110 protein-coding genes, 1 tRNA gene and 3 pseudogenes (2 of these 114 cut by a window edge) are annotated in these 111,584 nt (G+C 61.6%); 64 read left to right on the forward strand and 50 right to left on the reverse strand.

The features are described from left to right. A protein-coding gene (locus tag V6766_RS11535) for a glutamine amidotransferase (protein WP_448466543.1) crosses the window boundary here: on the reverse strand, positions 1 to 562 show its 5' portion. Its footprint begins 137 nt before the window's first position; the window shows 562 of its 699 coding nt (coding positions 1–562); its start codon is at positions 560 to 562; its stop codon lies beyond the left edge, outside the window. A gap of 88 nt (positions 563 to 650) precedes the next feature. On the opposite strand from V6766_RS11535, the gene pdxR reads away from it, so the two are divergent. After that, the gene (gene pdxR, locus V6766_RS11540) at positions 651 to 2,066 is read left to right on the forward strand and encodes a MocR-like pyridoxine biosynthesis transcription factor PdxR (protein WP_448466545.1); all 1,416 of its coding nucleotides are present in this window, start codon (positions 651 to 653) and stop codon (positions 2,064 to 2,066) included. Between the two features lies 1 nt (position 2,067). Here pdxR and bioB read toward each other — a convergent pair whose 3' ends face one another. From bioB to V6766_RS11555, 3 genes are all read right to left on the reverse strand, one after another. Beyond that, complete coding sequence (bioB, locus tag V6766_RS11545; protein ID WP_448466547.1) at positions 2,068 to 3,057, reverse strand: biotin synthase BioB; 990 nt, start codon at positions 3,055 to 3,057, stop codon at positions 2,068 to 2,070. After that, positions 3,054 to 3,611 carry a biotin transporter BioY gene (locus V6766_RS11550; RefSeq protein WP_448466549.1) on the reverse strand — a complete coding sequence of 186 codons (558 nt, stop codon included), beginning with the start codon at positions 3,609 to 3,611 and terminating at the stop codon, positions 3,054 to 3,056. Before V6766_RS11550 ends, bioB begins: the two co-directional genes overlap by 4 nt. Positions 3,612 to 3,693: 82 nt before the next feature. Further along, entirely contained in the window at positions 3,694 to 4,362 is a 669-nt protein-coding gene (locus V6766_RS11555) for a GntR family transcriptional regulator (RefSeq protein ID WP_114215866.1), read from the reverse strand. A 504-nt stretch (positions 4,363 to 4,866) separates the two neighbouring features. On the opposite strand from V6766_RS11555, the gene V6766_RS11560 reads away from it, so the two are divergent. Together V6766_RS11560 and V6766_RS11565 are read left to right on the forward strand one after the other, a co-directional pair. Continuing rightward, positions 4,867 to 6,099 carry an MFS transporter gene (locus tag V6766_RS11560; RefSeq protein WP_448466551.1) on the forward strand — a complete coding sequence of 411 codons (1,233 nt, stop codon included), beginning with the start codon at positions 4,867 to 4,869 and terminating at the stop codon, positions 6,097 to 6,099. A 204-nt stretch (positions 6,100 to 6,303) separates the two neighbouring features. Continuing rightward, complete coding sequence (locus V6766_RS11565) at positions 6,304 to 6,579, forward strand: helix-turn-helix transcriptional regulator (RefSeq protein WP_448466553.1); 276 nt, start codon at positions 6,304 to 6,306, stop codon at positions 6,577 to 6,579. On the opposite strand, the pseudogene V6766_RS11570 reads toward V6766_RS11565, so the two are convergent. Both V6766_RS11570 and V6766_RS11575 read right to left on the reverse strand, forming a co-directional pair. Beyond that, positions 6,545 to 7,480: pseudogene (locus V6766_RS11570) on the reverse strand (tyrosine-type recombinase/integrase); the annotation flags it as partial. The gene V6766_RS11565 and the pseudogene V6766_RS11570 sit on opposite strands and share 35 nt — an antisense overlap. Position 7,481: 1 nt before the next feature. Beyond that, positions 7,482 to 8,417 carry a zinc metalloprotease HtpX gene (locus V6766_RS11575; RefSeq protein ID WP_448466555.1) on the reverse strand — a complete coding sequence of 312 codons (936 nt, stop codon included), beginning with the start codon at positions 8,415 to 8,417 and terminating at the stop codon, positions 7,482 to 7,484. A gap of 187 nt (positions 8,418 to 8,604) precedes the next feature. On the opposite strand from V6766_RS11575, the gene ftsH reads away from it, so the two are divergent. The 6 genes from ftsH to V6766_RS11605 all read left to right on the forward strand — a co-directional run bounded on the left by ftsH (position 8,605) and on the right by V6766_RS11605 (position 17,351). Beyond that, the gene (gene ftsH, locus V6766_RS11580) at positions 8,605 to 10,437 is read left to right on the forward strand and encodes an ATP-dependent zinc metalloprotease FtsH (RefSeq protein ID WP_448466557.1); all 1,833 of its coding nucleotides are present in this window, start codon (positions 8,605 to 8,607) and stop codon (positions 10,435 to 10,437) included. A 52-nt stretch (positions 10,438 to 10,489) separates the two neighbouring features. After that, on the forward strand, positions 10,490 to 13,267 hold the full coding sequence (locus V6766_RS11585) for an ATP-dependent Clp protease ATP-binding subunit (RefSeq protein ID WP_448466559.1): 2,778 nt from the start codon (positions 10,490 to 10,492) through the stop codon (positions 13,265 to 13,267). A 67-nt stretch (positions 13,268 to 13,334) separates the two neighbouring features. Further along, positions 13,335 to 13,910, forward strand: a complete 576-nt coding sequence (locus V6766_RS11590; RefSeq protein WP_292052189.1) for an NADH dehydrogenase ubiquinone Fe-S protein 4 — start codon at positions 13,335 to 13,337, stop codon at positions 13,908 to 13,910. Continuing rightward, entirely contained in the window at positions 13,910 to 15,055 is a 1,146-nt protein-coding gene (locus tag V6766_RS11595) for a cation:proton antiporter domain-containing protein (RefSeq protein ID WP_448466561.1), read from the forward strand. The genes V6766_RS11590 and V6766_RS11595 overlap by 1 nt, the downstream gene beginning before the upstream one ends. Before the next feature lie 269 nt (positions 15,056 to 15,324). Continuing rightward, a complete protein-coding gene (locus V6766_RS11600) occupies positions 15,325 to 15,867 on the forward strand; it encodes a TetR/AcrR family transcriptional regulator (protein WP_448466563.1) in 543 nt (180 codons plus the stop codon). Continuing rightward, a complete protein-coding gene (locus V6766_RS11605) occupies positions 15,864 to 17,351 on the forward strand; it encodes an MFS transporter (protein WP_448466565.1) in 1,488 nt (495 codons plus the stop codon). Before V6766_RS11600 ends, V6766_RS11605 begins: the two co-directional genes overlap by 4 nt. A gap of 103 nt (positions 17,352 to 17,454) precedes the next feature. Here the strand turns inward: V6766_RS11605 and V6766_RS11610 are convergent. From V6766_RS11610 to V6766_RS11620, 3 genes and pseudogenes are all read right to left on the reverse strand, one after another. Further along, positions 17,455 to 17,613: pseudogene (locus tag V6766_RS11610) on the reverse strand (transposase domain-containing protein); the annotation flags it as partial. A 268-nt stretch (positions 17,614 to 17,881) separates the two neighbouring features. After that, positions 17,882 to 19,510, reverse strand: coding sequence for a chaperonin GroEL (groL, locus tag V6766_RS11615; protein ID WP_292052166.1), 1,629 nt, complete (start codon positions 19,508 to 19,510; stop codon positions 17,882 to 17,884). Positions 19,511 to 19,564: 54 nt separating this feature from the next. Further along, complete coding sequence (locus V6766_RS11620) at positions 19,565 to 19,879, reverse strand: co-chaperone GroES (RefSeq protein WP_448466567.1); 315 nt, start codon at positions 19,877 to 19,879, stop codon at positions 19,565 to 19,567. A 335-nt stretch (positions 19,880 to 20,214) separates the two neighbouring features. Between V6766_RS11620 and V6766_RS11625 the strand changes: the two genes are divergently transcribed. Then, on the forward strand, positions 20,215 to 20,568 hold the full coding sequence (locus V6766_RS11625) for a hypothetical protein (protein ID WP_448466569.1): 354 nt from the start codon (positions 20,215 to 20,217) through the stop codon (positions 20,566 to 20,568). 45 nt (positions 20,569 to 20,613) lie between these two features. After that, positions 20,614 to 20,862, forward strand: a complete 249-nt coding sequence (locus V6766_RS11630) for an usg protein (protein ID WP_448466743.1) — start codon at positions 20,614 to 20,616, stop codon at positions 20,860 to 20,862. Positions 20,863 to 20,927: 65 nt separating this feature from the next. Here the strand turns inward: V6766_RS11630 and V6766_RS11635 are convergent, their stop codons facing one another. The 3 genes from V6766_RS11635 to V6766_RS11645 all read right to left on the reverse strand — a co-directional run bounded on the left by V6766_RS11635 (position 20,928) and on the right by V6766_RS11645 (position 24,686). Further along, complete coding sequence (locus tag V6766_RS11635; protein WP_112831519.1) at positions 20,928 to 21,149, reverse strand: hypothetical protein; 222 nt, start codon at positions 21,147 to 21,149, stop codon at positions 20,928 to 20,930. Between the two features lie 189 nt (positions 21,150 to 21,338). After that, positions 21,339 to 23,492: an amylo-alpha-1,6-glucosidase gene (locus tag V6766_RS11640; RefSeq protein ID WP_448466745.1), complete on the reverse strand. Its 2,154-nt coding sequence runs from the start codon at positions 23,490 to 23,492 to the stop codon at positions 21,339 to 21,341. A gap of 87 nt (positions 23,493 to 23,579) precedes the next feature. After that, entirely contained in the window at positions 23,580 to 24,686 is a 1,107-nt protein-coding gene (locus V6766_RS11645; RefSeq protein WP_448466572.1) for a glycosyltransferase family 4 protein, read from the reverse strand. Positions 24,687 to 25,154: 468 nt separating this feature from the next. Between V6766_RS11645 and otsB the strand changes: the two genes are divergently transcribed. From otsB to V6766_RS11695, 10 genes and pseudogenes are all read left to right on the forward strand, one after another. Next, on the forward strand, positions 25,155 to 25,904 hold the full coding sequence (gene otsB, locus V6766_RS11650; RefSeq protein WP_448466574.1) for a trehalose-phosphatase: 750 nt from the start codon (positions 25,155 to 25,157) through the stop codon (positions 25,902 to 25,904). After that, positions 25,901 to 27,277, forward strand: a complete 1,377-nt coding sequence (gene otsA, locus V6766_RS11655) for an alpha,alpha-trehalose-phosphate synthase (UDP-forming) (protein WP_448466576.1) — start codon at positions 25,901 to 25,903, stop codon at positions 27,275 to 27,277. The genes otsB and otsA overlap by 4 nt, the downstream gene beginning before the upstream one ends. A 225-nt stretch (positions 27,278 to 27,502) precedes the next feature. After that, positions 27,503 to 27,979 (forward strand): Hsp20 family protein, encoded by a 477-nt coding sequence (locus tag V6766_RS11660; protein ID WP_292052152.1) that lies wholly within the window; start codon positions 27,503 to 27,505, stop codon positions 27,977 to 27,979. Positions 27,980 to 28,075: 96 nt separating this feature from the next. Then, entirely contained in the window at positions 28,076 to 28,585 is a 510-nt protein-coding gene (locus V6766_RS11665; RefSeq protein WP_448466579.1) for an Hsp20/alpha crystallin family protein, read from the forward strand. Between the two features lie 73 nt (positions 28,586 to 28,658). Then, positions 28,659 to 29,411: an NADH dehydrogenase ubiquinone Fe-S protein 4 gene (locus tag V6766_RS11670; protein ID WP_448466581.1), complete on the forward strand. Its 753-nt coding sequence runs from the start codon at positions 28,659 to 28,661 to the stop codon at positions 29,409 to 29,411. A 59-nt stretch (positions 29,412 to 29,470) separates the two neighbouring features. Beyond that, positions 29,471 to 29,527, forward strand: a pseudogene (locus V6766_RS11675) (DNA-directed RNA polymerase subunit omega); the annotation flags it as partial. Between the two features lie 9 nt (positions 29,528 to 29,536). After that, positions 29,537 to 29,743: a hypothetical protein gene (locus V6766_RS11680; RefSeq protein ID WP_448466757.1), complete on the forward strand. Its 207-nt coding sequence runs from the start codon at positions 29,537 to 29,539 to the stop codon at positions 29,741 to 29,743. A 32-nt stretch (positions 29,744 to 29,775) separates the two neighbouring features. After that, positions 29,776 to 30,141, forward strand: a complete 366-nt coding sequence (locus tag V6766_RS11685; protein WP_448466583.1) for an SPW repeat protein — start codon at positions 29,776 to 29,778, stop codon at positions 30,139 to 30,141. 294 nt (positions 30,142 to 30,435) lie between these two features. Continuing rightward, a complete protein-coding gene (locus V6766_RS11690; protein ID WP_353390071.1) occupies positions 30,436 to 30,735 on the forward strand; it encodes a DUF982 domain-containing protein in 300 nt (99 codons plus the stop codon). A gap of 192 nt (positions 30,736 to 30,927) precedes the next feature. Then, positions 30,928 to 31,239 carry a helix-turn-helix transcriptional regulator gene (locus V6766_RS11695; RefSeq protein WP_448466747.1) on the forward strand — a complete coding sequence of 104 codons (312 nt, stop codon included), beginning with the start codon at positions 30,928 to 30,930 and terminating at the stop codon, positions 31,237 to 31,239. Here V6766_RS11695 and V6766_RS11700 read toward each other — a convergent pair. The 12 genes from V6766_RS11700 to ubiE form a co-directional block, all read right to left on the reverse strand. Next, positions 31,205 to 32,461, reverse strand: a complete 1,257-nt coding sequence (locus V6766_RS11700; protein WP_114215883.1) for a tyrosine-type recombinase/integrase — start codon at positions 32,459 to 32,461, stop codon at positions 31,205 to 31,207. The genes V6766_RS11695 and V6766_RS11700 overlap by 35 nt on opposite strands. A gap of 294 nt (positions 32,462 to 32,755) precedes the next feature. Next, the gene (gene guaA, locus V6766_RS11705; RefSeq protein ID WP_448466586.1) at positions 32,756 to 34,321 is read right to left on the reverse strand and encodes a glutamine-hydrolyzing GMP synthase; all 1,566 of its coding nucleotides are present in this window, start codon (positions 34,319 to 34,321) and stop codon (positions 32,756 to 32,758) included. A gap of 39 nt (positions 34,322 to 34,360) precedes the next feature. Next, positions 34,361 to 34,993: a 5'-methylthioadenosine/S-adenosylhomocysteine nucleosidase gene (locus V6766_RS11710; RefSeq protein WP_448466588.1), complete on the reverse strand. Its 633-nt coding sequence runs from the start codon at positions 34,991 to 34,993 to the stop codon at positions 34,361 to 34,363. Continuing rightward, positions 34,993 to 35,487, reverse strand: coding sequence for a PaaI family thioesterase (locus V6766_RS11715; protein WP_448466590.1), 495 nt, complete (start codon positions 35,485 to 35,487; stop codon positions 34,993 to 34,995). The genes V6766_RS11710 and V6766_RS11715 overlap by 1 nt, the downstream gene beginning before the upstream one ends. A gap of 215 nt (positions 35,488 to 35,702) precedes the next feature. Further along, positions 35,703 to 36,161 (reverse strand): TspO/MBR family protein, encoded by a 459-nt coding sequence (locus V6766_RS11720; RefSeq protein ID WP_448466592.1) that lies wholly within the window; start codon positions 36,159 to 36,161, stop codon positions 35,703 to 35,705. A 19-nt stretch (positions 36,162 to 36,180) separates the two neighbouring features. After that, positions 36,181 to 37,269 carry a DUF1513 domain-containing protein gene (locus V6766_RS11725; RefSeq protein ID WP_448466594.1) on the reverse strand — a complete coding sequence of 363 codons (1,089 nt, stop codon included), beginning with the start codon at positions 37,267 to 37,269 and terminating at the stop codon, positions 36,181 to 36,183. A gap of 1 nt (position 37,270) precedes the next feature. After that, positions 37,271 to 38,287, reverse strand: coding sequence for an imelysin family protein (locus V6766_RS11730; protein WP_448466749.1), 1,017 nt, complete (start codon positions 38,285 to 38,287; stop codon positions 37,271 to 37,273). A gap of 53 nt (positions 38,288 to 38,340) precedes the next feature. Then, a complete protein-coding gene (locus V6766_RS11735) occupies positions 38,341 to 39,849 on the reverse strand; it encodes a di-heme oxidoreductase family protein (protein WP_448466596.1) in 1,509 nt (502 codons plus the stop codon). Positions 39,850 to 40,125: 276 nt separating this feature from the next. After that, positions 40,126 to 41,406, reverse strand: a complete 1,281-nt coding sequence (locus tag V6766_RS11740; RefSeq protein ID WP_448466598.1) for an imelysin family protein — start codon at positions 41,404 to 41,406, stop codon at positions 40,126 to 40,128. Positions 41,407 to 41,549: 143 nt separating this feature from the next. Further along, complete coding sequence (locus tag V6766_RS11745; protein ID WP_448466600.1) at positions 41,550 to 42,833, reverse strand: RsmB/NOP family class I SAM-dependent RNA methyltransferase; 1,284 nt, start codon at positions 42,831 to 42,833, stop codon at positions 41,550 to 41,552. Between the two features lie 409 nt (positions 42,834 to 43,242). Beyond that, entirely contained in the window at positions 43,243 to 44,829 is a 1,587-nt protein-coding gene (gene ubiB / locus V6766_RS11750; protein WP_448466602.1) for a 2-polyprenylphenol 6-hydroxylase, read from the reverse strand. Positions 44,830 to 44,838: 9 nt separating this feature from the next. Next, positions 44,839 to 45,615 (reverse strand): bifunctional demethylmenaquinone methyltransferase/2-methoxy-6-polyprenyl-1,4-benzoquinol methylase UbiE, encoded by a 777-nt coding sequence (ubiE, locus tag V6766_RS11755; protein WP_448466604.1) that lies wholly within the window; start codon positions 45,613 to 45,615, stop codon positions 44,839 to 44,841. 173 nt (positions 45,616 to 45,788) lie between these two features. Between ubiE and mutM the strand changes: the two genes are divergently transcribed. Continuing rightward, positions 45,789 to 46,676, forward strand: a complete 888-nt coding sequence (mutM, locus tag V6766_RS11760; protein WP_448466606.1) for a bifunctional DNA-formamidopyrimidine glycosylase/DNA-(apurinic or apyrimidinic site) lyase — start codon at positions 45,789 to 45,791, stop codon at positions 46,674 to 46,676. Positions 46,677 to 46,685: 9 nt separating this feature from the next. Here mutM and V6766_RS11765 read toward each other — a convergent pair whose 3' ends face one another. Both V6766_RS11765 and V6766_RS11770 read right to left on the reverse strand, forming a co-directional pair. Continuing rightward, positions 46,686 to 48,398, reverse strand: a complete 1,713-nt coding sequence (locus V6766_RS11765; RefSeq protein WP_448466608.1) for a thiamine pyrophosphate-dependent enzyme — start codon at positions 48,396 to 48,398, stop codon at positions 46,686 to 46,688. Between the two features lie 128 nt (positions 48,399 to 48,526). Next, positions 48,527 to 49,519, reverse strand: a complete 993-nt coding sequence (locus tag V6766_RS11770; RefSeq protein ID WP_448466610.1) for a 2-hydroxyacid dehydrogenase — start codon at positions 49,517 to 49,519, stop codon at positions 48,527 to 48,529. Between the two features lie 279 nt (positions 49,520 to 49,798). On the opposite strand from V6766_RS11770, the gene rpsT reads away from it, so the two are divergent. The 5 genes from rpsT to V6766_RS11795 all read left to right on the forward strand — a co-directional run bounded on the left by rpsT (position 49,799) and on the right by V6766_RS11795 (position 54,768). Beyond that, positions 49,799 to 50,065 (forward strand): 30S ribosomal protein S20, encoded by a 267-nt coding sequence (rpsT, locus tag V6766_RS11775; RefSeq protein ID WP_448427799.1) that lies wholly within the window; start codon positions 49,799 to 49,801, stop codon positions 50,063 to 50,065. Between the two features lie 904 nt (positions 50,066 to 50,969). After that, on the forward strand, positions 50,970 to 52,430 hold the full coding sequence (gene dnaA / locus V6766_RS11780) for a chromosomal replication initiator protein DnaA (RefSeq protein WP_448466751.1): 1,461 nt from the start codon (positions 50,970 to 50,972) through the stop codon (positions 52,428 to 52,430). A 108-nt stretch (positions 52,431 to 52,538) separates the two neighbouring features. After that, a complete protein-coding gene (locus V6766_RS11785; RefSeq protein WP_448466612.1) occupies positions 52,539 to 52,892 on the forward strand; it encodes an ArsC family reductase in 354 nt (117 codons plus the stop codon). A 3-nt stretch (positions 52,893 to 52,895) separates the two neighbouring features. Further along, positions 52,896 to 53,369 carry a Cys-tRNA(Pro) deacylase gene (gene ybaK, locus V6766_RS11790; protein WP_448466614.1) on the forward strand — a complete coding sequence of 158 codons (474 nt, stop codon included), beginning with the start codon at positions 52,896 to 52,898 and terminating at the stop codon, positions 53,367 to 53,369. Between the two features lie 142 nt (positions 53,370 to 53,511). Further along, entirely contained in the window at positions 53,512 to 54,768 is a 1,257-nt protein-coding gene (locus V6766_RS11795) for an aminopeptidase (RefSeq protein ID WP_448466616.1), read from the forward strand. Positions 54,769 to 55,095: 327 nt separating this feature from the next. Here V6766_RS11795 and xseA read toward each other — a convergent pair whose 3' ends face one another. Next, the gene (xseA, locus tag V6766_RS11800; RefSeq protein WP_448466618.1) at positions 55,096 to 56,556 is read right to left on the reverse strand and encodes an exodeoxyribonuclease VII large subunit; all 1,461 of its coding nucleotides are present in this window, start codon (positions 56,554 to 56,556) and stop codon (positions 55,096 to 55,098) included. A gap of 123 nt (positions 56,557 to 56,679) precedes the next feature. Here xseA and V6766_RS11805 point away from each other — a divergent pair, with 123 nt between their 5' ends. Beyond that, positions 56,680 to 56,943 carry a spike base protein, RCAP_Rcc01079 family gene (locus tag V6766_RS11805; protein WP_448466620.1) on the forward strand — a complete coding sequence of 88 codons (264 nt, stop codon included), beginning with the start codon at positions 56,680 to 56,682 and terminating at the stop codon, positions 56,941 to 56,943. Then, positions 56,940 to 58,223, forward strand: coding sequence for a phage head spike fiber domain-containing protein (locus V6766_RS11810; protein WP_448466622.1), 1,284 nt, complete (start codon positions 56,940 to 56,942; stop codon positions 58,221 to 58,223). Before V6766_RS11805 ends, V6766_RS11810 begins: the two co-directional genes overlap by 4 nt. Positions 58,224 to 58,362: 139 nt before the next feature. Here V6766_RS11810 and V6766_RS11815 read toward each other — a convergent pair whose 3' ends face one another. Beyond that, positions 58,363 to 59,352 (reverse strand): Gfo/Idh/MocA family protein, encoded by a 990-nt coding sequence (locus V6766_RS11815; RefSeq protein WP_448466624.1) that lies wholly within the window; start codon positions 59,350 to 59,352, stop codon positions 58,363 to 58,365. Positions 59,353 to 59,489: 137 nt separating this feature from the next. Between V6766_RS11815 and V6766_RS11820 the strand changes: the two genes are divergently transcribed. Both V6766_RS11820 and V6766_RS11825 read left to right on the forward strand, forming a co-directional pair. After that, positions 59,490 to 60,440, forward strand: coding sequence for an aldo/keto reductase (locus V6766_RS11820; protein ID WP_448466626.1), 951 nt, complete (start codon positions 59,490 to 59,492; stop codon positions 60,438 to 60,440). Continuing rightward, positions 60,437 to 60,889, forward strand: coding sequence for an N-acetyltransferase family protein (locus V6766_RS11825; RefSeq protein WP_448466628.1), 453 nt, complete (start codon positions 60,437 to 60,439; stop codon positions 60,887 to 60,889). Before V6766_RS11820 ends, V6766_RS11825 begins: the two co-directional genes overlap by 4 nt. A gap of 3 nt (positions 60,890 to 60,892) precedes the next feature. On the opposite strand, the gene upp is transcribed toward V6766_RS11825, so the two are convergent. The 3 genes from upp to V6766_RS11840 form a co-directional block, all read right to left on the reverse strand. After that, positions 60,893 to 61,522, reverse strand: coding sequence for a uracil phosphoribosyltransferase (upp, locus tag V6766_RS11830; RefSeq protein WP_230719683.1), 630 nt, complete (start codon positions 61,520 to 61,522; stop codon positions 60,893 to 60,895). Positions 61,523 to 61,620: 98 nt separating this feature from the next. Continuing rightward, positions 61,621 to 62,583, reverse strand: a complete 963-nt coding sequence (locus V6766_RS11835; RefSeq protein WP_448466630.1) for an adenosine deaminase — start codon at positions 62,581 to 62,583, stop codon at positions 61,621 to 61,623. Beyond that, the gene (locus V6766_RS11840) at positions 62,580 to 63,800 is read right to left on the reverse strand and encodes a phosphopentomutase (RefSeq protein WP_448466632.1); all 1,221 of its coding nucleotides are present in this window, start codon (positions 63,798 to 63,800) and stop codon (positions 62,580 to 62,582) included. The genes V6766_RS11835 and V6766_RS11840 overlap by 4 nt, the downstream gene beginning before the upstream one ends. A 177-nt stretch (positions 63,801 to 63,977) precedes the next feature. Here V6766_RS11840 and V6766_RS11845 point away from each other — a divergent pair, with 177 nt between their 5' ends. After that, a complete protein-coding gene (locus tag V6766_RS11845) occupies positions 63,978 to 64,148 on the forward strand; it encodes a hypothetical protein (protein WP_448466634.1) in 171 nt (56 codons plus the stop codon). A gap of 39 nt (positions 64,149 to 64,187) precedes the next feature. On the opposite strand, the gene V6766_RS11850 is transcribed toward V6766_RS11845, so the two are convergent. Beyond that, positions 64,188 to 65,420, reverse strand: coding sequence for an allantoate amidohydrolase (locus V6766_RS11850; protein WP_448466636.1), 1,233 nt, complete (start codon positions 65,418 to 65,420; stop codon positions 64,188 to 64,190). Between the two features lie 164 nt (positions 65,421 to 65,584). Continuing rightward, positions 65,585 to 66,115 carry a DUF4142 domain-containing protein gene (locus V6766_RS11855; RefSeq protein WP_448466638.1) on the reverse strand — a complete coding sequence of 177 codons (531 nt, stop codon included), beginning with the start codon at positions 66,113 to 66,115 and terminating at the stop codon, positions 65,585 to 65,587. Between the two features lie 283 nt (positions 66,116 to 66,398). On the opposite strand from V6766_RS11855, the gene V6766_RS11860 reads away from it, so the two are divergent. From V6766_RS11860 to V6766_RS11885, 6 genes are all read left to right on the forward strand, one after another. Continuing rightward, a complete protein-coding gene (locus V6766_RS11860) occupies positions 66,399 to 67,958 on the forward strand; it encodes an ABC transporter substrate-binding protein (RefSeq protein ID WP_448466640.1) in 1,560 nt (519 codons plus the stop codon). 382 nt (positions 67,959 to 68,340) lie between these two features. Beyond that, positions 68,341 to 69,285, forward strand: a complete 945-nt coding sequence (locus V6766_RS11865) for an ABC transporter permease (RefSeq protein ID WP_448466642.1) — start codon at positions 68,341 to 68,343, stop codon at positions 69,283 to 69,285. Beyond that, positions 69,285 to 71,222, forward strand: a complete 1,938-nt coding sequence (locus V6766_RS11870; protein WP_448466644.1) for a dipeptide/oligopeptide/nickel ABC transporter permease/ATP-binding protein — start codon at positions 69,285 to 69,287, stop codon at positions 71,220 to 71,222. The genes V6766_RS11865 and V6766_RS11870 overlap by 1 nt, the downstream gene beginning before the upstream one ends. After that, entirely contained in the window at positions 71,215 to 72,210 is a 996-nt protein-coding gene (locus tag V6766_RS11875; RefSeq protein WP_448466646.1) for an ABC transporter ATP-binding protein, read from the forward strand. The genes V6766_RS11870 and V6766_RS11875 overlap by 8 nt, the downstream gene beginning before the upstream one ends. Continuing rightward, positions 72,207 to 73,001 (forward strand): FadR/GntR family transcriptional regulator, encoded by a 795-nt coding sequence (locus tag V6766_RS11880; protein ID WP_448466648.1) that lies wholly within the window; start codon positions 72,207 to 72,209, stop codon positions 72,999 to 73,001. The genes V6766_RS11875 and V6766_RS11880 overlap by 4 nt, the downstream gene beginning before the upstream one ends. After that, complete coding sequence (locus V6766_RS11885; RefSeq protein WP_448466650.1) at positions 72,998 to 73,930, forward strand: acetamidase/formamidase family protein; 933 nt, start codon at positions 72,998 to 73,000, stop codon at positions 73,928 to 73,930. The genes V6766_RS11880 and V6766_RS11885 overlap by 4 nt, the downstream gene beginning before the upstream one ends. 12 nt (positions 73,931 to 73,942) lie before the next feature. On the opposite strand, the gene V6766_RS11890 is transcribed toward V6766_RS11885, so the two are convergent. From V6766_RS11890 to V6766_RS11900, 3 genes are read right to left on the reverse strand one after another with little or no spacing between them, the layout of a single operon-like run. Then, on the reverse strand, positions 73,943 to 75,136 hold the full coding sequence (locus V6766_RS11890; RefSeq protein WP_448466652.1) for an osmoprotectant NAGGN system M42 family peptidase: 1,194 nt from the start codon (positions 75,134 to 75,136) through the stop codon (positions 73,943 to 73,945). 3 nt (positions 75,137 to 75,139) lie between these two features. Further along, positions 75,140 to 76,954: an N-acetylglutaminylglutamine synthetase gene (gene ngg / locus V6766_RS11895; RefSeq protein WP_448466654.1), complete on the reverse strand. Its 1,815-nt coding sequence runs from the start codon at positions 76,952 to 76,954 to the stop codon at positions 75,140 to 75,142. A gap of 10 nt (positions 76,955 to 76,964) precedes the next feature. After that, the gene (locus V6766_RS11900; protein ID WP_448466753.1) at positions 76,965 to 78,740 is read right to left on the reverse strand and encodes an N-acetylglutaminylglutamine amidotransferase; all 1,776 of its coding nucleotides are present in this window, start codon (positions 78,738 to 78,740) and stop codon (positions 76,965 to 76,967) included. A gap of 191 nt (positions 78,741 to 78,931) precedes the next feature. Here V6766_RS11900 and V6766_RS11905 point away from each other — a divergent pair, with 191 nt between their 5' ends. Continuing rightward, positions 78,932 to 79,414, forward strand: coding sequence for a MarR family winged helix-turn-helix transcriptional regulator (locus V6766_RS11905; protein ID WP_448466656.1), 483 nt, complete (start codon positions 78,932 to 78,934; stop codon positions 79,412 to 79,414). A gap of 7 nt (positions 79,415 to 79,421) precedes the next feature. On the opposite strand, the gene V6766_RS11910 is transcribed toward V6766_RS11905, so the two are convergent. Both V6766_RS11910 and V6766_RS11915 read right to left on the reverse strand, forming a co-directional pair. Further along, a complete protein-coding gene (locus V6766_RS11910; RefSeq protein WP_448466658.1) occupies positions 79,422 to 79,688 on the reverse strand; it encodes a DUF7218 family protein in 267 nt (88 codons plus the stop codon). A 61-nt stretch (positions 79,689 to 79,749) separates the two neighbouring features. After that, the gene (locus V6766_RS11915; protein WP_448466660.1) at positions 79,750 to 80,004 is read right to left on the reverse strand and encodes a hypothetical protein; all 255 of its coding nucleotides are present in this window, start codon (positions 80,002 to 80,004) and stop codon (positions 79,750 to 79,752) included. Positions 80,005 to 80,137: 133 nt separating this feature from the next. On the opposite strand from V6766_RS11915, the gene V6766_RS11920 reads away from it, so the two are divergent. Both V6766_RS11920 and V6766_RS11925 read left to right on the forward strand, forming a co-directional pair. Beyond that, on the forward strand, positions 80,138 to 80,743 hold the full coding sequence (locus V6766_RS11920) for an exopolysaccharide biosynthesis protein (RefSeq protein WP_448466662.1): 606 nt from the start codon (positions 80,138 to 80,140) through the stop codon (positions 80,741 to 80,743). A gap of 145 nt (positions 80,744 to 80,888) precedes the next feature. Further along, positions 80,889 to 82,235 carry an MATE family efflux transporter gene (locus tag V6766_RS11925; protein WP_448466664.1) on the forward strand — a complete coding sequence of 449 codons (1,347 nt, stop codon included), beginning with the start codon at positions 80,889 to 80,891 and terminating at the stop codon, positions 82,233 to 82,235. 19 nt (positions 82,236 to 82,254) lie between these two features. On the opposite strand, the gene V6766_RS11930 is transcribed toward V6766_RS11925, so the two are convergent. The 3 genes from V6766_RS11930 to V6766_RS11940 are packed head-to-tail and all read right to left on the reverse strand — an operon-like array spanning position 82,255 to position 85,678. Further along, positions 82,255 to 83,244, reverse strand: coding sequence for a membrane dipeptidase (locus V6766_RS11930; RefSeq protein ID WP_448466666.1), 990 nt, complete (start codon positions 83,242 to 83,244; stop codon positions 82,255 to 82,257). An 18-nt stretch (positions 83,245 to 83,262) separates the two neighbouring features. Next, on the reverse strand, positions 83,263 to 84,693 hold the full coding sequence (locus V6766_RS11935; protein WP_448466668.1) for an NAD(P)-binding domain-containing protein: 1,431 nt from the start codon (positions 84,691 to 84,693) through the stop codon (positions 83,263 to 83,265). Positions 84,694 to 84,712: 19 nt separating this feature from the next. Continuing rightward, positions 84,713 to 85,678, reverse strand: coding sequence for a LysR family transcriptional regulator (locus V6766_RS11940; protein WP_448466670.1), 966 nt, complete (start codon positions 85,676 to 85,678; stop codon positions 84,713 to 84,715). A gap of 126 nt (positions 85,679 to 85,804) precedes the next feature. Between V6766_RS11940 and V6766_RS11945 the strand changes: the two genes are divergently transcribed. The 7 genes from V6766_RS11945 to V6766_RS11975 are packed head-to-tail and all read left to right on the forward strand — an operon-like array spanning position 85,805 to position 91,183. After that, positions 85,805 to 86,815 carry a TRAP transporter substrate-binding protein gene (locus V6766_RS11945; protein WP_448466672.1) on the forward strand — a complete coding sequence of 337 codons (1,011 nt, stop codon included), beginning with the start codon at positions 85,805 to 85,807 and terminating at the stop codon, positions 86,813 to 86,815. 5 nt (positions 86,816 to 86,820) lie between these two features. Next, a complete protein-coding gene (locus tag V6766_RS11950; RefSeq protein WP_448466674.1) occupies positions 86,821 to 87,342 on the forward strand; it encodes a TRAP transporter small permease in 522 nt (173 codons plus the stop codon). After that, positions 87,339 to 88,628: a TRAP transporter large permease gene (locus V6766_RS11955; RefSeq protein ID WP_448466676.1), complete on the forward strand. Its 1,290-nt coding sequence runs from the start codon at positions 87,339 to 87,341 to the stop codon at positions 88,626 to 88,628. Before V6766_RS11950 ends, V6766_RS11955 begins: the two co-directional genes overlap by 4 nt. Beyond that, positions 88,625 to 89,113 carry a hypothetical protein gene (locus V6766_RS11960; RefSeq protein ID WP_448466678.1) on the forward strand — a complete coding sequence of 163 codons (489 nt, stop codon included), beginning with the start codon at positions 88,625 to 88,627 and terminating at the stop codon, positions 89,111 to 89,113. Before V6766_RS11955 ends, V6766_RS11960 begins: the two co-directional genes overlap by 4 nt. Next, the gene (locus V6766_RS11965; protein WP_448466680.1) at positions 89,110 to 89,697 is read left to right on the forward strand and encodes a peroxidase-related enzyme; all 588 of its coding nucleotides are present in this window, start codon (positions 89,110 to 89,112) and stop codon (positions 89,695 to 89,697) included. Before V6766_RS11960 ends, V6766_RS11965 begins: the two co-directional genes overlap by 4 nt. Continuing rightward, complete coding sequence (locus V6766_RS11970) at positions 89,694 to 90,068, forward strand: Rid family detoxifying hydrolase (RefSeq protein ID WP_448466682.1); 375 nt, start codon at positions 89,694 to 89,696, stop codon at positions 90,066 to 90,068. Before V6766_RS11965 ends, V6766_RS11970 begins: the two co-directional genes overlap by 4 nt. Then, positions 90,065 to 91,183: a PLP-dependent cysteine synthase family protein gene (locus V6766_RS11975; protein WP_448466684.1), complete on the forward strand. Its 1,119-nt coding sequence runs from the start codon at positions 90,065 to 90,067 to the stop codon at positions 91,181 to 91,183. Before V6766_RS11970 ends, V6766_RS11975 begins: the two co-directional genes overlap by 4 nt. A 140-nt stretch (positions 91,184 to 91,323) precedes the next feature. Here the strand turns inward: V6766_RS11975 and V6766_RS11980 are convergent, their stop codons facing one another. Next, positions 91,324 to 91,782: a pyridoxamine 5'-phosphate oxidase family protein gene (locus tag V6766_RS11980; RefSeq protein ID WP_448466686.1), complete on the reverse strand. Its 459-nt coding sequence runs from the start codon at positions 91,780 to 91,782 to the stop codon at positions 91,324 to 91,326. A 176-nt stretch (positions 91,783 to 91,958) separates the two neighbouring features. Between V6766_RS11980 and V6766_RS11985 the strand changes: the two genes are divergently transcribed. From V6766_RS11985 to V6766_RS12000, 4 genes are all read left to right on the forward strand, one after another. Then, positions 91,959 to 92,831 carry a LysR family transcriptional regulator gene (locus V6766_RS11985; protein WP_448466688.1) on the forward strand — a complete coding sequence of 291 codons (873 nt, stop codon included), beginning with the start codon at positions 91,959 to 91,961 and terminating at the stop codon, positions 92,829 to 92,831. A 275-nt stretch (positions 92,832 to 93,106) separates the two neighbouring features. After that, positions 93,107 to 94,084: a DUF1852 domain-containing protein gene (locus V6766_RS11990; protein ID WP_448466690.1), complete on the forward strand. Its 978-nt coding sequence runs from the start codon at positions 93,107 to 93,109 to the stop codon at positions 94,082 to 94,084. 29 nt (positions 94,085 to 94,113) lie between these two features. Beyond that, positions 94,114 to 95,142, forward strand: coding sequence for a methionine synthase (locus V6766_RS11995; RefSeq protein WP_448466692.1), 1,029 nt, complete (start codon positions 94,114 to 94,116; stop codon positions 95,140 to 95,142). A gap of 342 nt (positions 95,143 to 95,484) precedes the next feature. Beyond that, positions 95,485 to 96,069, forward strand: a complete 585-nt coding sequence (locus tag V6766_RS12000; RefSeq protein WP_448466694.1) for an HXXEE domain-containing protein — start codon at positions 95,485 to 95,487, stop codon at positions 96,067 to 96,069. 163 nt (positions 96,070 to 96,232) lie between these two features. Here the strand turns inward: V6766_RS12000 and V6766_RS12005 are convergent, their stop codons facing one another. The 6 genes from V6766_RS12005 to V6766_RS12030 all read right to left on the reverse strand — a co-directional run bounded on the left by V6766_RS12005 (position 96,233) and on the right by V6766_RS12030 (position 102,020). Next, entirely contained in the window at positions 96,233 to 97,147 is a 915-nt protein-coding gene (locus V6766_RS12005; protein WP_448466696.1) for an N-acetylglucosamine kinase, read from the reverse strand. Between the two features lie 4 nt (positions 97,148 to 97,151). After that, positions 97,152 to 97,823 carry an N-acetylmannosamine-6-phosphate 2-epimerase gene (locus V6766_RS12010; protein WP_448466698.1) on the reverse strand — a complete coding sequence of 224 codons (672 nt, stop codon included), beginning with the start codon at positions 97,821 to 97,823 and terminating at the stop codon, positions 97,152 to 97,154. Then, the gene (locus V6766_RS12015) at positions 97,820 to 98,677 is read right to left on the reverse strand and encodes a carbohydrate ABC transporter permease (RefSeq protein WP_448466700.1); all 858 of its coding nucleotides are present in this window, start codon (positions 98,675 to 98,677) and stop codon (positions 97,820 to 97,822) included. The genes V6766_RS12010 and V6766_RS12015 overlap by 4 nt, the downstream gene beginning before the upstream one ends. Continuing rightward, the gene (locus V6766_RS12020; protein ID WP_448466702.1) at positions 98,674 to 99,594 is read right to left on the reverse strand and encodes a carbohydrate ABC transporter permease; all 921 of its coding nucleotides are present in this window, start codon (positions 99,592 to 99,594) and stop codon (positions 98,674 to 98,676) included. The genes V6766_RS12015 and V6766_RS12020 overlap by 4 nt, the downstream gene beginning before the upstream one ends. Positions 99,595 to 99,660: 66 nt before the next feature. Continuing rightward, the gene (locus V6766_RS12025; protein WP_448466704.1) at positions 99,661 to 100,902 is read right to left on the reverse strand and encodes an extracellular solute-binding protein; all 1,242 of its coding nucleotides are present in this window, start codon (positions 100,900 to 100,902) and stop codon (positions 99,661 to 99,663) included. A gap of 59 nt (positions 100,903 to 100,961) precedes the next feature. After that, a complete protein-coding gene (locus tag V6766_RS12030) occupies positions 100,962 to 102,020 on the reverse strand; it encodes an ABC transporter ATP-binding protein (protein ID WP_448466706.1) in 1,059 nt (352 codons plus the stop codon). A 590-nt stretch (positions 102,021 to 102,610) separates the two neighbouring features. Here V6766_RS12030 and V6766_RS12035 point away from each other — a divergent pair. Further along, a complete protein-coding gene (locus tag V6766_RS12035; protein ID WP_448466708.1) occupies positions 102,611 to 103,075 on the forward strand; it encodes an excisionase family DNA-binding protein in 465 nt (154 codons plus the stop codon). Then, entirely contained in the window at positions 103,072 to 103,665 is a 594-nt protein-coding gene (locus V6766_RS12040) for a PIN domain-containing protein (protein WP_448466710.1), read from the forward strand. Before V6766_RS12035 ends, V6766_RS12040 begins: the two co-directional genes overlap by 4 nt. Before the next feature lie 114 nt (positions 103,666 to 103,779). Here V6766_RS12040 and V6766_RS12045 read toward each other — a convergent pair. Further along, positions 103,780 to 103,869, reverse strand: a tRNA-Ser gene (locus tag V6766_RS12045). Positions 103,870 to 103,908: 39 nt separating this feature from the next. Further along, positions 103,909 to 104,286, reverse strand: coding sequence for a hypothetical protein (locus V6766_RS12050; RefSeq protein WP_448466712.1), 378 nt, complete (start codon positions 104,284 to 104,286; stop codon positions 103,909 to 103,911). A gap of 40 nt (positions 104,287 to 104,326) precedes the next feature. Between V6766_RS12050 and rplU the strand changes: the two genes are divergently transcribed. From rplU to V6766_RS12100, 10 genes are all read left to right on the forward strand, one after another. Further along, the gene (rplU, locus tag V6766_RS12055) at positions 104,327 to 104,641 is read left to right on the forward strand and encodes a 50S ribosomal protein L21 (RefSeq protein ID WP_448432474.1); all 315 of its coding nucleotides are present in this window, start codon (positions 104,327 to 104,329) and stop codon (positions 104,639 to 104,641) included. Between the two features lie 39 nt (positions 104,642 to 104,680). Further along, a complete protein-coding gene (gene rpmA / locus V6766_RS12060; protein ID WP_024706188.1) occupies positions 104,681 to 104,953 on the forward strand; it encodes a 50S ribosomal protein L27 in 273 nt (90 codons plus the stop codon). A 147-nt stretch (positions 104,954 to 105,100) separates the two neighbouring features. Continuing rightward, a complete protein-coding gene (locus V6766_RS12065; protein WP_448466714.1) occupies positions 105,101 to 105,739 on the forward strand; it encodes a GNAT family N-acetyltransferase in 639 nt (212 codons plus the stop codon). Beyond that, positions 105,736 to 106,290, forward strand: coding sequence for a GNAT family N-acetyltransferase (locus V6766_RS12070; RefSeq protein WP_448466716.1), 555 nt, complete (start codon positions 105,736 to 105,738; stop codon positions 106,288 to 106,290). Before V6766_RS12065 ends, V6766_RS12070 begins: the two co-directional genes overlap by 4 nt. A 129-nt stretch (positions 106,291 to 106,419) precedes the next feature. Continuing rightward, positions 106,420 to 107,427 carry a minor capsid protein gene (locus tag V6766_RS12075; RefSeq protein ID WP_448466718.1) on the forward strand — a complete coding sequence of 336 codons (1,008 nt, stop codon included), beginning with the start codon at positions 106,420 to 106,422 and terminating at the stop codon, positions 107,425 to 107,427. Positions 107,428 to 107,454: 27 nt separating this feature from the next. Continuing rightward, on the forward strand, positions 107,455 to 107,931 hold the full coding sequence (locus tag V6766_RS12080) for a hypothetical protein (protein ID WP_448466720.1): 477 nt from the start codon (positions 107,455 to 107,457) through the stop codon (positions 107,929 to 107,931). 134 nt (positions 107,932 to 108,065) lie between these two features. Next, positions 108,066 to 109,124, forward strand: coding sequence for a GTPase ObgE (gene obgE / locus V6766_RS12085; protein WP_448466722.1), 1,059 nt, complete (start codon positions 108,066 to 108,068; stop codon positions 109,122 to 109,124). 1 nt (position 109,125) lies between these two features. Beyond that, positions 109,126 to 110,271, forward strand: a complete 1,146-nt coding sequence (gene proB, locus V6766_RS12090; protein ID WP_448466724.1) for a glutamate 5-kinase — start codon at positions 109,126 to 109,128, stop codon at positions 110,269 to 110,271. Next, a complete protein-coding gene (locus V6766_RS12095; RefSeq protein WP_448466726.1) occupies positions 110,264 to 111,538 on the forward strand; it encodes a glutamate-5-semialdehyde dehydrogenase in 1,275 nt (424 codons plus the stop codon). The genes proB and V6766_RS12095 overlap by 8 nt, the downstream gene beginning before the upstream one ends. Positions 111,539 to 111,571: 33 nt before the next feature. Beyond that, a protein-coding gene (locus V6766_RS12100) for a nicotinate-nucleotide adenylyltransferase (RefSeq protein ID WP_448466755.1) crosses the window boundary here: on the forward strand, positions 111,572 to 111,584 show its beginning. The gene runs 575 nt beyond the window's last position; 13 of the gene's 588 nt are visible here — the first part of the coding sequence; the start codon lies at positions 111,572 to 111,574; its stop codon lies off the right edge, out of view.

The following is a 111,584-nucleotide window of genomic DNA, read 5'->3' on the forward strand; positions in this document are numbered from 1 at the left end:
TGAGCCAGCGTTCGAAGGTGGGCATTTCGCCTGCTTCGGGGTGGAATTGCAGCCCCAGAACGGTTGGGCCCATGGCAAAGGCCTGCGTTGCTGAGGCCGCCGTTCCTGCGAGAGTATCCGCTCCATCCGGGATATCGAAGGCTTCGCCGTGCCAGTGGAGAACGGGCACATCCCGCAGGTGACGAAGCGGGCTGTTGATGCCTGCCTCCGTCAGCGTCAGGGCGGAAAAGCCGATTTCCTTGCGCGGCATCGGGGCGACCTTCGCGCCGAACGCCGCGGCCATGAGCTGCGCGCCAAGGCAGATCCCGAGCGTCGGGCGGCGGGCGGCCAGACGCGGTGCCAGCCAGTCGCGCTCTGTCTTCATGCAGGGATAGGCTTGCGCGTCATTCACCCCGATCGGGCCGCCGAGCACCACCACGAGATCGGAGTCGCGCGAATCCGGCAAGGAATCGATGCCAGCTTCGGCATGGATGAGCCGGTAGCCTTCTTCCTCAAGCACCGGGCCAAAGCTGCCAAGGTCCTCGAAAGCCAGATGGCGCAGGATCAGGGCGGATTTCGACATGAGGACCTCTTGCGTTTTTCCATGTGTCTCGCGAATATCCGGCCTGTGTAAAAGAGCCAGTTTCGGAAATTTGGATAGGCCGGTTGTCATGGCATCGGAACCGCTTGCGCTGGATATAGAGAAGGAGCCCGCCGGCCCGCTGTTTCTGGCGATTGCCGACGCGATCACCCGCGACATCATGCGTGGCCGACTGAAGCCCGGCGTTCGCCTGCCGGGGACGCGGGCGCTGGCGCGCCAGCTCGGCGTTCACCGCAACACGGTCGATGCCGCCTATCAGGAGCTCATGACCCAGGGCTGGCTCCATGCCGAACCCGCGCGCGGCACATTCGTCGCCGAGGATCTGCCCGAAAGCATGGCGGAGCCGGTTTCGGTGTCCGTGCCCCGAGAGCCCGCAACCGTCCGCCCGCATCTCGCCTTCAGCGACGGCGCTCCCGATCCCAGGCTGGTGCCTGACAAGGCGCTGGCGCGCGCCTTCCGCCGGGCATTGCTGTCGCCGGCCTTCCGCGGCGGCGCGGATTATGGCGATGCCCGGGGCACGCCGGTTCTGCGTCACGCGCTGTCGTCCTATCTCGCCACGGACCGGGGCGTGGTCGCCGATCCGGCGCGGCTGCTGATCACGCGCGGCAGCCAGATGGCGCTGTTCCTGGCGGCCAGGGCGGCGGTGAAACCCGGTCAGGCGATTGCCGTGGAGGAACCCGGCTACCCGCTGGCCTGGGAGGCCTTCCGTGCCGCTGGTGTTGCCGTCCGGGGCATTCCCGTCGATGCGGGCGGGCTGTCGGTCGCGGCCCTTGAGGCAGCGATTGAAAGCGATCCGCGCATCGCGGCGGTCTATGTCACGCCCCATCACCAGTATCCGACCACGGTCACCATGGGCGCGGCGCGGCGGCTGCAGCTTCTGAACACCGTCGAGCGTCACGGCATCACGCTGATCGAGGATGACTACGATCACGAGTACCGCTTCGAAGGGCGCCCGATCCTGTCGCTTGCGGCCCGGGCCCCGGTAGGCCTGCAGCTGATCTATGTGGGCTCGCTCTCCAAACTACTCTCGCCCGGTATTCGCCTCGGCTATGCCATGGCCCCGGAGCCGCTGCTCGGCCGCATGGCGGCCGCCCGTGCGGCCATCGACCGGCAGGGCGACGCGCCGCTTGAGGCCGCGCTGGCGGACCTGATCCGCGACGGCGATCTCGGCCGCCATGCGCGTAAGGCCCGTCGCATCTATCGGGCCCGGCGCGATGTCCTCGCGTCTGCCCTGTCGGCGCATCTGGACGGGCGGGTCCTGTTCGACAGCCCCGCGGGCGGCTTGGCCCTGTGGCTCCGATGCGTGGACGTCTCCGCCGACACTTGGGCAGAGCGGGCCGGTGCGGCAGGGCTTGCGCTGCTGCCCGGAACACGCTTCGCCCTTGATCGCACTGCACCGCAAGCCCTTCGTCTTGGCTATGCAGCGCTTGACGAAGAGCAGATAGCCCGGGCGGTGGATATCCTCGCCCGAAGCCTGCCCGATTGAGCTACTCGGCCGCCATGGCGGAGCCTTGCGGCCTGGCGGGCGCCACATGCATGCCGAGCCGTTGCAACAGGTCGTGGTCCTTCCAGGCCGCTGGGTTGTCGGTGGTCAGCAACTGATCGCCGACGAAAATGGAATTCGCGCCGGCAAGGAAGCAAAGCGCCTGCAACTCATCGCTCATCCCCGTGCGTCCGGCGGAAAGCCGCACCACGGAGGCCGGCATCAGGATGCGCGCGAGCGCCACGAGACGGACGAGCGCGAACGGATCGACCGGGCTTGCGGTTTCCTGCACCGGCACGCCCTCGACCGGGTTCCACAGGTTGACCGGCACGCTGTCGGGATGGGCTGGCAGGGTCGCGAGCGTGACCAGCATGGCGATGCGATCCTCTTCCGTTTCGCCCATGCCGACGATCCCGCCGCAACAGACCCTGATGCCGCCCTTGCGGACATGCTCGACCGTCTCCAGCCGGTCCGCCATCGTCCGCGTGGTGGCGATCTCGCGGTAATAGTCCGGCGCAGTATCGATATTGTGGTTGTAGAAATCGAGCCCGACCGCCTTCAGCCGCGCCACCTGATCCGGTTTCAGCATGCCGAGCGTCATGCAGGTTTCGAGCCCGAGTTCCGAGACGCCCTGCACCATGGCGCAGAGCCTGTCCATGTCGCGGTCCTTGGGGCTGCGCCAGGCAGCCCCCATGCAGAAACGCTGCGCGCCCGCGTCCCTCGCGCGCCGGGCGGCTTCCAGCACATCGTCGGTCGCCATCAGCTTGGTCGCCTTCACGCCGGTCCGGTGGTGGGCCGATTGCGAGCAGTAGCCGCAATCCTCCGGGCAGCCGCCGGTCTTGATGCTCAAGAGGCTCGCCGTCTCGATCGCGGTCGGGTCGAAATGGGCCCGATGCAGGGACTGCGCCCGGTGGATCAGGTCGGGAAACGGAAGGGCGTGGATCGCCCGCGCCTCGTCCATGGTCCAGTCGGTTCTGATCTTGGCGCCGATCATGCCGCGCGACCCTTGAGGCGGCCGAGGCCGGTGATCAGGGCGACCGCCAGCGCGATCTTGATCAGATCGCCGAGGATGAACGGAGCGAAGCCGGCGGTGATCAGGCCAGAGGCCGGCACGAACAATGCGAGCCATGCCAGGCCGAAGGCATAGACCACGGCGAGACCGGAGAGCATCGCCAGCGCCAGCCGCATCGGGCCATTCCCTTCGGCCAGCCTGCCGATCACGAGGGGCGAGAGCAAGTAGCCGATGAGATAGCCGCCGGTCGGCCCCGCCATGTAGGCAAGCCCGATCCCGCGCGCCGGCGAGCCGGAAAATACCGGAAGGCCCACCGCCCCGGCGGCGAGGTAGGCGGCCATGGCTGCAAAGCCGAGACGGGGACCGAGAGCCGCAGCCAGAAAGAACACCGCGAGCGTGTGCAGTGTCATCGGCACGGGCCAGAACGGGATCTGCACCTTGGCGCCGATCGTGATCAGTGCCGCGCCGAAGAGCGTGAGGGCGACACCGCGCCAGAGTGATGCCGGGCGGGTCAGCGTGGGGGTGAGCAAGGCCATGTGGCTGTTCTCCGAAGATAGGTTTCGACACTATCTATAATTCCGGAGTCATCCTCATGCGATCAATACAGATTATAGATAATCAGCCAGGAATTTCATAAGTCTCTCTGAGATCGCCATTTTTTGATGTCGGCTTGCGCTTGCCGATCCAGCCTACGTGGCGTGCCAGGGTCGAACAGGCAAATTCGGTCTGGCCCTTCCGCAGGGCATCAAGGATGGCACGGTGGTCGTGGTCTGTGCGTGCCTCCCAGTCGCTGCGCCAAGCGGCAAACAGGAAGCGCGCGCTCGCCGCCTGCAGGTCGTCGATCGTGCGCAGCAGGCGCGGCATGTGGCACGGTGTGAGGATCAGATGATGAAATCTGCGGTTCGCGGCCTCCCAGTCGCGGACATTGCCGGCGCGATCGCCATGCCGGGTAACCTCTTCTGCCTCATCGAGAATTGCCCGCGTCAGGTTTGGCGCAGCATGGCGTAGGGCTAGCGATTCGAGGCTCGCCCGCATCTCGGCGACCTCGCGCAATTCGGCGATATCGAACTCGGTGACGCGGAACCCGCGCCAAGGCTCGCTCTCCGCCAGCCCCTGCTTTTGCAGCGCGCGAAAGGCCTCGCGCACCGGTACGTGGCTGGCGCTGAACTCCGCCGCGACATGATCCTGCCGCAACCGCGCGCCGGGCCGTATTGCGCCAGATATGATCCGATCCGCGAGAATGCGCGCAATCCGGTCGGAAATGGTTTCATCGGTCTCTTTGGTCATGCATTATAGATAATCGACGTCACTTATGGAGTCGACGTTAGTAGCTCGAATTGGACCTAGGGTGCGGCGAGCGACGAACTGGCTTCGGTTTGTTGAGGCGCAAGTATTCGACCGTGATCATCGGCCGCGCTATCGGGAACCTTTATGTGCTCTATCCCAACACCAGCGGCTAAAGTCGCCCATTCTGGCGGCAAGCAACCCCAAGAGAAGGCCCGGTCCCGATCACTGTTCCGACCTCAGCACGTTGACAGCAGCACTAAGGTCGACTTATACGAAGACTTGTATCGGAGCGCATACCAGCGTGGGCAGCTAATTTTGAGCTGCTTTTCGTCGATATACTCACAAACATTTCTGAGCCGATCCAGATAGGATATTGATCCATCTGGCCTTGTCGCGAGATCACTCTCTCGGCCTCTCCTCCCGTCCATTCATCCCGCCCAAACGCGATCGCGATCGCGAAGACGTATTTTTGTCTGAAACAGCTTCAAAGAGAGCAGAAGATCAATGGTAACGACATCAGAAAAGACGTCGGAAAGCTCCAACCAGCATAGACCCTTTCTCGCTATCCTAGCCTTGGCGGTTTTTTTCGTCGGCGCAAGCGAGTTCATGCTTTCGGCGATGCTTGGACCGCTAGCTGAGGCATTCCGCACGTCTCCGGCTCGTGCCTCGTGGCTAATCTCCGGCTACGCCTTCACTTACGCTTTGGCGGCTCCTATTCTGGGATATCTCTCAGACCGTATCGACCGTGTTCGCTTCCTACTCCTTGCACTTCTGGCCTTTGCTATCGATGGAATAGGAATTGCATTTTCCCCGACTATCGAAATTGCAATGGTTCTCAGAGTCTTCGGTGGGCTAGCGTCTGCTGTAATCATTCCGACGGCGTTCGCCCTGGTTTCCGAAATCGTCCCCAGGGAAAGGCAGGCTGGTGCGATGGGCCTCGTCATGCTTGGAATGACGTTCGGCATTGCGCTGGGTCCAGCCCTCGCAGGCGTGCTCACCGAATGGGCTGGTTGGCGACTGCCTTTTCTCATGAGCGCAAGCGGATGCGTTTTGGCGTTCATTATCGGTTCCAGAACGACCCCCGGTAATTATTCACCCTCATTCGCCAGAACTACAGTGCATCTTCATTGGATGAAGAAATGGAATGTAATGCGACCGCTGATAGCCAAGGGCGCCTGGAATGGGACAGGCGTGGCCGCTTTCCTACTCTCGGGGGAGATGCTCAAGCAACGCTACAACTTGAACACAGCAGAGATTGGCGTCACGGTCACCGCGTTTGGTTTCGGTTTAGGCATCGGAAATCTGTCTGCGGGCTGGATACGCCGCATGTGCGGCAGAGAAGAAATGTCACTCATCGCGATAACTGCATTACTTGCGCTGTCGATCGCAGCCTTCACCACAGTCGCTCTCCCTTTCATCGGGGCCGTAACTTGCCTAGTCCTATGGGGATTTGCACTCGGCGCCGGCGCACCAAGCAGCACAACGATATTGGCAGAGCGATCTGGGCATAGCAAAGGCATAATACTTGCTTTTGCTGAAACGCTAAATAACGTGACAATTTTCGCAGTGCTCCCCGCAGCAATACGTTCAATCGATCGCGGCGACAATATTTCCCTCATATTGGTGTTGGGTACGGGGCTTTTTGTTGGAATAATTCTGACGTTGATTGATGGCTTCCTTTCGCGACCGGTCTCTGCCGAGCAATCAAAGCCCCTCGACCTTTCGGGAACGAATTGATTGAACATCATACGATCGAGAAGACGGCTGGGAACGTGACAGGCGGGCTGCATAACTGCGTGGACGGTTATGGGAGGCGTTTCTTCCAAGACCAATCCGATTTGCACGACATAGCGCGATATTACCGCACAAGCGCCTGCAAGGACTTTTCACATTCAGCTTCTATCGCTTTCTATGGTTCTCATGATGATCGGAGGACATAGAATGAATACTCCAAATTTGCGTCGAACGATCCGGCGCCAGCAGCTACGTGAAATGGTCCCTCTGGCTGACAGCACCATTTATGAAATGGAGCAGCGTGGCGAGTTTCCATGCCGGTTTGCGCTCTCGCCACGTTGCGTCGTTTGGGACTTGGCCGAGGTCGAGGCTTGGCTGATGGCACGGCGGGCTGCGCCAATCCGACGCGCCCAACACCCCGATGTCAACAAGCGTAAAATCCGCCCCGTCAAAGGGCAGGATCAAGCTCCATCAAGGGCATAGCTTGCGGCAAAAGCGTGGGAGCATACTTCCGGCCATCGATCCAGGCATCCACAGTATCCGCCCACTGCTGCATCATATGCCGGCGCTGCACTTCATACTCGGCCTTGTTATAAACGCCGCGCGATGAGCGCCCGTCCTCGTGCGCCAAGCACTTTTCGATCCAATCGCTGTTAAAGCCCAATTCGTTTAGCAGCGTCGACCCGGTGCGCCGCAGATCGTGCACGGTGAACGGCTCCAGCGGTAATCCCTCCTTCTTGGCCTGTGCGACGACAGCGTAGGTGATACGGTTAAAGGTCGCGCGGGACATTGGAGCATCAGCGTCGTACCGGGACGGCAGAAGATATCGGGAGTTGCCGGAGCAGGTTTTGAGCGCGATCATGATGTCCAATGTCTGTCGGCACAGGTAGACGTTGTGCGGCTTCGACCGCTTCATGCGTTCCTTTGGTATCGTCCAGACAGCGTTGTCGAAATCGATCTCGTCCCACACCGCGTCCTGCAGCTCGCTCTTTCGGACCATGGTCAGGAGGAAGAGCTTCATACCGAGGCGGATCGTTGGCAGCGTCGCGACATGCTCGAGTTGCTTGAACATGATGCGGATCTCGGCAGGCGACAATGCGCGGTCTTTCGGCGTAAAGGTAGCGATTGAGGCCGGACCGACGTCATCGGCCGGATTGACGACCTTCTCGCCGTGCAGAATGGCATAGCTGTAGATCTGCTTCAGGATATCCCGCACATGGATGGCGGTCGCTGGCGCACCTCGTTCGACGATCTTGCCGCAGTGGGCACGCAGGTCATCAGGCGTGATCTCCGTCAGAAGACGATTGCGCCAGACGGGCATCAGTTCGCGCTCGAAGATGGAGCGACGCATCGCACGCGTGCTGTCGGCCATGGTTGCGTTCGTCTCATCGATAAACGCCCCAAGGCCCGAAACGCGGCGTGGAGACACGCGCATCCCGCGGTGCGTTCATTGGACCGGACAGTGAGATCGGTCGGCGGGCGCCGGAAAGTGAGCGCAGCCGCCGGACTCGATCCGCGGTGGGCGGGTGTGTTCGCAGTAGCGAAGGTTCGGGGATACGGCGTCCAGGAAGGAACATCTCTTCCCAGACGCGCCCAACGCGGCGTTCAAGCTTGAGCAAGGCTGAAGCCAGGCCATCGGGGTCGCCGGTCAGTTCAGCGCCGCCCCTATCGGCATCGTATTCTCGAGCCCGCGAGAGCGCGAGCTGAAGAAGAGCCATAATGGTGGGTGAAAACATCAGCACGAGCGGTACCTGCCAAGGCACATAAGCAGCACCGGCCAGAATGAGCGGCAAATTCAGCAGCAGGATTAGTTGCCCAACCCAGGACGCGAGCGACACCGCGCGCGACATCGCATCGGCCAAACCCATGATCCAGAGATCGCGGTTCGCAATGTGAGCGATTTCGTGTGCCAGGACACCGACGAGTTCGCGGTGGTCCATCAATCGCAAAAGACCATCACTGACGCAGACGGCGCTTTCATCCGGAGAGCCCACAGCGAAGGCGTTCGGCATCTGGCTCGGAATGTAGTAGAGTTCCGGCACACGCGGCAGTCCGGCGCGGCGTGCAAGTTCAGCCAGTATAGCGATTCCGTCCGGAAACTCCCGCCCGCTGAGCCTGCGTGCACCATAGGCGTTCAGTAACAGGCGTTTCGGGATGCCGGGTGTCATCAGCAGTCCCAACAAGGACACGATGACCATCGCAATCGCCAAGCCCTCTCCCGCAATCGCTGAAACGATGAACCAGGCGATAACCGCCATACCCGCCAAAAGCAGGATGGATTGGAGCAGGTTCAGGAATTGGTGGCGTGGCGTCGCAGTCATAACGGCAACAAATTTCAATCGCGGCTAACGGGAAGTGGCACGCTTCAAGATGTAAGAATTTTGGGCGACTTTGCCAGCCTCGTTCTTCATTTCTGAGCCCTCTTGAACTCGGATCAGGCAATACCAATCTTGCCACTCGCGATAAATCAACAACATCTCTGTGAGGCGGCGCCGAGGAGAGAAAAGGATGGAGAAAAGAACTCAATACAACATCTGGTACTGGGTCGCGGCTTTTGTGGCGGTGCTTTTCTTTCAAGGCGTTATCGCGGATTGGCACTCTGTCGCGCCGATCAGCTATAGCCAGTTCGAAAGCTATCTGGAACAGGGCAAAGTCGCGTCAGTCGCTGTCGGCCAGGACACAATCGCCGGCCGGTTTACCGCACCCGTGGACGGAAAGAGCCAGTTCGTCACGACCATCGTCAATCCCCAGATTCTTGATCGTATCGACAAATCGGGAGTGGAGATAACCGGTGTGCCACAGAATACCTTGCTGGGCACGTTGATCTCCTGGGTGGCCCCAGCACTGGTGTTCTTCGCGGTCTGGATGCTGCTGTTTCGTCGCTTTGCCGACAAGCAGGGCTTTGGCGGTTTCCTGCAGGTAGGCAAGAGCAAGGCCAAGGTTTATATGGAGAAGGAAACCGGCGTCAGCTTTGCCGATGTGGCCGGCGTCGACGAGGCCAAGGCCGAGCTGGAGGAAGTGGTCGACTTTCTGAAAGCGCCTGAAGAGTACGGGAAGCTCGGTGCGCGCATCCCGAAGGGCATCCTGCTTGTCGGCCCGCCTGGCACCGGCAAGACGCTTCTGGCGCGGGCCGTAGCAGGTGAAGCGGGCGTAACCTTTTTTTCGATCTCTGGCTCGGAATTTGTCGAAATGTTCGTGGGCGTCGGCGCCGCCCGGGTACGCGACCTATTTGAACAAGCCCGCAAGAACGCACCGGCGATCATCTTTATCGACGAACTCGACGCGCTCGGCCGCGCCCGCGCCTCCGGTCAGATGGCAGGCGGGCATGACGAGCGCGAGCAGACGCTGAACCAGCTTCTCACTGAGCTGGACGGGTTCGACCCGTCGTCGGGGATCGTGCTGCTGGCGGCCACCAACCGGCCGGAAATCCTGGACCCGGCGCTGCTGCGTGCGGGACGCTTCGACCGGCAGGTGCTGGTGGACAAGCCCGACAAGAAGGGCCGTATCCAAATCCTTGGCGTGCACATGAAGAAGGTGACGTTCGCCCCCGATGTGGCCGCCGAGAAGTTGGCTGCGCTGACGCCGGGGTTTTCAGGCGCGGATCTGGCCAACCTAGTCAATGAGGCTGCACTTCTGGCTACCCGCCGCAAGGCTGATGCCGTGACCATGGATGATTTCAACAACGCGGTGGAGCGGATCGTGGCGGGGCTGGAGAAGCGCAACCGTGTTCTGAACACACGCGAACGGGAAATCGTCGCGCATCATGAAATGGGGCACGCGCTGGTCGCAATGGCGCTCATCGGGAGCGATCCCGTGCACAAAGTCTCGATCATCCCCCGCGGGATCGGCGCGCTCGGCTACACCATCCAGCGCCCGACTGAAGACCGCTTTCTGATGACCCGCGAGGAGCTGGAAAATAAGATTGCCGTTCTTCTGGGCGGGCGCGCGGCCGAGAAGGTCATCTACGATCACCTCTCGACTGGTGCCGCGGATGACCTGGTGAAGGCGACCGACATCGCCAGGGCCATGGTCGCGCGCTACGGCATGGACCCCGATCTGGGCCATGTCAGCTACGACAACGAGCGGCCCGGCTTCCTTGGCACGGGTGATCAATCCGCTTGGCTCAACCGCCGCCACAGCGAGGCAACGGCTGAGCGGATGGATGTAGCTGTCAAGGCAATCATCGATGACATCTTCGCGCGTACGGTCGCGCTTCTTGAGGCGAACCGGGCGCTGCTGGAGGAAACGTCTCGCGATCTGCTCGACCGCGAGACGCTGAACGAGCCCGACCTTCGGGCAATCGCAGAACAGGTCCGCGCGAAGAAGGGAGAAGCGGCCTGAAAACATAGACCCAGCCCGGATTGTTCGACTGGGAACCTGACGGAGGTAGAAAATGGCAAATGGCATCTGTGATATCTGCAAATCCCGACCTGCCAGCTTTCGTGCGCAGGTCTCTGCAAACGGTGAACGCAAGGTGATGGAGCTTTGCGACGAGGACTACCGCAGGATCGCCCGACGGCAGGGCCGCAGCGCATCGCCGTTGGAATCCCTATTCAGCGGACGCTCGCTCTTCGATGAATTCTTCGGCGATAGCGGTGGCCTTTTCGACCGCTTGGGCGAGGATCAGGGGCAAGCCGTCCCGATCCGACAGGTGGGACGCGGCGCGCGGCGCGGCGGCATTAATATTGCCGACCGCTTGAGCGAACAGGCTAACAAGCTTTTGCAACAGGCGGGCCAGAAAGCGCACGAATTCGGCCGCACCGAGGTCGATACGGAACACCTTCTGCTGGCGTTGACCGGCTCCGACGTTGTCCGCACGGTGTTGGGGCAGGTCAAGATCGACGTCGACGATCTACGCCGCCAAATCGAGCGCGAGGCGAAGAAGGGCGACGCCACTCACGAGGATCGCGAGATCGGGGTCAGCCCGCGGGTCAAAGATGCGCTGAACCGCGCTTTCATAGCCTCAAACGAGTTGGGCCATTCCTATGTCGGCCCCGAACACCTGCTGATCGGCCTTGCCGAAGAGGGTGAGGGCGTGGCGTCGAGCATCCTGAACCGGCTGGGCCTGACGCCGCAGGCGCTACGCCAACAGGTGACGAAGGCCGTCGGTCAGGGGGCCGAGGAAGGCCGCGTCGAGACCCCGTCGAGCACTCCCGATCTCGATGAATACAGCCGCGATCTGACGAAGTTGGCGCGCGAGGGCAAGCTTGACCCGGTGATCGGTCGGGCGCGAGAGATCGAGACGACAATCGAGGTTCTGGCGCGTCGCAAGAAGAACAATCCGGTGCTGATCGGCGAACCCGGCGTCGGCAAGACTGCAATCATCGAGGGACTGGCGCAGCGCATCGTCGCGGGGGAAGTGCCCGAGGCGCTACGCGACAAGCGGCTGGTCGAGCTCAATATCAACTCGATGGTCGCCGGGTCCAAGTATCGCGGCGAGTTCGAGGAGCGGGTCCAGAAGATCCTGAAAGAGATCGAGGCCAACAAGGCCGACATGATCCTGTTCATTGACGAGATCCACACCATCGTCGGAGCTGGGCAGGGCGGCGGCGAAGGTGGGCTGGACATCGCCAATACGTTCAAGCCGGCACTGGCTCGTGGCGAGTTGAATCTGATCGGTGCGACCACACTGAACGAGTACCAGAAGTATATCGAGAAGGACGCCGCGCTGGAGCGCCGCTTCCAGCCGGTATATGTGGACGAGCCGACGGTGGCACAGACGATCATGATTCTGCGCGGCCTTCGCGACACGCTGGAAAGCCACCACAAGGTAACGATTACCGACGAGGCCATCGTCGCAGCAGCCGAGCTTTCCGACCGCTACGTCACCGGCCGTTTCATGCCCGACAAGGCCATCGACCTGATAGACCAGGCCGCCGCCCGAGTGAAGATCAGCGCTACCGCGCGACCCGTCGACGTGCAGGAACTGGAAGCTGAGGTCGCTCAGATCAGGCGCGAACAGGACTACGCCGCCGGTCGCAAGCAATTCGACCGCGCTGGAGAGCTAAAGAAGGAACTGGACGCGAAACAGGCCGAACTCGACGAATTGATGGCGACCTGGAAGCGAGACCGGGCCTCTGCCACGGCCGAGGTACGCGCCGACCACGTGGCGCAGATCGTCTCTAAATTGACGGGCGTGCCAGTGAGCGAACTGACCACGGAAGAGCGCGAAAAACTCCTGAAGCTAGAGGAAAAGTTGCATGAGCGTGTAATCGGCCAGGAAGAGGCCATTCATGCCGTTGCCGATGCCGTGCGACTGGCGCGCGCCGGACTGCGCGAGGGCTCCGGCCCGACCGCAACCTTCCTGTTCCTCGGCCCGACCGGCGTAGGCAAGACCGAGTTGGCCAAGACCTTGGCCGAGACGATCTTCGGTGATCAGGACGCAATGATCCGCATCGACATGTCCGAATATGGCGAACGTCACGCGGTCGCGCGGCTGATTGGCGCCCCGCCGGGCTATGTCGGCTACGACGAGGGCGGGCAGTTGACGGAACGGGTCCGGCGCCGGCCATATTCTGTCGTGCTGCTCGACGAGATCGAGAAGGCGCATGCGGATGTATATAACATCCTGCTTCAGGTCTTCGATGAAGGCCGCCTGACCGATGGCAAGGGTCGCGTGGTGGATTTCACCAACACCATCATCATTGCCACGTCTAACCTCGGCTCCGACATCATCCAGCGCAACCTTCGCAAGCGCGGAACCAAGGAGTTCGACGAGGCCGGGCAGAAGGCCGAACTGATGGACGTTCTGCGCGTTCATTTCCGGCCCGAGTTCATCAACCGGATCGACGAGATCATCGTCTTCCATTCGCTGAACCAGTCGGAAATTCGGCAGATCGTCGAGCTGCAACTGGCCCGTGTCGCTCGCACGGCGATGACTCAAGGGGTCGAACTCGACTACGACAAAAGCGTTGCGGAGCATTTCGGAGCGGTGGGCTTCCGGCCGGAGTTCGGAGCCCGCGAATTGCGACGGCTAATCCGGTCGGAACTGGAAACCGAGCTCGCCCGCGAGATGCTTTCGGGCCGGATCGAGGACGGCGACAAGGTACGCGTCACCTGGGCCGTGGATGATCGGAAGATCAAGTTTGAAAAGCTGGAGAGCGCAGGAGAGACCGGAGCCCCCGACAAGCCCGGCGATCGCGATGGCGAAGAGGCTGAGCCTGCCGCCTAATGATCGCTCTCGCACCGGCGGCGTTGACGCCGCCGGTGCCGCAACCCGAAAAGAGGTGAAAACCATCATGAAAGGACACAACAGCGCCCCGTTTCGATCGAAAATCCTCGGAACTGGCCTGACACCTCCCAACGTGCTGACAGCGTTGATCTACAGGCCAGATCGCTCGTCCCACACCTCCTCGCCAATTAGGCGGCAATATTGGATACTCGGGTTTGATTCGGCTCAAGCGCCGACCATCGAGCTTCTTATGGGCTGGACCGCAACCGACGTTCCCTATAGTCCCATCCGCTTGACATTCCCTGATCTCGACAGCGCCATCGCGCAACGAAACGGCTCGCAGTTTATCGTGCGCACTGAACCGGACAAACATCGATCCGTGCCACCGGGTCGCTTCTGGTGGGAGAGAGTGCCAACCAGCAAAGGTGCCGGTGCTCCTGGCGCCCACCGCATAGTGACCGGCCACCGACCGAGTTCCAGGCAACGGCTTCACCGACGCATTGGCGCCGCCAGCGTTTGTGATCGCACAGCGGAACTTGCGATGGCCGCAGACCCGGACAGTGAAGCGAGCGCTGCGTCCTTCCCCGCGTCCGACCCACCGGCGTGGATCGGGGCAACTGTCTATAAAAACGGGCGACGTTGATGCACGCGGCACAGGGACTGTTGGAGGTCACCGTGTTGCTCGCAATGGTAGCTTTCTGCCATGTCGCGATCTGCGCGAGGCTTGGCATCCCCGCAGTGGTCGGTTACCTGCTGTCAGGCATTTTGATCGGACCATCCGGTCTGGGGCTCATCGCTGAGGGTGCCACACTTACGCTTATCGGTGAGGTCGGGGTGATCCTGCTTCTCTTTACGCTTGGTCTGGAATTCTCCCTCGACAAGCTCGTGGCGCTCCGGCGGCTGATCTTTGGACTCGGTCTGGCACAGGTGCTTGGAACCGGAGGGTTGGTTGCCGGAGGGCTCCTCGTCTTTACCGAGATCGGGGCGGCGGCGGCGGTTCTGATTGCTGGCGCGGTCGCGATGTCGTCGACCGCGCTTTGCCTCAAGGTACTTGCCGGCGGCGGTGCGCTCGGAACGCCTCAGGGACGGGTCGCCATCGCTGTTCTGCTATTTCAGGATCTGGCGGCAGTCGGCTTTCTGGCGTTTCACGATGTCATCGTCGCGGCAGGAGCGGTGGGAAGCGCGAACGGTATCCTTAAGATGGTCGGGGGAATTGGGGTGTTTATCGGGGCGTTCTTCATCGCCCGGTCAACGCTTCAGCGGCTTGCCGAATGGGTCGCAAGTCAGGGCGAGGCCGACCTCGCACAGCTTCTGGCCCTGGTTATTGCCTTGCTCGCAGCCATTGTTGCACAGGTCGCGGGACTTTCGCCAGCGCTCGGAGCCTTCGCTTCCGGCATGGCGATCGCCGAGGGCGACGCTCGCCAATTCGTCGAACGGGAAATCAGGCCGTTCCGGGATTTGTTCGTTGGGGCGTTTTTCATCAGTATCGGAACTCAACTCCATATCGGTGAGGTCTGGTCGACATGGCCAGCCGTGTTGGCATGGCTTTTTATACTCATGGTGGTGAAACTCACGCTTGTTGTTGCCCTGACCCGCATGTTCGGAGAAAATCTCGAAACTGCCCTTCGCGCGGGTGTCATCCTAGCCCACGGCGGCGAATTCAGCTTGATGCTCATTTCTGTCATGACTGCCTCCGGCCTGTTGCAAACGAACGTTGCCGACCCTCTATTCCTCGCATTGGGGCTGAGTATGCTGATTGGAGCGGTTGTGGTTCGTCGCGCAGCGTAAAGCGATCAACGCACACCAAGCACCTGTCTGCTTCGCGTGATAATTCTTGGGCGTCTGATGGGAGGAAACCCCAAAGTCGGTTTCCGACGAATTCTTCGCAGGGGCTTCCAGCTAGTAAGCCTTATTCCAGCCACGTTGACAGGGTGGGCTTTGTGATTGCCACAGCTATGAGCACGTTACGGATCGCGATTATGCCTGATAGAGGTTGAAGCGTATCTCGCTCGAAAAAAACGGTTGAAAAGAAAAATACCTACCGGTATGTTTCTTTCATGACCAATGCTCACCGCCGCAAGAAAAATCCTGAACTCGTGAGAATGCAGCTAATCCAGAGCGCCCGAAAACTTGCGCTTGAGAATGGCCTCGGTAGCGTTGGCGTCGATGCCGTAGCGACCGACGCGGGGGTGACGAAGGGCGGTCTGTTTCATCATTTTCCCAGTAAACAGGCACTGATTGATGCCGTGTTCGAACACATGCTCGACGAGTTTGGTGCCGACCTTGATGCCCGCATGGCCGCCGACCCGGAGCCGTACGGTCGGTTTACCCGTGCCTATGTGCTGTCGGTATTCGAAGTGGGCGCGGATGCTCAATGGGGGCCGCTATGGATGGCGACCCTTACCGATCCACAGCTCCGGCAAATGTGGGGTACCTGGTTCAATGCACAGCTAGCAAGGTCAGGAGAATACGACCTACCGCTTGAGAATGCACGGTTCGCTGCCGATGGCATATGGCTAGGGCACATGTTCGGAGTTGCCCCCCATGACGCCGAAAGCTTCCGGCACCGCCTTATCGAGATGACGAGACTTTCTGCATGATAACTGACAAAAATCCGTGGCTCATTCTTGCCATCGTCTCCACCGGCCTATTGCTGATCGGTGTAGACATGACGGTGCTAAATGTGGCCCTACCGGTGCTGGCCCATGAACTCGGAGCTACGACCGCCGAAAAGCTCTGGATGGTCAATGCCTATTCACTGGTGATGGCGGGGCTTTTACCCGGATGCGGCACCCTTTCCGACAGGATTGGGCATCGCAGGATGTTTGTCGTCGGACTAGCAGTGTTCGGCACAGCCTCGACATTTGCCGCCTTTGCGCCCACCCCCGGGGCACTGATTGCGTCGAGAGCGGTGCTTGCCATTGGCGCAGCGGTCATGCTCCCTGCTACGATCTCGATCATCCGAGTGGTGTTTACACAAAACCACCAGCGAGCAGTAGCCATTGGCATATGGGGATCGGTCTCCGCCGGAGCCGCCGCGCTTGGGCCTATCCTCGGCGGCTTCTTGCTGGAGCACTTCTGGTGGGGATCGGTGTTCCTCATCAACGTACCCGTGGTCATTGTAACGCTGGTGTTAACCTTCGCCAATATACCCGCGCTTGCGGGCAATCCAGACCGCCATTGGGACGCCCCCACCTCGGCGGTGCTGACGGCAAGCCTTGTCGCGCTCCTCTACGCTCTCAAGGGCATCTTAAAGGCGGATATTCATTGGGACGAGGTGGCCGCCGCTTTCGTGTGCGGCGTGACATTCTTTTGGTGGTTTATTCGCCGCCAGCGCGTTCTCTCATCGACACTAATCGACTTTACGCTGTTTCGTAATGCCGGGTTCTCTATCGGAGCGGCCGGAGCGCTGTTCGCAAGCTTCGTAATGATAGGTCTTCAATACGTTCTCAGCCAGAAACTCCAGCTTGTGGACGACTTCACACCCTTGCAGGCAGGCCTTTACGTTCTGCCGATAGCGGCGGGTTCATTTATCGCAGGTCCAACCCTGGGAGCCGTTCTGTTCCGCGTGGGGATCTCGCGCATGCTTGCCTTGACGCTAGGATTGGCCGCGATTGGGCTCACCCTATTCACACTGACTAACAGTGCCACACCACTGCTGTGGCAGGTGGCCACCCTGACTGTCGCCGGGTTCGGGTTGGGCGGCATCATGTCGGTTGGCTCCACCTCGATCATGATTAATGCTCCTGAAGAAAAAGCGGGGATGGCTGGTGCCTTGGAAGGCATTTCCTACGAGTTGGGCGGGACACTCGGCGTTGCCGTCATGGGAAGTGTCATCGCCTCTATTTACGCCCAATCGTTTGCACCTCCGTCCGAAGTAGGGCTTGCTCCCAGCGCATGGGACAGTCTCGACCAGACCCTGACCGCCGCCGCAAAGCTTGGTGGCAATCTTGGAAGCCAGGTCATCGAAGCGGGTAAGGCCGCCTTCATAGATGGCGTGTCCACAGTGATGATAGGCAGCTCGGTATTGGTAATCGCCTTGTTTATCATGATGGTTCTTTATGACAGAAAGAACGTGGCCTGATCGCAAAAATACGAAGAGCGGGAAGCCCTCTCGGATAGACCGCTCAGACTTTGGCCGTTTGCGGACTCGAATAATTCCGCGGCATCAACTCGTCGATCCGGCTCTACTTGCAGCTGTTCACGATGGCGGTGAGCGCCTTGGTCAGATAAGCCTGCGGATCAACGCCATTCAGCTTACATGTCTCGATAAGCGAGGCGATGTCCATTGGAGCGCTCGCCCTGTTGTCCTCAGGGGCTATTAATTTCCAACGCATCGCAAGCGGAGAAGGAATAGGCTCCGGCCTGCCGTTCGCTGCGCTGTGAGCAATGATCAGCTACCGATTGTTGCGTGTGGGATGTCAGGATGTTCGTAACGTTATCGCAGAATGAAGCAGCTGAGTGGTGCTGATGGTACCGCGGTCTCCAGTGGTGGCGAAGCGTTGACGCTTCCTTTATCAAAGTGTGGCTCCATTGATTTTGACCGACGGAACCTAGCCGAACGATGTGAGGTGGCCCGCCTCTTGCAGGTGCGACGGGCCACCCATGATCGCCTTAGAAGTCCATGCCGGCGCCGGCGGGCAGAGCCGGAGCCTTCTCCTTCTTGGGTTTTTCGGCGATCATGGCTTCCGTCGTGACCAGAAGGCCGGCCACCGAAGCGGCATCCTGAAGCGCGGTGCGGACGACCTTGGCCGGATCGATGACGCCCTGCGCGTAGAGATCGCCATACTCGCCTGTCTGGGCGTTCCAGCCGTAGGAGAACTCGCTTTTCTCCCGCAGTTTTCCGACAATGACAGACCCTTCAGCGCCGGCGTTCTCGGCGATCTGACGGACAGGAGCCTCGATCGCGCGGCGGACGATCTCGACGCCGACCTTCTGGTCCTGATTGGCCGTACTGAGATTGTCGAGAGCCCTGACAGCACGCAGCAGCGCAACACCACCGCCCGGCAGGATGCCTTCCTCGACGGCGGCGCGGGTAGCATGCAGCGCATCGTCGACGCGGTCCTTCTTCTCCTTCACTTCGACCTCGGTCGAGCCGCCCACGCGGATGACGGCAACGCCGCCGGCGAGCTTGGCAAGACGTTCCTGCAGCTTTTCGCGGTCGTAGTCGGACGTGGTTTCCTCGATCTGCGCCCTGATCTGGGCAACGCGGCCTTCGATGTCGGACTTCTGGCCGACGCCGTCAATGATGGTCGTGTTCTCCTTCTCGATCGCGACCTTCTTGGCCCGACCGAGCATTTCGAGCGTGACATTTTCAAGCTTGATGCCGAGGTCTTCGGAAATGACGGTGCCACCGGTAAGGATAGCGATGTCTTCGAGCATGGCCTTGCGGCGATCGCCGAAACCCGGAGCCTTCACGGCAGCGATCTTCAAGCCTCCACGCAGCTTGTTGACGACGAGCGTTGCAAGCGCTTCGCCTTCGACGTCTTCAGCGATAATGAGGAGCGGCTTGCCGGACTGGACGACGGCTTCGAGAACCGGGAGCATCGCCTGCAGGTTGGAGAGCTTCTTCTCATGAATGAGGATATAGGGGTCTTCGAGTTCGACCCGCATCTTGTCCTGGTTTGTTACGAAATAGGGGCTGAGGTACCCGCGATCGAACTGCATGCCTTCGACGACTTCGAGTTCGGTTTCGGCGGTCTTGGCTTCCTCGACGGTGATGACACCTTCGTTGCCTACCTTCTCCATCGCTTCGGCGAGATAGCGGCCAATCTCGGAATCGCCATTGGCGGAGATGGTGCCGACCTGCGCGATCTCGGAATTGCTGGTGATCTTGCGGGCGTTATCCTTGAGTTCCTTGACGACGGCGTCGACGGCGAGATCAATGCCGCGTTTCAGGTCCATCGGGTTCAAGCCGGAAGCGACAGCCTTGGCGCCCTCCTTGACGATCGCCTGAGCAAGCACGGTCGCGGTGGTCGTACCATCGCCGGCCAGATCATTGGTCTTTGACGCCACTTCACGCAGCATCTGCGCGCCCATGTTTTCGAACTTATCTTCCAGCTCGATTTCCTTGGCGACCGAAACACCGTCCTTGGTGATGCGCGGAGCACCGAAGGACTTGTCGATCACAACATTGCGGCCCTTCGGACCAAGCGTGACCTTCACCGCATTGGCCAACACATCGACCCCACGCAGCATGCGTTCACGGGCATCGGTGTGAAACTTGACTTCTTTCGCAGCCATTTCTTTAACTCCTCAATAGGCAGCTATCTGACTGATGAACGTAGGGTGGATGGCTCAGGCGGCCTGTCTTTGCTCCGCCTGGGCTTCAATGATGCCCATGACATCGCTTTCCTTCATGATCAGCAGGTCTTCGCCGTTGATCTTGATCTCGGTGCCGGACCATTTGCCGAACAGGATGCGATCACCTAGCTTGACGTCGAGTGCCTGGATCTTGCCAGCCTCGTTGCGGGCGCCGGGGCCGACGGCGATGACCTCGCCCTCCTGCGGCTTTTCCTTGGCGGTGTCGGGAATGATGATGCCGCCCCTGGTCTTTTCTTCGGCCTCAATGCGGCGGACTAGAATGCGGTCATGTAGTGGACGGAACGTCATATCGTTCTCCTTCAGGACAAACAGATTTAAAGAGAGGTTCCTCCGCTCCAAACCGGTTGGTCCGGAGCGGGGCTTGCGCATCCCTTTCGGCGATGCGCGGAAAATGAGCTGGGTTCACCAATTTATCTTTTCAAGAGGGTGAGTTAAAAAAATTAGCACTCTGAGGCACGAAGTGCTACGGCCCTGAAATTCTGACAATATTTCTTGTTCCGACGAGTGTCGCTCTGTCTTGAATCACCTCAAGAAAATACCAAAATCACTTCTCCGGCGGGGTATGTGCTCCGCAAATCCGTCACTGATATTTGTGAGAATGTTATGTTGGATGGAGAATATCGATGGAAAAGCGAAAGCAATTGACGGGCATTCCGTCATCGCTGCAGTCCGCAACAGACCCGGATCTTGATCGGTTGTTGTCACCGGCGCAGTATTTTTCTCATCCCAACGAGGTGTTAAAAAGCCGGATACTGCATCGGGATGAGAAACGAGCGATTCTGGCGGCGTGGGTTTCCGATGCCTGTGCTATCGAGTCAAACCCGGCGCTCCGACAGCGACCCGGCTCACCTGAGCCAATCCCATTTGACGTCATTATGGAGGCGCTGCAGCGGCTGGACGCACAGCCACGACCGTGCGTGGCTCGACTGCAGGGCGCCAGAGACGACAAAAAGCATGGCGTAGACATGCATGTCTAAAGAGGATGGAATAAAGTGATTTCGAAAGTCAGCCGGGAATTCCTGATGCAGATGGAAGGATATGGTCTGACGACGGCGGAGATCCATTATCGGATGCCAGACCATCCCGGCCTTTTGCAACTCTATGTCTGGCAAGATTATGATCTGGCGCCGCACTTTCCGGAACTCTGCGCTTTCCTGGATTTCTGGTCAGAAACGCTGCAAGGACCGCTCCATTCGGTGCGAGTTGCCCACAACCATCTGATTGAACCGTCGGACTGGGTAGCTGTAGACGGGGTCATTTCGATCCAATGAACAAGAAGATCGCCGCGGCGACCCGTGCCGCGGCGACTTGGCCTGGTAGACGCAACGGTCGCCACTCAGGCGCCGTCATCTTCCCTTTCGTCAAGCATGTCGATCAATTCGCCGATTCGTGAGCCGGGAAGAGGGCGACCGGCTCCAATCAGCGCTTCATCGCTGTTGAACCATGCCCACGCCTCCCTGAGCTCTTCGGCTGATGCACCGGTCGAAATAAGATCGGCGACAAGCACGTCATCGACTGGACCCAGAACGGCTTCAACTTCTTCACGTGTCATCGGCATCAACACTTCCTCCTGTTCATGTGGAAAGGATGGCGCAGAGCGCGGCTTCTTCGGCGAGAGCCTTTTCGACCTAAAGCCGAACTCCGCCGCAAAAGCATGAAACGTTGATCTTGGTTTACGGGCCGAGCCTCCAAGCACAAATCTGGGAGCGTTTTCGAGCCCAAGGCCGCGGCGGTTCTGCCAAAGCTCTCAGTTGGTCGTCAACACCTTGATCTCTCCCTTTCGTTCGAGAACGTCAACGACCACCTTCGATTGGGTACCGCGCAAAGCGATATCCACCGATGCCGAACCGAGCCGCAGGTTTCGAAGCACAACTTCATCGGTGAAAGATGGCAGTACAGGCTGGTTCAGCGTCAATTGGCAGGCGCGTGGATCGAAACCGAGACCGATTACTGTCGCCAGCAGGAAGAGCGGTGCTGCGGCAGCCCAAGCCTGCGGGATGCACGAGACGGGGTAGAACGTAGGCCCCTTCCCGCGCTGGCGAACGAAGCCGCAGTAGAGCTCGGGCAGTCGCCTGAGATCGATGTAGGTCGATGCGGCAAACAGTGCTTCGAAGATGCGTGCTGCCTCGGCCCGGTAGCCGTACCGCACGAAACCGGCAGCGATCAGCGCATTATCATGCGGCCAGACCGATCCGTTGTGATAGCTCATCGGATTGTAGCGTGCCTCGGAGGCGGCAATAGTGCGTACACCCCAGCCACAGAAAGATGACTGCGCCATCAGGGTCCGGACGACCTTCTCGGCGCGTTCCGGAAAAGCAATCCCCGTGAACAGCGCATGACCGGCATTCGACGAGCGGACGCGGCAAGGTTTCTTTTCGCCGTCGAGCGCCAGGATATAGGTTTGCAGCTCTTCGTCAAAGAACGCTTTGTCGAAGTTGATGCGCAATGTCTCGGCCATTCGGTCGAAACTCAAGGCGTCATCGTCCTTACCCAGCTGGCGGGCAATGATCGCGGCCGCCCGCCAGGCGCCATAGACATAGGCCTGCACCTCCACCAGGGCGATCGGCCCTGTCGCAAGCCTGCCGTCCTCGTGGAACACGGAGTCGTGACTGTCCTTCCAGCCCTGATTGGCCAGACCCTTCCCGGTGAGGGCGCCATATTCAACGAAGCCGTCACCGTCCCGGTCTCCAAACCGGGTAATCCAATCCAGCGCCGCGCGGATACTGGGCCACAGGCCACGCAAGGTTTCGAGGTCACCTGTCCTTTGCAGGTAGGCGCCCGCCAGCATGACGAAAAGCGGGGTCGAATCAATACTGCCGTAATAGCGACGGAAGGGAACTTCACCAAGTTCCGCCATCTCGCCGAAGCGCGTCTCGTGGAGGATCTTGCCTGGTTCGGCGTCGGCTTCTGGATTGAAATCAACCGCCTGGTTGGCGGCGAGATGCTTTAGGACGCCTTGGGCGATTGCCGGGTCGAGCCAAAGTGTCTCGAGGGCGGTTATCAGCGCATCGCGACCAAAGACTGTGCTGAACCAAGGGATGCCGGCATAGGGGTACGGGCCTTCGGGCGTGTCGGTCATGAGCATATAGAGGTCCGCCACGCTGCGGCGGACGGCTTCATTAAAAATTTCGTTGGAGGTCACCACCGATGCGGCACGAGCCGACGAGCGTCGCAGAGCTCGACGCGCCCGACGCAGTGCGGAGAAAAATGTCTTTCGGGGTGGCGTTTTCTCTTCACTGCGCTCGTCACAGATAATCTCGATGAAGAGCGAGCGGGCTTCACGTGGCCCAAGGGTTATCTGATAACGGGCATGATCTCCCGCAATTGACGAGGGTTCGGGGCCGAAACGCAGAATCGTTGCACGTGTTCGCCCATCGAGACCGAGATAGGAAAGGCGGACGCGATCAGCCTCCACCTCAGGCTGGGCCGATTGCCCGCGCTTGGCGCGGGGCTTGCCCCGTATTTCGAACAGGTCGGCGAAATCCGCCGCAAATGCAATATCGAGACGGATCGTGCGTTCCCGGTCATCGAAATTGCGCAGCAGAAGCCGTTCATAGCAGACTCCGTTTAGAAGAAACCGTGTCCGCCGTATGTGTAGCAAGTCGTGGCGAAGCGTGTCGCCATCAGGCTCGATGACAATGTCAGGATTGGTGAGATCGCAGTTCAGCGTAGCGTTGTCGTCACGCAATGTTGAAGAAAGCAGCAACGGATGGAGCCCGTTGATCGTCAGGCTGAGATAGGACAGGTGCCGCGTATCCCGATGGAACACACCCTCCGGGTTGCCTGGCCACGAAACTGCATCACCATTATTGTCAAACACGGCGAATGTGTCGCCGTGTTTCAGTGTTCGCGAACCGCGTTCATAGCGGATCGCGGCCTCGGGAACGCCGCTCGTCGGCATGGTGTCGGAGCCGGCGGAGGCCGGCTCCTTTCTGTCGGTCAATGTTAACGCGGAATCCACGGCTGAAAATCCTTTATCAGACGAGGGTCAGGCTGTGTCGCCGATGGCAAAGGTGGCAGCATTTCCATTGGCAGCATGAAGCGGCATTTGTCCGACGTTGTTGTATTTGTTGACGAGTGAGCGGTAGATGTCGACATAGTCATTGGCCATCCTCCTTGCAGTGAAACGCTTGTCGAACGTGTTGCGGACAGTTTTGCGGTCGAGCTGATCGAGTTTGCCGACGGCATCCACGGCTTCATCAATATCGTTGACGATAAAGCCGGATACATTGTCGTCGATGACTTCGGGTACCGAGCCGCATTCAAACGCAATGACCGGCGTACCGCAGGCCATGGCCTCGATCATGACGAGACCGAAAGGCTCGGGCCAGTCTATCGGGAACAGAAGTGCTTGCGCATTTCCGAGGAAGTCGGCTTTCTGCGTCTCATTGATCTCGCCGATATATTCGACATTCTTGTGCTTTTCGATCATGGGTGCGATTTCGTTTTGCCAGTAGGCCTCATCGGCCTTGTCGACTTTGGCGGCAATCTTCAGCTTCATGCCGGTGCGCGCGGCGATCTCGATCGCCCGGTCCGGGCGTTTCTCTGGTGAAATGCGTCCCAGGAAAGCGAGGTAGTCGCCCTCCGGCTTTTGGGCGAACGGCAAGACGTCCGAGGTCAGCCCGTGATAGACGGTACCTGCCCAGTTGACCGGGGGCATGGGCCGGCGCTGATCGTTGGAAATCGAGACCAGCGGCACGTCCGGAAAAGAAGCGTAGAAAGGTTTGAGATCAGGCAAGTCCAGCCGTCCGTGCAGCGTGGTGACTGTCTTGCCAGCGAATGGGCTGATCAGCGGGAAATGCAGAAGATCGATATGAAAATGCAGGACGTCGAACTCGTCGGCGCGCTTGCGCACTTCTTCCAGCATCATGACGTGATAGGGGATAGGGTCTTGAACGGCGGGGTTAAGCCTTAGGGCCAAATTCGAACACCGCACGAGCTTGGCCGATGTAATGGAATCACCGCTGGCAAACAGCGTGACATCATGCCCCTGACGAACGAGTTCTTCTGTCAGATAGGAGACAATGCGCTCCGTTCCGCCATAGAGCTTTGGCGGAACTCGTTCGGCAAGGGGTGCGATTTGTGCGATTTTCATCAAAACCTCCTTTAAGAAGCGAAGTTCGGACATGAACATCAAAGACCGTTTTTGCGATCTTCGACCCGGGCACCTTTGAGGCCACCCCAAGCCATTTTCTTCAGGAGATTTTGCATGCTACCAGTAGGGCCGTTGCGCCCGCACTGTCGCACCGCCATTCAGAACATGCCAACAAGGCTCAGGCGGATACGTTCGCAAACGCTCCTTCCGATCAATGACAACAATGTTATGAGCACTTCGCAATTTGCGAAGCCGGTGAAGATTTAGGAAGCGGTGAGCTCGCTTCAAGAGAGGTGGAATATTTTTTTGGCACTCTGGTAGGAGGAGTGCCAGAGGGATATTGAACGCGCCAAAACGCCGCTTACATCTTTCGCGCCACAGAAGAGGACGAGAAAGATGTGCGTGACACACATGACATGTCCTTCGGGTGATGTTTGCAACAAGCAGCCCGATCCACTTGAAGGGCTCATGACCTCGCCGGAGCGCTTCGCGCTGTTTCTGGACATCGACGGTACGCTTCTGGATATCGCGCCGACGCCGGGGGCAGTTGCTGTGCCCGACGATCTCGGCCGCGATCTGGCTGCGCTATCCCGATATCTGGGGGGATCACTTGCGCTGGTGACCGGACGTAGTATCGCGACGGTTGACGCGTTTTTTGCCCCCCAACGCTTTGCCGTTGCCGGCCTTCACGGAGCGGAGATGCGATTCGCGGATGGAACCCGATACGGGACCGCGTCATCAGAGCCCTTCAATGAGGCAAAAGCGCTGCTCAGGTTGCGGCGGCCAGAGCCGGAAAAGGTGATCTTCGAGGATAAGGGCGCCGCTGTGGCGCTCCACTATCGCCTGGCACCCGCAGCGCAACATGCAGTAGAAGCGTTGATGGAAGAGGCTCGGCGCGTGGCCGGTGATGACTGGTACGTCCAACGTGGCAAGATGGTGATCGAACTGCGGCCAGCAAAGGCAAATAAAGGCGATGCGCTCAAAAGTTTCATGGAGACCGCGGAGTTTTCGGGCCGACTGCCTATAGCAATTGGTGATGACCTTACGGACGAAGATATGTTCGTCGCAGCTAAACAAGAGGGCGGCACGGCAATCCGGGTTGGCAGCGAACCAGGTATTACGTCGGCCGATACCGTATTGCACTCTCCCGCCGACTTGCGTTCTCGTCTGGGCTCTATTGCCTGCTCAAGGCTCTGCAGTCAGGGAACTTCGAGATGAGCCGGCTCATCGTTGTCTCAAACCGGGTCCCGCTACCGGACAAGAACGGCAATCCTCCGCCAGGTGGACTTGCGATAGCGCTCCATTCAGCGCTGCAGAAACATAATGGTCTCTGGATGGGATGGTCGGGCAAACAGAGCGCGGAGACTTATATACCCTCGCTTTCGAGCCAGCGGATCGGAAACATTGAGTACGCGCTCACGGATCTGACGAAGAAAGATATAGCCGAATACTACAATGGCTTTGCCAATCGGGTTTTGTGGCCGACCTTTCATTGTCGGTTGGACCTCAGTGAATACGCCCGTAGTGAGATGTCCGGATACTATCGGGTTAACCGGCTCTTCGCGGATCTGCTTATGCCGTTGATCGAACCGGATGATATCATCTGGGTTCACGACTATCACCTAATTCCGCTGGCGGAAGAATTGCGCATACGCGGTTGCGCCAACAGGATCGGCTTTTTTCTTCATATTCCCTGGCCTCCGGCGGACATCCTGCTTGCCATGCCCGTCTACGACGTGATCCTGCGGGGGCTCTCGTCTTATGATCTGGTTGGCTTTCACACCCGATACGATCTCGACAATTTCGCCGAATGCCTGCGGCGAGAGGGGGCTGGAGAGCTATTGGGCAACGATCTTTGCCGCGCATATGGCAGAGTGTTCCGCTGCGGTGCCTTTCCCATCAGCATTGATACAGCGGAATTCGAGCGCGTGGCAGGCGACGCGACGAACGACCCTCTGGTTGCGCGCACAAAGGCAAGCCTTCGTGGCAGCGATCTCGTGATCGGCGTCGATCGGCTCGATTATTCCAAAGGAATTACTCAGCGTATCGACGCATTTCATCGTTTTCTGCAGATGAATACCATGCGCATGGGGCGGACAACCCTGTTGCAGGTCACGCCAACATCACGTTCGAACGTGCCCGAATATGCGGCCATGCAAAAAGCGGTCGCCGAATTGGCTGGCCGAGTGAACGGAGAACTCGGCACGGTCGATTGGTCACCGGTGCGCTATATAAACCAGTCTCTCGGTCGCCAATCCCTGGCCGGGCTCTATCGCATTGCGAAGGTCGGGTTGGTGACGCCGTTGCGTGACGGCATGAATCTGGTCGCAAAGGAATATGTTGCGGCGCAGAGACCGGAAGACCCGGGCGTTTTGATCCTTTCGCGCTTTGCCGGCGCCGCTCGTGAACTCGACAGCGCGCTGTTGGTCAATCCATATGATCTCGATTCCATGGCCTCGGCGCTCGAAGTTGCGCTCTCGATGCCACGCGACGCGCGCGTGGAACGCTGGCAGGCGATGATGGAAAAATTGCGAACCAACGACATCTTTCACTGGTGCCAGAGTTTTCTCGACACCCTGACGCGCGATTGACATGGTCGGGCTCCTTTCAAGAGACGATTGAATAGACGGACGCAGTATCTTTTCGCCACGGGCCAAAAATTTTTTTATGCCGCTATCGAAAACCTCTTGAAGCCGCAACGTACTGAATTAAATGATTATTGTTCGATCGCCCAATCGGGGATCGACAAGTCCAGGAGGCGCCCTGTGCTCTTGGCGTCTCCTTGTATCCATGTTGCTTGTAAGGAGGATATGGTTATGAGGACAAACCTCGATTTTTCTCCCCTTTTCCGGTCAAGCATCGGCTTCGACCGAATGTTGAACGCACTTGAAGCTGCAAGCCGTGTCGAATCGATCGACAACTGGCCGCCCTACGACATTATCAAGACCGGTGAGGACGACTACCGCATTGCCATGGCAGTGGCCGGCTTCACGCAGGACGAGCTGACGATTACCCAAGAGCAGAACATGCTCTTCGTCGCCGGGCAGAAGGCGAATGACGACGATCAGCAGTATCTGCATCGTGGGATCGCCGGCCGTTCATTCCAGCGCCGGTTCGAGCTTGCCGATCACGTCAAGGTCGTGGGCGCAGGGCTCGTCAATGGTCTGCTGACCGTCGATCTCAAGCGGGAAATCCCCGAAGAGATGAAACCTCGCCAGATCGCGATTTCGACCGACGTGGCACTGCCGAAGGTCGAGACGAAGCAGATCGAAGCGGACAAGCAGGCCGCCTGATTTTTCAAACGACGTTGTCTGCAATCAGGGCGCCGGGCCATGGCCCGGCGTCACGGGCGGATCTTGTCCAATCAACAGATGAGAAGGAGAAAAACCATGAGTGTTCGTAATCTGATCCCCTGGGGCCGCAATAATGGCAACCAGGTTCCGACTGTCCTGCGCGATGACGACCGCGATCCCTTCCTGTCGCTTCATCGCGAAGTGAACCGACTGTTCGATGATGTTTTCCGCGGCTTCGGCTCGGGCCTGCCCACCTTCAGTAGCGGTTCTGCCTTCAGTACCGGCTGGCCGAGCGTTGAAATCTCCGACACCGACAAGGAGATCAAGGTGACGGCCGAAGTGCCAGGCCTTGACGAAAAGGACATCGAAGTCCTGCTCAACGACGGCGTGCTGACGCTGAAGGGCGAGAAGCGCTCCGAGAACGAGGACAAGGATCGTCAGTTCTCCGAGCGATACTATGGCCGCTTCGAGCGCCGCATCCCGCTCGGCGTTGAGATCGCGGAAGACAAGGTCGACGCGCACTTCAAGAATGGTGTCCTGACCGTGATCCTGCCCAAGACCGAGAAGGCGCAGTCGCAGGTCAAGCGCATCGCCATCAAGAGCTGATCGGTTCAACTAACCCTGGCGGCCGGCCTACTGGCGGCCGCCAGTATCCTTCGCCAACCGGGAGGGATGAAGAATGGAGACTGCAAGAGACACAAAACCAGAAATAGAAACCCCAACTGCCTCTGTCCGCGCCATAAATGACAACCGGCGCAACTTTTCCTTCGGACGCTCGCCATTTCCGGAAGACGCGGTTGCGCGCATCTTCAAGCCGTCGCGTTCTGTGACCACCTCAGGGAATGCGCGAACAAAGGGCTGGCGGCTCGTTTTCGAGCGTCGCTCCGCGCCGTTTGTCGAACCCTTGATGGGCTATACCGGCGGCAGTGACACACTTGCGCAGGTGGAACTCGAATTCCCCACACTGCAATCCGCCATCCGCTATGCCAAGCGAGAAGGGCTGACCTACGTCGTGCAACGGCCGGCAGACAAGGCTGTTGCATCGGCCAAGAAGAGGAGTGGTCGCCAATCGGTTAGGCCATCCCATGCCTTTGCTGATGCGACCTTGGAGCGGCTGGGTCTTGCTCGACTTCAGGAAAGGTACGGGCAGGCCATGGATGGCGCGGCAGACCGCGACGATGCGTCCGGCCCGGCCAGCTGGTTCGCCCCAATGGACGTCGTTCGCGATCCGGCGCTATCGCTCGACGCAAAGCGTTCCATCCTGATGAACTGGGCCTGGACGGAATATCTGGCGGATCAGGCGACCAACGAAGGCATGCCGGAGAACGACCGGCCGTCGCGCCTTTACGAGGTTGAGCAGGCGATGCTCGCGCTGGAGCGAGGCGTCGAAAGCGGGCCAGTTCATACAATGAACGATCGCAACGCCGCATGAGGTGAGCCATGGATCCATATGTCATCTTTGATTGTGAGAAGGCTATTCCTAACCGGTTCATGCTGGTGCTTGCTGCAGCAGCGCGAACTCGTGCGCTTAACCGTGGCGCCGAACCGAGACTTGCTTTGCCACACCGGAATGCGAGCGATCTCGCATTGCAGGAGATCGCAGCAGGAGCGTGCAAGGAGGACGAACTGGCGCCGTTCCTGCTCCCCCAAAGGGCCGAAGCGCGTCTCCTGCCGGCCCCGTCAACGACGTCCAATCTTTGCGGCGACGGCGGTTCGGAGGCTGCCGCCGCATCCGCCGCCTCGCCGACCGAGGCGGTCCATTGATGATGCAACCAACCGATGAGGAGAAATGAACGATGCTAAAGTCCCTGAATTCGAATTACCGGACGGCTTTCGATATCGTCAATATCGTTGCCGGTCTTGGCCTTCTGATCTCACCCTGGCTGCTCGGCTTCACCGCAGAGACCTATGCCGCCGGGAACGCATGGGTGGTCGGCGCGGCCGTCGCCCTTGTCGCCGCCTCTGCACTCTACGCTTTCCATGAGGTGGAAGAGTGGCTCAACCTCGTACTTGGCATTTGGGCGCTGGTTGCCCCCTGGGCACTCGGCTTCTCAGCCGTGACTGCCGCCACAGGCGCACATCTGATAGCCGGGATTGTCGTCGTGATCGTGGCCGCCAGCAGTATCTGGTTCGGCCATAATCGTCCGTGGTCGACGGCGTGAGTCTACTGAACGGGTCCGGACAGCCGGGCCCGTTCCCTCTATGCCTTGATGCGTCACAGCAGAAGAGAAGAAAGCCCCCCCAATCAACGGTTGATGTTTTACATTGCTCTGACATTTCCGGCGATCCTGAACGCTCAGCTGCTCATAGTCACGTTGACAAGGTTCAATATATTAGAAAGGCCTTACCCGAAAACGGATCTCGGCATGCTGAAGATGACGTGAAATCTATTGAAATGGTTGGAGGTCAGATGGTGCGCTTGCATACCGCAAGCTTGGATTAAAAGGGAGACCGAAATGAAAACAGACTGCTTCAAAAAACCGGTACCCATCTTTGTGGGACTCGGCTACCCCGCGGAAATAGGCTCGGTAATCGACGCTTACAGATATCTGCTGGAATGGCCTGCCCAATCCAGAGATAAGGGCCATTCTGTCGCCCTGAATGCATGCCGTGCCGCACTGCGGGGCGAAGTGGACGCTGAGACCGCGCGCGGTCTTTTTATCGCGTTCGCAAGGAGGCATGACCTACTGGCGCCTGACACCGACATTGCCGGCGCTTCACGAACAGAATACGGTGAAAACCAACGTGTAGGGTGAAGCGGGTGAGCGTTACACGTTGCGCAGTCAACGGCGGACAGATCGAAGCTGGGGTGCCTTGGTTTTTCGCTTCACGATATGCTCAAATGGAATATCGACGTGGCCGCTACGGGCTCGTGCAGTGTCCCGCGATTCAATGCTGAGCCCGCACTGGGTGAAAGCTGTCCACACGAATGCCGGGCACAGGCGATGATGAAGGACTTATCGTTGTCGCCTGCAGACAGCTGCCGCGGTCCCCCAAATTTTCGTCGAACGATTCGGCGCCAGCAGCTACGTGAAATGGTCCCTCTGGCTGACAGCACCATTTATGAAATGGAGCAGCGTGGCGAGTTTCCATGCCGGTTTGCGCTCTCGCCACGTTGCGTCGTTTGGGACTTGGCCGAGGTCGAGGCTTGGCTGATGGCACGGCGGGCTGCGCCAATCCGACGCGCCCAACACCCCGATGTCAACAAGCGTAAAATCCGCCCCGTCAAAGGGCAGGATCAAGCTCCATCAAGGGCATAGCTTGCGGCAAAAGCGTGGGAGCATACTTCCGGCCATCGATCCAGGCATCCACAGTATCCGCCCACTGCTGCATCATATGCCGGCGCTGCACTTCATACTCGGCCTTGTTATAAACGCCGCGCGATGAGCGCCCGTCCTCGTGCGCCAAGCACTTTTCGATCCAATCGCTGTTAAAGCCCAATTCGTTTAGCAGCGTCGACCCGGTGCGCCGCAGATCGTGCACGGTGAACGGCTCCAGCGGTAATCCCTCCTTCTTGGCCTGTGCGACGACAGCGTAGGTGATACGGTTAAAGGTCGCGCGGGACATTGGAGCATCAGCGTCGTACCGGGACGGCAGAAGATATCGGGAGTTGCCGGAGCAGGTTTTGAGCGCGATCATGATGTCCAATGTCTGTCGGCACAGGTAGACGTTGTGCGGCTTCGACCGCTTCATGCGTTCCTTTGGTATCGTCCAGACAGCGTTGTCGAAATCGATCTCGTCCCACACCGCGTCCTGCAGCTCGCTCTTTCGGACCATGGTCAGGAGGAAGAGCTTCATACCGAGGCGGATCGTTGGCAGCGTCGCGACATGCTCGAGTTGCTTGAACATGATGCGGATCTCGGCAGGCGACAATGCGCGGTCTTTCGGCGTAAAGGTAGCGATTGAGGCCGGACCGACGTCATCGGCCGGATTGACGACCTTCTCGCCGTGCAGAATGGCATAGCTGTAGATCTGCTTCAGGATATCCCGCACATGGATGGCGGTCGCTGGCGCACCTCGTTCGACGATCTTGCCGCAGTGGGCACGCAGGTCATCAGGCGTGATCTCCGTCAGAAGACGATTGCGCCAGACGGGCATCAGTTCGCGCTCGAAGATGGAGCGACGCATCGCGCGCGTACTGTCGGCCATGGTTGCGTTCGTCAGCCACTTCTCTCCGAACTGACCGAAACTCTTCGCTTCCTTGATCCGGCGCTTCTCCCGCTGCTTCTCAATGGCAGGTGACCGCCCCTCGGCAATTGCGCGCCGTGCGTCGATGCATAGCTCCCGAGCCCTGGCGAGCGATATTCCGTCACGGGCATACCTACCGAGATAGATGGTCTCTCGCCTGCCGTTCAGCCGATAGTCGAGCCTGAACGAGATGGCACCCGACGGCGCGACGCGCACATACATGCCGTCACGATCGGAGACCTTGTACATTTTGGCTTTTGGCTTCAAACACTTAAGTGCTGCATCGGTCAACAATTCGGGCCTCCTTGCGGAAAAGTACCGTCACGCGGTTTTTGGAGGTCGATGGCGTCGAAAATGCTTGTATTTCAGCGCATTAGTTCGAAAAAAGTACCGTCATTGGCCTCGGTTGACCTGACGGTACTCTTGTTTTTTCGGTTGATCAATGGGGGTGAGGCCCGTCAGCGAGGCCGCCGAACGCCATCTATGCCCACCGATAGATGTCGATAGGCATAGGATGATTTTATTTTTGTTTTCAGCGTGTTAGGTCGTATATCAGCGTAAATTTGGCGGCGTTCGGATGGGGCTGAATCATTCCCACTCGATCGTGCCCGGCGGCTTCGAGGTCACGTCGTAGACGACGCGGTTGATGCCGCGCACCTCGTTGATGATGCGGGTGGCGGCCTTGCCCAGGAAGTTCATGTCGTAGTGGTAGAAATCGGCGGTCATGCCGTCGACGGAGGTCACGGCGCGCAGCGCGCAGACATATTCATAGGTGCGGCCATCGCCCATCACGCCCACCGTCTGGACCGGCAGCAGAACCGCGAAAGCCTGCCAGATAACGTCGTAAAGGCCGTTCTTGCGGATTTCGTCGAGATAGATCGCGTCGGCTTCGCGCAGGATGTCGAGCTTTTCCTTCGTCACGCCGCCGGGGCAGCGGATGGCAAGGCCCGGCCCGGGGAACGGGTGGCGGCCGATGAATGAATCGGGCAGGCCGAGTTCCTTGCCGAGCACGCGGACCTCGTCCTTGAACAGTTCGCGCAGCGGTTCCACCAGCTTCATATTCATCCGCTCGGGAAGACCGCCCACATTGTGGTGCGACTTGATGGTGACCGAGGGACCGCCGGAGAAGGAGACGCTTTCGATCACATCGGGATAGAGCGTGCCCTGCCCCAGGAAGTCGGCGCCGCCGAGCTTCTTCGCCTCGTCCTCGAAGGTCTCGATGAACAGCCGGCCGATGATCTTGCGCTTGGTTTCCGGATCGGCGACGCCTTCAAGCTCGCCGACGAATTTGTCGACAGCATCGACGTGGATGAGGTGGAGATTGTAGTGCTCGCGGAACATCGCGACCACTTCATTGGCCTCGTTCTTGCGCATCAACCCATGGTCGACGAGGATGCAGGTGAGCTGGTCGCCGACCGCCTCGTGGATCAGAAGGGCGGCAACGGAGGAGTCAACGCCGCCAGACAGCGCGCAGATGACCTTACTGTCACCAACCTGATCGCGGATCTTCTGCACCATCTCGGCGCGGTAGGCCGCCATCGACCAATCGGATTTCAGCCCGACAATCTTGTGCACGAAATTGGCGAGCAGCTTGCCGCCATCCGGCGTGTGCACCACTTCCGGGTGGAACATGGTGGTGTAATAGCGCTTTTCCTCGTTGACGCAGATGGCGAACGGAGCGTGCGGCGAGACGCCGATGATCTCGAAGCCCTCCGGTGCGCGGGTGACGCGGTCGCCATGGCTCATCCACACCGGATATTTGTGGCCGACTTCCCAGATGCCTTCGAACAACGGCGAGGCCTTCAGGATTTCCACATCGGCCCGGCCGAATTCCGCCGCATGACCGCCCTCGACCGAGCCGCCAAGCTGCACGCACATGGTCTGCTGGCCATAGCAGATGGCGAGGATCGGCACGCCGCTGTCAAACACCGCCTGCGGGGCCCGGGGCGAACCATCGCGCGTCACAGAATCCGGACCGCCGGAGAAGATCACGCCCTTCGGCTGCAGCCGCTCGAACCCTTCCTCCGCCTTCTGGAACGGCACGATTTCGCAATAGACGCCGGTCTCGCGCACGCGCCTGGCGATCAGCTGCGTTACCTGGCTGCCGAAATCGATGATCAGGACGGAATCGGGATGGGAGATTTCTGGGGTCACTTCTGGGGCCTTCCTGTCGGTGAAAGCTAAAAACCGGCCTTATAGGGGAATCGCGCCCGTTTCAATGGCGCTTTCCAGCCGATCGATGGCGACAGCCAGTTTTTCATCGATTATGTGCAGATATTGCGTCCAGTCATCGACCTGCTTCAGTTCCGCCTTGCCATCGGAGATGCCGCGCAGCGCGACCAGCGGCAGATCGAAGGCTTGGGCTGCGCGCAGCAACGCGAAGGTTTCCATATCCACCATATCGGCGTCGATGGCATCATAGGCAGCGCCTGAGACGATGTTGCCACCGGTGGAAAGCCGCGCCTGCGGCAGGCCCGGAATGAGGAACGGCAGCGCCACCTCAGCCGGCAGGTCGAGGAACGGCGTGTGGCCCTTCTCGAAACCGAGCGGCGAGGCATCCATGTCGCGATAGGAGACCGAGGACGCTTGGTAGATTTCCGTCTGCTCCAGCGTGGCCGAACCGGCGGAGCCGAGCGAGACCACGAGGTCGGGCAGACCGTCGCCGCCCTCCAGCGCGCCGAGCGTTCTCGTCAGCCGCACCGCCGCCTCCACCGGGCCGACGCCGGTCATCAGCGGCGCGATCCGGCTCTTCAGCCTGTCGCCATATTCGGCGGCGGCGGCCATGACGAACAGCACGCGCTTTCCGGCAATCAATTCAACGCGCATCAGCCCTCAAACCCCTCGCGATCGCGCAGCACCATGCAGGTGCCGGACATGGAGGCAATCAGCTTTGCGGGGCCATCACCGATCGCATAGCCCCTGCCGTCGGTGACGATGATATTGGTACCGGGCTTGGTGACCTCGCCGCGAAACAGAAACCGCCCGCCCCTGCCCGGCGACATCAGATTGACCTTGAACTCGATGGTCAGCAGCGCGGCATCGGTATCGATCATGGTATAGGCGGCATAGGTGCAGGCGGTCTCAAGCCCTGTCGCGATCACGCCGGCATGGAGGATGCCGTGCTGCTGGGTGAGCTTGGCATCGAAGGGCAGTTCGATCTCGACGACGCCGTGGCTGATCCGCGTCAACTCCGCGCCAAGCATCTCCATCGCGCCCTGGCTCGCGAAACTGTTCACGATCCGCCCGTGAAAATCGCCATGTTCGAAATTCGCCAATGCCTTGCCCTTAACGCGTGCGCGAACCACACACCTACCCTGCATCTACATCACTCACCACCCGGCAGCCAATGCTTCATGGATCCTCGGGTCAAGCCCGAGGATGACCCGGAAGGAGAGGTCGGGCGAACAGACCGTCTGAGGGTGTCGTCTCTCCTCCACACGCGTCATGCTCGGGCTTGACCCGAGCATCCAGGCCACAGGAACGAAAGTCGGATACCGTCCAGCAAACCTGCCACGCCGCGGCGATTCCGACAAGCTCAGTTGAGGTAAATCAGCGCGGCGTTGAGCAGCGTCGCGAAGGCGACCCAGAGGGCGTAGGGGGCGAACAGGGTGGCCGAGAGGCGATCGTGGTGACGCGTGGCGCCGATGAAGGCGAGGATGGCGAGCAGCAGAACCAGAATGATGATCAGCGCCGGGACCATCATTTGCGCGCCGAAGAACACCGGCATCCAAGCGATGTTCAGCACGAACTGCACGACCCAGAGTCCAAATGCTCTGGGATTCTCGTCGCGGCGCAGGAAACTGCGGGCGCCGGCCCAGCCGATGAAGACATAGAGCACCGTCCAGACCGGGCCGAACAGCCAGTCAGGCGGGTTGAAGGGCGGCTTGGCGAGCGAGGCATACCATTCGCCCGGCATATTGAGGAAGCCGGCCAGAAGACCGGCGGCGACGACGCCGACGATGAAAATCGCGTGGATGGCTCTGGTGTTTTTCATGGCGGCATAAATAGTGTCGCTAGACCGAATTGCCAGTGAGCCGCACCGCATGCTGATCGAAGGCGGCCTCGTGACGCGCGCCGGCGAACAGACCATCATAGGTCCCGACAGCAAATCCATGCGCGGCACCGGCTATGCCGGCGGCGTTTTCGAGCCTTGTGGTCGAGACCAGCCGGCCGGTCGCCTCCTCCAGCGTCACCACCAGACCTCTGGGCGAGGTCAGCCCGATCAGCCCGTCGCGCGGATTGGCGGCGATTGCGCCGACATAATTGCCGAGCCCGATCGTGACATCCTCCGGCAGCGGCGTGAAGGAAAGCGCCTCGCCGGGAGCGATATGGCCGACCAGCGGCGGCGTCTCGTTGCGCGGCCCCTCGAACTGGCAGGCAAACCAGATGCGGCCTTCCGCCCCAAGTGCAAGGTGCCGGGTGGAGAGCTGGCTGAGGGCTGCGGGCAGCGCGTGCTTTTCGACAAGCGCCCCCGTGGCGGCATCGATCAGCGCCAGCGACGGCTCCATGTGATCGAGGTTCAGCTTTGTGCGGCCGAAATCCGGATGGGTTTCGATCCCGCCATTGGCGGCGATCAGATATCGTCCATCCGGCGTCATGGAGAGATCGTGCGGGCCGATGCCATAGGTCGGATATTCGCCGATCCGGATGTAGTTCTGCCGGGCATCATAAATGCCGATCACGCCGCGCCGGTTTTCGAAATCGTTCTCGCTGGCATAGAGAAACCGGCCATCCGGCGAAAATACCCCGTGGCCGTAGAAATGCCGGTCAGGGACAGCATTGATGATCGTCTCGCTGCCAGCGGGCGAGAGCGCCAGAATGAAGGTGCCGGGCCTGCGGGCAAAGGCCGCTACCGCGCCCGTCGTCGGCGAAACGGTGAGGCCATGGATCCGGTCCGGCAGCGCGATCTCGGATATGAAGGCGCCATCCTCGCCCATCAGCGCCAGCGCGAACCGGCCATCCGGCGTCCGTATCCCTGTGGCATAGACCGCGTCAGTGCGTTCCAGCGCAAAGGCGGCGGGCGCGGAAAGCCCGGCCAGGAACAGGCTGCCGGCGGCTTTCACGAAACTGCGGCGGTCGATCAGGGCCGAGCGGGCTGGCATGTCAGTCTCCGTCGGAGAAGGAGAAACCGGCGCCGAGGCCGATCGCCCCGCCATAGCGGTCGTTCAGCCGCAGGATCACGTCCTTGAGGTTCAGGATGATGTAATCGAGTTTGGCGCGCTGATCCGGATCGTTGAGGACAACCTCGATATCGGGGTTCATGCTTTCCACCACGCCATCGAGCGAGGAGAACAGGAAGTTGATCGAGGACACGATCGAGCGGACGTCCTCGTCCAGCAGGTCCGCCATGCCGGCCTCGTTCATCAGCGCCTGCAGCGCATCGAGATTGGCAAGCACCGAGGGCCATGTGTTTTCGGAGCGCCAGTAGATCGCGCGGGTGGCGAAATTCGGCCCGTCCTCGCCGCGGTAGAAATATTCGATGCGCTGGTCGCGCACCGTTTCCGCGCCGTGGACCAGAATGCCGAGCAGCGCCGTCAGCGCCTCGTCATCGGTGCGAAACAGCGGATTGTCGGGACCGGGATGCTTCCAGGCATCGGCGACGCCATCCTCGGCCTCCCAGGCGGCCGTCAGTTCGCCGGCGATGCGGTCCATATTCATCGCTATCGCCTCGCCATAGCGGCAACGATAAGTATCGGGAGCCTCGAACATGGTTTCGTATTGCGTGCCGAACAGCACGAATTCGAGCGCGAGCAGGCCCTGCATCGCCACGCTCTTCTGCGGCAGATAGTCGGGATCGAGCGCGGTTTCATCCTCTTCGATGATCGCGGCCTGCACCTGTTTCAAGCCGATGCTCTTGCGGTCCGGGTAATAGAGAATCCGCTCGAAACGATGGTCCTCCAGCACCGGGCCGGTGCGGACGATCTCGATTGCGGACCAGGCCGCGACGGTATCGTCGAAGGCTGCCGTTGCGGCCTGATAGCTGGTCTCGTCAGGCGCTGCGCAAAAGGCCTCGACGGCTTCCGACAATGTCCCGGTGGCGACCGCGAAATTCTGGTAGCCGGGGCGGATGAAGCCATCCACCGCCTGTTCCAGCACGCCGGGCACGGCGTCCTTGTTCATGGCGGCGGCGCTGCCGGCCGAAAGGATGACAAGCGTGGCGGCGAGAATCTGTTTCACAGCGACTCCAGGAATTTGATCAGCGCGTCGCGATCCTCTTTCGCGGCATTGGCGAAATTGTCGCGCGCGGTTTGCGCTTCCCCGCCGTGCCACAGGATCGCCTCGGTGCGGTTGCGGGCGCGACCGTCATGCAGGAAGAAGGAGTGGTCGTTAACCACTTCCGTCAGGCCGTTGCCCCAGAGCGGGGCCGTGCGCCATTCGCGGCCGTTCGCCATCGCCACCTGCTGGCCGTCGGCAAGCCCCTCGCCCATATCATGCAGCAAGAAATCGGAATAGGGCCAGATCAGCTGGAAGCGATGAGCCGGGTTTTCGGCATTGCGGCTGGTGACGAATTTGGGCGTGTGGCAGGCGGTGCAGCCAGCCTCGTAGAACACCTGCTTGCCGCGCAGCACTTCAGGATCGTCGACATCGCGGCGCGCTGGAACGGCGAGGTTTTCGGCATAGAAGGTGATCAGCTCCATCACCGGATCGGGCGCCTCGGTATCGCCAAGGCGTGGCTGCACGCCGGTGGGCATGGCGAGGCAAGCGGCTTCGGCCTCGGAGCAATCGCCGTAGGGGTTCGGCGCATCCGGCGACGAAACGCCGATATCGCCGCTCATCGCGCCGACGGACTGATCGTGGATCGTCGCGTTCTGCGCCTTCCAGCCGAAGCGGCCGAGCGTGACCTCGCCGGTCACGGTATCGCTGACGATGTTGGGACGGCCCGAAACTCCGTCGCCATCAGCATCGTCCGGGTCGGCATGCGCCAGAATATCGGCGGGCTCGATCGCCTGCACCAGACCGAGACCGATCATCGGGTTGGCAATGCGCGGCGAAAGCGTGGTGTACTCGCCAAGCGGCCCATAGGCGAGGTCCGCCACGCCATAGGTCGGGTGGCGGAGCGAGACCGTGGTGCCATCGCCGAGCGTAACCTCTTCCTCGCGGTAATCAATCGTCATCCGCCCTTCGGCGGAAAGGCCTGGCACGGCGAAATCCTGAAGCTGCCCGCCATAGACCTCGTCGGGGAAATTGATGGTCTCGTAATTGTCGATGCGCGCCTGCTCTTCCGGCGTGCGGGCGGGCCGCGCCAGGCGCAGGAACATCGAGGTCGCGTCGCTGTCGCCCTCCGGCGGATGCCCGCGGCCATCCTTCAGGTGGCAGCTCTGGCAGGAGCGGGCGTTGAACAGCGGCCCGAGCCCGTCGGACGCCTGGGTCGAGGATGGCGACGACACCCAGAACTTGCGAAACAGCGCATTGCCGAGCTTGAAGGTTTCCTCCTCGGCGAAGGTGATGTTGGCGGAGGAATGCGAGAAACTGTCGCGGTTGATGCTCGCCGTGCTGGTGGCGGCGCCGCCCTGCATGACTTCAAAGGCTTCCGGCTTGGAAAAATCATCCGTCGGCTGCGTGACTTTTTCGACCCGGGCCTTGTCCTTTGCGTCAAGATCGGCGCGTTCGGCGGGCGGGGTCCAGTCGGCGGCGAAAGTCGTCGTAAAACACAAAGAAGCGGCCAGAGCCGCTATCGTCATTGCAGGAATATGCCGTTTCATCATGCCATCACGGTCGTTCCGGCCGTCCTTTTTTTTATTTCTCTCCAGACGACCCAGGCCATCAGGACTATTCGGTTTCCCTCACCTTACCGCCAACAATCTCCCCCCTTGAGGGGGAGATGTCGCGAAAGCGACAGAGAGGGGTACAGGGCATAAACCGCGAGCCCCTGCTCTCGGAGAGGGTTCACCCCTCTCTGCCCTGCCGGGCATCTCCCCCTCAAGGGGGGGAGATTGGCAAGAGGCGATTCCCCGCTCCTACTGGAACACCGCTTCCGGCGCGTCAAGGCTGTCGGAGCCTTCCAGTTCGATCTGGCCGAGATCGAGCGCGGCAATCGCGCGTTCAATGGACGGCGTCTGGTCGATCAGGCCGTCAATTGCGGCCTGAACCACGGCGTTGCCCTCGTCATTGCCTTCGCCGATCATCTGATCATAGGCCTCGACGGTTTCAGCGCGGGTGGCCATCGCCTCCATCGCCTCGACGGTCGCCAGCAGCTTCGCCTTCAGTTCCTCGTCCAGCGCCGGGTCCTTGGCGGCCACCAGGTCGGAGACCGAAGGTCCAGTCATTTCCGTGCCGTCGACGCGGGTGTAGTCGCCGGTATAGGCCTGCAGGATGCCGATCGCGTCATTCAGATGCGAGGCGTGGGTGTTGTCGGAGAAGCAATCATGCTCTTCCTCCGGATCATGCAGAAGCAGGCCGAGCTTCATGCGCTCGCCGGCCAGCTCGCCATAGGAGAGCGAGCCCATGCCCGTCAGGATAGCGGCAATGCCGGTGGTCGGGTCTTCGGTGACATAGGCATAGGCCTCGCCGCCCTGTTCCCAGGCCGCGACAATATCTTCAAGGTCGGAAATCAGCAGTTCGGAAGCCGCCGTCAGATAGGCCGCGCGGCGGTCGCAATTGCCGTTGGTGCAATCATCGCCGGAAAGGTAATCCGTATAGGAACGCGCGCCCGCGCCGGCATCCGTGCCGTTCAGGTCCTGGCCCCAGAGCAGGAATTCGATGGCGTGATAGCCGGTGGCGACATTGGCCTCGATCTCGCCGGCTTCGTGCAGCGTGTTGGCGAGCAGATCGGGCGTGATCTCGGTGGCGTCGACCGTCTCGCCGTTGATCTTGATCTCGGGATTGGCAATCACATTCGCGGTGTAGAGCGAATTCTCGTCGCTTTCCATGCCGTAGGAGGCGTCGACATAGTCGATCAGGCCTTCGTCCAGCGGCCATGCATTGACCTTGCCTTCCCAGTCATCGACGGTCGGGTTGCCGAAACGGTAGACCTCGGTCTGCTGATAGGGAATGCGGGCTGCGATCCAGGCTTCCTTGGCGGCGTTCTGGGTCTCTTCGCTCGGGTTTTCGACAAAGGCCTGAATGGCCTCGTCCAGCGCCTTCGCCGTCGTCAGCGAATCCTGATATTTCGCGAGCGCGACATCGGCATAGTGCTTGACCACGGCCTCGGGCGTGACGTCGGCTGCAAAAGCGGGGGCTGCGAGCATGGTCGAGGCGGCAAAGCCCGCCAGAAGGGCGCGCGTTCGGATCGTGTGCATTATGGGTCCCTCTCCTTCAATGACACTGTGAGTGCTGCCTACATGAAGGAAAAAGAAACTTGTGTCAAATAATCCAGTTATAGAAACTCGCACGCCGCCCATGCGCTGCACACTGGCTTGCGCATCGTCAATTTTCAGCCTGTTCAGCCCTGTTTGCGCAGCACCGCGCAGAAGAAACCGTCGGTTTCGGTTGCCGCCGGCGTCAGCGTCGCGAACCGCCCCTCGGTGAAATGCGGCTGCTTTGGCGACGACGGGAAGCGCGCCTGCCAGAGCGTCGCGATATCGAGGGCTTCGAACTCGGTGCGCCCTTCGAGAAAACCCGCGATCCGGGCCTGGTTTTCGGCGGGAAGCAGCGAACAGGTGACATAGACCAGCAACCCGCCGGGCTTGACGAAACGGGAGGCCGTGGCCAGCACCTCGTTCTGCTGGGCCATGCGTTCCTCAAGGTTCTTTTCCGAAAGCCGCCATTTGATATCGGGCCGGCGCCGCCACGTGCCGGTGCCCGTGCAGGGCGCGTCGATCAGCACGCGATCGAAGGTCAGCCCTTCCAACGCCGCCGCATCGTCATGGACCTGAACATTGCGGGTTCCGGCGCGGCGCAGCCGTTCGATGATCGGCGCAAGCCGCGTTCTGTCGGCATCATAGGCATGCACCTGTCCGGCATTGTCCATGTCGGCTGCAAGCGCCAGCGTCTTGCCGCCGCCGCCGGCGCAGTAATCCAGCACCTGCTGGCCGGCATGGGCATCGACCAGCCGCGCAACAGTCTGCGAACCCTCGTCCTGCACCTCGAACCAGCCCTTCTGGAAGGCCAGTTCGGCGGTTACATTGGGCAGCCGGTCGCCGCCGCTGCCGGGGGGAATGCGCAGGCCGAAAGGCGCGATCGCGGTCAGGTCCGCCCCTGCCCGCGCCAAGGCCTTCTTCACCTTCTCGCGGTCGGCCTTCAGCGTGTTGACGCGCAGATCGAGCGAGGGGCGGCGGTTCAGCGCCTCGGCCTCGGCCAGCCAGTCCTCGCCGAAATTTTTCTTGAAGGCCGGGAGTATCCACTCCGGCAGATCGGCGCGCACGTGATCAGGGGCGTCGGCAAGGTTGCGGCTGATGAAAGCGGCGAGCGCGCGCTCGGATAGCGGCTCCGGCGCGAACTTGTCGCCGTCGAGCTTTTCGGCAAGCCCTTCAGGCGTAAAGCCCCATTGCCGATAAAGTACGGCATGGGCGAGCGCTGCCGGGCTGTCATCATCCATCAGAAAGGCGTGCGACAGCTTCAGCCGGAGCGCGTCATAAACGATATTGCCGATCGCCGCGCGGTCGCCGGAACCGGCAAACCGGTGCGCTGTGCCCCAGTCCTTCAGCGCATTCGCGATGGGCCGCTTGCGCTCCTCCACCTCGGAAAGAACCTCGATCGCGCCCTGAAGACGTCCGCCAATGCGCATGGTTATGCTCCCTTGGATGAGGCTTGGTGAAGAGGCCAGCCACGCGCCTTACAATCTCCCGCCTTGAGGGGGCCATGTGGCGGGCTTTTGCATTCAGGCGCGCTTTGCCGCAGCGCTGATGGAATGCTTTGCCCCTCCCCACCCTCGGCGTCATCCTCGGGCTTGACCCGAGGATCCAACCCCGCAAGCCACACCGGCAGCGCGGGTTTGTTCGAACTCGACCGCGCAATATGGCGGGCAGACCGGCACGCCGCTCGCAGTGAGAGGTGATTAGATCCTCGGGTCAAGCCCGAGGATGACGCTGCGGAGAGAGGAGAGGCTGAAGAAACCTCGCCAGGCCGAGATTGTAGGGGGCTATGCGGATAACGGGAAGCGCCCGGCATCCCGCGACTGGAAGCAGCCACACCCATCAAAACACCGCCACCGACGCCACCACAGCCAGATACACCAGCACCGCGGCAATCAGCCACAGCGCCACGCGGCCCGAGCGGGTGTAGCGGGCCTCGGCGCGGCCGATGGCTTCGGAGGTGCGCTCGTCGAAGCGCAGGCCGTTTTCGCTCATGGCGATGACTTCGTTGTGGAATTTCTCGGTCTTGTCGGCGATGTCCGGGATCGCCTCGGCGATCTTGAGCACCGCCTGCATGCCCTCGCGCATATCGGTCAGCACCCGGCGGGGGCCGAGATTGTGCTCGATCCATTTCGACACGACCGGCTCGGACGCCTTCCACATGTTGAAATGCGGATCGAGCATGCGCGACACGCCTTCGACCACGACCATGGTCTTCTGCAGGTTGATCAACTGCGTCTGCGTGGTCATGTCGAAGATCTCGGTGATCTCGAACAGCAGCGTCAGAAGCTTGCCCATCGAGATGGTCTCGGCCGATTGGCCGTGGATCGGCTCGCCGATGGCGCGGATCGCCTGTGCGAACGAGGCCTTGTTGTGGTGCGCGGGCACATAGCCGGCCTCGAAATGGGCCTCGGCCACGCGCATGTAATCGCGGGTGATGAAGCCATAGAGGATTTCGGCGAGCACCCGCCGCTCCTTCTTACCGAGCCTGCCGACAATGCCCATGTCGACGGCGACGATCATGCCGTCATTGTCCACGAACAGATTGCCGGGATGCATGTCGGCGTGGAAGAAGCCATCCCTGAGGGTATGGCGCAGGAAGGACTGGATCAGCGTCACCGCCAGCTTTTCCAGGTCATGGCCTGCCGCCTTCAGCCCCGCGACGTCGGACATCTTGACGCCGTCGATCCATTCCATGGTGACGACATCGCGGCCGGTGCGCTCCCAGTCGACCGCAGGCAGGCGGAAGCCCTCATCATGGGCGGTGTTTTCCGTCATCTCCGAGATCGCCGCGGCCTCCAGCCTGAGATCCATCTCGATCTTGGTGGTCTGTTCCAGCGTCCGGGTGACATCGACGGGTCTGAGGCGCCGGCTGGAACGGACGAAACGCTCCTGCATGCGCGCAACAAGATACATCGCGCCGAGATCCTCGTTGAAACGCTGGCGGATGCCGGGACGGATCACCTTGACGGCGACCTTCTTCGCGCCATCGGGCGTCGCGACCGTCGCCGGATGCACCTGCGCAATCGAGGCGGCGGCGATCGGGTCGCCGAATTCGGTGTAGAGGTCCTCGACGCTGCGCCCGAGCGAGCCGCGAATGGTGGCCTTCGACGCCTCGACCGGGAAGAACGGCATCCGGTCCTGCAGCTGCGCCAGATCCTCGGCGAAACCCGCGCCGACGACATCCGGCCGGGTCGCCAGGAACTGGCCCATCTTCACATAGGAGGGGCCGAGCCGCGAGATCGCCTTGCCGAGCCTGTCGGAGCGCGCCTTCTTGCGCGCGCCGGGCCGGGCGAACGGCACAAGCAGCGTCTTCACCAGCCGGGCATAGGGCGGCAGGCCTTCAGAGGGCAGCGCGTTGATCACGCCCTCGCGCGCAAGCACCCAGCCGACGCCGAGAAGGTTGAAGTAGGATCGAAGCGCGCCCATGATGAATGCCTAAAGTTTCCAGCCGGAATGAAGGGCAGCGATACCGCCGGAATAATTGGTGAACTTGACGCGTGAGAAACCGGCGCGCTCGATCATCTTGGCAAAATCGGCCTGGTTCGGGAATTTGCGGATCGATTCGACCAGATAACGATAGGGTTCGCCGTCGCCGGCGATCGCCTTGCCGACGCGCGGAATCGCGTGGAACGACCACAGATCATAGACCTTGTCGAGGATCGGCGCCTCCACCTCGGAAAACTCCAGCACCAGCAGCCGACCGCCGCGCTTGAGCACCCGGTAGGCTTCCGACAGCGCCTTGTCGATATGCGGGACGTTGCGGATGCCGAAGGCAATCGTATAGGCGTCGAAGGTCTTGTCGGGAAACGGCAGTTCCTCGGCATTGGCCTCGACGAAGGTGAGGTTTTCGGCAATGCCCTTCTTTTGCGCCCGCTCCTCGCCGACCGCCAGCATCGAGCCGTTGATATCGAGCACGGTGGCGCGGGCAAGCCCCTTCGAGGCATCGACGATGCGGAAGGCGATATCGCCCGTGCCGCCGGCGACATCCAGTACGTGATAGTCAGGATCGGCGGGCGGGTTCAGCGCGCCGACCATGCCGGCCTTCCAGGCCCGGTGCAGCCCCGCCGACATCACGTCGTTCATGATGTCGTAGCGCTTGGCGACCTTGTGGAAGACGTCGTTGACCAGAGGCTGCTTGTCGCCATCGGCGACATTCCTGAAGCCGAAAGAGGTCTCCATGCCGCCATTGGCGGTGGTCCGGCTGTCCGTCATTTTACGCACCTCACGCTTGAAAATATTCCGTCTGCCCGTTTCGGCTTTGTCAGCGCGACCTTAGTCGCTATATCGAGCCTTATATCGGCTCTGCTGCAGCGATAAACAACAGACACCGTTGCGGCTATAAACCGAAACCCGCAAAAGCGAAACGCCAAAGGCTTAAAAACATCATGCCGGAACTGCCCGAAGTCGAAACCGTGCGCCGCGGGCTGGCCCCCGCCATGGAAGGCCAGATCATCGAAACGCTTGAACTGCGCCGGGCCGATCTGAGGTTTCCGTTCCCGAAGGATTTCGCCGAAGCCGTGAGGGGTAGACGCATTGTCGCACTTGGGCGGCGGGCGAAATACCTGCTGATCGATCTTGATGACGGCATGACGATCGTGGCCCATCTCGGCATGTCCGGCTCCTACCGCGTCGAGGAGGACAGCGCGATTGAAACGCCCGGCGATTTTCATCTGCCGCGCAACGCCGCCGCCATCCACGACCATGTCGTCTTCCATCTGAGCGATGGCCGGGCCCGCGTCATCTACAACGACCCGCGTCGCTTCGGCTTCATGAAGCTCATTGCGCGCGAGGAGCTTGAGGCAGACCCGAGCTTCAAGGGCCTCGGCCCGGAGCCGACCGGCAACAGCCTCGACGCCGATTATCTGGCAACCCGCTTTGCCGGCAAGACCCAGAGTGTGAAGGCAGCCCTGCTCGACCAGCGCAATATCGCAGGCCTCGGCAACATCTATGTCTGCGAGGCGCTGTGGCGGACGCGCCTGTCGCCCTTCCGCGCCGCAGGCCATCTGGTGACGCCCGCGGGCAGGCCGCGCGACGGGCTGAAACGGCTCGTGCCGGCGATCCGCGATGTGATCGCGGAGGCGATCGAGGCCGGCGGCTCCACACTTCGGGACCATCGCAAGACCGACGGCACGCTCGGCTATTTCCAGCATTCCTTCTCCGTCTATGATCGCACCGGCGCACCCTGCCGGCACCAGGATTGCGACGGCACCATCGCCCGCGCCGTCCAGACCGGCCGGTCGACCTTTTACTGCCCGGCCTGCCAGAAGGGCTAGCCGTCCCGCCTACTTCAGGAAATTGCTTCTGAGCAGGGACACCACTTCCTTCATCCGGCCGTCGAACACCGCCTTCACGCCGAACATCGCGGTGGAAGCGACCTGGGAGACCTCGACCTTGGGCGGCATGACCAGCTCCATGCGATTGACCTTGACGTCGAGCAGCGCCGGGCCGGGGGCGGCAAGCCAGGAGTCCATCGCCGATCCGAGCTGCTCCGCATTGTCCGCGCGGAAACCGGCAATGCCGCAGGCCTCGGCAACCTTTGAGAAATCCGGATTCTCGAGTGTGGTGAAATGGTCGACGAGCCCCTCGACCCGTTGCTCCATCTCGACAAAGCCGAGCGAGGAATTGTTGAACACCAGGAGTTTTATCGGCACGTCTTCCTGAACCAGCGTCAGGAGATCGCCCATCAGCATCGACAATCCGCCATCGCCGCACATGGCGATCACCTGCCGGTTGGGATAGGCGAGCTTGGCGCCGATCGCCTGCGGCATCGCGCTTGCCATCGTGCCGTGCAGCAGGCTGTTGAGAAACCGGCGGCTGCCATTGGCCTTCAGATGCCGCAGCATCCAAACCATCGGCGTGCCGACATCGGAGATGAAGATCGCATCGCCGGCGGCCTTGGCATTCAGCAGATTGGCGACGTATTGCGGATGGATCAGGCTCGGGTCCGGCTCGTCGCCTGCCTCATCATAGTCGCCCAGATCCTCCTGCCATTCCTTGAGATGGCGGTTGAGATGCTTCTCGTCGGTTTTCTCCTGCACCTTTGGCAGCAGTGCCTCCAGCGTCGTGCGGGCATCGCCGACAAGGCCCATATGGATCGGCGCGCGCCGGCCAAGGTGGGTCGGGTCGATGTCGATCTGCACGATCTTCCTGTCGGGATAGAACTGGGTATAGGCGAAGTCGCAGCCGACCGAGATCACCAGATCGGCCTTTTCAAGTGCGTTGAGACCCGCGCGGTTGCCGAGAATGCCGTTGACGCCGACATTGAAGGGGTTGCCCGGCTCCAGCCATTCCTTGGCGCGGGTGGTGTGGACCATCGGCGCCTTGACCTTGCGGCAGAGCGCCACCACCGCCTCGCGGGCATCGCGTGCGCCGATGCCGGCATAGATCGTCACCCGTTTCGCCTGATCGACCAGTTCGGCAAGCTCTGCCAGTTCCTCATCATTCAGGCGCGCCACGGGCCGGGGGCGGTGCACCCGCCAGTCCGCCGCATCGTCATCGCTTTCCTGAAACATGTCACCGCTGACGATCACCACCGCCACGCCGCCCTTGGTGAGCGCCGCCTGCGCCGCCATCACGACGATCCGCCGCGCCTGGGCGGGGTGCGAGATATGCTCACAGAACACCGAATGCTGCTCGTAGATCTTCTTCTGATCGACATCCTGCGGGAAATCGAAGCCCTTTTGCGGGCGGTCGACCTCCGAGGCGATCAGCACCACCGGCGCGCCGTTGCGATGGCTTTCATAGATACCGTTGACGAAATGCAGCGAGCCGGGACCGCAGGTGCCGGCGCAGACGGCAAGTTCGCCGGTCATATAGGCCTCGCCCCCGGCGGCAAAGGCGCCCGCCTCCTCGTGCCGGACATGCACCCATCGAAGATCGGACCGGGACACGGCGTCGGTGAAATGATTGATGGTATCGCCAGGTATGCCGTAAATGCGCTGCGCGCCCGCTTTCTCCAGCGTGTCGACGACGATCTCTGCTACGGTTTTGGACATGTGAGCGCTCCTTTCGCGGTTTTCTCCCGATTTTCTGCGCGAACGCCGTCAGCCGGCGTTAATGAGTAAACGCGCCGCCGGCGAAAATGAGCCCGGAAAAAGCCGCACGCGCGTGTTTTATCGCCCCCTCACCTTTTGCCGATCGGGTGCAGCGCCGCGCCACTCTCCTCGAAGGCGGTGATATTGCCGATCGTGGTGTGGGCGATGTTGAAAAGCGCCTCCTGGGTGAAGAAACCCTGATGGCCGGTGATCAGCACGTTGGGAAAGGTCAGAAGGCGGGCAAAGATATCGTCGCGGATGACCGTTGAGGACAGGTCGCGGAAGAACAGGTCGTCCTCCTCTTCATAGACATCGAGGGCGAGCGCGCCGATCCGCCCCGATTTCAGACCCTCGATCACGGCGAGCGTATCCACCACCCCGCCGCGGCTGGTATTGACCAGCATGCGGCAGCGCTTCATCGCCGCGATCGCATCCTCATCGATAAAATGGCGGGTTTCCGGCGTCAGCGGGCAATGCAGCGTCAGGATTTCGGACTTTTCGAGAAGCTCGTCCTTGCCGACATAGCGCGCGCCGAGCGCCACCGCCTCGTCATTGGGAAACGGATCGAAGGCCAGGATTTCGCAGCCGAAGCCGGAAAAGGCGCGGATGACATTGCGGCCGATGCCGCCCGTGCCGACCACGCCGACCGTCTTGCCGTGAAGGTCGAAGCCGAGCAGGCCGTTGAGGGCGAAATTGCCCTCCCGCACCCGGTTATAGGCGCGGTGGATCTTGCGGTTCAGCGTCAGCACCAGCGCCAGCGTATGTTCGGCGATCGCGTAGGGCGAATAGGACGGCACCCGGGCGGCGGCGATGCCGAGCCGGTCGGCCGCTGTGAGATCGAGCCGGTTGAAGCCGGCGCATCTGAGGGCTATCAGCTCAACGCCCACATCCTTCAGGACCGAAAGCGCCGATGCGCCGAGATCGTCGTTGACGAAGGCGCAGATCGCCTTCGAGCCGGCGGCAAGCTTGGCTGTCGGAGCGTGAAGCCCGGCCTCGGTGAAGATCAGTTCGTGCCGGCCCTCATTGGCCGCTTTCAGAAAGTCTTCGTCATAGGGCTTGGCAGAAAAGACGGTGACGCGCATGGCGGCTCCTGTGGCTTGATCCCGGCCTCAACAAGTGTAAGGGCCTTTGCGGCAATGGCAATGGCCGTCGGCGACCGTGAATCGACCCGTTTGCCGGCTTTCGCCCCGATTTTGCGGGATTTAAGCATTGACGGGCAGCCGGATTGGCTTTATATGCCCGCCCACAGTATTTGAAAGCTCGATGAGCTTCATCAATTGCTCCCGTCACAAAAGCGCTTCCAGCCGGTCACGGCAACCGCATGTGTCGGAGCTAGCGTCAGAATTCGAAGAGAGACTTATATGGCCAATACAACTTCGGCGAAAAAGGCGACGCGCAAGATGGCCCGCCGTACAGCCGTCAACAAGTCCCGCCGCACCCGCGTACGCGGTTACGTTCGCAAGGTTGAAGAAGCGATCCTCGCCGGTGATCTGGAGCAGGCGAAGGCCGCTCTGGCCGTAGCCGAGCCGGAACTGGCGCGCGCCGCCAGCAAAGGTGTTCTTCACCGCAACACCGCCTCGCGCAAGGTCTCGCGTCTGGCGCAGCGCGTGAAGGCAATTTCGGCCTGAGCCGAACAAGAATTGCAGACTTTTTGAACAACCCGGCCTCGCGCCGGGTTTTTCGTTTTGAGTTCATACACTTGGCTATTGTGACGCGAACATTACGAACAGATGTCACAAAAATGACCAAGAATTTTGAACCTTCTCAATGGCTTACGCGAGGATTGCCACATTTTTACCAATTTTGGGCCACCGCGCGCCACGTAATGATGACATCTGAAAAATTTATTTTTTCCGGCATTTTCGTCCATCCGATTTCAGACATATGTGAATCTAATTGATTCAAAAGCGATTCTTCTGAGCCCCTCCGCCGGCACCCAAACTCACGCGTAAGAGTCAATGCTGGAAGCGCCGAATCGGCAAAAAATCCTTGTTGAAATTGTCGGTCGTTCTTGCCTAAATGACCTCCGACAGCAGACGGAATGAGCTCCCGGATTTTTCGGGAGGGGCGCGTTCGACACAGGATGCGTTGTCTTCCCGACGCTGGGGGCGGTGGCTATTGTGGGCGCCGTTTTTCCAACAATCGCAGGTTGTTATCCGGTTTTCGCCAGAAGTCCGGGTTCGTTCCTGTGTGTCTTTTGTAGACGGTCCACGAAACAGGGAGGAGACGCAGAACTTCAAGGCATGGAAACTCCGGACATTTTGCAGCCTGTATTCTCCGATACGAGGATCGGGGAGCGGGCAAGCGACGGAAAGTCCAATTCCGGCTGAGAGCCGGACTTCAACGCACGCCGGGAAGACACCGGCAGCAGGGCAAAACAGGCAGCGGGCGACATAAAAAACAAGCGCGCGCCAGGGTGATGACGTTTGAAAGGCGGCAACGATGAGAATGAGAATGGTAGCCTCTCGCACCGAGGACAATGCGGGCGAAACCGAGGCCGGTGAAAATGATGCGAAACCGGCGACGGCTGCCATGAATTCCAACGGGGACGATATCTTCTTCGAACGCTTCTGCACCGCGCTGAAGGCCCATGTCGGCGGCGACGTCTATGCCAGCTGGTTCGGCCGGCTGAAGCTGCATTCCTCGGACAAGAGCGTGGTCCGCTTCTCGGTTCCCACCGCCTTTCTGAAATCCTGGATCAACAACCACTATCTCGACCTGATGACCGAGATTGCCCGCGTTGAGCGCCCACAGGTTCTGAAGATCGAGGTTCTGGTCCGTTCCGCGACCCGCGCGCCGCGTCCAGCACTTGCGAGCGAGCAGCCGAAACCGGTCGCGGCCAACCCGGCGCCGGTCGTGCGTCCGCTGAACCGCGCGCCCGCCGGCCAGCCGCTGATGCCCGACCCGGAAACGCCGCAGGCGCGCGGCGCCAGCGCGTCCGGCCAGACCGTCTTCGGCTCGCCGCTCGACCCCTTCTTCACCTTCGACAGCTTCGTCGAGGGCGCGTCCAACCGGGTTGCCTTCGCCGCGGCCAAGACCATCGCCGAATCCGGCATGGCGGCGGTGCGCTTCAACCCGCTGTTCATCCATTCCTCGGTCGGCCTCGGCAAGACCCATCTTCTGCAGGCGATCGCCAACGCAGCGCTTGCCTCCCCGGACAAGCAGCGCGTGGTCTATCTGACCGCAGAATACTTCATGTGGAAGTTCGCCACCGCGATCCGCGACAATGACGCGCTGACGCTGAAGGATTCGCTCCGCAATATCGATCTTCTGGTGATCGACGACATGCAGTTCCTGCAGGGCAAGATGATCCAGCACGAGTTCTGCCACCTGATCAATACGTTGCTCGACAGCGCCAAGCAGGTGGTGGTCGCCGCCGACCGCGCGCCGTGGGAGCTGGAATCGCTCGATCCGCGGGTACGTTCACGGCTTACCGGCGGCGTTTCGCTGGAAATGAACGGCCCGGACTACACCATGCGGCTTGAAATGCTGAAGCGCCGGCTTGAACTGGCGCAGCAGGAAGACCCGTCTATCGATATCGCGCCGGAAGTGCTCGAACATGTCGCCAGCAAGGTGACGGCGAGCGGGCGCGAGCTTGAGGGCGCCTTCAACCAGTTGCTGTTCCGCCGCTCCTTCGAGCCCGACCTTTCGATCGAGCGCGTTGACGAACTTCTGGTGCATCTGGTTGGCACCGGCGAGCCGAAGCGGGTGCGCATCGAGGATATCCAGCGCGTCGTCGCCCGTCATTATTGCGTTACCCGACAGGAACTCGTTTCCAACCGCCGCACGCGGGTGATCGTCAAACCGCGCCAGATCGCGATGTTTCTCGCCAAGACGATGACGCCGCGCTCCTTCCCGGAAATCGGCCGCCGCTTCGGCGGGCGCGACCACACGACCGTGCTGCACGCCGTGCGCAAGATCGAGGACCTTCTGGAGAAGGACAACAAGCTGTCGCAGGAGGTTGAACTGCTGAAGCGGCTGATCAACGAATAGGCCCCGACCGGGCCTGCCATTCCGACCTTCATGAGAAGCCCGGCCCGCGCCAGGCTTTTCTCATATCCGCCGGCTTGCTAAAGCAAACGGGCAAACAGGAGAGACGCCATGCCGGTCACGCTTTACGGAATCAGAAACTGCGACACGATGAAGAAGGCCTGGACCTGGCTTGATGCGCATTCCATCGCCTATGATTTTCACGACTACAAGAAGGCCGGGATCGACCGCGCGCATCTGGAGCGCTGGTGCGACGCCGCCGGCTGGGACAAGGTGCTGAACCGCGCCGGCATGACCTTCCGCAAGCTGCCCGAGGCCGACAAGGCCGATCTCACCCGGGAAAAGGCGATCGAACTGATGCAGGCCCAGCCCTCGATGATCAAGCGGCCGGTGCTGGAGGCCGACGGCGCGATTACGCTGGGCTTCAAGCCAGAAGCCTACGAAGCCGTTTTTGGCAAGGGGTAGGCAATGGCTAAGACCACGCAGGCCACCCGCTTTCTCGACAAGGCCGGCGTCAGCTACACGATCCAGCAATATGATTACGACCCCAATGCCTTCAAGGTCGGGCTGCAGGCGGCTGCGGCGATCGGCGAGTCTCCCGACCGGGTGTTGAAGACGCTGATGGCCAATGTCGATGGCAAGCCGGTCTGCGCGGTGGTGCCCTCCAATACCGAAGTCTCGATGAAGAAGCTCGCCGCCGCCTTTTCCGGCAAGCATGCCGAGATGCTGGACGCTAGGACCGCCGAGCGGCTTTCCGGCTATCATGTCGGCGGCATCTCGCCCTTCGGCCAGAGAAAACGCGTGCCGACCGTGTTCGAGGAGAAGGCGCTTGCCGAGCCCTATGTGGTGATGAATGGCGGCCAGCGCGGCCTGCAGGTGAAGCTTGCGCCGGCGGATGCGGTGAAGGCGCTGGGCGCGATTGTAGCGGGGGTGATCGCGTAAACCTCAGAAATGCAGCGATCATGCGCGACCTGAACTGCGTATTTTCATACTAGAGGGGTTCGGGGGGGGGCGGGGCGCTTCAATTTCGCCTGAAAACAAACTAGATAGTGTCACGACACACCAATCAGTTAGCGAGGCGCCCATGAACGCTCAACCCCGGCTTCCCCATCCCATCGATATGGAAAAACTCGAGAAGCTCGCCGAGGTCGCCGTCAAGGTCGGGCTCAACCTTGCCGAGGGGCAGGATCTGGTCATGACCGCGCCGATCGAGGCGCAGCCGCTGACCCGGCTGATCAGCCGTTATGCCTATCAGGCCGGCGCCGGCGTGGTGACCACGCTTTTCAACGATCCCCAGGCGACGCTGGAACGCTTCGAACACGGCCATGACGCAAGCTTCGACAAGGCGGCGAACTGGCTTTACGAGGGCATGGGCCAGGCCTTTGCCAATGGCGCGGCGCGACTTGCGATCGCCGGCGACGATCCGATGCTTCTGGCAGCACAAGATGCCGACAAGGTGGCCCGCGCCAACCGCGCCATGTCGACCGCCTACAAGCCGGCGCTGGAAAAGATCGCCGGTTTCGACATCAACTGGAACATCGTCTCCTATCCGACGCTCGCCTGGGCGAAGACGGTATTCCCCGAAGACCCGGATGGCATGGCCGTCGCCAAACTGGCCAAGGCGATCTTTGCCGCATCGCGCGTCGACCAGCCCGATCCGGTGGATGCCTGGCGCGAGCATAACGACAATCTCCATGCCCGCTCCGCATGGCTGAACGCCAAACGGTTTTCGGCGCTGCGCTACACCGGCCCCGGCACAGACCTCACCATCGGCCTTGCCGATGAGCACGAGTGGAGCGGCGGCGCGTCGATGGCGAAGAACGGCATTGTCTGCAACCCGAACATTCCGACCGAGGAAGTGTTCACCACGCCGCACCGGCTCAGGGTCGAAGGCCATGTCTCCTCCACCAAGCCGCTGTCGCATCAGGGTACGTTGATCGACGATATCCGGGTGGAATTCAGCGAGGGCCGGATCGTCAAGGCAGCCGCCGCCAAGGGCGAAAGCGTGCTGAACAAGGTGCTCGACACCGACGAGGGCGCGCGCCGCCTTGGCGAGGTGGCGCTGGTGCCGCATTCCTCGCCGATTTCGGCGAGCGGCATCCTGTTCTACAACACGCTGTTTGACGAGAACGCCTCGTGCCACATCGCGCTCGGCCAGTGCTATTCGAAATGCTTCCTCAACGGCGACAAGCTTTCCCCCGACGAGATCGCCGCGCGCGGCGGCAATTCATCGCTGATCCATATCGACTGGATGATCGGCTCCGACCGGATCGACATCGACGGCATCGACGCCGCCGGCAACCCCACGCCGGTGATGCGCGGCGGCGAATGGGCCGAGTAGGCGGGATGATCTTGTTGGGGGCGTGCGGCTAAGACACGGCTGCTGTTGAGATGCCAAGCGTTCCGGCAAGGCTAACCTCCGCTTAGCTTCGGGGTAATCGGTGTCGCGGAAGGTCAGCTAACCTCGAGCTATCGACCGTCTCGCGATCTATCAGCCCACAATCTCCCCTCTTGAGGGGGAGATGTCGCGAAAGCGACAGAGAGGGGTAAAGGGCGTAAGCCCTAAAAGCCGCAAACTCCGAGTATGATGAAAGGGTTCACCCCTCTCTGCCCCTGTCGGGGCATCTCTCCCTCAAGGGGAGAGATTGAGGGTGCAAGACTGCGATGCCTAAAACAGGCTGCCCTGCGTGGGTGGTTTAGCGGGAGCTCTCGGCTTTTTCTTTGGCTTCGGCGCAGGCGGGGGCTCCGGGACCGTTGCCCCCTCGCCCGTCACTGCCCTGACCCTGCCATCGGCGAACTCGATCTCGATCGGCGCGCCACGTTCCAGGCCGGCGGCGCGGGAGACCGGGCGGTTGTCCTGATCGCGGATCACCGCGAAACCGCGCGCCAGCACATTGCGGTAGGAAAGCGAGTTCAGCACCCGCTGCTGGCCGGCGATGGCGGCGCGGTGGGTCTTGAGGCCGGCATCGATTGCGGTTGCCGCCCGACGCGAGAGCACGGCCACCTGTTCGCGGTCCCGGGCGATCATCATCGAAAGGCGCTGGGGCGTTGCCGAAAGGCCTGAGGCGCTGCGTTCAAACGTGCGGCGCTTGTTGATAGTGTTGAGCTCCAGCGCGCGGGTGTTTCGGAGCGCCGCCTCGTCGAAGCGCCGCCGCGGTAGCGCCAGCAACTGATCGAGCGAGGGCAGGCCGCGCGAAAGCCCGGTCAGCGTCTGCCGGCGGAAATCCATCAGCCGGGTCGCAGCACTTGCAAGCCGTGCGGCAAGCCGGGCCTGATCGGCAACAAGCTCGGCCCTGACCGGCACGGCGCGTTCGGCGGCCCCCGTCGGCGTCGGCGCACGGTAATCAGCGGCGTGGTCGATCAGCGTCCAGTCGGTCTCGTGGCCGACGGCGGAAATCAGCGGGATTTCGCTTTCATAGGCCGCGCGCACCACCGCCTCGTCGTTGAAGCTCCAGAGATCCTCCAGCGAGCCGCCGCCGCGCGCGACGATCAGCACATCGGGACGGCGCACGGGCCCATCGGGGCCGAGCGCGTTGAAGCCTCTGATGGCGGCGGCAACCGCATCCCCCGACCCCTCGCCCTGGACCTTGACTGGCCAGACCACGACATGGACCGGGAAGCGGTCGGTGATGCGGTGGAGGATATCGCGGATGACCGCGCCCGTCGGTGAGGTTATCACGCCGACCACGCGCGGCATGAACGGCAACGCCTTCTTCGCCGCCTCGTCGAACAGACCTTCGGCGGCCAGTTTCTTGCGGCGTTCTTCCAGAAGCGCCATCAGCGCGCCGGCGCCGGCGGGCTCCAGCGCCTCCACCACGATCTGGTATTTTGACGCACCCGGGAAGGTGGTGACCTTGCCGGTGGCGATCACCTCCATGCCCTCTTCCGGCTTGATCTTCAGACCGGAAAACACGCCCCGCCAGATGACGGCATCGATCCGGGCGCGCTCGTCCTTGATCGAAAAATAGGCGTGACCCGAGGAATGTGGTCCGCGATAGCCGGAGATTTCGCCGCGCAGGCGGATCCGGTCGAACCGGTCCTCGACCGTGCGCTTGATCGATCCGGAAAGCTCCGAAACCGTAAATTCCGTCAGATTTGTCGCCGATTCGGCATCGAAGAGATTGCTCATGGGCTCAGTTTAACCGATCCGCGTTTACCTTGCACAATCGATCCTGTTTTCTCCCCGCAAATCCCCACCGTCCACGCGTCCCCCAGAATTGAAGCCGGTCAACGCAAGCCAAGGAGACGCGTCATGACAGACAGATTTGCATCCCGCCACGCAACGCTCACCAGCCCGGCCTATGACGGGTTTCCAATCGCCACCAGCGACGCGGCGCCGGTGCTGGAGGTCACCCGCGCGATCTATGTCGGTATCGCCGGCGACCTGACAGCCACCTTCGCCTCCGGCGAGACCGTGACGTTTCAGAACGTGGCGGCCGGGACCATCCTACCCATCCGCGTCAGCCACGTGCTGGCCACCGGCACTACCGCCGATGCGCTGGTGGGGTTGATATGAGGCTGGGCATCTCCATCACGGCCGACAGCGGCAAGCAGCCGGCACCGTTCTGGAGCGCCCCTGCCTATGTTGCGGAAAGCGCTGGCGGCGGCGCATGCGGCCCTGCCGCGATCCTCGATCTGCGACGGGACCGCCATGCCTTAACGACCGTGCCGACGGCGGATATCCCCTCCGCCCCGTTGGCGGCGCTTACGGCTCTGTCCGCAAGGCCGCTTATGGATATTCTCACCTTCACGCGCGCCGGAACGGCCACTTATATCGATACCCAGGGCCTGATCCGGGAGGCCGCGACCGACCAGCCGCGCTTCGATTACACCCATGGAAAACGGCAATTGCTGCTGGAGGGGCCGGCAACGAATCTATGCATCACCAGAAACCTGCCCCAACTGACGCTCGGGGAGAATACGATCGTCACGCATATGCCGGACGAGACGGGCCCGGATGGCGCGAAAGGAAACGTCTACAGGGTGCAGATGCCGGCAGCCCCCAGCACTTTCGTACGGTTTGCCAACAGTGTCGGCGGCGGTGGCCCCGTGGTGATGTCGGTCTATGTCAGGCAATATGATACCGCCAAACGTCAGTTCTCGCTTGCAGTCGATGGCAAAGTCGACAGCGTCCTTGAAGCGACCGAAGAATGGCGGCGTTATGAGAGCGCCTATTCGCCGAGCTATGGCACCGCAGCTCTCGGCAACAACGCCCCTGCGGGCGCATCGGATGTTTATGCTTCCGATATCCTCGTCGCATTTCCGCAGGTCGAACTGGGGCTGGTCGCAACCTCCTACATTCCCACCAACGGAACGACCGTCACCCGGCCGGCCGACAAGGCGCAGTTGAGCGCAGCGGTGGCGGCGCTGCTGAAGCGTGATCAGGTGAGTGTGCTGGTGCAGGCCCGTCTCGCTTCAGCCGCTGACAACGGGCGGATCCTCGGGCTCGACATGGCGAACTGGCTCATCGGTCAGGCTGGCGCATCGGGCGCCGGATTCAATGCATGGAACGGTTCCTCCGCGACAACGCGCTTGTTGCCGTCCGGCGTCACGTCCCTCGATGATTTCGGCGTCGCGGCAAACCTCGATGAGGCCGGCACCACCCTGGCGGCGGGCGACGCCATCTCCGCCACCAACGCATCAGCGCCGAAATCGTCATATGCCCCGTTTTCCGACGCATATCTGGGACGATCTTCAACCGGAGCATATTCCAACGGCTGGTACGACCAACTCGTGATCTGGCCATTCCGGATGACGGACGCCGATCTTCAGGCAAAGGCGGTAGCCTATGAATGATGTCTTTCTCAAATTTGACGACCACTAGGAGGCGCTTGCCGCTTTCGCGGTGACGCCGAAGCCGGAGACGCCGGCGGATACATTTCCATGAGAGGTCGCTGGCCGCGAAGCTGCGGCCAGCCGGCGCATGCTCGCAAATTCAGACCGTCGTCCAGCCGCCATCGGCGTTGCCGGCACGGTAGACGGCATCGATGAAGCGCTGGTTGCGCACCGAATCCTCGAGCGTGAAGACCTCTTCCTCCGCGCCCGAAGCCGCCCTTGCGAAAGCCTCGACCTCACGCACATATTGCCGGCTGTCCTGAAAGCGGAAGGCCTGGGTTTCGCTGTGATTGCGGTTGGAAAGCAAGACGGTTTCTTCGCCCCAGCGGTCGGCGTTGAACGGCGAGACCACCTCGATCAGGCCCTCGGTTCCGTGGAACGCCATGGTTTGGCGGTGCGCAAGCTGGGTGGAGACATAGAAGCTCAACTCAAAGCCCGGAAATTCTGCCCGCACCGAGGCATAGATATCCGTGCCGAAATTCTCGTCATAGCGCACCGTCGCCTGGACGCGCTCGGGTTCCTTGCCGGTGGCGAACCGTGTGGTGACGGTCGGATAGACGCCGATATCGGGCAGGCCGCCGCCGCCCAGTTCGGGGATGTTGCGCATATTGGTCTCGTCGCGCAGGAAATAGGTGAACGCGCCCTGCACGTGGACGAGATCGCCGATCGCACCTTCGGAAAGCAGCGCCCGGACCTTGCGCCAGACGGGCGTGTAGGTGACCATATAGGCCTCGCTGACGAGCACATTGTTGCGGTCGCGCGCGGCAATCACGGGCGCGATGTCATCCGCCTTCAGCGCCAGCGGCTTTTCCACCAGCACGTGTTTGCCCGCATCCGCCGCCTTGATCGCCCATTCGACATGCTGTGAGGTCGGCAGCGGGATATAGACGGCATCGATCTCGTCGCTTGCCAGCATTTCCTCATAGGAGCCGAAGGCGAGAGGCGCGCCGAAACGCTCGGCCATCGCCCGCGCACGGCCGATATCCCGGCTCGCGACTGCCGCCAGTATGCAGTTTTCCGCATCGACGATTGCCGGCACGACAAGCTCGCGGCCGATCTTGGCCGTCGACATAATTCCAAAACGCAGCATCGGATCTCCTCACTTTTCGGCGGCCACCATAAAAACCGCAGCGCGCAAGCGCAAGCATTGCCTCGCACCGTTTGCATTGCATACACTGGGCGCTATCTAAAACGCTGAAACGCGTTCTCAAACCGCCGGAGGAAATCATGCATAGAAGAATTCTGGGCCGCACCGATATCGCCATCGCGCCGGTCGTGTTCGGCGGCAACGTCTTCGGATGGACGGCGGACGAGAAGACCTCATTCGCCCTGCTCGACCGCTTTGTCGATGCCGGCTTCAACGCCATCGATACCGCCGACGTCTACTCGAAATGGGTGGACGGCAACAAGGGCGGCGAATCCGAGACCATTATCGGCAACTGGCTGAAGCGCGGCGGCGTCAGGCGCGAGGACGTCGTGATCATCACCAAGGTCGGCTCGGAAATGGCGCCGGACAAGAAGGGGCTTGGCGAGGCCTGGATCGCCGAGGCCGTGGAAGACTCGCTGAAGCGGCTCCAGACCGACTATATCGACGTCTACCTCGCCCACTGGCCGGATGAGAACACGCCCTATGACGAGACCATCGGCGCGTTCAGCCGATTGCGGGAACAGGGCAAGGTGCGCGCTATTGGCGCGTCCAATCTGAATGCCGAACAGCTTGGCGAGGCGCTTCAGGTGGCCGAACATACCGGTCGCGCGCGTTATGACGTGCTTCAGCCGGAGTATAACCTCTACGCCCGTTCGTCCTTCGAGGGCGCGCTGGCCGATCTCTGCGTCGAGCACGATATCGGCGTCATAACCTATTTCAGCCTGGCCTCCGGCTTCCTGACCGGAAAGTACAAATCCGCCGATGATACCGCGGGAAGTGCGCGCGGCGGCGGCATCGCCAAATATTTCGACGAGCGCGGCCGCCGCATCCTGAAGGCGCTGGAACAGGTGAGCGCGGAGACGGGCGAGCATCCGGCAGCAATCGCGCTTGCCTGGCTGATGACCCGGCGGGGCGTCACCGCGCCGATCGCCAGCGCGTCGAAACTGGAGCAGATGGACAGCCTGATCCGGGCGCCGCAAATCGAACTTTCGGGCGAGCATCTGCAGGTCCTTCAGGAAGCCGGCGAATGAGCGCGCCGGTTATCCGCGATGCCGGGCCCGCGGACAGGGAGGCCTGGCTGGGGCTCTGGCAGGGCTATCTGGAGTTTTACGGCGCCGCCCTGGACGAAACCGTGACCGATATGACCTGGAACCGGATCATCGATCCGGTGAGCGCCGTGTTCACCCGGCTTGCGCTGGTGGACGGCACGGTTGCCGGCTTTGCGACCTGCATCCTGCACCCGCGCACATGGGCGGTGGAGCCGGCCTGCTATCTGGAAGACCTTTTCGTCGATCCCGAGATGCGCGGCAGCGGCATCGGGCGCGCGCTGATCGACGATCTCATTGCGATCGGCCGCCGCGATGGCTGGACCAATCTCTACTGGCACACCAAGGCCGACAATGCCCAGGCGCGCAAGCTCTACGACAGCTACGACAAGGCCGACGGCTTCGTCCGCTATCGGCTGCCACTCAGGAAATAACCTCTACTTCGTGCCATACATCCGGTCGCCGGCGTCGCCCAGGCCGGGGACGATATAGCCCTTCTCGTTGAGGTGGCTGTCGATCGCGGCGGTGTAGACCGGAACGTCGGGATGGGCCTTGCGGAAATTCTCGATGCCCTCGGGCGCTGCCAAGAGGCACAGGAAGCGGATATTGGTAACACCGCGCTCCTTCAGCCGGTCGACGGCGGCGATCGAGGAATTGCCGGTCGCCAGCATCGGATCGACCACGATCACCAGACGCTCGCCGATATCCTCCGGCGCCTTGAAGAAATATTCGATCGCCTCCAGCGTATCGTGATCGCGATAGACGCCGATATGGGAAACGCGGGCGGACGGCACGAGGTCGAGCATGCCTTCGAGCAGGCCGTTGCCGGCGCGCAGGATCGAGGCGAACACCAGTTTCTTGCCTTCCAGCACCGGCGCTTCCATGGTCGTCATCGGCGTTTCGATGGTTTCCATGGTCAGTTCGAGGTCGCGGGTCACCTCGTAGCACAGCAGCGTGGAAATCTCCCGCAGCAGACGCCGGAAGCCGGCCGTAGAGGTTTCCTTCTGCCGCATCTTGGTCAGCTTGTGCTGAACCAGGGGGTGATTGATGACCGTTACGCCGTCCATGGTGTTTTCCCGTCTTTTACGCACTCAAGCTGTTTATGGCGCAAAAGCCCGGCATCCGGCAAGCATCGCGCCGGGGAAAGCGCGTGGTTTGCACTGATTCAGCCGGCAAGCCGCGAGAGCAGCCGCTGGCGCGTAGGCTCATTCACAAAGGCGGCCTCGATCGCAGTCCGCGTCATCGCTTCGATTTCTTCCGGCGCAAAGCCCATCTCGTCGCGGGCCGCTTCGTATTCGCGGGCAAGCGATGTATGGAAAAATGGCGGATCGTCGGAATTCAGCGTGACCTTTACCCCGGCATCGTGGAGGCGGCGCAGGGGATGGGCGGCGAGACCCGAATAGACCGACAGCGCGACGTTGGAGCCGGGGCAGACCTCCAGCACGACGCCCTCGTCCACAAGCCGGCGCACCAGATCGGGCTCCTCGATCGCCCTAACGCCATGGCCGATCCTGTCGGGCCTGACGCAATCGAGCGCATCGCGCACCGAGAAAGCGCCGCACACCTCACCGGCATGAATGGTGATGCCGAGCCCGCCATCGCGCGCGATATCGAAGGCGCGGGCGAAATCGGCAACCCGGCCCATGCGCTCGTCGCCGGCCATGTTGAAGCCGGTGAGCAGCGGAAAATCGCAGGAAACGGCATAGCGCGCCGCCCCTTCCACCTGCTCCGGCCCCATATGGCGCTCGCCGATCATCACCATGCGCGCCTCGATGCCGGTCTTGTCGCGCGCCGCCTCGATGCCGGCGGTGATCGCCCGCATGTAGCCGTCCTTTGACAGACCGGCCGCAAGGCCCTGTTCCGGCGAGACGAACAGCTCGGCATAGATCGTGTCGGCAGCAGCCAGTTCGCTGAGATAGGCCTCGGCCAAGGTCGCGAAATCCTCCTCAGAGCGAAAGACATTGGCGATCGCCGCATAGCAGGCGATGAAACTGGAAAAATCGTTCCAGAGATAGCGACCGTCGGCTAGGTAGCGGGACAAATCGATGCCGTATTTTTCGGCAAGGCGCGCCGCCAGCGCCGGCGGCGTGGCGCCTTCGATATGGCAGTGAAGCTCGGCCTTGATCACAGAAACGACCTCCCGTGTTTGCCGGGTGCAAGGCCGAGATGAGCCGCGATACTTTCCCCGATATCGGCGTAGCTGTCGCGCACGCCGAACGAGCCCGGCTTCAGCCCCGGCCCGAAGACCAGCACCGGCACCCGCTCTCGGGTATGGTCGGAGCCGCGCCAGGTGGGGTCGCAGCCATGATCGGCGGTCAGCACCACAATATCGCCGGGCTTTAGCGCCTCGGCGATGTCGTGAATGCGGGCATCGAAGGCCTCGAGCGCTGCCGCATAACCCGGCACGTCCCGGCGATGACCGTAGAGCATGTCGAAATCGACGAGATTGGTGAAGACGAGATCGCCATCGCCGGCTTGCGCGATCGCCTTCAGGCTGGCATCGACCAGCGCCTCATTGCCATCGGCCTTGAAGAGCTGCGTCACGCCCTTGCCGGCGAAGATGTCGGAGATCTTGCCGACCGCCAGCACATTTCGCCCGTCCTCGCTGACGCGATCCAGCAGTGTCTTTTCCGGCGGCGCGATCGAGAAATCGCGGCGATTGCCGGTGCGTTTGAAGGTCTCGGCGGTCTCGCCCGTGAACGGGCGGGCGATCACCCGGCCGATATTGTAATCATAGGTCAGTTCGCGCACGACTTCGCAAAGCTGCATCAGCCGGTCGAGGCCGAAGTGATATTCGTGGGCTGCGATCTGAAACACGCTGTCGGTGGAGGTGTAGAAGATCGGGCGGCGCGTCCAGACATGCTCCTGGCCGAAGCGCTTGATGATCTCCGTGCCCGAAGCGTGGCAATTGCCGAGACTGCCGGAAATACCGGCCTGGGCATAGATCGCCTCGAGCAGTTCGCGCGGGAAACAATCCGGCCCTTCCGGAAAATAACCCCAGTCGAACATCACCGGCGTGCCGGCAATCTCCCAGTGGCCCGACGGCGTGTCCTTGCCGCGCGAGACCTCGCTTGCCGCGCCATAGCGGCCGAGAAACCGCTCCGGCCGCGCCATGCCCGCCGGATAATTGCCGCTTGCAAGCTTGGCCGCCTCGACGAGGCCGAGTGCAGCCATATTGGGAAGCTTCAACGGGCCGGAGCGCAGCCCCTCGCGATCGCCAAGCCCTACCGCGCAGAATTCGGCGATATGGCCGAGCGTATCGGCGCCGAGATCGCCATAGGTCTTGGCATCCGGCGCGCCGCCGATGCCAAAGGAATCAAGAACGTAGAGAAAGGCGCGGGCCATGCGGTCAATTCCGTGAGTTTCGATCAGGCATATCTAGCGCCTGCCCTCCGGCTTGGCAAACCGTCGATCAGGTGCTTTGCGGGAGGCTGGCGAGCACAAAGGGAACAGGCCCTGGCCGAATTGCGTTTCATCAATCAGTAACCATGTCTTTTAACGCTGCGGGAAGGCAAGCGAGCCATGATGACAGTCACCGAAACAGCCAAAGCCAGACCTGTCATGCCGCAGCGATCTCAACGCCGTTCCACCGCCTTCGGCCACAGCGCGGAATTCGCCCTGATCGCCGGCGTCGTGCTGGCGGCGATTATCGCAGTCGGCTTCGCGGCCTTTCAGTTCTACGCGGTGAGCTGAAGGCCCGGTGTTCCGCACCCTTCCGCGGGCATGGATCCGTCAATCGGCTGAAAGCCGGATCAGCGCCGAAAGCATCAGTTGCGCGCCTTTTTCGATATCCACCCAGTCGGAATGTTCTTCCGGCGCGTGGGATATGCCGTTGCGGCTCGGCACGAAGATCATTGCGGAGGGACAGAGCGCCGTCATCGTCTGCGCATCGTGGCCGGCGCCGGAGATCATACGCCGCGCCGGCAGGTTCAGACGGCGCGCCTCGGCCTCCAGCATGTCGATCAGGCCGGCGTCGAAGGCGACCGGTGCTATGAAGCTGTTTTCCTCGATTGAGAGCACAAGACTGTGCTTCCCGGCCACCGCGCCGGCGACTTCGCCGAAGCGGGTCTGAAGGCCGCGCATGACGTCTTCACGGGCATCGCGGATGATCACGGTGAAGACCGCCTCCCCCGGTATCGTATGCGGATGGTTGGGCGAAAGCTCGACCTTGCCGATGGTGATCCGTGCGTCCTTTGAGCCCGAGGCGGCGATCATGGCCGGGATCTGGACCGCGATTTCCGCAAGGCCGGCAAAGGCGTCGGCGCGCATATCCATCGGCGTCGTGCCGGAATGATTGGCGATGCCGGAAAGCCGGACATGCAGGTTGACGATGCCGGTGGCGCCCTCGGGCAGACCGATGGCAATCGCTTCCCGCTCCAGCACGGGCCCCTGCTCGATATGCAGTTCGAGAAACGCTTCGACAGAGCCTTTCGGCCGCGCCGAAGAAAGGATCGCGGACGGCTCCAGCCCCTGGGCACGCATGGCGTCGGTCAGCAACAGGCCATCGGCATCGGCAGCGCTTTCGAGCCAGTCCCGCGTCACCAGACCGGCGATCGTCTGCGAGCCGAGCATGCCGCCGAAACGGCCCTCCTCCTCCGATGTGGCGACCACCTCGATGGGACGGGCGGGGGTAAAGCCGACCTCCTTCATGGCCCGCACGCATTCAAGCGCGACGGCTGCGCCCAGCGCGCCATCGAAGGCCCCGCCGCTCGCCACGGTATCAAGATGGGAGCCGACCATGATCGCAGGCGCATCCGCCGAGCCATAGCGCCCGAACACCGAATTGGCGCCGTCCCGGCTGACGATCAGGCCATCAGCCTCCATCTCACGGGCGAACCAGTCGCGCACCGCCATATCGGCATCGGAAAAACCAATGCGGTTAAACCCGCCGCCCTCGGCGCGGCCGAAGGCATTGATGCCGTCGAGCAGGGTTTTCAGCCGTTCGCTGTTGATCTCTGGTCGCATACCGCCTCCCTCTTCGATCAATTCATTATGATAAATTCAGCGATATCGCAAATTTTTCATGATAAATAAGATCGCATAGCTCCGTTGGTGACGGCGGCGGCCTGCCGCATCCTCTAGATTCCGTGCCCGCCGAGGACTTCTCGGCGGGGCAAAGCCTATACAATCTAGAATGCGAGGTCGGTATGCGCGGTACGGAGCATATCGAGATGGGAAGCGATCAGCGGCACCAGAACGGTGGCAACCGTCTTTTGAACGCCCTGACGTGACGCATCATCCACCTCGCGCTTCTGCACCTTGAGAAGCGACTTGTGATTGTCGATCTGGTGCTCGATATAGGCCAGATCGAAGGCAGGTCCCGGGTCCATCCTCTTCAGCGTCTCCACCGATTGCGACAGCGTGTCCGGGCGCTCCGGCGTGGAGGCACCGGCCTTCAACAGCAAGCCGGCAATCGCCTGGGCCTCCTCTGATTCCAGTTCAGCGAACTTGTAGACCACCGGATGGACCGCCTTTTTGGCGGCCAGCTCGCTGATATCGCAGGAAAACAGATCGAATGTCAGCGTCTGGTCTACGTAATCCTCCGGCGGCTCATCCGCCAATGTCGGGGCCGAAACCGAGGCCAGTGCGGTCATCGCCGCCGTCACGGCTCCGCCGATGAAAATACTGCGGCGGCACAACGCGATCGAAGTCATGTTCATTGCCTTTCATCATCGTCCATCAGCTTTCATGTGAGGCCCGCTCACAGTCACGATCAGAGTGGTTCCGTAGTTGGCAATTTGAAGGCGCAATGCCTTTGTCATGGAATTCCGGATGGGCGCGGCCGCCTGCCAGCCCGACCGTATCATCGATTTAAGGTATTGAAAAATTTGGATTTAGGTTGAACGCGCCGCTGCGCTTGCAGGAATTATCATAATAAATCCTTGTCAATTACCAATTTTTCATAATTAATTAAGAAAACCACCAACAGAGGAGAACCGATCGATGAAACGCCTTCTCGCAGCCGCGCTGGCTGCCGCGTCGCTCGCCATCGGCGCGCCGGCGATCGCCCAGACCCCGCCCAATGTTCTGGTCGTCGGCCAGATCGCCGAACCGAAATCGCTCGACCCGGCCACCGATACAGCCGTCAACGACTTCCGCATCCTCGTCAACATGTATGACGGTCTGGTGCGCTACAAGGACGGCACGCTAGAGGTCGAGCCCGCACTTGCCACAGACTGGGACATTTCCGAGGACGGAAAGACCTACACGTTCACGCTGCGCGAGGGCGTAAAATTCCACGACGGTTCGGATTTCAACGCCGAGGCGGTGAAGTTCAACTTCGACCGGATGCTGAACGAGGACAACGAGTATTACGACACCGGCCCGTTTCCGCTGGCCTTCTTCTTCTCCTCGATCGACACTGTCGAGGTCGTCGACGACATGACGGTGAAGTTCACGCTCACCGAACCCTATGCCCCCTTCCTCTCCAACCTCGCCTATCCGACCGGCCTGATCGTCTCGCCGGAAGCGGTGAAGGAACACGGCAAGGATTTCGGCCGCAACCCGTCCGGCACCGGCGCGTTCAAATTCGAGGAATGGGACCCGAACGCCAAGGTGGTCGTGTCCAGGAACGAAGATTACTGGGATGGCGCCCCGCCGCTTGAGGCCGTGGTGTTCCGTCCGGTCACCGACGCCAATACCCGCGTCGCCGAGATGCTTTCGGGCGGTCTCGACGTGATGGTCGAGGTGCCGCCGGACGCGCTGCAGCAGTTCTCCGGCAACGACAATTACAAGGTCTACGAGCAGGCCGGGCCGCATCTCTGGTTTCTGATCCTGAACATGAAGGACGGCGTCTTCGCCGACAAGAAGGTTCGTCAGGCCGTCAATTACGCCATCAACAAGGAAGCGATCGTCAACGACATCCTGCAGGGTACGGCCGAAGTCGCCGCCGGCCCGACGCCGCCGGCCTTCGCCTGGGCCTATGACGACAGCCTGTCGCCCTACCCCTACGATCCGGAAAAGGCCAAGTCGCTTCTGGAAGAAGCCGGCTATGACGGCTCGGAGCTGACCTTCTACGTTACCGAAGGCGGTTCGGGCATGCTGGAGCCGCAGGCGATGGCAACCCAGATCCAGGCCGACCTTGAAGCCGTCGGCATGCCGGTCGCAATCGAGACCTATGAGTGGAACACCTTCCTCGGCAAGGTAAACCCCGGTCTGGAAGGCGAAGCCGACATGGCCGAAATGGCATGGATGACCAACGACCCGGACACGCTCCCCTATCTGGCGCTGCGTTCGGAAGCCTTCCCCGACCAGGGCGGTTTCAACTCCGGCTACTATTCCAACCCGGACGTCGACAAGCTGCTTGAACAGGCCCGCACCTCCACCGATCAGGCCGAACGCGCAAAGCTCTACAAGGAGATGCAGGCGATCGTCCACGACGACGCGCCCTGGGCCTTCATCGCCAACTGGAAGCAGAATGCGGTGACCAAGGCGAGCGTGGAAAACTTCAAGCTCCAGCCGTCGTTCTTCCTGCTCTTGCAGAAGGTGGCGAAGCCGAATTGATCGGGCGGGCCGCATAGCCCCTACCAATCTCCCCCCTTGAGGGGGAGATGCCCCGACAGGGGCAGAGAGGGGTGGACCCTATCCGTGAGCACGGAGATTGCGGCTTGTGGTCGATCCAGCATCGCCCCTCGCAAGGCGCGAGATGTTCATTCGGAAGCTGCTCCTCGCTCCCCATATTCTCTCCCGCTGGCGGGAGAGATGCCCCGAAAGGGGCAGTGAGGGTGGCGCGGAATCTCAAAACGTGAGGGCGTTTGCGGTGACGGCCTCCCCCCTCACTGTCGCTGTCGCGACATCTCTCCCCTCCGGGGCGAGAAGATTGGGGGGCTCTGCGGCAATCGCCGTTTGCCCTTGATCGCATGGCCACCCAGATGGAGAACACGCCATGGCACACTATATCCTCAGGCGGCTTCTGGCTGTCATTCCGGTGCTTCTCGGCCTGACCGTGATCGTGTTCGCGATCATGGCGATGATCCCCGGCGATCCGGCGACCGCGATTCTCGGTTCCTACGCCACGCCTGAAAATGTCGACCGCATCAACCGCGCGCTCGGGCTCGACAAGCCGCTGGTGCAGCAATATTTCATCTGGCTCGGCAATATTCTCCATGGCGATTTCGGCCGATCCTATACCCAGAACCGCCCGGTGATCGACATCATCACCGAGCGCTTCGGCAATACGCTGATCCTTGCCGGCACATCGCTGGTGCTCTGTTCCATCCTCGGCCTTCTGGCCGGCATCGTCTCGGCCGTGCGCCAGTACGGCTTCACCGACAAGCTGGTGACGCTGTTCGTGCTGATCGGCATTTCGGTGCCCTCGTTCTGGCTCGGCCTGCTCTTGATCCTGGTCTTCGCCGTCAAGCTGCAATGGCTGCCGGCGAGCGGCATGTATGCGATCTATGGCGGCGGCGGGCCGATGGACCTCGTCAGGCACCTGATCCTGCCCGCCTTCACGCTCTCGGTCGTCGCAACCGGCGTGGTCGCGCGGCTGACCCGCACCTCGATGCTGGAAGTGCTGCGCCAGGACTATATCCGCACCGCCCGCGCCAAGGGGCTGAAGGAGCGCCGGGTGATCATGCGCCATGCCTTCAAGGCCGCGCTCGTCTCCGTCATTCCGGTGCTCGGCATTCAGGCCGGTTTCGTGCTCGGCGGCGCGGTCTATATCGAGACCGTGTTCCAGTGGCCCGGCATCGGCTCGATGCTGGTGACCGCGATCTCCACCCGCGACCTTTTGACCGTTCAGGGCGGCGTGCTGGTGGTGGCGGCGGCCTATGTGCTGTTCAACCTCGCCGCCGATGTCGTTCAGACCATGCTTGATCCGAGGTTGCGCTGATGACCGACGCCGCGATTTCCACACCCGCAAAGAAGAAGAAAAAGGGCGGCCGCCCGAGCGCGCTGAAACTGCTCCTCAACAACACGCTCGCCACCACCGGGCTGATCGTGCTGACGCTGATCGTGCTGGTCGCGCTCGCCGCGCCCATCCTGCCGCTTCAGCCGCCGAACGTCACCGATCCCTCCGTCCGCCTGCTGCCACCCTTTTCCGAGGGGCATCTGCTCGGCACCGATGCGCTCGGCCGTGATCTCCTGTCGCGGCTGATCTGGGGCACGCGGGTGAGCCTTGCCGTCGGCGTCTCCGCCACGCTGATCGCCGCCTTCTTCGGCTCGCTGATCGGCCTTGTCGCCGGCTATGCCGGCGGGCGCACCGACAATATCCTGATGCGCGGCATCGATATGGTCATGGCCTTTCCCTATATTCTGCTGGCGCTGGCGATCGTCGCAGTCCTCGGCCCGGGCCTCCTGAATGCGCTCTATGCCATCGCCGTGGTCAATATCCCGTTCTTCGCCCGTAACATTCGCGGCATGACGCTTGGCCTCTCGCGCCGGGAGTTCGTCGATGCCGCAAGGCTTTCGGGCAAATCGCATTTTGCGATCCTGTTCGGCGAGGTGCTGCCCAATGTGCTGCCGGTAATCATCATCACCATGTCGACCACGATCGGCTGGATGATCCTTGAAACCGCCGGCCTCTCCTTCCTCGGTCTCGGCGCACAGCCGCCCCAGGCCGATCTCGGCTCGATGCTGGGCGACGGCCGCAAGGTGCTGTTCACCGACGCCCATGTCTCGATGGTGCCGGGCCTGATGATCTTCGCCCTCGTCATGAGCATCAACCTGCTCGGCGACGGCATCCGCGATGTGCTCGACCCGCGGCTCAAATCCGGCGCGCTCGCCCGCCCCGGCGCGCGCACCGCCGTCAAGCGCGATGCCGCGCCCGACGAGAAGCCGCGCGAAAATGCCGTTCTCGATGTCCAGCAAATGCGCACCGAATTCCATGTCGGCGGCAGCATCTACAAGGCCGTGGGCGGCATCGATCTGCATATCCGCGAAGGCGAATGTCTCGGGCTGGTGGGCGAGTCGGGCTCCGGTAAATCGGTGACCGCGATGTCGCTGATGGGCCTTGTGCCGACCCCGCCCGGACGCATTGCCGGAGGTGCCGCGTGGTTTTCCGGCGAGGACCTATTTGCCGCAAGCGACGAGCGCATTCGCCAGTTGCGCGGCGGCGCGGTATCCCACGTGTTCCAGGACCCACTTTCGACGCTGCATCCGCTCTATACCGTTGGCGATCAGCTGATCGAGGCCATCCAGGCCCACCGGCCGCTGTCGAGAACCGATGCCCGCAAGAAGGCCACCGACCTGCTGCAATCGGTGCGCATCCCCAATGCGGCCGAACGGCTGAACGCCTTTCCGCACGAGCTCTCCGGCGGCATGCGCCAGCGGATCTCGATCGCGATGGCGCTTGCCAATGACGCAAAGCTGATCATCGCCGACGAGCCGACCACCGCGCTCGATGTCACCGTGCAGGCGCAGATCCTTGAACTGATGAACGGCCTGCGCAAGGAGCGCGACACCGCGATCCTGTTCATCACCCATGATTTCGGCGTGGTCTCGGCGATCTGCGACCGGGTGGCGGTGATGTATGCCGGCCGGATCGTGGAGACCGGCACGACCGAGGAAATCCTCGCCAACCCGGCCCATCCCTACACCGCCAAACTGATCGACTGCGTGCCGGTTCTGGGCGAGCCCGATCGGCGGCTCGACGCGATCCGGGGTCGTCCGCCGGTGGTCAACGACCTGCCGGACGGCTGCGCCTTTGCCGACCGCTGTCCCTATGTGCAGGCGGATTGTCGCAGCGGCGACATCCCGATGCTGTCCTTCGGCGAGGAGCGCGGGGCGCGCTGCATCCATCCGCTCAACCGGGAGACCGCCGATGCCTGAGGCCAATGAAACGCTGATCGCGATCGATCGGGCCGAGCGCATCTTCGGCGGCGGCAAGACGCTGTTCGGCAAGGCGCTTCCTGCCGTCCACGCCGTTCAGGACGTCACCCTCGACGTGAAGAAGGGCGAGACGCTCGGCATTGTCGGCGAGAGCGGCTGCGGCAAGTCGACGTTGGCGCGCCTGCTCTCCGGCCTCGATCTGCCGACCGGCGGCAAGATCACCTTCGAAGGCCGCGATCTTGCCCGCGAGGCGAAGAAGAATCCGCGCGCGCTGGCCCGCCAGGTGCAATATGTGTTTCAGGACCCGGTCTCCTCGCTCAATCCGCGCAAGAAGATCCGCACCATTCTGGAAGCCCCGCTGATCCATCTTCTGAAGATGAACAAGGCCGAGCGCGAGAAGCGGCTGGAAGAGTTGATGGACGCGGTCAATCTCGCGCCCGAATTCCTCGAGCGCTACCCGCATGAATTTTCTGGCGGCCAGGCCCAGCGGATCGGCATCGCCCGCGCGCTTGCCGCCGATCCGGAAGTGATCGTGCTCGACGAGCCCGTCTCCGCGCTCGACGTCTCGGTGCAGGCGCAGGTGCTCAACATTCTCGACGACCTGAAGAGCCGGTTCGGCCTCACCTACCTGTTCATCAGCCATGACCTGTCAGTGGTGGAATCGATCTCGGACCGGGTGGCGGTGATGTATTTCGGGCGGATCGTGGAGCTTGGCAGCCGTGACGCGGTGTTTGCCGGGCCGCTCCATCCCTACACCCATCTCCTGCTCAATTCCGCGCCCGCGCCGGGCCGCAAGGCGGTCTCCGGCGGCGACAGCGAGGCGGAGCTGCCGGACCCCTACAACCCGCCCAAGGGCTGCGCCTTTTTCGCCCGATGTCCCAACGGAACTGAGCATTGCCAGACGCATGTTCCGCCGATAGACGAAGCGCAAGGGGGGCCCGGCCACGAAGCCGCCTGCTTCCATCCGATGGTGAAAAGGACGGCATGACCAGACCCAGCCTCGAAAGCCGCCAGGCCTTTGCCCCGCCCTTTGCGGCGAAGAAGCGCAAGCGGCCGGATATCATCGCCGACATGCTGCGCGAGCGGATGATCGAGGCCGGGCTTCGCCCCGGCGACCGGCTGCCGGCGGAATGGCTCGACCTGGAGCAGCTTCCCGCTTCGCGCGGCACGGTGCGCGAGGCGCTGAAAATCCTCGAATTCCAGGGCATGATCGCCAGCAAGACCGGCCCCGGCGGCGGCATTTTCGCCCGCGCCGTCGCCCCGGACGAGGCGATCCAGACCGTCACCAACCTGTTCCTGCGCGCGCCGCCCTCGATCTCCGATATCTACGCGCTGCGCAAGCAGCTTGAGCCGGAACTGGCGGCGGACGCTGCCCTTCACCTGCCCGACGACGCGATCGACGCCCTGCAGGCCACGATCCGGCTTTACGAGGCAGAACCGAAATCGGCCGACGAGGAGTATATCCAGCGGCTCGCCGAACTCGACTTCCACGCCGAGCTCTCGCGCCATGCGAAAAACCCGGTGCTCGGTTTTGCCTGCGGCCTGCTCTTGAACCTGCTGCGCGACCTGCCGGAGTGCCGGGAAATCTACCAGACGCCCAATCCGGGCCTGCGCGAGACCGGCGTCTTCTACCAGATCGAACTGATCAAGGCGATCCGCGGCCGCAACCCGGACCGGGCCCGCAAGATCATGGCGGAACATATGGCCGAGGCCGAGGCTTATATGCTCGAACGGGCGCGACTGAACCGGGAAGGCGCAGGAAAAGAGAGCAGAACATGATCCGCACCATCCATTCCCACGAATGCCATCTCGGCTGGGATCGGTCGATCAAGCCGGTCCATTTCGCAAGGTCCGGCGAGACCATAACCTTCGCCTGCCGCGATGCCGGCAACGGCCACTATCATCATGAGAGCACCTCAGCCGATATCCTTACCGCCAATCCGGCCAATGCCAATCCGCTGACCGGGCCGGTTTATGTGGAAGGGTCAGCGCCCGGCGACGCGCTGAAGGTGACGATCCACGAATTCATGCCGTCGGGCTTCGGGTGGAGCGCGATCATTCCTGGGTTCGGCCTGCTTTCCGATCAGTTCGACCAGCCGAAACTGAAGCTCTGGGATTATGATACGGTGGCGCGAAAGCCCGCCGTCTTCAACGATATCGCCTCCGTGCCGCTGCGCCCCTTCATCGGCACGATCGGGGTCGCCATGGCCGAGCCCGGCAATCATTCGGTGATCCCGCCGCGCCATGTCGGCGGGAATATGGACATCCGCGATATCGCGGCCGGCACGACGCTTTACCTGCCGGTGGAGGTCGAGGGCGCGCTGCTGTCGCTCGGCGACACCCACGCCGCGCAGGGAGATGGCGAGGTGTGTGGCACGGCGATCGAAAGCGCGATGGATGTTGCGATCACGGTGGAGGTGGTGAAGGACGCCGCCCCGAAGACCCCGCATTTCTCCACCCCCGGCCCGATCGCCCGCCATCTCGATGCCGCCGGCTACGAGGTAACGACCGGCATCGGCCCGGACCTGATGGCCGCCGCCCGCGACGCCGTCTCGGCGATGATCGACCACCTCTCGCGCACCCGCAAGCTTGCGCCCGAGGATGCCTACATGCTGTGCTCGGTCGCCGGCGACCTGAAGATCAGCGAGATCGTCGACGCGCCGAACTGGGTGGTGTCGTTCTATTTCCCGAGGATCGTGTTCGGATAGAGCGTCCGCCCCTCAGGCATGCCCCGCATGATGGGGATGCGCCGGATCGTCAATGGTTTCGCTTTCGACGTCGGCGGAAAGCTCCTGCTTGGCCTTGCCGGTCGGCTGGCGGGTGAAGCCGGTCATCGGGCCGGACTGCTGGAAGTCGCGCTTGATCTCGACATCGGAGGTCAGATAGGCGGTGATCATTTCCGCGATCGAGCGCAGCGCATGCATATGGATGCGCTCATAGCCATGCGAGGCATCGACGCCGAAAGCGACCAGCGCGGTGCGCACATCCGCGCCCGCTTCCACAGCGCTTGCCGAATCCGAGCGGTAATAGCGGAACACGTCCTTCTGATAGCGGATATCGTTGGCCTTGCAGACATCGACAAGCTTCTTGGTCAGGTGCCAGTCGAACGGGCCGGTCTGGTCGGCCATGGCGATGGTCACGCCGAATTCCGAGGAATTCTGGCCCGGCGCCGAGGTGCCGTTGTCGATCGAGACCAGCGAGGCGACATCGGGCGCGACGATGGAGGATGCGCCGACGCCGACCTCCTCGGCAATGGTGAACAGCCAGTGGCTGGCGACCGGGGTTTCGACGTTTTCATCCTGCATCGCCTTCAGCGCGGCCAGCATCAGCGCCACGCCGGCCTTGTTGTCGAGATGGCGCGAGACGATGAAGCCGTTGTCGAGGAATTCCGGAAGGGGATCGATCGCGACGATATCACCGATCTCGATGCCGAGCCGGTCGAGATCGGCCTCGTCACGGGTCAGCGCGTCGACGCGCAGCTCGACATATTGCCAGCCGACCGGCAACTCGTCGATTTCATTGTTGAAGGTGTGCCCGGACGCCTTCAGCGGCAGGATGGTGCCGCGGTAAGAGCCCTTTTCGGTGAAGATCGTGGCGCGCGCGCCTTCTGCGAACCGCGCCGACCATGTGCCGATCGGCACCAGTTCCAGCCTACCGTTCGATTTCAGATATTTCACCTGCGCGCCGAGCGTGTCGACATGCGAGACCACGGCGCGCGCGCCGCGGCTGTCGACGCCGCGCCGTACGGCGCGGATCGCGCCGCGCCTTGTGAGTTCCACCGAAAGGCCGAGCTTTTCCAGCTCTCCGGTGACGAAACGGACGATGGGGTCGGTGTAGCCTGTCGGTGAGGGGATCGCGAGGAGCGATTTGAGAATGTCGGACAGGTAATCGGCGTCAATCGTCAGTCGTTTCATCGGCTACTCGTTCTTGTGGGCCTCGCGCACCGAGTGGCGTACGCCGGCCGGCATTGAAAGCGGGAACAGCAGGTCGACAAACCGTTCGGCCGTCGGCTGCGGCTCGTGATTGGCTAGCCCCGGCCGCTCATTGGCCTCGATAAAGGCATAGTCCGGGTTTTGCGGGGACTTGATCATTAGGTCAATCCCCACCACCGGAATATTGATCGCGCGGGCCGCCGAGATCGCCGCATCCACAAGCTTGGGATGGACGATATCAGTGACATCGTGAATGGTGCCGCCGGTGTGCAGGTTCGCCGTCCGGCGCACCCGGATTTCGGTGCCGGCTTCCGGCACATCGGCGAAGGTGTAGCCGGCGTCGCGGACCGTACGCTCGGTCTCGGCATCGAGCGGGATCGAGGATTCGCCGCCGGTTGCCGCACTGCGCCGCTCGCTCTGGCTCGCGATCAACTGTTCGATCGTGGATCTGCCGTCGGCAACGATATGGGCCGGGCGGCGCATGGCGGCGGCCACGAGCCGGTAGTTGATCACGATCAGGCGCAGGTCCTCGCCCTCGACCATCTCCTCGATCAGCACCGTGTCGCAATAGGCCTTGGCCGCTTTCACGGCTTCCTCAAGGTCCTCATAGGTCGTGATGCCGACGGATATGCCCCTGCCCTGTTCGCCGCGCGCGGGCTTGACCACGAGATGACCGGCATCCTCCAGGAAGCCGCGGATCGCATCCTCGCCGGCATCCGAGGTCATCTGGCGCGGCACCTTCACGCCGGCCTCCTCAACGAAGCGGCGGGTCACGGACTTGTCGTCGCAGATCGACATCGCCACCGATGTCGTCAGCTCCGACAGGCTTTCGCGGCAATGGATCGAGCGCCCGCCATAGGACAGCCGGAAGAAGCCGCCCCTTGCATCGGTGATCTCGGCTGAAATCCCCCTGCGGCGCGCCTCGGTCACGATCAGCCGGGCATAGGGGTTCAGTTCCTCATAGTCATCCGCCTCCGGCCCGGTGAACAGCTTCTCGTTGATCTGGTTCTTGCGCTTGACCGTGAAGAACGGCACCCGCTTGAAGCCGAGCTTCTCATAGAGCCGGATCGCCGGATCATTGTCGTGCAGCACGGAGAGATCGAGATAGGACGCGCCGCGGGCGAGGAAATGCTCGGCAAGCCTGCGCACCAGCGCCTCGCCGATGCCGCGCTGGCGGGCCTGCGGGTCGCTCGCCAGGCACCAGAGCGACGATCCCTTTTCCGGATCGTTGAATACGCGGGAATGGTCGATGCCGGTCACCGTGCCGAGAATATTGCCGGTGTGCTCCTCCTCGGCGACGAAATAGGAGATCGAGCGGGCATCGCGCTGGCGCCAGAAGAAATCCGGCCGGACCACGACCATGCCGCGCGCGGCATAGATGCGGTTGATCGCCTGGGCGTCGATCTCCGATGTCAGCCGGCGGATGAAGAAGCCCTGCGGCGGCTTGGAGGCCGGGCGATAGGTTGAAAGCTCCAGCCGGAAGGTGTGCGAGGGATCGAGAAACACCTCCTGCGGCGCATTGGCGAGCACCACGTGCGGATCGCGGACATAGATCGCGATATCGCGGTGATCGGGCACTTCGGCACGCAGCGTCTCGATCAGAAGCTTGGTATCGGAAAACGTCTGGCCGAACACTACCCGCCCCCAGCCGCAATCGATCGAGGCATCCGGCGTCATGCCGCCATGCTCCTCGCCGCCGGGAATCGGCGGTTTCATTCCATGCGAGCGCATCCGTTTCAGACGATGGGCATAGGCCTCGCGCCCGCGATGATCGTCCCTGGAGCCTTTGTCCGAACTCATCGGCTTTTCCTCAGATGTCGTGCGACTGCAGCCACATTTCCAGAAGCGCGACCTGCCACAATTCCGACCCGCGCAGCGGCGTGATGTGGCCGATCGGATCGAGGAACAGGTCGTCCAGATAGCTTTTCCTGAACAGCCCGCGCTCGCTGGAGACCTGGCTGGTGAGCACGTCGCGCACCATATCCAGATACTCGCCCGAGATGTATTTGAGCTGGGGCACCGGGAAATAACCCTTCTTGCGGTCGATCACCTCGTGGGGAACAACCAGCCTTGCCGCGTCTTTCAGCACGCCCTTGCCGCCGTCATTGAGCTTGAACTCCGGCGGGATCGTGGCCGCGAGCTCAGCGAGCTCATGGTCGAGGAAGGGCACGCGCGCCTCCAGACCCCAGGCCATCGTCATATTGTCCACCCGCTTGACCGGGTCGTCAACCAGCATGACCTGGCTGTCGAGCCTGAGCGCCCGGTCGACAGGGCCCTCGGCACCGGCCGCCATCAGATGGCTTTCGACGAAGGCGCGGCTCACATCCTCCTCGGCCAGCCATTCGGCCGAGAGGTGGCGCGAGAGCTTGGCATGGTCGCGGTCGAAGAAGCCCTTGGCGTAATCGCCGACGACATCGTTGGAGTTTTCCAGCGGCGGATACCAGTGATAGCCGGCGAAAATCTCGTCCGCGCCCTGGCCCGACTGGACCACTTTGATGTGCTTGGAGACCTCGCGCGACAGCAGGAAGAAGCCGATATTGTCGTAGGAGACCATCGGCTCCGACATCGCGTTGATCGTGTCCGGCAGCGCGCTCATCAGTTCGGAAGACGGCACGAAAATCTTGTGATGATCGGTCCCGAAGCGTTCGGCGATCAGGTCGGAATAGGTGAATTCGTCGCCCTTTTCGCCGTTTGCCTCCTCGAAGCCGATCGAGAAGGTCATCAGGTCCTTCTGGCCTTCTTCTGCCAAAAGACCGGTGATGATCGAGGAATCGACGCCGCCCGACAGCAGCACGCCGACGGGCACGTCGGAGACCATGCGGCGCTTGACGGCGGTGCGAAGCGCATCGAGCACCCGGTCGCGCCATTCCTCGCGGGTGAGCTTGGCCGTCGCCGCGTCACGCTCATGCTTGGGCGACCAGTAGCGGATATCCTCATAGGAGCCGTCCGGCTCGAAGCAGCGGGTGGTGGCCGGCGGCAGCTTGCGCACGCCCTTGACGATGGTGTGCGGCGGCGGCACCACGGCGTGGAACGACATATAGTGATGCAGCGCCACCGGATCGACGGTCTTGTCGATGCCGCCGCCCTTCAACAGCGCCGGCAGGGTGGAGGCGAAGCGGATATTGCGGCCGCTTGTGGCATAATAGAATGGCTTGATGCCGAACCGGTCGCGCGCGATCATCGCCTTGCCGCTGTCGCGTTCGACGATGGCGAAGGCGAACATGCCGTGAAACCGCTTCACGCAATCGCGGCCCCAGGCGTGATAGGCCTTCATGATCACTTCGGTATCGCCGGTGGAGAAGAAGCGGTAGCCCGTGTCCTCCAGTTCGCGCCGGAGTTCCGGATAATTATAGATGCAGCCGTTGAACACGATGGTCAGACCGAGCTCGGGATCGGTCATTGGCTGGGCGGCCTTTTCGGAAAGGTCGATGATCTTCAGGCGGCGGTGACCGAAAGCGAAACGGCCCTGGGCGAAGATGCCGCTGCCGTCCGGCCCGCGTGGCGCGAGCGCCGCGGTAATGCGGGCCACGGCCTCGGAATCTGCAAGGGTTCCATCGAATCTGATCTCTCCGGCAATACCACACATGGTCTGGTCGGTCGCTCCTATCAACTGGCTGCCCGACTCAGCCGGGCGCATAAGGCAAAACGCCGGCGCGGACACCGCGCGGCGCAGACTGTTTTTCATGGCGCGGGCGCAAAGCCCGCATCTCGGGTTCGGTTTTAGTTACAACAGAAATCATTTGAGTTCAAATGATTTCTGTTGTAACTACTTCCCCGATGATGGACAACAAACCTGATACAACGGTCAACAATGCCGATGCGGTGATGAAGGCGATCCGCCGGATCGCCCATGCGATCGATATCCGCTCGAAACGGATCGGCCGCGAAACGGGGCTAACGATTCCGCAGATCGTTGTGCTGAAGGCGGTAAGCGACCAGGGCGCGCTGACAACGGCGGCAATTTCCAAGCAGGCGGACCTCAGCCCTGCCACCACCGTCACCATTCTCGACAAGCTCGAGGCAAAGGGGTTGATCACCCGTATCCGCTCCACCAGCGACCGTCGCACCGTGCAGGCCAAACTGACCGAGGCGGGCGCGCACACGCTTGAGGCGGCACCATCGCTGTTCGCCGACGGGTTTGCCGCCGACTTCGCCACTTTCACCGGCAAAGAGCAGGCCGACATCGTCACCGCCTTCAAGATGGTGGCTGACCTTCTGGATCGCAAAGACGCGAAGAACCCCGAGGACATGGCGCGCTAACCCCGTCTCAGTGGTTTCGAAGCGCCTTGATCAGGTCTTTCTTGCTCATCTTCGATCGGCCCTCGATGCCGATCTCGCGGGCGCGATCATAAAGATCGTCGCGCGTCCACTCCTCATAGGGCTGCGCCTCGCCGCCCTTCTTGGAGGGCTTCATGCTGTCATTGGCCTTGGCATTGGCAATGCGCGCGGCCTTTTCCTTCGAGGCTCCGTCTCGACGCAAAGCCTCATAGGTATCTTCGTCTTTGACCCTGGATCCATTTTTCGCGGCTGCCATATCATCACTCTCCATTCGAACTGTTCACGGAACGACGGAGGGCGGCTTTTGGTTCCGGCCGCTACTGGTTGGCGCGCGCTTCCGCGCCGTCGATGATCGTGCGGATCGTTTCGGCAACCCGGTATTGGAAGGCAAAGGCCTCGTCCGGCTCGAAGCCCGGATCCTCCTCCTGACCCTTGACAGTCAGCAGCCCGTCAAGCGCGCGGCGGAAAACCGAATAGTCCTTGCCTTCCGCAAGCGCCGCGGCCAGCGCGATCAGCACCTCCTGATGCGCCGCCATCTGCGCTTCCAACCGTTCCAAACGTTGTTCCGACATGGTTTCCTCGCTTTGTTGTGTTGGAAAGAAGAGGTACACAGCGCGCAGCGAATTGCAATGCCGATCGCCGCCGCGGAACCAAGCGCCGGAAACGGCGTTTCGCTGACATCGCCCATTTGCTAAGGAGCCTTGCTTGACGGCCGCATCCGAATCCGAAGGCGAGTTTCACTCGCTGACGGAGATTGTCGAACGCACAATGGAAGAGGCAGGGGACGGCCACGTTTCGGTGGACCGGCTCATGGTCTCCTTCGGCCATGCCTCGTTCGTGCCGCTTCTGATCCTTCCGGCGCTGGTGCTGATCACGCCGCTCAGCGGCGTGCCGGGGCTTTCGACGCTGTGCGGCCTGATCATCATGATGATCGCCGCCCAGCAGCTTGTCGGCCACAGCCAGATCTGGCTCCCCGGCTGGATCCGCAAAAGGCAGATCGCCTCCGACAGGTTTCGACCAGCTATGAAGAAGGTTCTTCCGCTGACGCGCATGATCGACAGGGCCGCGCGCGAACGCCTGACCTTCCTGTTCAAGCGCCCTTTCAAGTGGCTGCTGCCGCTGGCCTGCGTGATCTTCGGCGCGATCATGCCGCTGATGGAGTTCATCCCGTTCTCCTCCTCCCTCATCGGCGTCGCCGTGACCTTGATCGCCTTCTCGATCCTCACCCGCGACGGCATCTTCGCCCTGCTGGCCCTTGTGCCGCTGGGAGCCGTGGCCTGGGGCGTGACGAGCGTGCTGTCGTCGCTTTGAATATCCAGCAAGTTCGCATTGGCGCTGCCTGACGCCGCCAGGGAGAGGCCCGCGCTCTTGACGCGCTCAACTATCTCGCCCTAATCCAAGAACTCGTCTTTCGCGCCGGTCGAGCCGGCGACCTATGTTTCAGGGACAGCTTATCGTGGAGAATACCGCCGGTCGGGTTTCGCGCCCCTTTCAGGTTACGCACCGGCAGGTTTTCACGATCGCGCTGCCGATGATGATCGCGCATTTTTCAACGCCGCTGGTGAGCCTTGCGGCGACCGGGGTCGTCGGCCAGTTGCGCGACGAGGTGCTGATCGGCGGCGTCGCGCTGGCCGCCGTCATCTTCGATGTGCTGTTCACCACATTCAACTTCCTGCGCGGCGCGACGACCGGCTTCACGGCGCAGGCCGTCGGCGCGGGCGACCCTCGCCAGGAACAGCGCATGCTGCTCGGCGGCATCCTGATCGCGCTTTCCGCGGGCCTGCTCATTCTCCTGCTGCACGTGCCGATCGGCCATCTGGGGCTGGTCGCGCTCGATGCCGACGGGCCGGTGGGAGAAGCGGCCTGGACCTATTATGCCTGGCGGGTGTGGTCGGCGCCGTTCGCGCTGTTCAATTTCGTGGTCTTCGGCTGGGTGATCGGCCGGGGCGAGGCGATGACGGCGCTGCTGCTGCAGGTGGTGCTGAACGCGCTGAACCTGTTTCTGGCCTTCGCCTTCGTTTTGTGGCTCGGTTATGGGCTCGCGGGCGCGGGAGCCGCGAGCCTGATCGCCGAGGGTCTGACAGCCGTGATTGGCGCGATCCTGATCCTGAGACGCACCGACCGAAAGCTTTGGGAATGGCCCGACCTTTCAGCGCTCAAGCGGATGTTCTCGGTCAACCGCGACATGATGATCCGCTCGTTCGCGCTTCTGATCGGGCTTTCCTTCTTCACCCGCCAGTCGGGCGTGCTCGGCACGGATATCCTGGCCGCCAATACCGTGCTGTTGCGCTATTATTTCCTCGGCGTCGCCTTCCTCGACGGTTTCGCCACCGCCGCCGAACAGCTCGCCGGCCGCGCGGTTGGCGCCTTCTACCGCCCGGCCTTCGATCGCGTCATCAAGCTCACCACGCTCTGGGGCGCGGCGATGGCGCTGGCGGTATCGGCAGTCTTCTTCCTCACCGGCCCCATGGTCGTGGCCCTGATCGCGCCGATCCCCGAGACGCAGGCGCTCGCCCACACCTACCTGCCCTACGCGGCGATCATGCCCCTCGTCGGCGTGATCGCGTTTCAGATGGACGGCGTGTTCATCGGCGCCACATGGTCGCGCGAGATGCGCACGCTGATGCTGGCGTCGCTGGCCTTCTACTTCGCGGCTTGGGCGGTGCTCCAGCCGCTGTTCGGCAATCACGGCCTCTGGATCGCGATGCTGCTGTTCCAGGGCGCGCGCTCGGTCTTCTTCCGGCTGACGCTGCCGAAACTGGCGGACCGGACCTTTTCCAGCTCCGGCCCGCAATGCCTCTGAAACCGGCTTTATCGTGCGATCACCCCCAGACCGCGCCGAAGAGCCGCATCCAGTTGCCGCCAAGGATTTTCTCGATGCGGGTCTGCGACCAGCCGCGGCGCTGCATTTCCGCGGTGAGGTTCGGGAATTCGTCGTTGCGGCGGATGCCTTCGGGCTTGGTGATCTTGGCCGAGCCGAACTCGGTCAGCGTGCGGCCGGTGCCCTTGTCCTTGTTGGCCCACAAAAGCCATGGACCCGGACGCGGGCGGTTGTGGTTGAAGTCGGTTCCGATCGCGACATGGTCCTCGCCGACGAGGTCCATCGTGTATTCCATCGCGTCGATGACATCGGCAACCGTCGCGTCATTGCCTTTGGCAAGGCCGGGCGAAAACAGCGAGGTGCCGATGACGCCACCCTTTTCGGCGCAGGCCTTGAATACCTCGTCCGGCTTGTTGCGCGGCACATCCTTCAGCCCGCGCGGCAGGCAGTGGGTAATGGCGACCGGTTTTTGCGAATAGGAGATCGTATCGAGCGAGGTCTGGATGCCGACATGGGACAGGTCGATCAGAATGCCGCATCGTGCCATTTCGTCCACGGCCTCGCGGCCGAAGCCGGTCAGGCCGCTGTCCTTTTCCTCCAGATAGCCGGCGCCGAAAAGCGTCTGGGTATTGTAGGTCAACTGCATGATGTTGACGCCGAGGTCCTTGAAGATGCCGAAATAGTCCAGCCGATCCTCGACCGGCGAGGTGTTCTGCCAGCCGAAGATGATGCCGACCTTGCCCGTCGCCTTGGCGCGGCGGATATCGTCCAGCGTCCTGACAGGCATGGCGATATCGGCGTTTTCGGCAAGCTTCTGCTTCCACATGATCACATATTCGATCCCGCCGCGGAAATTCTCCCAAAGCACGGAAGACGCGCTGATGGCGGTCACGCCGCCCGCCTGGGCCTCCAGCAGGATTTCGCGGTTGAAATCCGAGCATTGCAGCGCGTCGATGACGATCGAGGAGGCGTGGATATAGGGTTCGTTCATGGCAGGTTTTCCTAAAATTCAGGCGCTGACGGCGAGGTCGCTTGGAAGCCATTCCTCGCCGGTCATGTCGGGGCGGTCATAGTCACGGAACCGGGCAAGATGGACGTCGGCATCCTCGGCCATGAAGGAGCGCACCAGACCGGACGCCAGCCGGCGCGCGCCCTCGCTCGAGGCCGGTATGCCGGAGGTCACCTTGCCGTGGCTGGGGACCGAGGGATAGGCAAAGCAGGTAAGCTTCGAAAGCGCGGAGCATGCGCCTTCGCGATTTTCGAGAAAGGAGAAATCGGGCGCGAGATAGGGATGGGCGGCGAGGCCGGGGTTTTCCGCCGCCTTCTCCGTGCCCATCACATCGCCCCATGTGCGGATATGGGGGGCGAAGGCGGCAAGCTCCGGCCGTTCGCCAAGATCGATGCCGAAGCCGGTAGCGAAGATCGCGACATCGGCCTCAAGCGCGCCCTTCGGCGTGACGACGCGGATGCCGTTCGCGGTTTCCTCTACCCCGGTCACCGGCGCGCCGACATGGAGGAAGGCATTGTCGTGGCGGGCGACGCGCTCGACCGAGTGTTTCGGCGGCGGCACGGGAAAGCGGTCGCCCTCGTTCATGATCTCCCATTTGATGGCATCGGGCAGGCCGAGATAGCCCGATGTCGTGCCGCGCGAGCCGGTGCCCGTGAACTTGTCGATGACGGGAATGGCGGGCCGGCGCACCAGCAGATCAAGTCGGGCGCAGCCCTCTTCCAGCGCGGTCGCAGCATTGTCCATGGCCGAGGCGCCGGCGCCCACGACGACGACGCGCTTGCCCTTCAGCGTTTTGGCGTCGAACACGTCGGCGGAATGATAGACCTTGCCCTTGGGGATATCGCGCGCAACGGCGGGAAGGCGCGGCGCGCCCATGGCGTCGAGCCCGGTCGCGATCACCACACGGCGGGCCAGCACCGTTCCTTTGGCCGTCGTCAGGCGAAGCAGGTTGCCCTCGGGCTCGATCCCTTCGACATCGCAGTCGTTGACGATATCGGCCTCGGTCACCCGCGAAAACCAGTTCATGTAGTCCATCCATAGGGTGCGCGGCGCAAGCTCCATCCGCGCCCAGGCGTCTTCGCCCCACTGCGCTTCGAACCAGGCGCGGAAGGTAAGCGCGGGAATGCCCATGGCGGGCCCGGCGGCTTCCTTGACGGTGCGGAGCGTTTCCATGCGCGCATAGGTGACCCAGGGCCCCTCCCGACCCTTCGGAGCGCGGTCGAACAGGCGGACTTTGAAAATGCCTTCCATGCTGAGGGCCAAATTGGCCGCGAGGCCGCAGAGCCCCGCGCCGATGACCGCCACATCCAGAACCTCAGCGCCGTCCGGTCGCTCGGTCGCCGGCATCCACGCCTTGGGCGGCAGGTTCAAGAGGGTGCGTTGGCGTTCAAGTTCGGCTTCCAGGGCCGCAAGGCCAGAAGGGTGGGTCATGGGGTTTAAGTTCCTTGCATTACAGACTGGACCGTTCCAGCGTCCGCACGTCCGCGGGATCGTGGAACACGCAGTCCGGGATGGTCGTCTTGCAGGCAGCCTCGAAGCCTGCCGCAAAAGACAGAAGCTCGCCGGGAAGTACACGGCCGGCGGCGCTGAACAGCCCCCAGATATAGGGCAGGCTGACCGAAAGCGGCCGGATCGCAACGCCCTTTACGGGAATGCCGAAGGCCGTGACCGGGTCGATGATGGCGATGCCGAGCCCGGCGCGCGCCGCCATCATGGCATTGAGCGACGAATTGGTGACGATCTCGCCGGCAGGCGTGATGTTTTCGCGCGCCAGCGCGCCATTGATTTTGCCGCGAATGCGATAGGCATTGCCGACGGTCAAGAGACGCGCGGCCGCAAGGCTTTCGAGGGCAAGCGGGCCGTCCACATCGAAGGGGCCGCCTTCGGCAATGGCGGCGACCAGCCGGGATTCGCAGACCACCTTGGCCTCGAGCGTGGCATGTTCCAGCGGCAGGGCGGAAATGCCGAAATCCGCGGTGCGGCTGGTGACCGCGCGCGCCACATGCTCGGCGTTCATGGTCTCGATATTGACCACGCCCGGCAGGTCCTCGCCCATGCGCGCCAGCGTGGGGCTCAAGAGCCCGCCGGCCATGGTCGGCGTGGCGGCGACATCGATGGCCGCGATCCGTCCGTCGCGAATGGCGGCGGCGCGTTCGCGGATCTGATGCAGGCCCGACATCAGCCGTTGCACCTCGCCATAGAACTGCAGGCCGCGCTCGGTCGGCGATATGCGCGGTCCGTTGCGATGAAACAGGGGAAAACCGACGGACTCTTCGAGTTCCTTGATCTGGCGTGTTACGGCAGGCTGGCCAATGCCCAGCTCACGGGCAGCCGCCGTCATCGAGCCGCAGGCCATGGCGGCCTGAAAGGCTTCGAGCGCTTTCACATCGGAAATTTTATCATTCGATATTGACATATTGAGCTCATCATTATCCATATAGAAGATATTGGCAAGTGCAGATTCAGCCATTCATGCGCCACGGGCCGCGCGCCGCGATGGCGAGACCGGAAAACGGAACGATAAGAACAGAGGAATAGCAGCATGTCTTTGATAACACGCATCGCGGGCGCCGCGACGATTGCGATCGGAACCATCGCCCTGACACAACCCGCTTCGGCAGCCGATGTCTGGCGCCTGAGCTCGATGATGACGCCCGACAGTTTCGAGGGCAAAGCCTATCAGAAATTCGCCGACCTGGTGTCGGAATACACCGATGGCGAGATCGAGGTGAAGATCTATCCCAACGAGCAGATCGGCTCGATGGATTCCGTCATCGAGCAGCTCAGCCAGGGGATCATCCAGCTTGCGCCGTCGAGCCTGTCCTTCATGTCGCGCTGGGAGGACAGCATCCGCTATGCCTCCGCGCCCTTCCTGTTCGACAATTACGATCAGTGGTCGTCTTTCATCGACGGCGACCTGTTCCAGTCCTGGCTCGGCGAAGTCGAGGAAAAGGCCAATATCACCGTGCTCGGCAGCATTCCGGAAATGCCGCGCGGCACGTTCCGCACGCTTCTTTCGACCAAGCCGGTCAACTCCGTTGACGATATCAAGGGCCTGAAGATGCGCCAGTTCCAGGATCAACTCGTGATCGACGCCTGGACCTATCTCGGCGCGGAAGTGCGGGTTCTGCCCTGGGGCGAAGTCTATGACGGCATCAATCGCGGCATCGTCGACGCCGTGACCTCGCCGGCGGAGCTGATCGAATCCACCCGCTTCTATGAGGTTGCGCCCAACATCATCCGCACCGACGAATACCCGCAGGCGGTTGCCTGGATGATGAACGCCAAGGCCTGGGACAAGCTGACGCCGGAGCAGCAGGACGCCCTTGAGCGCGCCCACAGCGAAGCATCCGCCTATGCCCGCGAGTTGCTCGAAGAACAGGCGGCGACGCTGAAGAGCGACCTGGAAGCCAAGGATGGCGTCACCGTCAACTTTGACTTCGACACCACGCAGTTCAGCGACAAAATGGCAGCCTTCTATCAGCAGCGCGCCGAAAACGGTGAACTGCCCGAAGGCCTGCTGGACGCCGTTCAGGCCGCGAAGCAAGAGTAAGCCCGATGCGCGCGCTTGACGGCATTCTTGACGCCATTGCCAGCCTCTTCAAGGGGCTGGCGACACTCTGTCTCGCCGTCATGGTGGCGCTGAACCTCTTCAACGTCGCCTTCCGGGCGGTGTTCGATCATGCCTTCGGCTGGATATTCTCGTGGACGCTGCTGTTGTTCATCTGGATGCTGCTGCTCGGCTTCTTCGTCTATATGCGCAACCGCCGCGACGTGGTCGTCGATATCTTCATGTCGCGCCTGCCGCCGGTCGGCCGGCGGGTCGGCGGGATGTTCGCCTGCTTCGTCGGCATGGCCGTGATGGCGGCGATCTTACGCGGCGCGCCGGCGCTGATCTCGCTTCAGCGCGCGCCGATGGATGGCACCGGCCTGCCGATCTGGACCCAGTCGCTGCCGCTGTTCGTCTCCGCCGCGCTGGTGTTCGCGCATTTCTTGCTGTCCTTCATCGAGATCGCCACCGGCCGCAGCGAAGCGTTCCCGCGCGACATAGAGCCGGTCGAAAAAGGAGCCGTCGAATGATCCTCGGCCTCATCGTCATCGGCGGTTTCGTGCTGTTGATGCTTATCGGCGTGCCGGTGACCGTCGCCATCGGCGCCGGCGCGATCGTCGGGCTCTATTGGGCCGGGTTCGGCGATATGGGCATCGTCGTCCCCCAGCAGATTCTCGATGGCGCGGCAAAGCCGGCGCTGCTCGCAATCCCGTTCTTCGTGCTGGCCGGCAATCTGATGAACACGATTGGATTGACCGATCGCATCTTCAATTTCTGCCTCGCGCTGATCGGCCATTTCCGCGCGGGTCTCGCCTATGTCAACGTCGTCGCCTCGCTTCTGTTCGCAGGCGTCTCGGGCGCTGCGACGGCGGATATTGCCGGCCTCGGTCAGCTTGAGGTCAAGGCGATGCGCGAGCGCGGCTATTCGCCCCAATTCTCGGCAGCCCTCACGGTTGCGACCTCGCTTGTCGGGCCGATCGTACCGCCCTCGATCAGCCTGATCGTCTATGCCTGGCTTGCCAACCAGTCGGTGGCCCGGCTGTTTCTCGCCGGCATCATCCCCGGCATCCTCGTCGCGATTTCCTTCATCCTTTATATCCGCGTCGTTTCGATCTGGACGCCGATGCCGCGCGAGAAACGCGCCAGCATGCGCGATATCCGCCGCGCCACGCTCGAAGGACTGCCGGCGTTGATCGCGCCCGCCATCATCCTGAGCGCCATCATCTTCGGCTTTGCCACCGCCACGGAGGCCGGCGTGATCGCCTGCGGCTATTCGCTGCTGATCGGCCTGTTCTATCGCACGGTGACATGGAAGGGCGTGCGCGACGCGCTCACCGAAAGCGCGGTGCTTTCCTCGCTGATCATGATGATCATCGGCGTCTCGCAGATCATGGGCTGGCTGTTTGCCTTCGAGCAGGTGCCGCAGGCCTTTGCCTCCGGCATTCTGGAGGCGATCAGCCAACCCTGGGTGTTCATGGCCTTCACGATCGTGCTGCTGGTTATCATCGGTTGTTTCATGGAGGCGACGCCGGCCAAGATCATTCTCCTGCCACTGCTGCTGCCGGCCGCCGATGCCTTCGGCATCGACCGGGTGCAGTTCGGCATGGTGATCACCCTTGCCCTGCTTTTAGGCATCGCCACGCCGCCGCTCGGCGTCGGGCTTTACCTGATGTCGGCCGTTTCGGGCGTCCGCTTCGAAAAGCTGGCGATCTCTATCCTGCCATTGCTGATCCCGCCGATCGTCGTGCTGATCCTGCTCGCATCCGTGCCGGAAATCACGCTCTGGCTCCCCAATCTCATCATGGGACCGCAATGACCATACACCATGCCCGGCCCGACGCGCTGGACCGCGCCGGCGGCCTTGCCGAAGACGGCGCCGTCTTTGACCTTCGCGCGCTTCGCCCCGAATTCCTCAATGGCGCGGAAGAGTGCCGCGTGGCCGTTCTCACCCCCGAAAACGATCTCGGCCTGTCTCCGGCGCTGCGCGCTGCGATCGCCCGCCGGGTGGCGCTGACGGCCGAGAATGAAAAGCTGCTCGCCGAATATCCCGTGCCGGAAGATGAGACCCTGGCCACGCTTTCGCGCGGGGAGATGCCGGAAGAGAGCCGCCTTGCCGCCATCGCCGTTCATGCCGACATGATTGCCGCCAGGCCGGGCGCAAGCTCGCGCGAAAGCCTTGATGCCTTACTTGAGGCCGGATTGACCGTGCCGCAGGTGATCGCGCTTTCCGAACTTCTGGCCTTTGCCTGCTTTCAGATCAGGGTCGCCCACGGCCTTCATCTTCTGGAGACGACCGCATGAGCGCTCTGGGTTCCATCCGCATCAAGCCGCTCACCTGGCATCCGCATCTGCCGCCGGTCGAGATCGAGGACGCCACGCCCGAGCAGCTCGAGGCGATGAAGGTGACGCCCTCGGCAAAGAAAGTCTCGCCCTATGTGCGCACGCTCGCGCATGATCCGGAAAGCTATGTGGCGCGCACCACGCTGTTCAACGCGATCATGTATGCCGAGGGCGGGCTGCCCCGCGCCGACCGCGAACTCGGGGCGCTGGCCGCATCCCAGGTCAATGGCTGCCGCTACTGTGCCAATGTCCACGCGCGTCAGCATATTCGCCTCTCCGGCAGCTCCGCCGTGATCGCCGCGCTGTGGACCGAAAACCGCGCGGCGCTGTCGGCCCGCGACGCCGCGATCGTCGCATTCGCCGAGGCGCTGACGGCGACTCCGCCCAGCGCCGACAAAAGCCATATCACGGCGCTGAAGGCCGCAGGGCTCGAACCTTTCGAGATCATCGACCTCATTCATGCTATTGCAATCTTTGGCTGGGCCAACCGGCTGATGCATCCGCTCGGCCATTCGGACAATGAAGAAAAGAGAACGTCGCCATGAAAGCCATCGCCACCGACAAGGCGCCCGCCGCTATCGGCCCCTACAGCCAGGCCGTGCGCCATGGCGATCTTTTGTTCGTATCCGGCCAGCTTCCGATTGATCCGGAAACCGGCGCGTTCGTGGAAGGCGGCGCGGTGGAGCAGATGCGGCAATGCCTGAAGAATATCGCGGCGATCGCCGCGGAAGCCGGCGCTGACCTTTCGAAAGCGATCAAGACCACCGTGCTTCTGACCGATCTATCCGGCTTCGCCGACGTCAATGAAGAATACGGCAAGGCCTTTGCCGAGCCGTTCCCGGCGCGCGCCTGCTATGAAGTCTCGGCCCTACCCAAGGGGGCGATGGTGGAAGTCGAGGCGGTGATCGCGCTATGAGCGGCGACGCCCTTCTGACCGACGGTCTGGACATCGCGCTGCCGGCCTGCGCCGAGCGCGCCTGGGCGCGCCGCGCCATCGGGCTGTTGCAGGGCGACGCCCGCCGCTCCGCCGATACCCATCTGATCAAGCCGGTCTTTCCCGGCCTCACAGGGCTTTCGGTCTATCTGAAGGATGAAAGCACGCACCCGACCGGCAGCCTGAAGCATCGCCTCGCCCGCTCGCTGGTGCTTTACGGTATCTGTAACGGCCATATCCGCGAGGGCACCACGCTGGTCGAGGCGTCGTCGGGCTCGACGGCGGTTTCGGAGGCCTATTTCGCCCGTATCCTGCATCTGCCGTTCATCGCGGTGATGCCGCGCACGACGTCACGCCAGAAGATCGAGGCGATCGAGCGCTTCGGCGGCCATTGCCATCTGGTGGAGCGTTCCGGCGAGGTTTACGACGCCGCGCAGCGGATCGCCAACGAAACCGGCGGCCACTATCTCGATCAGTTCACCTTCGCCGAGCGCGCCACCGACTGGCGCGGCAACAACAATATCGCCGAGAGCATTTTCGCGCAGATGGAGAACGAGGAGCATCCCACCCCCGAATGGGTGGTGATGAGCGCGGGCACCGGCGGCACCTCGGCCACGATCGGCCGCTATATCCGCTACCGCAACCTGCCGACGCGGCTCTGCGTCGTCGATGTCGAGAACTCGGTGTTCTACGACAGCTATGTCAGCGGCGACCGCACCGTCAGCCGCGATGACGGCTCCCGTATCGAGGGTATCGGCAGGCCGCGCGTGGAGCCGTCCTTTCTGCCGACGGTCATCGATCACATGATCCGGGTTCCCGACGCCGCATCGCTTGCCGCCATGCACGTGCTCTCGAAGCGCATCTTTCGCCAGGTCGGCGGCTCGACCGGCACCAATTTCTTCGGCCTTTGCCGCATCGCGGCGCAGATGATGCACGAACAGCGCGAAGGCTCGCTCGTCACCCTGATCTGCGACAGCGGCGCGCGCTATGCCGATACCTATTACAACCCCGACTGGCTGAAGGAAAACGGCCTCGACATCGCGCCCTATGTCGATCAGCTCGAGCGGTTTCTCGACACCGGCCGGCTGCAGGCCTGACCGGCCCCCGACTATCGGGCTTCATCCGCGTTGCACTGCATTATCCCGGCGACGAGGCTCGGCTCGCCCCAAACGTCGCCGCCGCGCGTCCGATAGGACGCCCGGCGGATAAAACAATTCCCGGTACGAAGCGGAAGACGTCAAAACCGGACCTCGAAGTGATCGCCCATATCGGGCTTCTCGTCGGTAACCTTGGCCTTGGCGACCTGGATCGCAAATCCGATCGAGCCTTTTGTGGCCCAGACTTCCGCGAAGTCCGGATCAAACCGGATCAACCGGATATCGGGATCATCAATGCCTTCGAACCAGCTGGAAGCCACCGGATTCCAGAGCTCCTCGAGCTTTTCCCGATCCTGGACCAGTTCGGACTTGCCTTCCACGCGGGCGTGCATCTCGCCATTGCCCGTGACGATAAGCGAACTTTCGGTCTCGCCGGCCTCGATCGCCTTCACCAGATCAGTGCCCTTCGCGGTGATAAACCAGATCACCCCTTCCTTCTCATTGGGATAAGGCGACATCGGCACATGGCGGGCGGAACCAACGCCCAGCATCGCCGCGCGAACATCGTCCATTTCTTTCCAGAATTCCGATTTTGACATTGTTTTCTCCTTTGCAGGGATAAACGTCCTCCGCCTGAAAAGGTTGCCTGCCGATTTTGGGAAAGAGACCCGCGCGCGACCGCTTTAAGTGCGGGCCGCTTTTCGGCGAGCAGCCCCGCTTCCATTTCCACCCGAAGCGTTCTAGACCATGGAAACATGACAGGGATTCATGCTCCATGATCGATATCCAGCCCCTCGCCATCCTGCGCGAGATTGACCGGACGGGCAGTCTGACCCAGGCGGCCGAGCAGTTGAACCTGACCCAATCGGCCGTCAGCCACGCAATCCGCCGTTTCGAGGACCGCTACGGCGTCAAGCTGTGGGAGCGCGAGGGGCACAAGCTGCGGCTGACGCTGGCCGGAGACTATCTTCTCGGTCTTGCGCAGCGGGTGCTGCCGCAACTGGAACATGGCGCGACGGTGATCGAGGATTATGCGCGCGGGCGGCGCGGGGCGATCCGGGTGGGGATGGAGTGCCATCCCTGCCAGGACTGGCTGATGCGGGTGGTGGATCCGTTTCTGGCGGAATGGCCGGATGTCGAGCTGGATGTGACCACCGCCTTCCAGTTCGGCGGTCTCGCAGCCCTTCTGAGCCACGAGATCGACATACTCGTCACCCCCGACCCGATCGAACGCGCGGGCCTCGAATACAGTCCTGTGTTTGATTACGAACTGGTTCTGGCGGTGGCCGAGAATCATCCCCTTGCGCAAAAACAACGGATCGAGCCGGAGGACCTGGCAGGCGAAACCCTGATCACCTATCCGGTCTCGCGCGAACGGCTCGATATCTTTACCCGCTTTCTCGTGCCCGCCCATGCCCTGCCGCGCCGCCACCGCACGGTGGAGACCACCGACCTGATGCTGCGGCTGGTGGCCTCCGGCCGCGCCGTCAGCGCCACGCCCGACTGGCTTCTGCGCGGAGCCAGGGGCGTGAAGGGGGTGCGGATTGGCGAAGGGATCGCCAAATCCATCCATCTCGGCCACCGCAAGGGCGAGCGCCCCGACTATCTGGATGGCTTCATGGCGCTGGCCGAGACCGTTCAGATCTGAGCCATCGCTGGAGGGCGGGCGACGTCCGGTCGTTTGTCGCGCCCAGGCGGCGAGCGGCTATCGTTGCACGGCGGCTCCAAACCGTATTGCCGCAACATGACGTCGCGTCATGCTTTTCTGAAAAATTATCATTTTTTATCATGGAAAAACTCGGGCATACAACATGCATTGCCTGAGCCGTCGTCTCATGAAGACTGCCGACAGGGCAGGCTCAAAAAGGCCTCGAAAACGCAATCAATGCCCGCGCGCGCTTTCTCGGAAGCCAGGATACTACCATGACCAATGACCTCACCTTCACGATCAAGTCCATTCGTTTCGACGAAAACTACAAACCGTCCGACGGAACGCGGACGACCACCAATTTCGCGAACCTGGCGCGCGGTGAGCGCCGGCAGGAGAACCTGCGAAACGCGTTGCGCATGATCAACAATCGCTGCAACGATCTTGCGCATTGGGACAATCCGGAGAGCGACCGCTACGCTGTCGAGCTCGACATCATTTCCGCCGAACTGGAGATTGGCGGCAATGGACAGACTTTCCCGGCCATAGAAGTGCTGAAGACGACGATCCTCGATCGCAGGACCGGCGCGCGGATCGAAGGCATCGTGGGGAACAACTTCTCCTCCTATGTGCGCGACTATGATTTCAGCATCCGGCTACCCGAGCATAACAGGGACCGGGCGGGTTTCAGCGTGCCGGAGGATTTCGGCGAGTTGCACGGAAAGCTCTTCCAGTTCTTCGTGAATTCGCAGGCGTACAAGGCGCATTTCCGCAAGCCGCCGGTCATTTGCCTCAGTGTCTCGGAGAACAAGATTTATCACCGCACCGCAAACCGGCACCCCGTCCTGGGTGTTGAATACGAGGCCAACGAGCCGTCGCTGACCGAGCAGTATTTCCGCAAGATGGGTTTGCAGGTGCGCTATTTCATGCCGCCTGAATGCGCAGCACCCCTGGCCTTCTATTTCTTCGGAGATCTGCTCAACGACTACACCAATCTGGAACTGATCGGCACCATCGCAACGATGGAGACGTTCCAGCGGATCTACCGGCCGGAGATCTACAACGCGAACTCGGTTGCGGGCCAATGCTACAAACCGAACCTGAAGCAGAGCGACCACTCGCTCACACGCATCGTCTATGACCGGGAGGAGCGGACCCGGCTCGCCATCGAGCAAGGCAGGTTCGCGGAAGAGCACTTCATCAAGCCCCACGCTTCCCTTCTGGGCCGATTGTCCGCTCAACACGCCCTTTGACCAATCCAGGTATCCGAAAGGCCTCGACCATGAACAAACTCCTCCCCACCTCGACCGCCGGCAGCCTGCCCAAGCCCGCATGGATTGCCGAGCCGGAAAAGCTCTGGTCCCCCTGGAAGCTCAAGGGTGATGAACTCGCCGAGGGCAAACGTGATGCGCTACGGCTGACGCTGGCCGAGCAGCAGTGCGCCGGCATCGATATCGTCAGCGATGGCGAACAGACCCGCCAGCACTTCGTCACGACCTTCATCGAGCATCTCGATGGCGTCGATTTCGAGAAGCGCGAGACGGTGAGGATCCGCAATCGCTATGATGCCAGCGTTCCGACCGTCGTTGGCGCCGTCTCGCGCGAGAAGCCGGTCTTCGTCGAGGATGCGAAATTCCTGCGCAGCCTGACCGACGGTCCGATCAAATGGGCGCTGCCCGGCCCGATGACCATGATCGATACGCTTTATGACGCTCATTATCAGAGCCGTGAAAAGCTCGCCTGGGAGTTCGCCAAAATTCTCAATCAGGAAGCCCGCGAGCTGGAGGCGGCCGGCGTGGACATCATCCAGTTCGACGAGCCTGCCTTCAATGTGTTTTTTGAAGAGGTGAATGACTGGGGCATCGCCACGCTGGAAAGGGCGATCGAAGGGCTGAAATGCGAGACGGCGGTTCACATCTGCTATGGCTATGGCATCAAGGCCAACACCGACTGGAAGAAGACGCTGGGCTCTGAATGGCGTCAATATGAGGAGACTTTCCCGAAGCTTCAGGCCTCCAGTATCGACCTGGTCTCGCTGGAATGCCACAACTCGCATGTGCCGATGGAGCTGATCGAGCTCATCCGCGGCAAGAAGGTGATGGTTGGCGCCATCGACGTGGCAACAGACACAATCGAAACGCCGGAAGAGGTCGCCACGACCCTGCGCAAGGCGCTCCGGTTCGTTGATGCCGACAAGCTTTACCCCTGCACCAATTGCGGCATGACGCCGCTTGCGCGCGCGGTTGCCCGCGGCAAGCTTGAAGCCCTTTCGGCAGGCGCGGAAATCATCCGGCGGGAACTCTCTGCCTGAAGGCTTTCGGAAGCGCTCCAGAAAGGCGTCCTTGGGCCGCTCCCTCCAGTCCCGCGATGCGATCCAAGCCCCGGACAACCACGATGATGTCGAACGCATCGCGAGGGGAGGCGAAGGCGGCTGCATATCCCCAACAAGACGGAGCGGTCGCAAAAAACCGCACCAGAAGCCTGAGCCGGCTGGAATCGTTCCGAACCGTCAAACCGAGAAAAAGTTCGCCGCCCTGCGCCCCAGCGACCGGCGGCGGGCTTGCGATCATGGCAAACTTGCATTCATCGCGGTATTCATGCACCGTCACAGTGCGCGACTTGTGTTTTCCGACAGGCAATGGGGATGTTCGCGATGGTGGATTGGCTGGCCAGGCGCTGGGTTTCTTCGGCGCTGTTCATGGCATGCGGCTTCGTGGCCCTGGCACCTGCAATTGCCCTCGCCTTTTCCGGTTTTGTGGTGCTGCTCTACCTGCACCTGCCCGCCTATATGTTTCATCAGGTGGAGGAGCATACCGGCGACCGGTTCCGCCGCTTCGCGAACGCTCGAATGTTCGGCGGCAGAAACGTGCTGCGGCCGGTCGACGTCATCGTGGTCAACCTGCCGGTCGTCTGGGGCGTGAACTTGTTCGCGTTCTATGCCGCACTGTTGCTGTCGCCGGGCGCCAGCCTCGTCGCGCCCTATCTCCTCTTGGTCAATGCGATGTTGCATATCGTGACCACGCTGCGGCTGCGATGCTACAATCCCGGCCTCGTCACCGCGATCGTGCTGTTCCTGCCGCTGAGCATCGCCACCCTTGTGAGCGCGAGCGCTACGCCGGACATCACGATCCTCGATCACGCAATCGGCCTTGCCGCCGCGCTCGCCATCCATCTCGCCATCATGGCGCAATCCGGCTGGCGCTACCGCCATGGGGCGGGCGCGATCGAGAACCGGTAACGTGGCGTCGGGTCGATTGTCGCATCCTTGAAACCGCAAACGGCGGCTTCCGCTTCAAAAGACAACCCGACCCATCAGACCAAAACGACGATGGCGAAAACGAGAAATCTGGCCAGTACCGCGGGTCGCAAACATGCCCGGGAGGCAGTTTCGGCAGTCGAATTCAGGCGGAAGGTCCTGAAGATGCAGGGTTAAAAAAGGAAAGGGCGAGCCGGGCGGCGCCCTCCGCCTGATCGAGGACGGGAAAGCGCGCCTCGCCGGCAAGCCTCTGACGGATCGTCTCGGCGATGACGGGGTGCAGCTTCAGCACGCCGCCGACAAAGGCGACGGGGTGGTTGCCGTTGCGGGCAATCAGGATGTTGCCGAGGCGGGCGAGTTCAGCGCCGGCCTCACGCAGAATAGCGTTTGCGCATGCATCGCCGGCCTCCGCGGCATCGGCAACAGAGCGCGCGAGCGCGCCGATGCGACCCCGGTCGCCGGCATAGATATAGGCCCGCATATCCGACCAGTCGTCAGAGCCGAGGGCGGCATAAAGCGCATCGGCGAGCAGGTGCATATCGCCCGGCGCGCCCTCCTCGTCGAGCCGGCGGTAGAGCGCGCGCACGCCGGCAAGGCCGATCCAGCCGCCGGAGCCCGCATCGTCGATCAGGATGCCGCGCCCGCCAATGCGAAAGAGCCTGCCCTCGCTGTCGAGGTGAACGGCAATCGACCCCGTTCCGGCGGAAACGAGGTGGCCTTCTCCAAGCGCAAACAGGCTGCGGTAGGCAAGCTCGATATCGTCGGAAATGAAAATCTTCGCCCGCGTCAGCTTCAGTGCGGCAATCAGCATGTCTTCGATTTCGCTGCGCGCGCGCGGGCCATACCCGGTGAGGCCGAAGACGGCCGCGTCAACCGGCTTGGTGATCTGCGCGGCAATCGCGGCGATGCTTTCCTCAAGCGTCGCGCGGGATTCGGCGTTGAAGGTGTGGCCGGTGGCGCCGGCCGCCGCGCCGCGCTGAATGATCGTGCCCGCCTGATCGCAAAGGACAAACCGCGACGCCGTTCCGCCGATATCGCCGCCGAGGAAATAGCTGTCCATGGCCTCAGCCCTCGATCTGCCTGACAAAACCGCGAGTGATCTCGCGCGGATTGGTAATCGCCGTGCCGACAACGACGGCATAAGCGCCGCAATCCAGCGCGCGGCGCGCGCGTTCGGGCGTCGAGAACCGGCCCTCCGCCACCACCGGCGTTTTGATGCGGGCGACCAGCGCCTCGATCAGGGCGTAGTCCGGCAGGTCGTCGGTGCGGGCCGTATAATCCGTATAGCCGGAAAGCGTCGTCGCCACATAGGTTGCACCCATGTCAGCGGCGGCCGCCCCTTCGTCGGACGTTGCGATATCGCAAAAGGCCTCAAGGCCAAGCGCTTCGGTAATGTGGCGGATCAGCCTTGCCGGTTCGTCGCCCCGGCGCGGGCGCGGCGTGGCGTCAATGCCGATAATATCGGCTCCGGCCTCGGCAAGCGCATCGCAGGCTTCAAGCGTCGGCGTAATGTAAACCGGAACATCATCTGAAAACTGCTTGTCGATGCCTATAACGGGAAGGCCTGCCGCCTTTACGGCCCGCACGTCTGCAATGCCGTTCGCGCGGATGGCGGATGCCCCGCCGTCACGCGCCGCGAGCGCCATCGCGCCCATGAAATGCGCGCCGTGGAGCGGGTTGTCCGCGCGGGCCTGGCAGGAAACCACCAGCCCGCCTTTCTTCAGCTTCAGCGTCACTTGATCGCGCCCGAGGTCATGCCGTTGATGAACTGGCGGGACAGGATGATGTAGAGCAGCGTGATGGGGGCTGCGGCGAAGGTCAGCCCGGCAAACAGAACGCCCCAATTGGTGGTGTATTCCCCCATGAAGCTGGTCAGCCCCTGCGGCAGGGTTTTCAGAAGATCGTTCTGGATGAAGATCAGCGGGAAGAAGAAATCGTTCCAGATCGGCACGAGGTTGTGAATTGCGGCAATCACCATGGCGGGCCGCGCCAGCGGCAGCATGACCGACCACATGATCCGCGCTTCCGAAGCGCCGTCCATGCGCGCGGCATCTTCCAGCTCGCCGGGCAGCGAGCGAATGAACCCGGTCATGATGAACACGGTCGATGGCAGGCCCATGGCGATATAGATGAGGATCAGCGATAGCTGGCTGTCGAGCAGGCCCATCTTGCGCATCAGCACGAAAAGCGGGATGACGGCGAGCTTCAGCGGCAGGGTCAGACCGGCCAGGAAGAACAGCAGCAGAAAGCTTGAGCCCTTGAAATTATAGCGCCCCAGCGCATAGGCCGCCATCGACCCCAGCACCAGAATGGCAAGAATGGACGAGCCGGTGATCAGCAGCGAGTTAAAGAAATAGCGGACGAAATGGGTCTCGGTCCAGATCGCCTCGAAATTCGACAGATCGGTGAAATCGGGGATCGCAAAGGGCTGTCGGAAAATCGCCATTGACGGCTTGAAGGCCGAAAACACCATGATCACGATCGGCGCGATCATGATGAAGGTATTGGCGATCAGCAGGATCTGCAGCAATCCATCGCGCCCGAATGTGCGCATCAGGCCGGAGCGGTCGGTATAGGTCGTATCGCTCAAAGCTCAATCTCCCGGCGGCGCAGGTAAAGCGTCATGGCGGTGGCAAAGACGGTGATAAAGATGAAGACGAGCGCTGCCAGCGCCGAGCCATGGCCGAAGTCCGAGCTTCCGGCGCCGGGATTGCCGAAGGCGAGGCGGTAGAAATAAAGCGCCAGCACATCGGTATTACCGAAGGGCGAGCCGCTCATGCCCTCCATCACATAGGGCAGTTCGAACCAGTTGAACGACCCGATGAATTGCAGCACGAACACGATGGTTGCCGCCGGCGCCACCAGCGGCCAGATGATTTTCCGTATTTTCACCCACTCGCTTTCGGTCTCCATGCGCACGGCATCGTAGATTTCGCTGGGAATGCGCTGCATGGCGGCCAGGAAAATCAGTGTCGGAAAGCCGACCCAGTGCCATGCATTGACCAGAATGAGCGAGGCAAGCGCAGTATCGGACTGGCCGAGCCATGGCTGCGCCAAGCCTGCAAGGCCGACCGCTTTCAGCGTCTGGTTGACGATGCCGAACAGCGGATTGAGGAACAGTTTCCACAAATAGCCGACAATCACGGTCGACAGCACAACCGGCAGAAACACGGCAATGCGATGGAACCGGGCCAGCGGAAACTCGCGCCACAGCGCATAGGCGAGAATGAACGCGGCGCCGTTTTGCACCACCATCAGGGTTACAAAGACGATGACATTGTTGATGAAGGCGTTTTGAACCGTTGATTTATACGGCTCGGTAAACAGCACATCGTAGAAATTCTGGAAGCCGACAAACTCGCCCCGCGCCATGCCGTTCCAGTGATAGAAGGCGTAGGCCAGCGCCGAAACGATCGGGTAGGCGACAAAGAGCAGCATCACCGCAAGAGCGGGCAGGATCAGACAGGTGATCCAAAGGCCACGTGGCGTCGGCATCAGGCGGTTCATTGCATTCGCTTCCGTCTTGATCAGAGCGAGCCGGCCCCAAAAGGCCGGCTCCCAAACGTCGAGAAATCAGTTGTTCTGGAAGGGCTCGTAATATTTCGACAGGCCCTCGGTAACGGTGGCACCGACCTCTTCAGGCGTTGCCTCGCCGGCCATCATCTTCTGAACATTTTCCTGAACCAGCGTCGAGCCCGAAGGCTGATCGAAGCGGAAATTCACCAGCATCATGTAAGGCATCGAGGTCTTGTTCAGTTCGGCAACGGCCTCAAGGTTCGGGTTGTCGAAGGTGACGCCCGGGATCGGCGAGATGTTGGAGAGCTCGTTGGCAAAGGCCTGGCCGAATTCCTTGGAGGCGAGGAAGTTCAGGAACTTCAGCACCGCATCCTTGTGCTCGGTGGCCGCATTGCCGGCATAGCCGCCGTCATAGAACACGGCGACAAGGCCTTCATCGCCCTCGTTGACCACGGGTGCGGGAATGGCGCCGATATTGATATCGGGGTTCATGCCCTTCATGGCGGCGATCTCATAGGAGCCGCCGACGAACATGCCGGCCATGCCCGTCGCAAACAACTGCTGCGAAGAGGCGTAATCCAGCCCGATGAAGCCATCGGGGAAATACTGGCTCATATCCTTAATGCGGGTCAGCGCATCGACGAAGCGCGGATCGGTGAAATCGGCATCGCCGCTCATCACGTCCTCGTAAAAGGCCTTGCCCATGGTCGACGAACCGAGGCCGAAGGTGATGACTTCGTTCTGCCATGCGTCCGCCGTGCCATTGGCAAAGGCGTAGAGACCGGCTTCCTGAAGCGCTTCGGCGGCCGCTTTCATATCGTCCCAGGTCTTCGGCGGCTCGAGACCAAGCTCGCTGAACACATCCTTGTTGTAGAGCACCATCATCGTTTGCGAGGCGAAGGGAATGGCGTAGATAGTGTTGTCCGCGCGCAGGGTTTCCGCCTTCAGCGCGTCGGCCGGGAAATCCTTCAGCGCCGGCACGTTTTCTTCCGAAAGCGGCATGAGATAACCGCCGGATGCCACGCTCTCGAAGGAGCCGTAGGCGCGCACCATCATCGCGTCGGGACCGGCCTCGCCCGCAAGCGCGGTCGACAGGATGGTGCCGTAATTGACGGCTTCGATCATTCTGAGATTGACATTGATATCGGGGTTTTCCGCCTCGAAGGTCTCGATGAATTCTTCATATTGCGGCACGTCCTCCACGCGCCAGCCCCAGAAGGAAATGTCTTCGGCGAAGGCCGGCGCGGCCATGCCGGCGACGGCCGTGGCCACCAGAAAAGTCTTGGCAAAGGGTGTCATCAGATTGCTCCTTTTGTTCCGTTCCCCTGAATTACCGATGACAAGCGGTAAAGCCGTTATCAAACACGCTGGCCGCTCGCCCTGTCAAAGACGTGAAGCGCATCTGCCTGCGCCTGCACGGTGACATCGTCGTCGGCATCGAAGAAGACGGTCGGCGGCACCCTGATGGTGACCTGCTCGCCGCTTGTCAGCCGAACGTAAACATATGAATCGTCGCCGAGATATTCGGTATAGATCACCGAGCCGGCAAAGCCTTCGTCGACGTGTCCCGCCACGACGGAAAGGCCGTCCGGGCGTGCGCCGATGGTGAGCGCGCCCTCCGCGATGCCGGCCGGGGCCCGTATCGCGCCGGTGCCTGCTATCGCAAGTTTCCCAGCAGTGCTGTCGACATCGAGAAGCGACATCTTCGGCGACCCGATGAACGTCGCCACAAAGGTGTTGGCCGGCGTTTCGAACAGTTCGCGGGGGCTGCCCACCTGTTCGATATAGCCATTGTTCATCACCACGATCCGGTCGGCCAGCGTCATCGCCTCGACCTGGTCATGGGTCACATAGATCATCGTGCCGCCGATATCGCGGTGCAGGCGCGCGATCTCGAGGCGCACGTCGGCGCGAAGGGCGGCATCGAGATTGGAAAGCGGTTCATCGAGCAGAAAAACGTCAGGCTTGCGCACCATGGCGCGGGCAATGGCCACGCGCTGGCGCTGCCCGCCCGAAAGCTGGCGCGGCTTGCGTTTCAGATAGTCCTCAAGCCGCAGCATCCGGGTGACTTCGGCAATGCGCGAGGCGATCTCATCCTTCGAAAGCCCCATCAGCCGTGCGCCGAACGCCATGTTCTCGTAGACATCCATATGCGGATAAAGCGCATAGGATTGAAACACCATGGCGGCCCCGCGCTTCGACGGAGCCACGTCATTCATGACCTTGTCATTGATCGAAAGCGTGCCGTCGGTAATCGGATCGAGGCCCGCGATCAACCGCAGCAGCGTCGACTTTCCGCAGCCGGAGGGTCCGACAAAGATGATGAGTTCACGATCCCCGATCTCCAGATCGATCCCGTGCAGCACTTCCGTTTCCTTGAAGCGCTTGACGATACCCTTGAGTGATAGACGCGCCAAAAACCAGCCCTTCAACAATACCATTAGAATACCAATTGGATCATTGCTGTTTTATCGGAGGCTGTAAAGAGTCAATTCGGAGCGATCGCGTTGTTTTCCGCCCGATTCATAGAACTTCTTTAAGTATCATTGTGTTAGGGGAATTTCGCAGCTGAAGGCCTCGCGATGTTTCCCCGCCGCCGCCGGGAGATGCCGACACGCCCCTCGGCGACAGGAAAGTGCCGCGAGCGTGGCCCTCGATCATTCCCACACAAGACTCTGACGGCCGCACAAGTTGAGGCTGGCTTCCCGTAGTCAATAAGCAGCTGAATTGAAAGGGTGAGCGATCCGAGACATAGGCGAGGTTTTGTACCGGAGACATGGGTAACACTTTTCGCTTTGTGTCGATGCCGCAGAGAGAGGTCGGTTACCTGACTGAAACATGGCCAGGAAGAGGCCGTCAATTATACGCGCAAGGCACCAGTGACAGATGCTCGAGCACCCTTGCAATTTCGTTTGTTTCACTTATTTCGTTTATTTCGAATGATGGTGACGCGTTAGCTCTCGTTTGCTATAACATAGGCGCACCAGTGAACCTCAAGGAGGCTCAAATGCTTGCCCTTATCGACCAGACACAAGAGCCGTTTATAGCTGATGAAGCGGAAGCGGTTATCGCACGAAGCGCTGCCGACAGGATGAAGGCAGTTGCCAGGGCAGAGGAAGATATCAAGATCACGGTAGACGGCGCAGACGACACGAAAATTATCGTCCCGCTGCCCGCGCGCGCTGTGGCAATGATCTACGAAATCCTGGAAGCTATGGCCAACAGAACGCCGGTCTCGCTCATTCCGCATGAGGCGGAACTGACGACACAACAAGCGGCCGATTTTCTCAATGTGTCGCGTCCCTATCTCGTGCGCCAACTTAAGGAAGGCAAGCTCACCTTCCGCAAGGTTGGAAGTCATCGACGCATACGCTTTGGCGACCTCGTTGCTTATGAGAAGGCCTGCAAGTCTGACCAACTGAAGGCACTCGATGATCTGAACGAGGAAGCACAACGTTTGGGCCTTGAATGATATCGACATTCACGGCCTTTATCGACGCGAACGTCTTCTATGGAGCGCGACTTCGCAGCCTCGTGCTTTATGTCGCCCAGACGAAAATCTTCCGCGCGCGATGGTCGGACGATATCCACGAAGAGTGGATCAGGAATCTGCTCAAGAACCGGCAGGATCTGAAGCCGGAAGATCTGGATAGGACGCGTGCTCTCATGAACGCTGCCGTGCCCGATTGCCTCGTCGAAGGGTATGAGGACCTGATTCCGGCCCTTGCACTGCCTGATGAAGATGACCGGCATGTCCTGGCAGCGGCCATTGTCACCCGCGCCAATGTCATCGTCACCTTCAACGAGAAGGACTTTCCGGAAGACGCTATCACCGCCTACCGATTGCACACGAAACATCCCGACGACTTTCTCGTGGACGCTTTCGAACTTGCTCCGGAAGAATTCGTGGATGCGGTGCGCCGGGATTTCACGCACTATGGCGCTCCGCCGCTTGTCTACGAAGATTATATCGACAGTTTGGCGAAGGCAGGGATTCCAAAAACCGCAAAACTGCTCAGGCAATTCAAAATCCTGATGTCGTCGCCAGATGATGATCCGTGAGAGGAAAGTGCCGCAAGCGTGGCCCTCGATCATTCTCACGCAGGACTCTGGCGGCCGCACAAGTTGAGGCCGGCGTTGCGTGCCCGACAAGTATATGAATTTAAAAGATTTTTATGGCGGAGAGGGAGGGATTCGAACCCTCGATACGGTTGCCCGTATGCCGCATTTCGAGTGCGGTGCATTCGACCACTCTGCCACCTCTCCATAAAGTGCCGTGGTCTGCGTTTGAACGCGGGGTGTCTCTTAGCGGGCAAAGGCTTGTCTTGCAAGAGTGAACGCGATGGTTTTTTTGATGTTCGAGGCATGGCGCTGCGCCGGGCATCCGCAGCGAAGGCCCGGCGCTTGATCGCGGATGAAGCGCGCGGCCTCCCTTGCGCGACGCAGCCGTTTTGAAGCGCCAGAGAGGCGGCAAATTTGCCGGCGCGAAAATGCACGGTTTGCGCCCGGGTTTATTGACTTCAGCGCGCGGCTCGCGTATGCACGCTTCCGGACGCGTGTGTCGTTTTGGCGCATGCATTGTTGCGGGCTTGCCCGCATTTCACCGGCAGACCGGGTTTTGAAAAGAATTTCTCTTTGAAATCCCTGCTTTAACCAGACTGACAAAAAGACGGTCGCGCGCATTTGACGGGCAGAACCGGGCGAGAACATGAAAGGTCAAAATATGTTCGCAGTCATCAAGACCGGCGGTAAACAGTACCGCGTCAACGCCGAGGATGTGATCACCATCGAAAAGCTCGATGGCGATGCCGGCGCGAAGATTGAATTTGCTGAAGTGCTGATGGTCGGCGAAGGCGCCGACGCCACGATCGGCGCTCCTTTCGTCAAGGGCGCGCTCGTCAAGGCGGAAGTTGTCGAGCAGACCCGCGGCAAGAAGGTCATCGCCTTCAAGAAGCGTCGTCGCCAGAACTCCAAGCGTTCGCGCGGCCATCGCCAGCATCACACGGTCGTCAAGATCACCGACATCGTCGCCGGCTGATCGATAGAGCAGATTTCGAAGGTTTAAAGGAGAACTCCAATGGCACACAAAAAAGCTGGCGGTTCGTCGCGTAACGGTCGCGATTCTGAATCCAAGCGCCTTGGCGTGAAGAAGTTCGGTGGCGAGAACGTCATTCCGGGCAACATCATCATTCGTCAGCGCGGCACCAAGTGGCATCCCGGCGACAATGTCGGCATGGGCAAGGACCACACCATTTTCGCGAAGATTGAAGGCAACGTGACATTCCGCGCGCGCGCCAATGGCCGCATGTATGTGTCCGTGGCCCCGAAACAGGCAGAAGCAGCGGAATAAAGCCGGTACCGCTTAAAAATTAGCCGGCGTCTCATCGACCCGGCTTAGATTTTCAGGTTACCGGACCTGGATTTTGAAAAGAGAAGGGAAGATGGGACGCCACCATCTTCCCTTCTTTCGTTTCAAAACCAGGAAAGGACCTGAAAAATGCAAAGGGATCTACAAAGGGAGAGCCAATCCCGGCTTTCCAGAGAGCGGCTGCGGCCCGATCAACAAAGGCGGGATTGCCCCGTTCTTCTTTCGCAAAGGCTCGTTTTGAGAGCCCCGCACGAAGATGACATTGACGCCATTGCCCATCTCGCCAACAACGAAAAAATCGCGACCATGGTGTCGCGCATGCCGCATCCCTACACTGCAACAGATGCCGCCAATTTCGTGGAGCGAACCAAAGAGGGCGCGATCGGCAATTGCGTCTATGCCATCACCAAGGCCGACAACGGTGAATTCCTCGGTTGCTGCGGTATCGAGAACATCCCGTATGAGGAGGATATCGTCGAGATCGGCTACTGGCTGGGCGAGCCCTATTGGGGCCGTGGCTACACCACCGAAGCCGTCCAGGTGCTGATCGACATGATCTTCCGCACCCGCAACGAGGTCGACCACATCGATGCCCGTTGCCGGGTCGTCAATGAGCGGTCGCGGCGGGTGCTGCACAAGTGCGGCTTCCAGTTCCAGGGCCCCGGCATGGTGCAGTCGCTGGCCGTCGGCAGCACGGTCTCGGTCGAATGGTACCGGCTCGACCGGCGCAACTGGATGTCGCTGAAGAGCTGGGGAGGTCAACGATGAGCGCGGCGGCCGAGATGCTCGGCGCCTGCCCCATCATCGACACCCAACGGCTGAGGCTGCGGCCGGTCCGAGCCCTGGATGCGGAGCGGATCGCGGGCCTGCTGGCCGATCCGGAGATCACAAGAATGCTCGCCCGCGTGCCGTCCCCCTACACGCTGGAAGACGCGGTCGAGTGGCTGAGCCATGTGGGAAACGACGACAGCTGGCCGGTGGCGATCACCCAGCCGGGCGACGGCGTCGCGATCGGGCTTGTCTCGATCGAGCGGCGGCAGGGCGGCTATCATCTCGGCTACTGGCTCGGGCGCTACTATTGGGGGCGCGGCTTCATGAGCGAGGCGGTATCGGGGCTGACGGAGCGGTTTTTCGAAGCCACAGGAGAAACGCTCCATTCCGGCGCGTTCTCCGACAACCCGGCCTCGCTCAGGGTATTGCAACGGCTCGGTTCCAAGATCACCGGCCAGCGCGAAATCTGGTCGGTCAGCCGCGGAAGGATGACCCAGGAGATCACCACCGCGCTGACGCCGGCGCTGTTCACGCCATACCGGTTCTGATGTCTGGCCGGGCCGTTTCTGCGGCCCGGCCTTTTGCTTGCCACCGGCCCGCAACCGCCCACCCTTTTCCTCTCCCCTCCGCACCCGCATTATTCTCATTGCCGTTGTTCAACCTGAAAGGACACCGGCATGGCCATGCGATATGAAGAACCGGCAATCAGAAACAGCCGCGCCTACCGGTTGGCCTTCGAGCAATATCTTCGCTACGGAACCGCGATCCGGCTTGAGGGAAAGGCGGAAGAGCATTCGACAACGCACTATATCTGGCGCACGCAAGAAGATGACCGGGTTCGCCCCTCGCACCGGGCGAATAACGGCAATATCTACGCCTTCAACAACCCGCCAGCGACGGGTAACCCGGGCGAAGCCTATGGCTGTCGCTGCTGGGCCGAACCCTATGATGTATCTGCGGGAGAATATTTCGATACTGAACTATCCGGCATTTCGGACGCCGCCAATCAATGGCGGTGGTGGCAGTTCATCAATTGGTACTTCAGAGGAAACGGGGAGCCACTAGCGGTACGCGAAACGGGATATCTGTCCGAAATCGTCAATCGGTTTCGGCAGGAGGCTATCGACGACCCAAAGCGTTTACCTGGTCAGATCGCTGATGCTGCACGCTCTGCGAGAGAGGGGAATTTCAGCTACGAATTCGACGGCAACTACGAAATGCAACAGATTGTTTTCAGTGTTGGAACCACGACAATCCGTGGAAGGGTCAATGGAAGCTGTCGCAAAGAAGCCGATATGCTCGAACTTCGAGGCGCCATCGCGTTTGAACTGGCTGATGTTTTTCGCGATCCATATGATGCCGGGAGTTATTATGAACTGTTGAACGAAGCGGCAACCATTATTGTTGATGCTATCGCGGGCGGATTGCACGACGCCGCTGAGATTGCCGGCCACGTTTCTGCCCGACTTGGCAACGGCAACCGGACGCTTGTTACCCTTATTCTGGAAATGACTGAATCTGCATTGAGGGACAGCAACCGCTTCTATCAGGATTTCCTGGACTTCATGCCGACAGAAGTTTTTCTGGCCACGCCCTATGCTATTATCGACCAATGGAAGGGCAACTTTAGAGGGCGGGTTTCGATTGAACGCAGCGCGAGCCGATATTTTGACAAGCGGCGGTAAACTTTCTTCATGCAGGCGTCTTGCACCGTGATGTCGGCCAAGCGACAGGCCGTGCTGGCCGTTTCCGTCATGGCCTGCTGCATATTGCTGCTGACGATGCTCGGACGCTCGACATGCATCGTGTTGCCCAACGGCTATATGATAGGGCATGCTTCGATCATACCGTTGTACCGGCGGTTTTTCTTCGAGAAGGCCATCTGGAACTCGGAAGGGGATCTTGTGGCCCGAACAAGCCACATGGTTCTCTTCGAGCGCCACCCTTCAGACCCCGACATGATCGTCATGCTTTATCCGGGCGGGCGAACCACCATGGATGGCAGGGTCATCATGCCCCTGATTTACAATGAAAGCTTCGACGGCAGATGGAATGACGAACGGCATCCTTTGGGGGGCAGCATTGTTTCCATCGGCCTGGAGCTCATTTATGAAAGACTGAAGCAAGACCGCCGGTTCGAACATCGCTATTGCCATCCACCGCTCATAAGCTTCCATCCGGTTGATTGATGACGCTAAAACGTCGGCGTCGGCGTCGGCGTCGAACCGGACATCCCGCGACGGGCTTTTTCACGATAATCTTTGACCTTCGCCCGCATGGCCTATATCGATGCGGCAATCACTCAAACTGAAGCGACGGAACGATGAAATTTCTCGATGAGGCAAAGGTCTATATCCGCTCCGGCGATGGCGGGGCGGGCTCGGTGTCGTTTCACCGCGAGAAGTTCATCGAGTTCGGCGGCCCGGATGGCGGCGATGGCGGACGCGGCGGCGATGTCTGGGTCGAGGCCGTCAACGGGCTCAACACGCTGATCGATTTCCGCTACCAGCAGCATTTCAAGGGCGCGACCGGCGGCCACGGCATGGGCCGCAACCGCACCGGCGCCAAGGGCGAGAGCGTGACGCTCAAGGTTCCCGTCGGCACCCAGGTGTTCGAGGAAGACAAGGAAACGCTGATCTGCGACCTGACGCGCGAAGGCGAGCGTTACCGGCTGGCCGCCGGCGGCAATGGCGGCTTCGGCAATGCCCATTTCAAATCCGCGACCAACCAGGCCCCGCGCTGGGCCAATCCCGGCCTTGAAGGCGAGGAAAAGACGATCTGGCTCCGGTTGAAGCTGATCGCCGATGCCGGGCTCGTGGGCCTGCCGAATGCTGGCAAGTCGACCTTCCTTGCGACCGTCACAAGGGCGCGGCCGAAGATCGCCAATTACCCGTTCACCACGCTGCACCCCAATCTCGGCGTTGCCAGCATTGACGGGCGCGAGTTCATCCTTGCCGACATTCCGGGCCTTATCGAAGGCGCGCATGAGGGCGTCGGCATCGGCGACCGCTTCCTCGGCCATGTCGAGCGCACCCGCGTGCTGCTGCATCTGGTCTCAAGCCTCGAGGAGGATGTCGCCGGCGCCTATCGGACCGTGCGCAAGGAGCTCGAAGCCTATGACGCCGAGCTTGGCGCAAAGCAGGAAATCGTCGCGCTGTCGCAGGTCGATATCCTCGACCCCGACACGCTTGCGGAAAAGAAGGCGGCGCTGGAACAAGCCTGCGGCGGGCCGGTGCGCGCCATTTCCGCGGTTGCCCAGATCGGCATGACCGAGGTGCAGCGCGAGCTTGCCGCCATTATCCGCGCCGAGGAGGCCCGCCTCGGGCTTGCGGCCCCCGAACCTGCCGAGGACAAGGGCCGCCACGACAAATGGGAGCCCTGACATGAGCGGGCGTACGCTTGCCCATTATCGCCGCATCGTCATCAAGATCGGTTCGGCGCTGCTGGTGGATGGCCGCACGGGCCTGAAGCGCGGCTGGCTTGAAAAATTGTCCGCCGATATCGCCGGGCTCAAAGCGGCCGGCGTCGAGGTGCTCGTGGTGTCCTCCGGCGCGATCGCGCTCGGACGCACCGTGCTTGGCGCGCCATCGGGTGCGTTGAAGCTGGAAGAGGCGCAGGCCGCGGCCGCCGTTGGCCAGATCGGCCTTGCCGGCGCATGGACGGAAAGCCTTAAAACGCATGGCATCATCGCCGGGCAGATCCTGCTGACGCTGCAGAATACCGAGGAGCGCAGGCAATATCTCAACGCCCGCGCCACGCTCCGGCAATTGCTGAAGCTCGGCGCCGTGCCGATCATCAACGAGAACGACACGATCGCCACCAGCGAGATCCGCTATGGCGACAATGACCGGCTGGCCGCCCGCGTCGCCACCATGATCGGGGCCGATCTTCTGGTGCTGCTGTCCGACATTGACGGGCTCTACACCGCCCCGCCGCATCTGGACCCCGATGCCCGTTTCCTCGCGGAAATCGAGGCGATCACGCCGGAGATCGAGGCGATGGCGGGCGGAGCCGCCTCCGAGCTGTCGCGCGGCGGCATGCGCACCAAGGTCGAGGCCGGCAAGATCGCGACCGCCTCCGGCTGCGCCATGATCATCGCGTCGGGCAAGATCGATCATCCTTTGCAGGCGATCGCGGACGGCGCGCGCCATTCGATCTTCCATGCCGCGCGCGCGCCCGTCAGCGCCCGCAAGACCTGGATCGCCGGCCAACTTCTGCCCGCCGGCACGATCCATATCGATGACGGCGCGGTCGCGGCCTTAAAGCGCGGCAACAGCCTGCTCGCCGCCGGCGTCACTGCGGTTGACGGGCACTTTTCGCGCGGCGACACTGTCGCCATCGTCAACGCAAAGGGCGGCGAGATCGCCCGCGGGCTTTCAGGCTATGACAGCGACGAAGCCCGGATGATCGCAGGTGAGAAGAGTGCCAGCATCGAGGCGATCCTGGGCTATCCCGCCCGCGCCGCGATGGTGCATCGCGACGACCTCGTAATGTCGGCCGTAAAACGGGAAGGATCAGCCCATGCTTGATCAGGTTCAGGATGTGAAGACCACAATGGCCGATCTCGGCCGCCGCGCCCGCAAGGCAGCAGCCGCGCTCGCGATTGCGCCAACGGAAACCAAGAACGCAGCACTTGCCGCCATGGCCGATGCGATCGAGGCGAACCGCGACGCCATTCTTGCGGCCAACCGGCAAGATGTCGCCCGCGCGAAGGAAAACGGTGTGGCCGGCTCCTTCATCGACCGGCTGGAGCTGAACCCGGACCGGATCAACGCGATGGCCGACGGCATCCGCGCGATTGCCGCGCTCGCCGATCCGGTCGGCGATGTGATCGCCGCCTGGAAGCGGCCCAACGGGCTGAAGATCGAGCGCGTGCGCACACCGCTCGGCGTGATTGGCGTGATCTATGAAAGCCGCCCCAATGTGACGGCGGATGCCGGCGCGCTGTGCCTGAAGGCCGGCAACGCCGTGATCCTGCGCGGCGGCTCGGATTCGGCGCAATCCTCCGGCGCGATCCATGCAGCGCTTACCGCCGGCCTGAAAAAGGCCGGCCTGCCGGAGGACGCGATCCAGATCGTGCCGACCACTGACCGCGCCGCCGTCGGCGAAATGCTCACCGGCCTTTCCGGCAATATCGACGTGATCGTGCCGCGCGGGGGCAAGAGCCTCGTCGCGCGCGTGCAGTCGGAGGCGCGCGTGCCGGTCTTCGCCCATCTGGAAGGGCTCTGCCATATCTATGTCGACAAATCCGCCGACCTCGACATGGCGCGCGAGATCGTGGTCAACGCCAAGATGCGCCGCACCGGCATTTGCGGGGCGGCCGAGACGCTACTGATCGACCGCGCGGCCGCCGAGAAATTCGCCACCCCGCTGATCGAGGCGCTGGAGGCCAAAGGCTGCCTGGTGCGCGTCGACCACGACATGATCGACTATGCCCGGGGCCGCGACGAGGCCAGCGAAGACGACTGGACGACCGAATATCTCGACGCGATCATCGCGGTGAAGCTGGTGGACGGCATCTCCGGGGCGATCGAACACATAGGAAAATATTCCTCGCATCACACGGAGGCCGTGATCGCCGAGGACCCGGAGGTCGTCGCCCGCTTCTTCAACGAGATCGATTCCGCAATCCTGCTGCACAATGCCTCGACCCAGTTCGCCGATGGCGGCGAGTTCGGCATGGGCGCAGAGATCGGGATTGCCACCGGGAAGATGCATGCGCGCGGGCCGGTCGGCGTCGAACAGCTCACCTCGTTCAAATATCTGGTGCGCGGCAGCGGCCAGACGCGGGCCTGAGGCTTGTCGGAGATCGCGCGCCGCCACCTCGTCATGCCGCCTTTGC

This window comes from Martelella sp. AMO21009, from assembly GCF_053484295.1.

Excerpts from the sequence above, each read along its gene's own strand:
- V6766_RS12005 (WP_448466696.1), bottom strand. The coding sequence starts at position 97,147 with ATGGACAGCTATTTCCTCGGCGGCGATATCGGCGGAACGGCGTCGCGG.
- V6766_RS12050 (WP_448466712.1), bottom strand. The coding sequence starts at position 104,286 with ATGCGCGCGACCGTCTTTTTGTCAGTCTGGTTAAAGCAGGGATTTCAA.
- ngg (WP_448466654.1), bottom strand. The coding sequence starts at position 76,954 with ATGAGTTCGGACAAAGGCTCCAGGGACGATCATCGCGGGCGCGAGGCC.
- V6766_RS11815 (WP_448466624.1), bottom strand. The coding sequence starts at position 59,352 with ATGCTGCGTTTTGGAATTATGTCGACGGCCAAGATCGGCCGCGAGCTT.
- dnaA (WP_448466751.1), top strand. The coding sequence starts at position 50,970 with ATGAATTCCAACGGGGACGATATCTTCTTCGAACGCTTCTGCACCGCG.
- obgE (WP_448466722.1), top strand. The coding sequence starts at position 108,066 with ATGAAATTTCTCGATGAGGCAAAGGTCTATATCCGCTCCGGCGATGGC.
- V6766_RS11555 (WP_114215866.1), bottom strand. The coding sequence starts at position 4,362 with ATGACCAAAGAGACCGATGAAACCATTTCCGACCGGATTGCGCGCATT.
- V6766_RS11690 (WP_353390071.1), top strand. The coding sequence starts at position 30,436 with ATGAAAACAGACTGCTTCAAAAAACCGGTACCCATCTTTGTGGGACTC.
- V6766_RS11945 (WP_448466672.1), top strand. The coding sequence starts at position 85,805 with ATGTCTTTGATAACACGCATCGCGGGCGCCGCGACGATTGCGATCGGA.
- V6766_RS11905 (WP_448466656.1), top strand. The coding sequence starts at position 78,932 with ATGATGGACAACAAACCTGATACAACGGTCAACAATGCCGATGCGGTG.
- V6766_RS12040 (WP_448466710.1), top strand. The coding sequence starts at position 103,072 with ATGATATCGACATTCACGGCCTTTATCGACGCGAACGTCTTCTATGGA.
- V6766_RS11810 (WP_448466622.1), top strand. The coding sequence starts at position 56,940 with ATGAGGCTGGGCATCTCCATCACGGCCGACAGCGGCAAGCAGCCGGCA.
- V6766_RS11645 (WP_448466572.1), bottom strand. The coding sequence starts at position 24,686 with ATGAAAATCGCACAAATCGCACCCCTTGCCGAACGAGTTCCGCCAAAG.
- V6766_RS11870 (WP_448466644.1), top strand. The coding sequence starts at position 69,285 with ATGACCGACGCCGCGATTTCCACACCCGCAAAGAAGAAGAAAAAGGGC.
- V6766_RS11575 (WP_448466555.1), bottom strand. The coding sequence starts at position 8,417 with ATGACTGCGACGCCACGCCACCAATTCCTGAACCTGCTCCAATCCATC.
- pdxR (WP_448466545.1), top strand. The coding sequence starts at position 651 with ATGGCATCGGAACCGCTTGCGCTGGATATAGAGAAGGAGCCCGCCGGC.
- ftsH (WP_448466557.1), top strand. The coding sequence starts at position 8,605 with ATGGAGAAAAGAACTCAATACAACATCTGGTACTGGGTCGCGGCTTTT.
- V6766_RS11855 (WP_448466638.1), bottom strand. The coding sequence starts at position 66,115 with ATGAACATGACTTCGATCGCGTTGTGCCGCCGCAGTATTTTCATCGGC.
- V6766_RS11695 (WP_448466747.1), top strand. The coding sequence starts at position 30,928 with ATGAAGGACTTATCGTTGTCGCCTGCAGACAGCTGCCGCGGTCCCCCA.
- V6766_RS11950 (WP_448466674.1), top strand. The coding sequence starts at position 86,821 with ATGCGCGCGCTTGACGGCATTCTTGACGCCATTGCCAGCCTCTTCAAG.
- V6766_RS11630 (WP_448466743.1), top strand. The coding sequence starts at position 20,614 with ATGCAGATGGAAGGATATGGTCTGACGACGGCGGAGATCCATTATCGG.
- V6766_RS11850 (WP_448466636.1), bottom strand. The coding sequence starts at position 65,420 with ATGCGACCAGAGATCAACAGCGAACGGCTGAAAACCCTGCTCGACGGC.
- rpsT (WP_448427799.1), top strand. The coding sequence starts at position 49,799 with ATGGCCAATACAACTTCGGCGAAAAAGGCGACGCGCAAGATGGCCCGC.
- V6766_RS11985 (WP_448466688.1), top strand. The coding sequence starts at position 91,959 with ATGATCGATATCCAGCCCCTCGCCATCCTGCGCGAGATTGACCGGACG.
- V6766_RS11885 (WP_448466650.1), top strand. The coding sequence starts at position 72,998 with ATGATCCGCACCATCCATTCCCACGAATGCCATCTCGGCTGGGATCGG.
- V6766_RS11785 (WP_448466612.1), top strand. The coding sequence starts at position 52,539 with ATGCCGGTCACGCTTTACGGAATCAGAAACTGCGACACGATGAAGAAG.
- V6766_RS11990 (WP_448466690.1), top strand. The coding sequence starts at position 93,107 with ATGACCAATGACCTCACCTTCACGATCAAGTCCATTCGTTTCGACGAA.
- V6766_RS12000 (WP_448466694.1), top strand. The coding sequence starts at position 95,485 with ATGGTGGATTGGCTGGCCAGGCGCTGGGTTTCTTCGGCGCTGTTCATG.
- V6766_RS11875 (WP_448466646.1), top strand. The coding sequence starts at position 71,215 with ATGCCTGAGGCCAATGAAACGCTGATCGCGATCGATCGGGCCGAGCGC.
- V6766_RS11915 (WP_448466660.1), bottom strand. The coding sequence starts at position 80,004 with ATGTCGGAACAACGTTTGGAACGGTTGGAAGCGCAGATGGCGGCGCAT.
- V6766_RS11560 (WP_448466551.1), top strand. The coding sequence starts at position 4,867 with ATGGTAACGACATCAGAAAAGACGTCGGAAAGCTCCAACCAGCATAGA.
- rplU (WP_448432474.1), top strand. The coding sequence starts at position 104,327 with ATGTTCGCAGTCATCAAGACCGGCGGTAAACAGTACCGCGTCAACGCC.
- V6766_RS11600 (WP_448466563.1), top strand. The coding sequence starts at position 15,325 with ATGACCAATGCTCACCGCCGCAAGAAAAATCCTGAACTCGTGAGAATG.
- V6766_RS11910 (WP_448466658.1), bottom strand. The coding sequence starts at position 79,688 with ATGGCAGCCGCGAAAAATGGATCCAGGGTCAAAGACGAAGATACCTAT.
- ubiE (WP_448466604.1), bottom strand. The coding sequence starts at position 45,615 with ATGACGGACAGCCGGACCACCGCCAATGGCGGCATGGAGACCTCTTTC.
- V6766_RS11590 (WP_292052189.1), top strand. The coding sequence starts at position 13,335 with ATGAAAGGACACAACAGCGCCCCGTTTCGATCGAAAATCCTCGGAACT.
- groL (WP_292052166.1), bottom strand. The coding sequence starts at position 19,510 with ATGGCTGCGAAAGAAGTCAAGTTTCACACCGATGCCCGTGAACGCATG.
- V6766_RS12075 (WP_448466718.1), top strand. The coding sequence starts at position 106,420 with ATGGCCATGCGATATGAAGAACCGGCAATCAGAAACAGCCGCGCCTAC.
- V6766_RS11710 (WP_448466588.1), bottom strand. The coding sequence starts at position 34,993 with ATGCGCGTTGAATTGATTGCCGGAAAGCGCGTGCTGTTCGTCATGGCC.
- V6766_RS11880 (WP_448466648.1), top strand. The coding sequence starts at position 72,207 with ATGACCAGACCCAGCCTCGAAAGCCGCCAGGCCTTTGCCCCGCCCTTT.
- V6766_RS11995 (WP_448466692.1), top strand. The coding sequence starts at position 94,114 with ATGAACAAACTCCTCCCCACCTCGACCGCCGGCAGCCTGCCCAAGCCC.
- V6766_RS11625 (WP_448466569.1), top strand. The coding sequence starts at position 20,215 with ATGGAAAAGCGAAAGCAATTGACGGGCATTCCGTCATCGCTGCAGTCC.
- V6766_RS12065 (WP_448466714.1), top strand. The coding sequence starts at position 105,101 with ATGCAAAGGGATCTACAAAGGGAGAGCCAATCCCGGCTTTCCAGAGAG.
- V6766_RS12070 (WP_448466716.1), top strand. The coding sequence starts at position 105,736 with ATGAGCGCGGCGGCCGAGATGCTCGGCGCCTGCCCCATCATCGACACC.
- V6766_RS12035 (WP_448466708.1), top strand. The coding sequence starts at position 102,611 with ATGCTTGCCCTTATCGACCAGACACAAGAGCCGTTTATAGCTGATGAA.
- upp (WP_230719683.1), bottom strand. The coding sequence starts at position 61,522 with ATGGACGGCGTAACGGTCATCAATCACCCCCTGGTTCAGCACAAGCTG.
- V6766_RS11960 (WP_448466678.1), top strand. The coding sequence starts at position 88,625 with ATGACCATACACCATGCCCGGCCCGACGCGCTGGACCGCGCCGGCGGC.
- otsA (WP_448466576.1), top strand. The coding sequence starts at position 25,901 with ATGAGCCGGCTCATCGTTGTCTCAAACCGGGTCCCGCTACCGGACAAG.
- V6766_RS11740 (WP_448466598.1), bottom strand. The coding sequence starts at position 41,406 with ATGCACACGATCCGAACGCGCGCCCTTCTGGCGGGCTTTGCCGCCTCG.
- V6766_RS11795 (WP_448466616.1), top strand. The coding sequence starts at position 53,512 with ATGAACGCTCAACCCCGGCTTCCCCATCCCATCGATATGGAAAAACTC.
- mutM (WP_448466606.1), top strand. The coding sequence starts at position 45,789 with ATGCCGGAACTGCCCGAAGTCGAAACCGTGCGCCGCGGGCTGGCCCCC.
- V6766_RS11550 (WP_448466549.1), bottom strand. The coding sequence starts at position 3,611 with ATGGCCTTGCTCACCCCCACGCTGACCCGCCCGGCATCACTCTGGCGC.
- V6766_RS11970 (WP_448466682.1), top strand. The coding sequence starts at position 89,694 with ATGAAAGCCATCGCCACCGACAAGGCGCCCGCCGCTATCGGCCCCTAC.
- V6766_RS11930 (WP_448466666.1), bottom strand. The coding sequence starts at position 83,244 with ATGAACGAACCCTATATCCACGCCTCCTCGATCGTCATCGACGCGCTG.
- V6766_RS11840 (WP_448466632.1), bottom strand. The coding sequence starts at position 63,800 with ATGGCCCGCGCCTTTCTCTACGTTCTTGATTCCTTTGGCATCGGCGGC.
- rpmA (WP_024706188.1), top strand. The coding sequence starts at position 104,681 with ATGGCACACAAAAAAGCTGGCGGTTCGTCGCGTAACGGTCGCGATTCT.
- V6766_RS11935 (WP_448466668.1), bottom strand. The coding sequence starts at position 84,693 with ATGACCCACCCTTCTGGCCTTGCGGCCCTGGAAGCCGAACTTGAACGC.
- V6766_RS11640 (WP_448466745.1), bottom strand. The coding sequence starts at position 23,492 with ATGCCGACGAGCGGCGTTCCCGAGGCCGCGATCCGCTATGAACGCGGT.
- V6766_RS11805 (WP_448466620.1), top strand. The coding sequence starts at position 56,680 with ATGACAGACAGATTTGCATCCCGCCACGCAACGCTCACCAGCCCGGCC.
- V6766_RS11715 (WP_448466590.1), bottom strand. The coding sequence starts at position 35,487 with ATGCAGGGTAGGTGTGTGGTTCGCGCACGCGTTAAGGGCAAGGCATTG.
- V6766_RS11660 (WP_292052152.1), top strand. The coding sequence starts at position 27,503 with ATGAGGACAAACCTCGATTTTTCTCCCCTTTTCCGGTCAAGCATCGGC.
- V6766_RS11820 (WP_448466626.1), top strand. The coding sequence starts at position 59,490 with ATGCATAGAAGAATTCTGGGCCGCACCGATATCGCCATCGCGCCGGTC.
- V6766_RS11620 (WP_448466567.1), bottom strand. The coding sequence starts at position 19,879 with ATGACGTTCCGTCCACTACATGACCGCATTCTAGTCCGCCGCATTGAG.
- otsB (WP_448466574.1), top strand. The coding sequence starts at position 25,155 with ATGACCTCGCCGGAGCGCTTCGCGCTGTTTCTGGACATCGACGGTACG.
- V6766_RS11770 (WP_448466610.1), bottom strand. The coding sequence starts at position 49,519 with ATGCGCGTCACCGTCTTTTCTGCCAAGCCCTATGACGAAGACTTTCTG.
- V6766_RS11565 (WP_448466553.1), top strand. The coding sequence starts at position 6,304 with ATGAATACTCCAAATTTGCGTCGAACGATCCGGCGCCAGCAGCTACGT.
- V6766_RS11845 (WP_448466634.1), top strand. The coding sequence starts at position 63,978 with ATGATGACAGTCACCGAAACAGCCAAAGCCAGACCTGTCATGCCGCAG.
- V6766_RS11685 (WP_448466583.1), top strand. The coding sequence starts at position 29,776 with ATGCTAAAGTCCCTGAATTCGAATTACCGGACGGCTTTCGATATCGTC.
- V6766_RS12095 (WP_448466726.1), top strand. The coding sequence starts at position 110,264 with ATGCTTGATCAGGTTCAGGATGTGAAGACCACAATGGCCGATCTCGGC.
- V6766_RS11975 (WP_448466684.1), top strand. The coding sequence starts at position 90,065 with ATGAGCGGCGACGCCCTTCTGACCGACGGTCTGGACATCGCGCTGCCG.
- V6766_RS11890 (WP_448466652.1), bottom strand. The coding sequence starts at position 75,136 with ATGAAACGACTGACGATTGACGCCGATTACCTGTCCGACATTCTCAAA.
- V6766_RS11860 (WP_448466640.1), top strand. The coding sequence starts at position 66,399 with ATGAAACGCCTTCTCGCAGCCGCGCTGGCTGCCGCGTCGCTCGCCATC.
- V6766_RS11965 (WP_448466680.1), top strand. The coding sequence starts at position 89,110 with ATGAGCGCTCTGGGTTCCATCCGCATCAAGCCGCTCACCTGGCATCCG.
- V6766_RS11765 (WP_448466608.1), bottom strand. The coding sequence starts at position 48,398 with ATGTCCAAAACCGTAGCAGAGATCGTCGTCGACACGCTGGAGAAAGCG.
- V6766_RS11670 (WP_448466581.1), top strand. The coding sequence starts at position 28,659 with ATGGAGACTGCAAGAGACACAAAACCAGAAATAGAAACCCCAACTGCC.
- V6766_RS11635 (WP_112831519.1), bottom strand. The coding sequence starts at position 21,149 with ATGCCGATGACACGTGAAGAAGTTGAAGCCGTTCTGGGTCCAGTCGAT.
- proB (WP_448466724.1), top strand. The coding sequence starts at position 109,126 with ATGAGCGGGCGTACGCTTGCCCATTATCGCCGCATCGTCATCAAGATC.
- V6766_RS11955 (WP_448466676.1), top strand. The coding sequence starts at position 87,339 with ATGATCCTCGGCCTCATCGTCATCGGCGGTTTCGTGCTGTTGATGCTT.
- V6766_RS11665 (WP_448466579.1), top strand. The coding sequence starts at position 28,076 with ATGAGTGTTCGTAATCTGATCCCCTGGGGCCGCAATAATGGCAACCAG.
- V6766_RS11725 (WP_448466594.1), bottom strand. The coding sequence starts at position 37,269 with ATGCCAGCCCGCTCGGCCCTGATCGACCGCCGCAGTTTCGTGAAAGCC.
- V6766_RS11730 (WP_448466749.1), bottom strand. The coding sequence starts at position 38,287 with ATGAACAAGGACGCCGTGCCCGGCGTGCTGGAACAGGCGGTGGATGGC.
- V6766_RS11940 (WP_448466670.1), bottom strand. The coding sequence starts at position 85,678 with ATGTCAATATCGAATGATAAAATTTCCGATGTGAAAGCGCTCGAAGCC.
- V6766_RS11585 (WP_448466559.1), top strand. The coding sequence starts at position 10,490 with ATGGCAAATGGCATCTGTGATATCTGCAAATCCCGACCTGCCAGCTTT.
- V6766_RS11980 (WP_448466686.1), bottom strand. The coding sequence starts at position 91,782 with ATGTCAAAATCGGAATTCTGGAAAGAAATGGACGATGTTCGCGCGGCG.
- xseA (WP_448466618.1), bottom strand. The coding sequence starts at position 56,556 with ATGAGCAATCTCTTCGATGCCGAATCGGCGACAAATCTGACGGAATTT.
- V6766_RS11825 (WP_448466628.1), top strand. The coding sequence starts at position 60,437 with ATGAGCGCGCCGGTTATCCGCGATGCCGGGCCCGCGGACAGGGAGGCC.
- V6766_RS11720 (WP_448466592.1), bottom strand. The coding sequence starts at position 36,161 with ATGAAAAACACCAGAGCCATCCACGCGATTTTCATCGTCGGCGTCGTC.
- V6766_RS12020 (WP_448466702.1), bottom strand. The coding sequence starts at position 99,594 with ATGAACCGCCTGATGCCGACGCCACGTGGCCTTTGGATCACCTGTCTG.
- V6766_RS12025 (WP_448466704.1), bottom strand. The coding sequence starts at position 100,902 with ATGACACCCTTTGCCAAGACTTTTCTGGTGGCCACGGCCGTCGCCGGC.
- V6766_RS11735 (WP_448466596.1), bottom strand. The coding sequence starts at position 39,849 with ATGACGATAGCGGCTCTGGCCGCTTCTTTGTGTTTTACGACGACTTTC.
- ubiB (WP_448466602.1), bottom strand. The coding sequence starts at position 44,829 with ATGGGCGCGCTTCGATCCTACTTCAACCTTCTCGGCGTCGGCTGGGTG.
- V6766_RS11595 (WP_448466561.1), top strand. The coding sequence starts at position 13,910 with ATGCACGCGGCACAGGGACTGTTGGAGGTCACCGTGTTGCTCGCAATG.
- bioB (WP_448466547.1), bottom strand. The coding sequence starts at position 3,057 with ATGATCGGCGCCAAGATCAGAACCGACTGGACCATGGACGAGGCGCGG.
- ybaK (WP_448466614.1), top strand. The coding sequence starts at position 52,896 with ATGGCTAAGACCACGCAGGCCACCCGCTTTCTCGACAAGGCCGGCGTC.
- V6766_RS11900 (WP_448466753.1), bottom strand. The coding sequence starts at position 78,740 with ATGTGTGGTATTGCCGGAGAGATCAGATTCGATGGAACCCTTGCAGAT.
- V6766_RS11865 (WP_448466642.1), top strand. The coding sequence starts at position 68,341 with ATGGCACACTATATCCTCAGGCGGCTTCTGGCTGTCATTCCGGTGCTT.
- V6766_RS11745 (WP_448466600.1), bottom strand. The coding sequence starts at position 42,833 with ATGCGCATTGGCGGACGTCTTCAGGGCGCGATCGAGGTTCTTTCCGAG.
- V6766_RS11605 (WP_448466565.1), top strand. The coding sequence starts at position 15,864 with ATGATAACTGACAAAAATCCGTGGCTCATTCTTGCCATCGTCTCCACC.